At 43.0% G+C, this 115343-nt stretch carries 108 protein-coding genes, 1 tRNA gene and 1 riboswitch (1 of these 110 running past the window's edge); of the genes, 89 read left to right on the top strand and 20 right to left on the bottom strand.

The window, feature by feature from the left end; all coding sequences use genetic code 11:
• The 5 genes from IR135_RS07450 to ccpA all read left to right on the top strand — a co-directional run.
• On the top strand, positions 1–191 hold the end of the coding sequence (locus tag IR135_RS07450) for a DNA translocase FtsK (RefSeq protein ID WP_135098192.1). The gene continues 1495 nt to the left of window position 1, outside the view; 191 of the gene's 1686 nt are visible here — the last part of the coding sequence; its start codon lies beyond the left edge, outside the window; it ends in the stop codon at positions 189–191.
• A gap of 15 nt (positions 192–206) precedes the next feature.
• Positions 207–1508, top strand: a complete 1302-nt coding sequence (gene murC / locus IR135_RS07445; protein ID WP_135098190.1) for a UDP-N-acetylmuramate--L-alanine ligase — start codon at positions 207–209, stop codon at positions 1506–1508.
• A gap of 94 nt (positions 1509–1602) precedes the next feature.
• Entirely contained in the window at positions 1603–2076 is a 474-nt protein-coding gene (locus tag IR135_RS07440; RefSeq protein ID WP_135098188.1) for a DUF948 domain-containing protein, read from the top strand.
• Positions 2077–2110: 34 nt separating this feature from the next.
• Positions 2111–2566, top strand: a complete 456-nt coding sequence (locus IR135_RS07435; protein ID WP_115884091.1) for a YtxH domain-containing protein — start codon at positions 2111–2113, stop codon at positions 2564–2566.
• Positions 2567–2693: 127 nt separating this feature from the next.
• Positions 2694–3683, top strand: a complete 990-nt coding sequence (gene ccpA / locus IR135_RS07430; RefSeq protein WP_135098185.1) for a catabolite control protein A — start codon at positions 2694–2696, stop codon at positions 3681–3683.
• A 536-nt stretch (positions 3684–4219) separates the two neighbouring features.
• Here the strand turns inward: ccpA and IR135_RS07425 are convergent.
• The 3 genes from IR135_RS07425 to IR135_RS07415 are packed head-to-tail and all read right to left on the bottom strand — an operon-like array spanning position 4220 to position 6651.
• Positions 4220–5365, bottom strand: a complete 1146-nt coding sequence (locus IR135_RS07425) for an acetoin utilization protein AcuC (RefSeq protein WP_135098183.1) — start codon at positions 5363–5365, stop codon at positions 4220–4222.
• Entirely contained in the window at positions 5365–6000 is a 636-nt protein-coding gene (locus IR135_RS07420; RefSeq protein WP_135098181.1) for a CBS and ACT domain-containing protein, read from the bottom strand. The genes IR135_RS07425 and IR135_RS07420 overlap by 1 nt, the downstream gene beginning before the upstream one ends.
• 18 nt (positions 6001–6018) lie before the next feature.
• Positions 6019–6651: an N-acetyltransferase gene (locus IR135_RS07415; protein ID WP_415708139.1), complete on the bottom strand. Its 633-nt coding sequence runs from the start codon at positions 6649–6651 to the stop codon at positions 6019–6021.
• Positions 6652–6869: 218 nt separating this feature from the next.
• Between IR135_RS07415 and acsA the strand changes: the two genes are divergently transcribed.
• Complete coding sequence (gene acsA, locus IR135_RS07410) at positions 6870–8579, top strand: acetate--CoA ligase (RefSeq protein ID WP_135098179.1); 1710 nt, start codon at positions 6870–6872, stop codon at positions 8577–8579.
• Between the two features lie 138 nt (positions 8580–8717).
• On the top strand, positions 8718–10385 hold the full coding sequence (locus tag IR135_RS07405) for a formate--tetrahydrofolate ligase (protein ID WP_135098177.1): 1668 nt from the start codon (positions 8718–8720) through the stop codon (positions 10383–10385).
• 160 nt (positions 10386–10545) lie between these two features.
• Here the strand turns inward: IR135_RS07405 and IR135_RS07400 are convergent, their stop codons facing one another.
• Positions 10546–13080 carry a transglycosylase domain-containing protein gene (locus tag IR135_RS07400; protein ID WP_135098175.1) on the bottom strand — a complete coding sequence of 845 codons (2535 nt, stop codon included), beginning with the start codon at positions 13078–13080 and terminating at the stop codon, positions 10546–10548.
• A gap of 425 nt (positions 13081–13505) precedes the next feature.
• On the opposite strand from IR135_RS07400, the gene tyrS reads away from it, so the two are divergent.
• Positions 13506–14768 carry a tyrosine--tRNA ligase gene (tyrS, locus tag IR135_RS07395; protein WP_318272316.1) on the top strand — a complete coding sequence of 421 codons (1263 nt, stop codon included), beginning with the start codon at positions 13506–13508 and terminating at the stop codon, positions 14766–14768.
• A 404-nt stretch (positions 14769–15172) separates the two neighbouring features.
• On the opposite strand, the gene IR135_RS07390 is transcribed toward tyrS, so the two are convergent.
• A complete protein-coding gene (locus IR135_RS07390; RefSeq protein ID WP_135098171.1) occupies positions 15173–16501 on the bottom strand; it encodes a YjiH family protein in 1329 nt (442 codons plus the stop codon).
• 148 nt (positions 16502–16649) lie between these two features.
• Between IR135_RS07390 and IR135_RS07385 the strand changes: the two genes are divergently transcribed.
• Positions 16650–17597 (top strand): dipeptidase, encoded by a 948-nt coding sequence (locus tag IR135_RS07385; RefSeq protein ID WP_135098169.1) that lies wholly within the window; start codon positions 16650–16652, stop codon positions 17595–17597.
• Between the two features lie 186 nt (positions 17598–17783).
• Here the strand turns inward: IR135_RS07385 and IR135_RS07380 are convergent, their stop codons facing one another.
• Positions 17784–18275, bottom strand: a complete 492-nt coding sequence (locus tag IR135_RS07380) for a hypothetical protein (RefSeq protein ID WP_135098167.1) — start codon at positions 18273–18275, stop codon at positions 17784–17786.
• Positions 18276–18390: 115 nt separating this feature from the next.
• On the opposite strand from IR135_RS07380, the gene IR135_RS07375 reads away from it, so the two are divergent.
• From IR135_RS07375 to IR135_RS07345, 7 genes are all read left to right on the top strand, one after another.
• Complete coding sequence (locus IR135_RS07375; protein WP_135098165.1) at positions 18391–19533, top strand: MFS transporter; 1143 nt, start codon at positions 18391–18393, stop codon at positions 19531–19533.
• 60 nt (positions 19534–19593) lie between these two features.
• Positions 19594–19863: a hypothetical protein gene (locus IR135_RS07370; protein ID WP_135098163.1), complete on the top strand. Its 270-nt coding sequence runs from the start codon at positions 19594–19596 to the stop codon at positions 19861–19863.
• 132 nt (positions 19864–19995) lie between these two features.
• Positions 19996–21201 (top strand): DUF418 domain-containing protein, encoded by a 1206-nt coding sequence (locus IR135_RS07365; protein ID WP_135098161.1) that lies wholly within the window; start codon positions 19996–19998, stop codon positions 21199–21201.
• 11 nt (positions 21202–21212) lie between these two features.
• Positions 21213–21887 carry a response regulator transcription factor gene (locus IR135_RS07360; RefSeq protein WP_135098159.1) on the top strand — a complete coding sequence of 225 codons (675 nt, stop codon included), beginning with the start codon at positions 21213–21215 and terminating at the stop codon, positions 21885–21887.
• A gap of 6 nt (positions 21888–21893) precedes the next feature.
• Positions 21894–22886 carry a sensor histidine kinase gene (locus tag IR135_RS07355; protein WP_135098157.1) on the top strand — a complete coding sequence of 331 codons (993 nt, stop codon included), beginning with the start codon at positions 21894–21896 and terminating at the stop codon, positions 22884–22886.
• Positions 22887–22987: 101 nt separating this feature from the next.
• Positions 22988–23749 carry an ABC transporter ATP-binding protein gene (locus IR135_RS07350; protein ID WP_135098155.1) on the top strand — a complete coding sequence of 254 codons (762 nt, stop codon included), beginning with the start codon at positions 22988–22990 and terminating at the stop codon, positions 23747–23749.
• Positions 23736–25685 (top strand): FtsX-like permease family protein, encoded by a 1950-nt coding sequence (locus IR135_RS07345; protein ID WP_135098153.1) that lies wholly within the window; start codon positions 23736–23738, stop codon positions 25683–25685. The genes IR135_RS07350 and IR135_RS07345 overlap by 14 nt, the downstream gene beginning before the upstream one ends.
• A gap of 87 nt (positions 25686–25772) precedes the next feature.
• Here the strand turns inward: IR135_RS07345 and IR135_RS07340 are convergent, their stop codons facing one another.
• Positions 25773–26420 carry a queuosine precursor transporter gene (locus IR135_RS07340; RefSeq protein ID WP_135098151.1) on the bottom strand — a complete coding sequence of 216 codons (648 nt, stop codon included), beginning with the start codon at positions 26418–26420 and terminating at the stop codon, positions 25773–25775.
• Between the two features lie 47 nt (positions 26421–26467).
• On the bottom strand, positions 26468–26956 hold the full coding sequence (queF, locus tag IR135_RS07335) for a preQ(1) synthase (protein WP_135098149.1): 489 nt from the start codon (positions 26954–26956) through the stop codon (positions 26468–26470).
• Between the two features lie 51 nt (positions 26957–27007).
• A riboswitch (PreQ1 riboswitch) is annotated at positions 27008–27053 on the bottom strand.
• A gap of 136 nt (positions 27054–27189) precedes the next feature.
• Here queF and IR135_RS07330 point away from each other — a divergent pair.
• The gene (locus IR135_RS07330; RefSeq protein ID WP_135098147.1) at positions 27190–28101 is read left to right on the top strand and encodes an alpha/beta hydrolase; all 912 of its coding nucleotides are present in this window, start codon (positions 27190–27192) and stop codon (positions 28099–28101) included.
• A 15-nt stretch (positions 28102–28116) separates the two neighbouring features.
• Here the strand turns inward: IR135_RS07330 and IR135_RS07325 are convergent, their stop codons facing one another.
• Positions 28117–28332, bottom strand: a complete 216-nt coding sequence (locus tag IR135_RS07325; RefSeq protein ID WP_135098145.1) for a hypothetical protein — start codon at positions 28330–28332, stop codon at positions 28117–28119.
• Between the two features lie 80 nt (positions 28333–28412).
• On the opposite strand from IR135_RS07325, the gene IR135_RS07320 reads away from it, so the two are divergent.
• The 8 genes from IR135_RS07320 (at position 28413) to IR135_RS07285 (ending at position 37493) form a co-directional block, all read left to right on the top strand.
• Positions 28413–29036, top strand: a complete 624-nt coding sequence (locus IR135_RS07320; protein ID WP_135098143.1) for a GNAT family N-acetyltransferase — start codon at positions 28413–28415, stop codon at positions 29034–29036.
• Between the two features lie 21 nt (positions 29037–29057).
• On the top strand, positions 29058–30236 hold the full coding sequence (locus tag IR135_RS07315; RefSeq protein ID WP_135098141.1) for a M20 metallopeptidase family protein: 1179 nt from the start codon (positions 29058–29060) through the stop codon (positions 30234–30236).
• Positions 30236–31519 carry an amidohydrolase gene (locus IR135_RS07310; protein ID WP_135098139.1) on the top strand — a complete coding sequence of 428 codons (1284 nt, stop codon included), beginning with the start codon at positions 30236–30238 and terminating at the stop codon, positions 31517–31519. The genes IR135_RS07315 and IR135_RS07310 overlap by 1 nt, the downstream gene beginning before the upstream one ends.
• A gap of 119 nt (positions 31520–31638) precedes the next feature.
• Positions 31639–33180, top strand: coding sequence for an L-glutamate gamma-semialdehyde dehydrogenase (gene pruA / locus IR135_RS07305; RefSeq protein ID WP_135098137.1), 1542 nt, complete (start codon positions 31639–31641; stop codon positions 33178–33180).
• Between the two features lie 590 nt (positions 33181–33770).
• Positions 33771–35081 carry a CitMHS family transporter gene (locus IR135_RS07300; RefSeq protein ID WP_135098135.1) on the top strand — a complete coding sequence of 437 codons (1311 nt, stop codon included), beginning with the start codon at positions 33771–33773 and terminating at the stop codon, positions 35079–35081.
• Between the two features lie 130 nt (positions 35082–35211).
• Entirely contained in the window at positions 35212–35649 is a 438-nt protein-coding gene (locus tag IR135_RS07295; protein ID WP_135098133.1) for a hypothetical protein, read from the top strand.
• Between the two features lie 138 nt (positions 35650–35787).
• Complete coding sequence (locus IR135_RS07290; protein ID WP_135098131.1) at positions 35788–37128, top strand: thermonuclease family protein; 1341 nt, start codon at positions 35788–35790, stop codon at positions 37126–37128.
• Between the two features lie 164 nt (positions 37129–37292).
• Positions 37293–37493: a cold-shock protein gene (locus IR135_RS07285; RefSeq protein WP_135098129.1), complete on the top strand. Its 201-nt coding sequence runs from the start codon at positions 37293–37295 to the stop codon at positions 37491–37493.
• A 385-nt stretch (positions 37494–37878) separates the two neighbouring features.
• Here the strand turns inward: IR135_RS07285 and rpsD are convergent, their stop codons facing one another.
• Together rpsD and IR135_RS07275 are read right to left on the bottom strand one after the other, a co-directional pair.
• Positions 37879–38481: a 30S ribosomal protein S4 gene (rpsD, locus tag IR135_RS07280; RefSeq protein WP_115884120.1), complete on the bottom strand. Its 603-nt coding sequence runs from the start codon at positions 38479–38481 to the stop codon at positions 37879–37881.
• Between the two features lie 219 nt (positions 38482–38700).
• Entirely contained in the window at positions 38701–39171 is a 471-nt protein-coding gene (locus tag IR135_RS07275; protein WP_135098126.1) for a GAF domain-containing protein, read from the bottom strand.
• 115 nt (positions 39172–39286) lie between these two features.
• Between IR135_RS07275 and IR135_RS07270 the strand changes: the two genes are divergently transcribed.
• The 4 genes from IR135_RS07270 (at position 39287) to IR135_RS07255 (ending at position 43611) form a co-directional block, all read left to right on the top strand.
• Complete coding sequence (locus tag IR135_RS07270; protein ID WP_135098124.1) at positions 39287–40981, top strand: septation ring formation regulator EzrA; 1695 nt, start codon at positions 39287–39289, stop codon at positions 40979–40981.
• Positions 40982–41038: 57 nt separating this feature from the next.
• On the top strand, positions 41039–42166 hold the full coding sequence (locus tag IR135_RS07265) for a cysteine desulfurase family protein (protein WP_135098122.1): 1128 nt from the start codon (positions 41039–41041) through the stop codon (positions 42164–42166).
• Positions 42163–43365, top strand: a complete 1203-nt coding sequence (gene thiI / locus IR135_RS07260) for a tRNA uracil 4-sulfurtransferase ThiI (RefSeq protein WP_135098120.1) — start codon at positions 42163–42165, stop codon at positions 43363–43365. Before IR135_RS07265 ends, thiI begins: the two co-directional genes overlap by 4 nt.
• Positions 43366–43446: 81 nt before the next feature.
• Positions 43447–43611 carry a hypothetical protein gene (locus IR135_RS07255; protein ID WP_167753386.1) on the top strand — a complete coding sequence of 55 codons (165 nt, stop codon included), beginning with the start codon at positions 43447–43449 and terminating at the stop codon, positions 43609–43611.
• 325 nt (positions 43612–43936) lie between these two features.
• Here the strand turns inward: IR135_RS07255 and IR135_RS07250 are convergent, their stop codons facing one another.
• Both IR135_RS07250 and IR135_RS07245 read right to left on the bottom strand, forming a co-directional pair.
• Positions 43937–44320 (bottom strand): cytidine deaminase family protein, encoded by a 384-nt coding sequence (locus IR135_RS07250; RefSeq protein WP_135098118.1) that lies wholly within the window; start codon positions 44318–44320, stop codon positions 43937–43939.
• Positions 44321–44335: 15 nt separating this feature from the next.
• A complete protein-coding gene (locus IR135_RS07245; protein WP_135098116.1) occupies positions 44336–45133 on the bottom strand; it encodes an NAD kinase in 798 nt (265 codons plus the stop codon).
• 263 nt (positions 45134–45396) lie between these two features.
• Between IR135_RS07245 and sppA the strand changes: the two genes are divergently transcribed.
• The 7 genes from sppA to IR135_RS07210 all read left to right on the top strand — a co-directional run bounded on the left by sppA (position 45397) and on the right by IR135_RS07210 (position 51059).
• Positions 45397–46398 carry a signal peptide peptidase SppA gene (gene sppA / locus IR135_RS07240; RefSeq protein ID WP_135098114.1) on the top strand — a complete coding sequence of 334 codons (1002 nt, stop codon included), beginning with the start codon at positions 45397–45399 and terminating at the stop codon, positions 46396–46398.
• 12 nt (positions 46399–46410) lie between these two features.
• Positions 46411–46992, top strand: coding sequence for an RDD family protein (locus tag IR135_RS07235; RefSeq protein ID WP_115884128.1), 582 nt, complete (start codon positions 46411–46413; stop codon positions 46990–46992).
• A gap of 106 nt (positions 46993–47098) precedes the next feature.
• Positions 47099–47998, top strand: coding sequence for a class I SAM-dependent methyltransferase (locus IR135_RS07230; protein WP_135098112.1), 900 nt, complete (start codon positions 47099–47101; stop codon positions 47996–47998).
• Positions 47999–48005: 7 nt separating this feature from the next.
• Complete coding sequence (locus IR135_RS07225) at positions 48006–49196, top strand: acetate kinase (protein ID WP_135098271.1); 1191 nt, start codon at positions 48006–48008, stop codon at positions 49194–49196.
• 240 nt (positions 49197–49436) lie between these two features.
• Positions 49437–49922: a MepB family protein gene (locus IR135_RS07220; RefSeq protein ID WP_135098110.1), complete on the top strand. Its 486-nt coding sequence runs from the start codon at positions 49437–49439 to the stop codon at positions 49920–49922.
• Positions 49923–49949: 27 nt separating this feature from the next.
• Positions 49950–50453, top strand: coding sequence for a GNAT family N-acetyltransferase (locus IR135_RS07215; RefSeq protein WP_135098108.1), 504 nt, complete (start codon positions 49950–49952; stop codon positions 50451–50453).
• A gap of 87 nt (positions 50454–50540) precedes the next feature.
• Positions 50541–51059, top strand: a complete 519-nt coding sequence (locus tag IR135_RS07210) for a cysteine hydrolase family protein (protein ID WP_135098106.1) — start codon at positions 50541–50543, stop codon at positions 51057–51059.
• A gap of 522 nt (positions 51060–51581) precedes the next feature.
• On the opposite strand, the gene IR135_RS07205 is transcribed toward IR135_RS07210, so the two are convergent.
• Together IR135_RS07205 and IR135_RS07200 are read right to left on the bottom strand one after the other, a co-directional pair.
• Positions 51582–52637: an LLM class flavin-dependent oxidoreductase gene (locus tag IR135_RS07205; protein WP_135098104.1), complete on the bottom strand. Its 1056-nt coding sequence runs from the start codon at positions 52635–52637 to the stop codon at positions 51582–51584.
• A 108-nt stretch (positions 52638–52745) separates the two neighbouring features.
• Positions 52746–53243: a universal stress protein gene (locus IR135_RS07200; RefSeq protein WP_115884134.1), complete on the bottom strand. Its 498-nt coding sequence runs from the start codon at positions 53241–53243 to the stop codon at positions 52746–52748.
• A gap of 143 nt (positions 53244–53386) precedes the next feature.
• On the opposite strand from IR135_RS07200, the gene ald reads away from it, so the two are divergent.
• Positions 53387–54502, top strand: coding sequence for an alanine dehydrogenase (ald, locus tag IR135_RS07195; protein WP_135098102.1), 1116 nt, complete (start codon positions 53387–53389; stop codon positions 54500–54502).
• A gap of 180 nt (positions 54503–54682) precedes the next feature.
• Here ald and IR135_RS07190 read toward each other — a convergent pair whose 3' ends face one another.
• Positions 54683–55258, bottom strand: a complete 576-nt coding sequence (locus IR135_RS07190) for a hypothetical protein (RefSeq protein ID WP_135098100.1) — start codon at positions 55256–55258, stop codon at positions 54683–54685.
• A 99-nt stretch (positions 55259–55357) separates the two neighbouring features.
• Between IR135_RS07190 and IR135_RS07185 the strand changes: the two genes are divergently transcribed.
• Together IR135_RS07185 and IR135_RS07180 are read left to right on the top strand one after the other, a co-directional pair.
• Positions 55358–56047 carry a metal-dependent hydrolase gene (locus IR135_RS07185; protein ID WP_135098098.1) on the top strand — a complete coding sequence of 230 codons (690 nt, stop codon included), beginning with the start codon at positions 55358–55360 and terminating at the stop codon, positions 56045–56047.
• A 106-nt stretch (positions 56048–56153) separates the two neighbouring features.
• Positions 56154–57416: a DRTGG domain-containing protein gene (locus IR135_RS07180; protein ID WP_135098096.1), complete on the top strand. Its 1263-nt coding sequence runs from the start codon at positions 56154–56156 to the stop codon at positions 57414–57416.
• Positions 57417–57467: 51 nt separating this feature from the next.
• Here IR135_RS07180 and IR135_RS07175 read toward each other — a convergent pair whose 3' ends face one another.
• Positions 57468–57833, bottom strand: coding sequence for a YtpI family protein (locus tag IR135_RS07175; RefSeq protein WP_135098094.1), 366 nt, complete (start codon positions 57831–57833; stop codon positions 57468–57470).
• A gap of 76 nt (positions 57834–57909) precedes the next feature.
• Here IR135_RS07175 and IR135_RS07170 point away from each other — a divergent pair, with 76 nt between their 5' ends.
• The 33 genes from IR135_RS07170 to pheT all read left to right on the top strand — a co-directional run bounded on the left by IR135_RS07170 (position 57910) and on the right by pheT (position 98390).
• Positions 57910–58866, top strand: a complete 957-nt coding sequence (locus tag IR135_RS07170) for a DHH family phosphoesterase (protein ID WP_135098092.1) — start codon at positions 57910–57912, stop codon at positions 58864–58866.
• 14 nt (positions 58867–58880) lie between these two features.
• Entirely contained in the window at positions 58881–62027 is a 3147-nt protein-coding gene (locus tag IR135_RS07165) for a DNA polymerase III subunit alpha (RefSeq protein WP_135098090.1), read from the top strand.
• A gap of 66 nt (positions 62028–62093) precedes the next feature.
• On the top strand, positions 62094–63329 hold the full coding sequence (locus IR135_RS07160; RefSeq protein WP_135098088.1) for an NAD(P)-dependent malic enzyme: 1236 nt from the start codon (positions 62094–62096) through the stop codon (positions 63327–63329).
• Positions 63330–63331: 2 nt separating this feature from the next.
• Positions 63332–63754, top strand: coding sequence for a FadR/GntR family transcriptional regulator (locus IR135_RS07155; protein WP_135098086.1), 423 nt, complete (start codon positions 63332–63334; stop codon positions 63752–63754).
• 18 nt (positions 63755–63772) lie between these two features.
• Positions 63773–64621: an acetyl-CoA carboxylase, carboxyltransferase subunit beta gene (accD, locus tag IR135_RS07150; RefSeq protein ID WP_135098084.1), complete on the top strand. Its 849-nt coding sequence runs from the start codon at positions 63773–63775 to the stop codon at positions 64619–64621.
• Between the two features lie 2 nt (positions 64622–64623).
• Positions 64624–65571, top strand: coding sequence for an acetyl-CoA carboxylase carboxyltransferase subunit alpha (locus IR135_RS07145; protein WP_135098082.1), 948 nt, complete (start codon positions 64624–64626; stop codon positions 65569–65571).
• 233 nt (positions 65572–65804) lie between these two features.
• Positions 65805–66764 carry a 6-phosphofructokinase gene (gene pfkA / locus IR135_RS07140; RefSeq protein WP_135098080.1) on the top strand — a complete coding sequence of 320 codons (960 nt, stop codon included), beginning with the start codon at positions 65805–65807 and terminating at the stop codon, positions 66762–66764.
• Positions 66765–66777: 13 nt separating this feature from the next.
• Complete coding sequence (gene pyk, locus IR135_RS07135) at positions 66778–68538, top strand: pyruvate kinase (RefSeq protein ID WP_135098078.1); 1761 nt, start codon at positions 66778–66780, stop codon at positions 68536–68538.
• Between the two features lie 18 nt (positions 68539–68556).
• Positions 68557–69294 (top strand): hypothetical protein, encoded by a 738-nt coding sequence (locus IR135_RS07130; protein ID WP_135098076.1) that lies wholly within the window; start codon positions 68557–68559, stop codon positions 69292–69294.
• 279 nt (positions 69295–69573) lie between these two features.
• Entirely contained in the window at positions 69574–70689 is a 1116-nt protein-coding gene (citZ, locus tag IR135_RS07125) for a citrate synthase (protein ID WP_135098074.1), read from the top strand.
• A gap of 25 nt (positions 70690–70714) precedes the next feature.
• Positions 70715–71983 carry an NADP-dependent isocitrate dehydrogenase gene (gene icd / locus IR135_RS07120; protein WP_115884149.1) on the top strand — a complete coding sequence of 423 codons (1269 nt, stop codon included), beginning with the start codon at positions 70715–70717 and terminating at the stop codon, positions 71981–71983.
• 95 nt (positions 71984–72078) lie between these two features.
• Positions 72079–73653, top strand: coding sequence for an AbgT family transporter (locus IR135_RS07115; protein WP_135098072.1), 1575 nt, complete (start codon positions 72079–72081; stop codon positions 73651–73653).
• 141 nt (positions 73654–73794) lie between these two features.
• Positions 73795–76398 (top strand): DNA polymerase I, encoded by a 2604-nt coding sequence (polA, locus tag IR135_RS07110; protein ID WP_135098070.1) that lies wholly within the window; start codon positions 73795–73797, stop codon positions 76396–76398.
• Between the two features lie 8 nt (positions 76399–76406).
• On the top strand, positions 76407–77270 hold the full coding sequence (gene mutM, locus IR135_RS07105) for a bifunctional DNA-formamidopyrimidine glycosylase/DNA-(apurinic or apyrimidinic site) lyase (RefSeq protein ID WP_135098068.1): 864 nt from the start codon (positions 76407–76409) through the stop codon (positions 77268–77270).
• Between the two features lie 9 nt (positions 77271–77279).
• Positions 77280–77873, top strand: a complete 594-nt coding sequence (gene coaE, locus IR135_RS07100; RefSeq protein ID WP_135098066.1) for a dephospho-CoA kinase — start codon at positions 77280–77282, stop codon at positions 77871–77873.
• A 72-nt stretch (positions 77874–77945) separates the two neighbouring features.
• On the top strand, positions 77946–78950 hold the full coding sequence (gene gap / locus IR135_RS07095) for a type I glyceraldehyde-3-phosphate dehydrogenase (protein WP_135098060.1): 1005 nt from the start codon (positions 77946–77948) through the stop codon (positions 78948–78950).
• 82 nt (positions 78951–79032) lie between these two features.
• Positions 79033–79452, top strand: coding sequence for an antibiotic biosynthesis monooxygenase family protein (locus IR135_RS07090; protein WP_135098058.1), 420 nt, complete (start codon positions 79033–79035; stop codon positions 79450–79452).
• 513 nt (positions 79453–79965) lie between these two features.
• A complete protein-coding gene (gene nrdR, locus IR135_RS07085; RefSeq protein WP_115884157.1) occupies positions 79966–80424 on the top strand; it encodes a transcriptional regulator NrdR in 459 nt (152 codons plus the stop codon).
• Between the two features lies 1 nt (position 80425).
• Complete coding sequence (locus tag IR135_RS07080) at positions 80426–81766, top strand: replication initiation and membrane attachment family protein (protein ID WP_135098056.1); 1341 nt, start codon at positions 80426–80428, stop codon at positions 81764–81766.
• Positions 81767–81774: 8 nt separating this feature from the next.
• Positions 81775–82695 (top strand): primosomal protein DnaI, encoded by a 921-nt coding sequence (dnaI, locus tag IR135_RS07075; RefSeq protein ID WP_135098054.1) that lies wholly within the window; start codon positions 81775–81777, stop codon positions 82693–82695.
• A gap of 314 nt (positions 82696–83009) precedes the next feature.
• Positions 83010–84941 carry a threonine--tRNA ligase gene (gene thrS / locus IR135_RS07070; protein ID WP_135098052.1) on the top strand — a complete coding sequence of 644 codons (1932 nt, stop codon included), beginning with the start codon at positions 83010–83012 and terminating at the stop codon, positions 84939–84941.
• A 199-nt stretch (positions 84942–85140) separates the two neighbouring features.
• Entirely contained in the window at positions 85141–85671 is a 531-nt protein-coding gene (infC, locus tag IR135_RS07065) for a translation initiation factor IF-3 (RefSeq protein ID WP_194194253.1), read from the top strand.
• A 22-nt stretch (positions 85672–85693) separates the two neighbouring features.
• Positions 85694–85897: a 50S ribosomal protein L35 gene (gene rpmI / locus IR135_RS07060; RefSeq protein WP_135098050.1), complete on the top strand. Its 204-nt coding sequence runs from the start codon at positions 85694–85696 to the stop codon at positions 85895–85897.
• Between the two features lie 20 nt (positions 85898–85917).
• The gene (gene rplT / locus IR135_RS07055; protein WP_135098048.1) at positions 85918–86277 is read left to right on the top strand and encodes a 50S ribosomal protein L20; all 360 of its coding nucleotides are present in this window, start codon (positions 85918–85920) and stop codon (positions 86275–86277) included.
• A 161-nt stretch (positions 86278–86438) separates the two neighbouring features.
• Positions 86439–87317 (top strand): SDR family oxidoreductase, encoded by an 879-nt coding sequence (locus IR135_RS07050; RefSeq protein WP_135098046.1) that lies wholly within the window; start codon positions 86439–86441, stop codon positions 87315–87317.
• A gap of 53 nt (positions 87318–87370) precedes the next feature.
• Entirely contained in the window at positions 87371–88576 is a 1206-nt protein-coding gene (locus IR135_RS07045) for an AGE family epimerase/isomerase (protein ID WP_135098044.1), read from the top strand.
• A 158-nt stretch (positions 88577–88734) separates the two neighbouring features.
• Complete coding sequence (locus tag IR135_RS07040) at positions 88735–89724, top strand: nuclease-related domain-containing protein (RefSeq protein WP_135098042.1); 990 nt, start codon at positions 88735–88737, stop codon at positions 89722–89724.
• Positions 89725–90118: 394 nt separating this feature from the next.
• Positions 90119–90901, top strand: coding sequence for a YhfC family intramembrane metalloprotease (locus IR135_RS07035; protein WP_135098040.1), 783 nt, complete (start codon positions 90119–90121; stop codon positions 90899–90901).
• A 255-nt stretch (positions 90902–91156) separates the two neighbouring features.
• Positions 91157–92710, top strand: coding sequence for an alanine/glycine:cation symporter family protein (locus IR135_RS07030; protein ID WP_135098038.1), 1554 nt, complete (start codon positions 91157–91159; stop codon positions 92708–92710).
• 114 nt (positions 92711–92824) lie between these two features.
• Positions 92825–93901 (top strand): M42 family metallopeptidase, encoded by a 1077-nt coding sequence (locus IR135_RS07025; RefSeq protein WP_135098036.1) that lies wholly within the window; start codon positions 92825–92827, stop codon positions 93899–93901.
• Positions 93895–94638 (top strand): TrmH family RNA methyltransferase, encoded by a 744-nt coding sequence (locus IR135_RS07020; protein WP_135098034.1) that lies wholly within the window; start codon positions 93895–93897, stop codon positions 94636–94638. Before IR135_RS07025 ends, IR135_RS07020 begins: the two co-directional genes overlap by 7 nt.
• A 298-nt stretch (positions 94639–94936) precedes the next feature.
• Entirely contained in the window at positions 94937–96001 is a 1065-nt protein-coding gene (pheS, locus tag IR135_RS07015; protein ID WP_135098032.1) for a phenylalanine--tRNA ligase subunit alpha, read from the top strand.
• Entirely contained in the window at positions 95988–98390 is a 2403-nt protein-coding gene (gene pheT / locus IR135_RS07010; RefSeq protein ID WP_135098030.1) for a phenylalanine--tRNA ligase subunit beta, read from the top strand. Before pheS ends, pheT begins: the two co-directional genes overlap by 14 nt.
• A 134-nt stretch (positions 98391–98524) precedes the next feature.
• Here the strand turns inward: pheT and IR135_RS07005 are convergent, their stop codons facing one another.
• A complete protein-coding gene (locus IR135_RS07005; RefSeq protein WP_135098028.1) occupies positions 98525–98950 on the bottom strand; it encodes a hypothetical protein in 426 nt (141 codons plus the stop codon).
• A gap of 195 nt (positions 98951–99145) precedes the next feature.
• Between IR135_RS07005 and zapA the strand changes: the two genes are divergently transcribed.
• From zapA to sdhB, 9 genes are all read left to right on the top strand, one after another.
• A complete protein-coding gene (gene zapA / locus IR135_RS07000) occupies positions 99146–99409 on the top strand; it encodes a cell division protein ZapA (protein ID WP_135098026.1) in 264 nt (87 codons plus the stop codon).
• 3 nt (positions 99410–99412) lie between these two features.
• The gene (locus IR135_RS06995) at positions 99413–99946 is read left to right on the top strand and encodes a CvpA family protein (RefSeq protein WP_135098024.1); all 534 of its coding nucleotides are present in this window, start codon (positions 99413–99415) and stop codon (positions 99944–99946) included.
• Positions 99947–99974: 28 nt separating this feature from the next.
• Positions 99975–101687, top strand: coding sequence for a DNA polymerase/3'-5' exonuclease PolX (gene polX / locus IR135_RS06990; RefSeq protein WP_135098022.1), 1713 nt, complete (start codon positions 99975–99977; stop codon positions 101685–101687).
• Positions 101680–104007, top strand: a complete 2328-nt coding sequence (locus IR135_RS06985; RefSeq protein ID WP_135098020.1) for an endonuclease MutS2 — start codon at positions 101680–101682, stop codon at positions 104005–104007. Before polX ends, IR135_RS06985 begins: the two co-directional genes overlap by 8 nt.
• A 177-nt stretch (positions 104008–104184) precedes the next feature.
• Positions 104185–104499 (top strand): thioredoxin, encoded by a 315-nt coding sequence (gene trxA, locus IR135_RS06980; protein WP_115884176.1) that lies wholly within the window; start codon positions 104185–104187, stop codon positions 104497–104499.
• Positions 104500–104549: 50 nt separating this feature from the next.
• The gene (gene uvrC / locus IR135_RS06975) at positions 104550–106325 is read left to right on the top strand and encodes an excinuclease ABC subunit UvrC (protein ID WP_135098018.1); all 1776 of its coding nucleotides are present in this window, start codon (positions 104550–104552) and stop codon (positions 106323–106325) included.
• Positions 106326–106438: 113 nt separating this feature from the next.
• Positions 106439–107050, top strand: coding sequence for a succinate dehydrogenase cytochrome b558 subunit (locus IR135_RS06970; protein ID WP_135098016.1), 612 nt, complete (start codon positions 106439–106441; stop codon positions 107048–107050).
• A gap of 14 nt (positions 107051–107064) precedes the next feature.
• On the top strand, positions 107065–108816 hold the full coding sequence (sdhA, locus tag IR135_RS06965; protein ID WP_135098014.1) for a succinate dehydrogenase flavoprotein subunit: 1752 nt from the start codon (positions 107065–107067) through the stop codon (positions 108814–108816).
• A 23-nt stretch (positions 108817–108839) separates the two neighbouring features.
• A complete protein-coding gene (gene sdhB / locus IR135_RS06960; protein WP_135098012.1) occupies positions 108840–109619 on the top strand; it encodes a succinate dehydrogenase iron-sulfur subunit in 780 nt (259 codons plus the stop codon).
• Between the two features lie 3 nt (positions 109620–109622).
• On the opposite strand, the gene IR135_RS06955 is transcribed toward sdhB, so the two are convergent.
• Positions 109623–110033, bottom strand: a complete 411-nt coding sequence (locus IR135_RS06955) for a hypothetical protein (protein ID WP_135098010.1) — start codon at positions 110031–110033, stop codon at positions 109623–109625.
• Between the two features lie 235 nt (positions 110034–110268).
• Between IR135_RS06955 and IR135_RS06950 the strand changes: the two genes are divergently transcribed.
• The 8 genes from IR135_RS06950 (at position 110269) to IR135_RS06915 (ending at position 115202) form a co-directional block, all read left to right on the top strand.
• Positions 110269–110478, top strand: coding sequence for a hypothetical protein (locus IR135_RS06950; protein WP_135098008.1), 210 nt, complete (start codon positions 110269–110271; stop codon positions 110476–110478).
• Between the two features lie 130 nt (positions 110479–110608).
• Positions 110609–111052, top strand: coding sequence for a MarR family winged helix-turn-helix transcriptional regulator (locus tag IR135_RS06945; protein ID WP_135098006.1), 444 nt, complete (start codon positions 110609–110611; stop codon positions 111050–111052).
• Positions 111045–111854 (top strand): glutamate racemase, encoded by an 810-nt coding sequence (murI, locus tag IR135_RS06940; protein WP_135098004.1) that lies wholly within the window; start codon positions 111045–111047, stop codon positions 111852–111854. Before IR135_RS06945 ends, murI begins: the two co-directional genes overlap by 8 nt.
• Positions 111854–112444 (top strand): XTP/dITP diphosphatase, encoded by a 591-nt coding sequence (locus tag IR135_RS06935; protein ID WP_115884185.1) that lies wholly within the window; start codon positions 111854–111856, stop codon positions 112442–112444. Before murI ends, IR135_RS06935 begins: the two co-directional genes overlap by 1 nt.
• A 12-nt stretch (positions 112445–112456) precedes the next feature.
• On the top strand, positions 112457–112942 hold the full coding sequence (locus IR135_RS06930) for a metallophosphoesterase family protein (RefSeq protein WP_135098002.1): 486 nt from the start codon (positions 112457–112459) through the stop codon (positions 112940–112942).
• An 18-nt stretch (positions 112943–112960) separates the two neighbouring features.
• Entirely contained in the window at positions 112961–113500 is a 540-nt protein-coding gene (locus tag IR135_RS06925) for a GNAT family N-acetyltransferase (protein ID WP_135098000.1), read from the top strand.
• Positions 113501–113582: 82 nt separating this feature from the next.
• Positions 113583–113656, top strand: a tRNA-Arg gene (locus IR135_RS06920).
• 778 nt (positions 113657–114434) lie between these two features.
• Positions 114435–115202, top strand: coding sequence for a trypsin-like peptidase domain-containing protein (locus IR135_RS06915; RefSeq protein ID WP_135097998.1), 768 nt, complete (start codon positions 114435–114437; stop codon positions 115200–115202).
• A 46-nt stretch (positions 115203–115248) separates the two neighbouring features.
• On the opposite strand, the gene IR135_RS06910 is transcribed toward IR135_RS06915, so the two are convergent.
• The gene (locus tag IR135_RS06910; protein WP_416212699.1) at positions 115249–115338 is read right to left on the bottom strand and encodes an IS3 family transposase; all 90 of its coding nucleotides are present in this window, start codon (positions 115336–115338) and stop codon (positions 115249–115251) included.
• Positions 115339–115343 lie beyond the last annotated feature (5 nt).

Below are 115343 nucleotides of genomic sequence, written 5' to 3'. Positions count from 1 at the left end.
TGCTGCAGACCAAGATTGCCTTTTACGATCCGGATAATAACGCAGTCAGCGGCACAGATGAACTGACACAGGGCAATGATGCACTTGCTGTCATTCCTACTTCCAACAAACCGAACCGGATATCAATCGGCACGGTGAACAAAACAGTAAAACAGAGTGTATTTGATCATATAAAATATAATAATCGATGAAAGATTGGTGTAATCGTGAAGAAATATCATTTTATCGGAATAAAGGGTGCGGGAATGAGCGCACTTGCTCAGGTTCTCTATGACATAGGTCATGAAGTGCAGGGTTCTGATATTGAAAACGAAGTATTTACAGAGGGTCCATTGCGTAAAAAGGGAATAAAAATATTGCCTTTTTCCGAAGATAATATCGTCGAAGGCATGACATATATTGCAGGAAATGCATTTAAAGATGACCATCCTGAAATAAAAAAAGCTTATGAAATGGGCTTTGAAGTCATCCGCTATCATGTGTTTTTAGCAGACTTTATGAGCAGCTATATTTCAATCGGCGTTACCGGTTCGCACGGTAAGACATCGACGACAGGTCTTCTTTCGCACGTGATGAACGGAGATGTAGAAACGACGTATCTGATTGGTGACGGCACGGGATTTGGCCTGCCGGACAGTAAGTATTTTACTTTTGAATCATGTGAATATAAACGTCACTTCCTGAGCTACTATCCCGACTATGCAATCATTACAAACATAGATTTTGATCACCCTGATTACTTTAATGATATTTCAGATGTAGTGGACGCATTTAAGGAAATGGCATCGCAGGTGAAGAAATGTGTTATTGCTTACGGCAATGACCCGTATATCGGACAAATTAAAGAACACGTGAAGGATATGCTGACCTACGGTATTGAGAGCGGTGATGATATCATTGCGAAGAATATTAAAGTGACTGAATCCGGCACTGTTTTTGATGTGGAAATTAAAGGTGTTCATTATGATACATTTAAAATTCCGATGTTCGGTGATCACCTCGTCTTAAACTCGCTGGCAGTAATCGGAGTCTCTTATCTCGAAGACCTGGATATCGACTTGATTAAAGAATCATTTTTAAATTATAAAGGTGTAAAACGCCGTTTTTCTGAAACTAAACTTCATAATATGGTAATTGTTGACGATTATGCCCATCACCCAAAAGAAATCGATGCAACACTTGAGACAGCACGTAAAAAATATCCGGATCGTGAAATTATCTCGGTTTTCCAGCCGCATACCTTTTCGCGCACGGAAAAATTCCTGCAGGAATTTGCCGATGTACTGTCAACGTCCGATAAAGCCTATATAGTTGATATCTTTGGCTCAGCTCGTGAAACTGCCGGCAATTTATCGAGCAAGGATCTGGTCGATTTAATACCCGGGGCAGAGCTGCTGACGGAAGCCGACCTCGAACGTCTCGATAAACATGCAGACGGCGTTATTATATTTATGGGTGCAGGAGATATCCAGAAATATGAAAAACGCTTCACTGAACTGCTCTCTTAAAATAACGAAGAGATATATAAAATAAATGTTTATATCATTGTGAATTAGGTTATGATAATTAAGAATACAGAAAAGAAATATTGGAGGCGTTAGAATGGATTGGCAAATAGTTTTATATATTGCCGCGGGTATTGCCGCGATTGCATTTTTAGTACTGTGTATCGCAATTGCAGTTGTACTGTTCTCGGTTAAGAAAAACCTGGACCACGTAGCCAGCACCTTAGATGGACTGGATGGTCAGATTCAGGGAATTACACGCGAGTCAACAGACCTTCTGCACAAATCGAATCGTTTAGTTGAAGATATTCAAGGCAAGTCTGAAAAACTTAATGCTGTAGTGGATGCAGTGCAGGGTGTCGGTTATTCTGTAACCAACTTAAATGATTCTGTCGACCGTGTTACGAATTCAATTACACATAACATTTCTCAAAATGAAGAGAAAATTTCACAGGTTGTACAATGGTCAAACGTTGCTATGGAAATTGCGGATAAATGGCAAATAAGACAGCAGCAGCGCAACAGAGCTTACAATAAAGTGAATGTGGACGGGCAGTCAGAGAATTTATAAGTCTCAATGATTGATCCTGTTTGGAGGTTAAATCATGGAAACGTATAATAGAGACAGACACGTAAAAGGTGTCGAGAGCTACGATGCGCAAGTAGAAACATCGACCGGCCGCGATTTTACGGTAGGTCTCGCATTGGGATTATTCGTCGGCGTTGTCGGCGGTCTGTTTATCGCTCCTAAATCGGGAGATGCTTTAAGAGATGACATTAAGAAGCTCCAGGATTCTGTAGTCAATGAACAGAATGACGGACCTTCAATCTCTGAAAAGCTCGATGAGAAAGTCAGTGATGTTAAACAGATGGTTAAAGACAAGAAAGCTGAAATGGACGAAAAATCGAGAGTTAAGAAACTCGATGACTCAGCAGTCCAGCTTCAGCAGCAGGCAATCCAGGAGGAAGTCGCAGACAGTAATCTGAAGCGGCCGAACGTGGTTGATATGTCGAAATACGCGGAGAAATCCGTTGCAAAGCCCAAAAAATCGGATAAATAATTCAGTCACTCCATGTGACTGAATTTTTTTGTTATAATATTGTTACATATACGGTACCAAAGAAGCCAAAAATTTGGTATTATTGATTAAAACGTTTACATTTTCACATTAGACTCGGAGGGATATTATGACAGTTACTATATATGATGTGGCTAGAGAAGCAAAAGTCTCCATGGCAACAGTTTCTAGAGTCTTAAATGGTAATCCAAACGTCAAACCTGAAACAAGAAAAAAAGTTAAAGATGTTATAGATAGATTGAACTATCGCCCGAATGCGGTGGCAAGAGGACTTGCAAGCAAGAAAACGACGACAGTCGGCGTGATTATTCCGGATATTTCAGATCTTTATTATTCAGCGCTGGCGCGGGGCCTTGAAGACATCGCAGAAATGTATAATTATCAAATTATTATTACGAACACAGATCAGGATCCTAAGAAAGAACGCAATGCCTTTTTAAACCTGGTCAGCAAACAGGTTGACGGCATTATTTTCCTCGGCGGGAAACTGAACAGCGATGTGCTTCAGGATATTGAAACTTCAAGAGTGCCTGTAGTGATTTGCGGATCAGGTGAGGAAGATAATGACATTCCGAACGTTAATATTAATTACTATGAAGCAGCAAAAGAAGTTGCAGGGAAGCTCATCGCTGACGGCACTAAAAATATCTGTTTTGTTACAGCAGGATACTCCCGTTATCAGGAATCACGTATGATTTCAGGCATGAAAGAAGCATATGAAGAAGCGGGATTCAACGGCGACGATTATTTGATGACAGAAGATGCCGGAGATTACGAAAAAGGTAAAGAAATCTTCGGCAAACTGCTCGATAATGAACGCGATGCAGTCATTGTTATCAGTGACGAAGCAGCGATAGGTATACTGCACGGCGGGCATGAACATGGAGTTGCAATGCCTCAGCGTCTGCAGATTATCAGCTGTTCAAATACGCGTCTGGTAACGATGGTGAGACCGAAAATTTCGAGTGTCGCAGTACCATTATATGACCTTGGCGCAGTAGGCATGAGACTGCTGACAAAACTGATGAATGAAGAAGAAGTCGATACTACATCAGTCGAACTGCCTTACAGTATCGATTACCGTACGACCACAAGATAATGAACAAAGAAGAAACCGGAGGACCTCTTGATGAGAAGAGAGCCTCCGGTTTTTTGTTTTGTATGTACTTTGTTAAATCGACAACGTTCATGGGATGAGCTGTATGAACGTTGTTAAATCGACAACGTCCATGGAAAGAGCTGTATGAACTTTGTTAAATCGACAACGTCCATGGAAAGAGCTGCAAGTACTTTATTAAATTGACAACGTACATAGGGAGAGCTGCATGTACTTTGTTAAATCGACAACGTCCATAGAAATTGCTGCAAGTACTTTGTTAAATCGACAACGTCCATGGAAAGAGCTGTATGTACTTTATTAAAGTGACAAGGTTCATGGGATGAGCTCAAAGTACTTTATTAAATCGACAACGTACATAGGGAGAGCTGCATGTACTTTGTTAAATCGACAACGTACATAGAAAAAGCTGCATAGACTTTGTGAAAACAACAACGTCCATACAGCTCAAAAACACACCTCAAAATTCACAACCTACCGCATCTTAATGAACTTACCATAAAAAGATAAACACCCGCTCACTGTTCCAGATACATCATAAGCCGGTCGAGCGTACTCTTATTTTTCTCAGCAATCTCAACACGGCGCGGAATATCTGTAAAATCTTCCAGTGTGTCTTCCCACAGCACAGGGAAGTCCACTTGACATTTTTCCTTGTATTTATCGATAAATTTCTCCGGCAGCGGTCCTGACGGAGCATCGATATCTTTCATGGCCAGCCATACCTGGCTCCACATCCGGGGGACAACCTGCCAGATATTGTAACCGCCGCCGCCAACCGCAATCCACTTGCCGTCAGTATACTTATCTGCGAGCCCGCGAACGAAACGCGGTATTTCCTCATATGATCTGGAAGTCAAAGCTAAATGAGTCATCGGGTCCCGGAAGTGCGCATCTACGCCGTTCTGGCTCAGAATAATGTCGGGTTCAAAAGTCTGGATTGCCTGTTCAATACTTGTTTTAAAGACTTCGAGAAATGACTCATCTTCAGTGAATGCATCGATGGGCAGATTCATCGTGAAACCGAAGCCTTCTTCTGTACCGCGTTCAGTAGCACTGCCTGTTCCGGGGAATAAATATCTGCCGGTTTCATGAATCGAATATGTCACAATATCGCTCCGGTTGTAGAAGGTCCACTGCACACCGTCACCGTGATGGGCGTCTGTATCGACATACATCACTTTTTTGCCGTATTTCTGGGCGAGGTATTCACACGCAATCGCAGTATCATTATAGACACAGAAGCCGTTTGCCTTGCCGCTGAATCCGTGATGCAGTCCTCCGGCTAGGCTCAAGGCCTTATCGGTCTGTCCGGTCATTACCAGATCGACAGCTGTCAGCGTGGCACCAACGAGCGCCGCACACTTTTCATGCATATCTTTAAAGCTCGGTGTATCTTCCGAATCCAGACCGTACTTCGCCAATTCTTCTTTCGACAGTTCGCCGTGTCCCGCTGCCCGCACCGCTTCGATATAATCACGGGAGTGGACGAGAGCGAGTTCCTCGTCTGTTGCTTTACGCGGTTTAATAATATCCTCATCAGTTAAAAATCCGGCATCCGTTAATAAGTCCGTCGTTAATTTTAAGCGCATCTGATTAAAAGGATGAGTATCGTTAAACCGGTATTTAAGCAGTTCATCGGTATAAACATACAAGGGTTTCATTACGACATCTCGCTTGGATCCAGTACATTAAATCCGGATTCTTTTAATTTTTCTATAGCAATTAACGGATTCATTGCATCGATGCGCAGTACGATAATTTTGTGATCTTTTTTATCTGCATTCGGATAAATTGAAATGCTGACGATTTTAATATTCAGGTCTTTGAATACTTTTCCGATATCAAATATGACTCCCATGCGGTCCTTAATATCAATTTCGATAATAGAACCGGGCTCTTTAATGCCTGTCAGCTCGAGGAAAGTATTAAGCATGTCTTTCTGGGTAACGATACCTACGATTTCTGCCCCGCGCATTACTGGAATTGCTCCAATCGCATAATGATAAAAATCTTTAGCGATTTCTTCGACGAAGTCGAGCGGATGGCAGGTGGTGACCTGCTGGCGCATAATCTTATTCAATTCGAGATCGAGCGATAAATCAGCATCCTTATTTGTAATGGATGGCAAGGCGAGATTCACATCTTTATCGGAAATAATACCTGCCAGACGGTTATTGTCATCCACAATCGGTATATGCCGGATTGACAGGCGGCTCATCAGGTTCATCGCTTCGTGTATCGTATCGTTGATGTGGAGTGTCTCCACGGGAGAAGTCATAATTCTTTCTACTAGCATTTATCATCGCACCTCTCGTTAAATTAAAAAGCGGTTTTTAAAACGGATTTCATCAAATTGCTGCATTTGTCTGTCATTAATATTTTTACCTATACGCGCCATCAGTGTGTTAGCCGGGTGACCTGTAATTTCAGGATCATTTGTCTGGAATACTTCGTAGCCCGCCCGCTGCATCAGACGGATCATAAGATTTTTGTACTCGTAGACATCGAGGCCGCTGTTTTTTAAGTCCCAGTGCCAGTAATATTCTGTCGTAATGATAATATAATTTTCGATAAAATCATCGTAAGTGGACAGTTCCAGCATCTTGCCGGCAAGACCGAGTCCCCGGCAGGGCAGGGCGACTTCGACTGCGCCGAGCTCCATAATGAAAGAATGATTCCCATCTGACCAGCGCTCGAGCGGGTCGGGGTGAAGAAATATAATATAGCCGACAATATGCTTATTTATATGACTGACGATAATTCTGCCTTCCGGAAGTTCCGCAATTTCCACGAGCGCCTGAAACTGTTCATCCGGACGTCTGAACGCGGTTAAATTATCGTCAAATGTATACGTTCTTAAAGTGTCGCTGTCAACAGGGCCTTCAATAATGACCATGTCAGATTCTGTTTTAGTTTCCATTTTAAAATAGTGTTTTTGATGCCTCAATGGAACACCCCTTTTAAAAGTAATTAAATGTTATGAAAAAACAAATTCATTATCATTATATATTATCGGCTATTCATACTAAAGTGAAAGCGGTTTTATTTAATAAAAATAAAGAAAATAAAAGAAATCAGGCGTTTTCATAGAATTCTGAACTATCTTTCAATATAATGGCTATATGAAAGCGAAATCATAAATACAAACAAGGGGTGTCGTTAAGGATGAAAGTAGAACTTTACGAAGCAACAGATCAACATGCGAACATGCCGAATTACGAAGCGGCAAAAGAAAATTTCTCATGGGAAGAGATTGAAAAAGAATTTTCATGGTACGAAACAGGAAAAGTAAATATGGCTTATGAAGCTATTGATAAACATGTGGACGAAGGATATGGAGATAAGATTGCGCTTCACTATAAGCTGAATGATGATATTCAGTCGTTTACTTTTAAAGAAATGAAAGAGAATTCAAATAAAGCAGCTAACATTTTAAAAGATGCCGGAGTGAAAAAGGGAGACCGCGTATTTATCTTTATGGCACGGTCACCAGAATTATATTTTGCACTGCTCGGCGCTTTAAAAATCGGTGCTGTAGTCGGACCGCTGTTTGAAGCGTTTATGGAGAAAGCGGTCAAAGACAGACTTGAAAACAGTGAAGCATCAACTATTATTACAACGACGGAATTGCTGCCGAGAATTCCCGTTGATGACTTGCCTGATTTAAAAAATATTATCGTTGCAGGTGACGATGCAGAACATCAGTACACTAATTTTAATAAAGAAATGGAAAAAGCATCGAAAGAGTTTGATATTGAGTGGCTGGATAAGGAAGACGGTCTGATTTTACATTATACAAGCGGATCAACAGGGCAGCCGAAAGGTGTACTCCACGCACAGTACGCCATGGTGCAGCAGTATATTTCAGGTAAATACGTGCTCGACTTAAAAGAAGATGATGTCTACTGGTGTACAGCCGACCCGGGCTGGGTAACAGGTACTTCCTACGGAATATTTGCTCCATGGCTGAACCGGACGACTAATGTTATTGTCGGCGGCAGATTCTCTGCAGAATCATGGTACAGTGCTCTCGAACAGCTGAAAGTAACTGTCTGGTACAGTGCACCGACAGCATTCAGAATGCTGATGGGCAGCAGTGACAATGTAGTAGAGAAATATGATTTATCGTCACTGAGACACATACTGTCAGTCGGAGAACCTTTAAACCCTGAAGTTGTTAAATGGGGGATGGAAGTATTTAACCTCCGTATTCACGATACTTGGTGGATGACTGAAACAGGTGCGCATATGATTGTTAATTTCCCTTCTGTGGATATTAAGGGCGGCTCGATGGGTAAACCGCTGCCTGGAATTAAAGCGACCATTGTCGATGACCAGGGCAATGAGCTGCCGCCAAACCGTATGGGGAACCTCGCTCTGAAAGCAGGGTGGCCGGCGATGATGCGTGAAATTTGGAAAAACAAACCGAAGTATGATTCTTACTTTATCGGTGACTGGTATATTTCGGGAGACTCTGCCTACCGTGATGAAGACGGCTACTTCTGGTTCCAGGGACGTGTCGACGATGTCATTATGACCGCGGGCGAGCGTGTCGGTCCATTTGAAATTGAGTCCAAACTTGTCGAACATGAAGCAGTGCAGGAAGCGGGGGTTATCGGTAAGCCGGATCCTGTCAGAGGAGAAATTGTGAAGGCGTTTATCGCGCTTAGAAGCGGTTATGAGCCCACTGACGATTTAAAAGAAGAAATCCGTGTATTCGTAAAAAACGGTCTCGCAGCGCATGCGGCACCGAAAGAAATAGAATTTAAAGACAGTCTGCCGAAAACGCGCAGCGGTAAAATTATGAGACGGGTGCTTAAAGCATGGGAACTCGATTTACCGGCAGGCGACCTGTCATCGATGGACGATGATTAAATTAACAAATTATAAGAAAATTTAAATAGTAATCGAAAAGTAGGCCGTTTACAATGGCCTGCTTTCATTTTTTATGTCATAATGAATAAGAGTTGTGAAATCGTTTTACAACGCAAATTATACTTAGGAGCTGAGAAGATGGCACATTTGACTGACCAAGAAATTGCGTCAAAAGCCTCAATACAACCAATTCAGGAAATTGCTGAAAAAGCAGGAATTCCTGAAGACGCATTAGAAATGTATGGTAAATATAAGGCAAAAGTAGACATCAACCAACTGGAAGGAAACAAGGAAGATTCTAAGATAGTTCTTGTATCCGCGATGAACCCGACACCTGCAGGTGAAGGTAAATCAACAGTAACTGTAGGATTAAGTGATGCTTTTAATAAAATCGGTAAAAAGGTAATGGTTGCTTTACGCGAACCTTCCCTCGGACCTGTAATGGGTGTTAAGGGCGGAGCAACAGGCGGAGGCCATGCACAAGTATTGCCGATGGAAGAAATCAACTTACACTTTAACGGTGATCTACACGCAATTACTGCAGCAAATAACGCACTGAGTGCATTTATTGATAACCATATTCACCAGGGCAATGCATTAAACGTTGATCCGCGCCGTGTAACCTGGAAGCGTGTTATCGACATGAATGACCGTGCGCTTCGTCAAGTTGTTGTCGGTTTGGGCGGACCTACTAGAGGGGTTCCGCGCGAAGATGGATTTGATATTACAGTTGCAAGTGAAATCATGGCTGTCTTATGTTTATCAAACGACATCATCGATCTTAAAGAAAAATTAGCTAAAATTGTATTCGGTTATACTTACGACAAAAAACCAGTAACAGTTGGAGAGCTTGAAGTTGAAGGTGCTTTGGCACTTCTTCTTAAAGAAGCGATTAAACCTAACCTGGTACAGACTATGGAAGGCACACCTGCCTTAATTCACGGCGGTCCATTCGCTAACATCGCTCACGGCTGTAACTCAATTATTGCAACAAACACAGCAAGACAGCTTGCTGATATCGTTGTAACAGAGTGCGGATTCGGTTCTGACCTCGGCGGTGAGAAATTCATGGATATTAAAGCACGCATGGGCGGCTTTAAGCCGGATGCTATCGTTTTAGTTGCAACAATCCGTGCACTTAAGATGAACGGCGGCGTCGCTAAAGCTGACTTAGGCGAAGCTAATGTTGACGCACTTAAAGAGGGTGTTGTGAACTTAGGCAAACACATCGAAAACGCTCGTAAATTCGGCGTTGAGCCGGTAATTGCTTTAAACGACTTTGTAACTGACACTGATGAAGAAAGAAACTTCGTTCTTGACTGGTGTAAAGAACAGGGCGTACGCGTTGCCTTAACACAAGTATGGGAAAAAGGCGGAGAAGGCGGCGTTGACTTAGCTAACGAAGTATTAGCAGCAGTTGAAGCTGGAAACGACTTCCACCACCTGTATGAAGATGAACTGCCAATCGCTGACAAGATTGAAAAAATTGTTACAGAAGTATACGGCGGAGACGGTGTTATCTTAACGGATAAAGCTAAAAAACAAATTGCTGATATCGAAGCTAACGGCTGGGGCAACTTCCCGGTATGTATGGCTAAGACTCAGTACTCTTTATCAGACGACCCTAAAAAACTTGGACGTCCGACAGGTTTCAATGTAACTGTCCGTGAAGTTATCGCCAAAGCAGGTGCAGGATTTGTTGTAGCACTGACAGGTGATATCATGACTATGCCTGGACTTCCTAAAGTACCATCAGCTGTGAAGATGGACGTAAATGCTGACGGATCTTCAACTGGATTATTCTAAAACTGAATTAAAATGATAAAAGCCCAAAATCTTCGAATTTTGGGCTTTTTGTGTTTGGTTTTGGGATGTTAGATGTTTGAATGACAGCGCCGCTCATATCTCAACTAAAACACCTATCTGCACAAAAAACACCTCCACATGTGGAGGTGTTCCTGGTAAATTAATCATCGTCATCGTCGTCATCATCATCAGATGAGGAACTTGAACTACTTGAGCTGCTCGATGATCTGCCGCCGACTGTATATCTGTCGTCATAAGTCCGCGTGACACGTCCTCTTAAGTCACTGTTAGAAAGACTGCTGTCAATCGCTGCGCCCATACGGGACTGGATTGCAGGGTCGCTTAGCGAACTCTTATCTGAGAACTGTGTATCTTCTGCGATTAATCCTGTAATAGCTCTATCCATGCTGCTTGAGCAGTCATCTTCAAGTTCCATAGTCAGGGCACAGAATTCTTCTTCTCTGACTGACGAAGGCTGCTGGAATTCTTCGTATGCACCAAGCTGTTCCGGTGCAACGTTTGTTAAGGCCTGCGCCATATTTCTCCAATTATACAGATGGTAGTACTGCTCAGCATCCGTACTGTAAACTTGAGGAATATTCCGGTCATAGCCCATCCAGATACCAAGTGTTACTTTCGGGTTAAATCCGATCATCCATGAATCGACGAATTGTTCAGATGTACCGGTTTTCGCTGACCAGTCATATACACCCTGTACTGATTCATAATAATCTTTAATGTGATAAACTGAACCGGTCACAAACGATTCTTTAAGCATATCAGCCATTAAGAACGATGTTGAATCTTTGAATACTCTTGTCGGATCCTGCTGCTGTTCGTAGATTACTTCACCGCTCGGATTTGTAATAGATTCAATCATATAGCTCTCCGTCATTTCACCTTCGTTGCCGAAGACAGAAAATGCATCGACGTTTTCTACAACTGATACATCATTAGTACCCAGCGGCAGTGAAGTCGTACTGAGCAGTTCATCAGACACGTTCAGATTCATCTGTTCTAAATACTGTCCCGGATTATGATTTTGAACTTCGGACCATAAGCGGAGCGTACTTAAGTTGTACGAGTTGCTGAGTGCGTGTTTTGCTGATACGAGACCATATTCTTCAGTAGAATAGTTTTTTGGTTCATAGCCGTTAAAATTGAACTCTTTATCCAGCAGTACCGTATCCGGAACTATCAGTCCCTGATCGATAGCGGGAGCATAAGTGCTCAGAGGTTTCATAGTTGAACCTGCCTGGCGTTCTGTCTGAGTTGCATGGTTGATTTCAGATTCTTCGTAATCACGTCCGCCGACAAAACCGAGTATTTTTCCGGTAGCATTGTCTTTTAAGACCATGCCGACTTCGTGGTCGAGCATAGTTTCCTCTTCGCCTTCAGTTGCGTTCAGTGCATCAAGGCTGCTGCGCTCTCCGTAGTAGCTGAAGCTGTTATCTTTCGTTTCCTGCATCGTGTCGTAAATTGTCTTATCGATTGTCGTTTCAATCTGGTAACCTTCATTACGCATTGCTTCGTTCGCTTTCTGCGTATATTCCTGATTGATTAACGGCGTTGAATCGACATCTTCACGGCTGATGCCTTCTTCTTCTGCGAGAATATATTTAATAATCTCGACACCGCGGCGTTCTACTTCATCTGTTAAGAACGGATAATTCTGATTTGGTACGACAACACTTGAAGCCATATTTTCATATATATCAATCGAGAGCGCCTGATCGTATTCTTCCTGTGTAATCGCGCCTTCAGTCAGCATTCTTGAAAGTACAAATTCCTGGCGATTTTTACCCGCTGCAAGTAATTCTTCTTCTTTCATAGAACCGTCCTGGTTAAATGGTGTATATGCGTAAGGGTTTTGAGGCAGTCCTGCTAAAAATGCACTTTCAGCAATGTTCAGTTCTGCTGCAGGCTTGCCGAAAACACCCTGTGCGGCAGATTCAATACCTGCGATATTTTGTCCGTTGGCATTACGGCCAAACGATACTGCGTTTAAGTATGCTTCCATAATTTCTTCTTTGGACATTATATTTTCTACCCGGAATGCAAGCAGTAATTCTGCTGCTTTACGGTCGAATGTCGGATCGTTGGTCAGCATCTGATTTTTAACCAGCTGCTGTGTAATCGTACTTCCGCCCGAACTTTCTTCGCCGCCTGCAACCTGCTGCAGTGATGCGCGGAGAAATGCTTTAGGTACGACACCGTTATGTTCGTAAAAGTGTTCATCCTCAGTAGAAATTAATGCATTTGTGACGTTCTCAGAGATGTCATCATAATCGACGGTTTCTCGGATCAGGTCGGATCTCAAGGTTCCGAGCTCTTCGCCGGAGCCGAATGTTACAGTCGTACTTTCAGTCATTTCGGTAAGGTCAGTTAAAATTTCTTCTTCAGCCAGCACATCCTCATCCGAGACGAGTGCTGCGAAGTAGCCGAGACCGATGCTGAAAAGGAATATTCCGAGCAGGGTGAATGCTAATAGTAAAAATAAAACTACATTCCATATAGTGTCATATGCTGTAAAAAATGACACCCTGAGCGGGGAACCTGCTTTTTTAAAGCGGGCGACTGTATTATGATACTTGTCCTTCGCAGTTGCTCCATGAACTTTGTCTTTCTTTTTGTCAGGATCTTTACGCGAGAACATCTTTTTTATATTATCAATAAAGTCATTTTTCTTTTCCATGCCTACCTCCTGTTAAAAAGATTATATCATATGTTCTTCTTACACTCATAGTGATAAAAGCCCGTGTAAACATATTGTAAATCAACCCTGTAATCGTATCTCAAAACTGTTGAATGTCAAATGAAAAGTACGCAAAAAGGAATGCAAACTTGACTTTTAATTATACTGCTAATATACTTAGATAAAATTTAATGAATAATTTGAACGATGAGAGAAGTAGTATTTTTATTTGATTCAGAGAGCCGGCGGGTGGTGCGAGCAGGTGATGATAATTTTACGAATACACTCATTGTAAAAGTTCAAATCGTAATAGAAAACGTAAATTCTAATTTAGAGATAAATTGTTTGGTGGTACCGTGTAAAGCACCCATACTGTATAAGTATGGGTGCTTTTTTTATTCATTAAAATAACATTATTGGAGGAAATTATGACTACATTATTGGAAGATTTGCAATACCGCGGCATTGTATATCAGATGACTGACGAAGAAGAAATTAATGACATGCTCGAACAGGAGAGAATTTCCCTGTACTGCGGGGCGGATCCGACAGCGGACAGCCTGCATATCGGTCACTTAGTACCGTTTTTAACATTGCGCAGATTCCAGCAGTACGGTCATCGTCCGGTAGTTTTAATCGGCGGCGGAACAGGAATGATTGGCGATCCCTCATTTAAAGCAGATGAGCGTAAATTGCTGACAGAAGACGAAGTGGATGCGAACGTCGAAGCGATTAAACGCCAGATGGAAAACATTTTTGATTTCAGCGATGAGAATGCGGCAGTACTTGTTAATAATAAAGACTGGCTCAAAGATATCAGCCTGATTTCATTTTTACGCGATTACGGCAAGCATGTCGGCTTGAACTACATGCTGTCAAAAGATGCGATTCAATCCCGTCTTGAAACAGGAATTTCTTACACTGAATTTACGTACACTATTTTACAGGCAATCGATTACGGGCATCTAAATAAAAATTTCGATGTCAGAATTCAAATCGGCGGCTCTGACCAGTGGGGGAATATTACAAGCGGCCTTGAGTTAATGCGCAGAATGTACGGTACAACGAACGCTGAAGGTTTAACAATTCCGCTGATCACAAAAGCGGACGGCAAGAAATTCGGCAAGACTGAATCAGGCAATATCTGGCTCGACAGAAAACGTACTTCACCTTATGAGTTCTACCAGTTCTGGCTGAATCAGAGTGATGAAGATGTTATCAAATTCCTTAAATTATTTACTTTCGTTGAACGTGAAGAAATTGAAGAGCTTGCCGTTTCAGTTGCAGAAGAGCCGCATTTAAGAAAAGCCCAGAAGCGCCTTGCAGATGAAATCACTGAATTCATCCACGGCAGCGAAGGACTGGAAGAAGCTAAAAAAGTAACGGAAGCTTTATTCAGCGGCGACATTAAATCACTTGATGCTGCACAGATCAAAGACGCATTGAAAGATGCACCGTCAGCAGAAGTTGATGCCGAAGATAATACTCTTGTCAACGTGCTTGTCAACGCACAAGTTTCCCCGTCAAGACGCCAGGCAAGGGAAGATATTACGAATGGCGCGATTTATATCAATGGCGAGAGAATGCAGGACGTCAACCACAAAATTACTGAAGAAGATAAAATTAACGGTGACTTCACCGTCTTCCGCCGCGGCAAGAAAAAATACACTATTGTTAATTATAAATAGGTTAGTAAATCAGCAGCAGAAGCTCATTAATTCTGCTGCTGATTTTTGATTTTGCACAGAGTGAGGGTGCCGGATCCATATGAAATCCTGTCATACCAGTCCTGAGAGTGTCGGATACATATGAAACCCGATCATGCCAATCCCGAGAGTGTCGGATACATATGAAACCCGATCATGCCAATCCCGAGAGTCTCGGAAACATATGAGATTCTGTCATGCCAGTCCTGAGAGTGTCGGAAACATATGAGATTCTGTCATGTCAATCCTGAGAGTGTCGGAAACATATGAAACTCCGTCATACCAGTCCTGAGAGTGTCGGAAACATATGAAACCCCGTCATGCCAATCCCAGAATCCCATCTTAAAACTCAAAAAAAAAGTTCAGCATCTGCTGAACTTTTTTTATTAGAAAATAATATGTGCTGCAACGATAACAATCGGTAAAGTAATTGCTGTTCTGATTAAGAAAATAACAAATAGTTTTCCGAGTCCTAAAGGAATTTTCGAACCGAGTATCACGCCTCCGACTTCGGATAAGTAAATGAGCTGAGTAATACTCATTGCTCCGACGATAAAGCGCGTCATTTCACTTTGAACACTTTCAATTAAAATGGCTGGCAGGAACATATCTGTAAAACCGATAAACATAGTTTCACTCATTGCCTGTGCTTCAGGAATGCCAACGAGTTCAAGCAGCGGCACGAACGGTGCTCCGATCCAGGAGAATATTGGTGTATACTCTGCAAGTATTGTCCCGAGCGTACCGATAGCCATAACAATCGGAAGAACACCGAACCATGTATCAAATACTGTTTTGATACCTTCTTTAATCAATGGAAGAGGGCCGGGCGATGCTTCTGCTTTGTCCATCGCTTTTTTATAGCCCCATGACAAAGGATTATGGCTGTCCGGAACTGTCTCTTCGAGGACCGAACCTTTGTTGTAATAAGTATCTTCAATTCTGGATAAGGGCGGGATGCGCGGCATAATAAGTGCTGCAATAATACCGCTGACTATAATCGTTATGTAAAAAGGACCGAACATATGCATTAAGCCGATTAAGTCCAGAATAACGATTGTAAATGTAATCGATACTACCGAGAAAGTTGATGCAATAACACTGGCTTCGCGTTTCGAGTAATACCCATCTTCGTACTGTTTACTTGTTAAAATAACACCGACAGTACCATCGCCGACCCATGAAGCAAGGTTATCGACAGTTGAGCGTCCCGGCAGAGTGAAGAGCGGACGCATAACTTTAGCAAATAGTGTACCGATAAATTCCAGCAGACCGTAATTCAGAAGAAGCGGCAGGAAAAACCCGGCAATAATGAAGACCGTGAACAGTGTCGGCAGCAGATCGTTTAAAATCATTCCGCCGGTATTTTCTGAAATGATCATTTCAGAGCCGACCTGTATATAAGCAAGCACAGCAAAAACTGCGCCGATTGTTCTGAGAATTACCCAGAAGTTCGTTGTGTTAAATACGTCATGCATAAATCCGGATCCGGATTTAATAATCCAACTGTATATAATACTGAGCAGTGCAGACAAGACGATTGCTACCACCGTTAAAAGTATTATCATATCAAGTGTGATAAAATTTATGATAACATCTGCGAGAAAAGCAACGGGAACCGTAGTTTCACCATCGATCTTCAGCGGTACCAGGAACATAAAGATACCGATGACAGAAGGAATGAAGAACTTTAAAAATGTAGTAAAACGCGACATAGCATACCCTCTTTTTATTAGTAATTTAAGTAATTTCATTAATGTACTAAATAATTATACAATAAAATGAATAATAGTAAAGTAGAAAACGTTTTCATATGTATTTAATTCTATTATAATGGACATAGAGAGAAAAGGGGAGATAATTATGAATATTATTGATACACATTGTGATGCACTGTTGAAATTACAAGGCGATGCAAGAGCGGCTCACGGGTATTTTCAAAAGAACAGAACGTTGAATTATTTAAATTCGAACGAACTTGATACGAACATGGAGCGGAGAATTGAAGGACAGGTGAAAGTGCAGTTTTACGCAATATTCATTTCTCCCGGCATACCTGATAATGAAAAATGGCAGCATGCACTCGAACAAATTGATGCGTTTTACGAAGAAGTGCTGACGATGGACAATATGGTGCATATTAAACAGCTGTCGGATATCAAAACTTTAAAAAATCATGAATACGGCGCAGTGCTGACACTGGAAGGCTCTGATGCTTTCGGTAATGATTTAATGAAACTGCGCACCTTATTCAGATTGGGTGTTCTGTCAGTGGGACTTGTATGGAATAACGGCAACCTGGCAGCGGACGGAGTAGGAGAAACACGCGGTACGGGATTAAGTGAATTCGGATTCAAAGTGGTTGAAGAATGTAACAAGCATAATGTCTTAATCGATGTCAGTCATTTGAATGTTCACGGCTTTGAAGATGTAATTGAACATGGGAAATATGTATTTGCGAGCCACTCCAATGCCTGGAGCATTCATAATCATGCGAGAAATCTGCACGACGAGCAGATTATTAAACTTATTAAAAAAGGCGGCATGATTAATATCGTTTTCTGTCCGCCATTTATCGGAGAAGGAAAAGTGACTCTGGAAGATCTGTTAAGACATGTCGATAAAATTATCGAGCTCGGCGGAGAAGAAAATATTGGTCTCGGTTCTGATTTTGATGGTATCACTGAATTTGTAGAAGGCTTGGAAGATGCTTCTGAATACGGTAATTTAATAGAAGCTTTACGTTCAAAATACGGCGAGGAACTTACAGAAAGAATCGCTTCACGCAACTTTGTGGAACGTTTTTGTTAAAAAGAGGCTGGGACAAAAGCCCATAGAAGGTAGTATTTTTAATGAAATATAAATAAAATCCGTACGTTAGACTCCTTGGGGAATAGCATCAGTGTAAGACTACAGGCTTACGCTGATGCCCCGGGAAAGCTGACGTACGGATTATTTGTTCTAGAGACATTGATGTCCGAGCCTCGATTTTGTATATTATTCCTCTTCGTTTTCTCCGATGAGTTCATGGACATGGGTTCTTGCTGCTTGCATAGCGTCTTCCTGCTCGCTTATTTTATCCATTTCTTCATTTAAAGTTCCGTCAATGGACTCGTCGCCGAGGGGATTAACGAAAAAGAACTCTTCATTGAAATTAGAGTATAATCCCATTAAATCTTCAACCTCATTTAAATAATCAATCATCGCTTCCTGAACTTCGATATGATTTTCATCAGAGAGCGTGTAATTGGAGACCGTCTGGCGGAAGTCGCTAATCCTTGGAATAATATCTTCATTTATATTTTGCAGAGCTTTTTCCCGGTTCGAATCACTGCTGATATTTTGTGCTGTTTCATCGAGCATCGTATTAAGCTCACTGTCATTACGTTCAAAAGCCCCAAGCATCTGTGTATAGTTTTCTTTAGATTCACTGCTGCACGCACCGAGGAACAGTACGATAAATGGCACTAAAAACATTATTTTCCTCATATTTACACCTCATAAATTAGTTAAACACAAAAAGACATTTGAAACGTTTATACTTTATTGTATAATAATCAGGTTGCCTTTTTAAACTATATTATATTAAATGTGGGGAAAACATATGAATAAAAAGTTAATCGTTACCTTTACAGTAGGAATATTCCTGCTCGGAATGATGGAATTAATCGTTTCCGGAATTTTGGAGCTGATGAGTAATGACCTCGGAATCAGCCATGCTTTAACAGGTCAGCTGATTACCGTATATGCGGTCAGCTTTGCTTTGTTTGGGCCGCTGTTAATACGCCTGACTGAAAATATATCACCGAAAATTGTTGTGCTGCTCTCATTGGCAGTATTCATTGTAGGTAATATTGTGTTCGGTCTGGCTGACTCATTTTTAACATTATCACTCGGCCGTGTGATTACAGCCATGGCTGCTGCAGTATTTATCGTAAAAATACTTGATATGACAGTAGTGCTTTCGGAACCGCATATCCGAGGGAAAATGCTTGCACTTGTTTACATGGGATTCAGTGCGGCAAACGTGTTCGGTATACCGATCGGCACGATTATCGGTGCGCAGTTCGGCTGGAGAGTTATCTTCGGCATCGTTATTGTGCTCGCCATCTTAGTCGGGCTCGGCGTGCTGTTTTTCGTCCGTCCGGAAGCTCTCGCTGATGACACTCCTGCAGGTGTGCAGAAGAGCAGAATTAAATCTAAAAAGAATGTGGCGCTGTATATTACAGTGACACTTGCGGTTTTAATCGGAAACTATATTATTCTCGGCTATATTTCGCCGCTTATGACATCACACGGATTTACTCTTGAAAATGTTTCATTCGCTCTGTTAATTACCGGTATCGGCGGTATGACAGGAACATATCTCGGCGGTAATTTAATCGATAAAATCGGTCCGAAGAAAACCGTGATGATTATGATGTCTCTCTTCCTTGTTAGTCTCGCAGTAATGCCGTTTCTTTACGGCACGCCGGTCCTGTTCTATATCAATATGTTTGCCTGGAGTCTTTTCCAGTGGGCGACATCACCTGCGGTACAAGGCGGACTTGTTGAAAATGTTGAAGGTTCAAGCTCGAACGTGTTCAGCTGGAATATGTCGGCACTTAACCTCGGAATCGGTGTCGGTGCTGTAATCGGAGGGCTGTTTATCAGCAACTTCGACATCAGCTACGGTCCGTGGCTTGGATTTGTTATTGTACTTTGCGGACTGATTGCTGCAACACAAATTAAACCGCAGACTGTGTAAATTCTTGAATAATAAAGTAAATCCATTATAATTAAATAACGATAAGAGGGAGCGGTTAATGTGTTAATGCGTTTAGTTATGATAGTCTTAGCCAGCGTCGCATCGATTTTTGTTATTAATTATACAGGGATTTATATACTGGATTATACATGGCAGAACATACTGTATGGTGCACTGATCATTATCGGCATCATGATTTTATATAAAATACTGACTAAGTTTTTAAAACTGTTTTTATTTGTAGTAATAGTGGTACCGGTGCTCGGTATTTGTTTCTATTATATATATTCATACATTACAGGTGAGCCGCCAGCATTTATGCAGTTCTAATACGGTGCCCGGAAATCTTAATTAAGATTTCCGGGTTTTTTTGCGGCCGTTCTTATATTCTGCCTTCTAATCCGGCTTCTGTTTTAATTTTTTCTTGTTACAAGTATACTTACTGTAAATGGAGGGTGAATTATGGGAGACAATAATCCGATAGAGTTTAACAAAAGAATTTTTGAAATTGACGGCATCCGCGGATTTGCGCTGCTCGGCATACTGATGATGAATATTATGTCGTTTGCGGGCCCGGATATTGATGACAGTTTTTCAGGAACACGAAGTGAAATTTATACCGGTTTCTGGAATGAATTATCACTGTTTTTTATTAATACGTTCGTCACGGCTAATTTTTACACAATGTTTTCATTTTTATTCGGTCTTGGTTTTTACATATTTTTATCGCGTGCTGAAAAGAAAAAGCAGTCGACTTCAGCATTGTTTTTAAGAAGAATCGGCTTGCTTTTAATTTTTGGTCTGCTGCATGGAATTTTATTATGGTACGGAGATATTTTATGGACGTATGCAATTACAGGCTTATTACTGCTTCTGTTTTATAAATTCAAGCCGAAAGTGAATTTAATTATTGCAGTAAGCCTGCTCGTTATTATGACAATTATGATTATTTTAAGTGCTATAGCGGCCTATATGATGGAGATGTACAATTCAGGCACAGGTCTTGAGACGGAAGGTTTTGTCTTTTCACTGCACATGACGGAGACAATTTTAAACGGCTCCTACGGCGACCTCGTCAGTATGAATGCAATAATTCTCGGCTTATCCGCTGCCGGTGCGATTTTTGTAATTCCAAATGTACTGGCAATGTTTTTACTTGGTCTGTATGCGGGACAGAAAGGTTATTTTAATAACTTGCGCAAGTCTCTCGGACTATTAAAAAAAGTTGCAGTTATCGGCATTGGCATCGGCTTACCGGTGAAAATATTTACAGGCTATTTAACAACGTATCAGTCACACGATGATGTATTTGTTCAGCTGGCCCAGCTGTCCAGCACCATCGGCGGACCGCTCATGTCACTCGGCTACATTGCGGCACTTGCATTAATTTTACTGAAGCTGCCGAAACTGGTCAGTCTGCTCCAACCGGTTGGCCAGATGGCGCTGACGAACTATATCGGCCAGACTGTTATTATGCTTGTAATATTTTATGTGTTCGGGCTGTTTAACAGCGTTAATGCGGTATGGTTTATACCGATTGCACTTGGGGTCTTTATCCTGCAGCTGCTACTGAGCCATTTCTGGATGAAGTACTTCAGCTACGGTCCGCTCGAATGGCTCTGGCGCAGCTTTACCTATTTAAAAATAATGCCTCTTAGAAAACGGTAAGGAGTTTTTAAATGAAATTACTTATAATTGAAGACGATCCGGTACTGATGGATGAACTAGCAGCGCGTTTTAAAGAGTGGGATATTGACGCCTACGGCGTGACGGATTTTAATGATGTGATGAACGATTTTATCCGGTATAATCCGGAACTCGTTATCGTTGATATTACACTGCCGAAGTACGACGGATTCTACTGGTGCCGCATGATCAGGAATGTCTCCAGCGTCCCGATTATCTTTCTCTCTTCAAGAGATCACCCGGCAGACATGGTGATGAGCATGCAGATGGGGGCGGACGATTACGTGCAGAAGCCGTTTAACTTTGAAGTGCTGAATGCGAAAGTACAGGCGCTCTTAAGGAGAACGTATGAATATCAGCATAAGGAAATTGATATATTTAAATTCAGAGATGCGGTATTCGATTTTAAAAAACTGACGGTCACAGTAAATAATGAAACTTTGGAACTGACAAAAAATGAATCATATATTTTGTCGATTTTATCGCAAAATACCGGGGATACGGTATCACGTAAAGAAATTATCGAGTCGCTGTGGGAAGATTCAAAGTTTATCAGTGATAATACTCTGACAGTCAATGTCAACAGACTGCGTAAAAAACTTGAATCCGTCGGTCTGTCGGATGCGATACTGACAAAAACCGGTATCGGTTATATTTTAAAGGAGTAGATGGTTATGTATTTTAAAGAAAACATTCCTGTCTTCCTGCTGTTTATGAGTTTTAACGCGGTGATTCTGTTTATCGGCTATGTGGATAACAGCATACCGAATGTTGCTGTGACCTACATTTTTTGCTTCAATCTGCTGATTTTTGCGGCATATATTCTGTGGGACTTGCTTAGAAAGAGACAGTTCAATAATGAGTTTCAAAAGCTCGAATCACTGGAGGATGCTGCAGGGATGACGGAAGGAAATACTCCGCAGCAGCGTATAATCTACGGCAAACTCAATGAGATGAGAATGATTCACCAGCATGAGCTCGACCGGGAATCGCAGAAAACACGTGAAAATCTGGATGAGCTGACTCGCTTTATACATGACATGAAAATGCCGGTGACGACGATGAAGCTGATGATTGATGATTTGGACGTGAAAGAGAGGGAGAAACTGGCTGTGGAATGGACCCGGCTCAACAGCATGCTGAACGAGGTGCTGTACTTAAAACGTCTGCCGAATATTAAAAATGATTTATATATAGAAGAAATTAATCTTGAGAAACTTTTAAACGTTTCCATAAAAAAACTGAGGGATATATGTATGCGGAAGAATATCGGTTTTGATATTCATCTCCATGAAAGAGCCGTCCATACAGACAGAAAATGGATGCAGTTTGTCATCGACCAGCTTATTACGAACGCAGTCAAGTATTCGGAAGATAATGATATTGTTATAAAAGGACAAATGATAGAAGCCCGGATGATTTTAACTGTAACGGATTACGGCAGAGGAATTAAAGAAAAAGATGCAGGACGCATATTCGAAGCGGGCTTCACTTCGACGAGCAATCATGACGATGAACAGTCCACCGGCATGGGCCTCTATTTAACGAAAGAAGTGTGCGACGTGCTGGGTATTTATATAGATATTGAGTCTGTCTACGGTGAATATACAACGGTAACTTTAACGTTCAGCGAGGCGAATGAATTCAGTAAAATCACTATGAAGTGACGAAAATGTCACTTTATAGTGTTTTTTGTTCGCTGAATCAAACGATTAAGCAATAAAAACAGTATAAACTGAAGTTAACCAATGAAACAGGAGGCGTTCTTATGCTGTTAAAAGCAACAGATATTAAAAAAAGTTACGGTAATAAATTCAATCGGACAGAAGTGCTGAAAGGTATAGATATTAATTTAAATAAAGGTGAATTCGTTTCAATTATGGGTGCATCGGGTTCGGGCAAGACGACTCTCTTAAACGTCCTCAGTTCAATCGATAATGTAACAAGCGGCCATATTTATATAGACGGCGTAGATTTCACGACTTTAAAAGATAAAAAACTCGCTGACTTCAGAAAGAATGATCTTGGATTTATTTTCCAGGATTACAATCTTCTCGATACACTGTCGGTCAAAGAAAATATTATGCTGCCGCTGTCCATACGTTCTATGTCAAAAAAAGAAGCGGAAGCACAGTTTGACAGCGTAGCTGGGCAACTCGGCATTAAAGAACTTGCCGGAAAATATCCGGGACAGATATCGGGCGGCCAGGCTCAGCGTACAAGTGCTGCCCGGGCTTTTATCCACCAGCCGAAAATCATCTTTGCGGATGAACCGACGGGTGCACTGGATTCGAAATCCGCAAGCGGCCTCTTAAAAAAATTACAGCAGTTAAATGAAACATTAAATACCAGCATTTTAATGGTAACGCACGACCCGACAGCGGCAAGCTTTTCACACCGGGTAATTTTCTTGAAAGACGGTCAAGTGTATACGAGCCTGTCACGCGGCGAAATGACTCAGGATGCGTATTACAGTGAAATTCTGGATACGCAGCGTGTATTAGGCGGTGTCGTTGATGAAGCTGAATAATCTGGTCATAAAAAACTTTTTACGCAATCTTAAAAATTACGCGCTGTATATATTTGCACTGGTATTCAGTGTAGCGCTGTTTTTCTCGCTCTTAACGCTGACGCTCGATGAGACAGCGATGGAAGAAATTGCCGGCAGCACACCGATGACAGCTTTATTCTCAGTCGGTTCAGTAACTGTTGTTATTATAATCATTCTGTTTGTAATGTTTGCGAATATGATTTTTATCAAAAGACGCCACAAGGAACTGGCACTGTTCCAGCTGATCGGCATGAACAGAAATAAAATATTTAGAATTTTACTGCTTGAAAATTTCCTGATATATTTTGGCAGTCTGATCGGCGGTATTGTACTCGGTTTCTTTATTTCGAGACTGCTCCTGATGCTGCTCTTAAAAATTATGCGTGTTGATATGATGGTGGAGATGAACTTCTCATTGACTGCTGTAGTGATTACAGCCGCGGTATTTGTATTTATCTTTATCGTGCTGATGATTCAGAACTACGTTTTCTTAAGACGTTCATCACTGATTAAGATGCTGAAATTGAACAAGACTTCGGAGAGTACCGGCAAACCGCTTGGTAAAATGACGATTGTACTTGGAATCGCCGGTATTGCTATGATTGCGCTCGGCTATTATATGTCGCAGACGATGTTTGAGCGGGCCATGGAAAATCCGATAATGCTGCCTGTTTATATGGTTGGGATCTTATTCCTGACGATAGCGGGGACCTATATCACTTTTAAATACTCAGTCGCATTTATTTTAAACATGATCCGCAAAAGCAAGAACGGCCACGTCAATGTGAATGATGTACTGTCAGTAACAAGTGTTATGTTTAAAATGCGCTCCAATGCATTTCTGCTGACAGCGATTGCGGTTATAACGGCTATCAGTATTACTGCGATGTCATTATCGTATATCACATACTATTCTACGGATAAAATGCTCGATAGTACGACCCCTTATGATTACACAGTTGAGAATTCCGAAGATCTGGACTTCTATGAAAAACTGCTGAGTGATAACGATTATGAAATTGACAGAATTGAAAAATCATTTATGCACTACAGTATAGTAAGAACAGATGAAAATACCGATCTGCCTGAAGGTGAAGAGACCGGAATGGACAGCAATGAAATAGGTATTGTTGTTGCCAGCGATAAGGAATTTGAAGGATTTGACGTTGCAGAAAATGAAACGAAAGCTACGGGAACGCTTGCGATACTTGATATCCTCGTGTCATTTGAAGAAGGCAATCCTGTAACATTTACCAACGGGGCCGATTTTGATAGAACAGTTGAAGTGACAGATACGACAAGCGATGGCATCTTACCATCGAACTTATCATTCGGTTTACCGGTACTCATTATCGATGATGCTGTATATCAGGAACTCGCTGACAACCAGCCTGAAGAAAACGAAGAATTTGAAATGCCGTCGGAATTGTATGCCTTTAATATCGTCGGCGGTGATAATGATGAAGTACTTGAAATGATGGATAAGGAAGAACATCCATCATTCAGCTCGAAACTGCTGGACTATAAAGAAATGACACAGATGTCAGGAATGATGGCATTTATAGTAGGCTTCCTCGGCTTTGCCTTCCTGCTGACATCAGGATGCATTCTATACTTTAAACAAATTGACGAATGCGAAGAAGAAAAAGGCAGTTATAAAGTGCTGCGCAAACTTGGATTCTCAGAGGGGGAAATACTAAAAGGACTCGCACTGAAAATGATTATTTCATTCGGTATTCCTTTAGTTATCGGTCTTCTGCATTCACTGTTTGCAGTTAAATCCGGATGGTTTATCTTCGGGATTGAAATGTGGACACCAACCCTGATCGTAATGGGTGTCTACACGGTACTGTATTCAATATTTGCTTTAATGTCACTCGGTTATTACCGGAAAATAGTTAGAAAAAGTATATAAAACTAAAAAACTTCCGCTGTCTTTTGGACAGTGGAAGTTTTTTTAGTTTCTGACACAATGAGCGGTTCTCATCGTCACGAAAGCCGGCTAATACAGCTGTTCAGTGACATTTTTCAATAAAGCCCGTTCTTTATCGAGCTGTTTTCGGACAACACCGACGAGCAGATACACTATCGGCGTATCCAGCAGCACGATAATAATTTTAGCGATGTACTGCATAAAGATCATGCTGATTAATACATTCGCCGGTACCGTACCAATAAAAGCAATCACGATAAAAATACTCGTATCAGCAAATTGTGTAATTACTGCTGAAAAGTTATTGCGGAGCCACAAATGCCGTCTGCCGTGACGTTCTTTTAATTTATGAAAGATAAACACATCGATGTTCTGACTGACGAGATAAGAGACCAGACTCGCGATAATGACCTGGAAGCTGCCCCCTAAAATCATCTCGTATTCCGTCTGCATTTCAAAGAACGGTGCAGCCGGCACTTCTATTGCTATGTAGATAAAAAATAAAACGATGAGCTGTGTAACAAATCCTGCGCGTATAGCGCGCGCCGCCATCTTTTTACCGTATACTTCACCGATAACATCGGTAATTAAAAATGTTGCCATATAAACGATAACAGCGGCGGGTAAATCAAATCCAAAAACCGTAAATACTTTAACTGCCAGTATGTTTGAAACAACGAGCAGTCCCGCAAACAGTGCGGTTAAATAAAATATCAATATGTACCCTCCATTTTAAAATGGAAGAAATTCTTAGCCGGTCACTCTTATCTGTTGTCTATCTTTTCCGGGTACAAATCGTGATTCATCATGCGGTGGTCAGCCATCTCTTCATATTTTGTTCCCGGTCTCCCGTAATTTACGTACGGGTCAATGGAGATGCCGCCGCGGGGTGTGAACTTGCCCCAGACTTCTATGTATTTCGGGTCCATCAATTTAATGAGGTCATCCATAATCATATTCATGCTGTTTTCATGGAAGCCGCCGTGGTTGCGGAAGCTGAACAGGTATAATTTCAAGGCTTTGCTTTCAACCATTTTCACATCGGGAATGTAGCTGATGTAAATCGTTGCAAAGTCCGGCTGGCCCGTCATCGGACACAGCGTTGTAAATTCAGGACAGTTAAATTTAACAAAATAATCGCGGCCGATATGACCATTTTCAAACGTTTCCAGAATTTCCGGATTATAATCAAATTTATATTCTACATTTTGATTTCCCAATAAACTTAAATCTTTTGAATAATCTTCTGTCATTATAAAAATCCTCCTTAAATTAAAAAAACATGAGCCCGAAGGCACATGTTGTGTGTCTTAGTTTTTTTAAGAGGGTGCGGCTAAGAACCTCTTCGTAATTTATTTTCCAGTACTCATTATACATAGAGCGGAGAGAAAGGTCTATACTGTGTTTTTTGTAAGTGGATACATGATTCTTCATATAGTCTGCAGTTTTTTGGTACTATTAAAGTAACAAGAGTACGGAGGTACGGATGATGGAAATCAAAAAGTTTAAAGTAGGTAATTATCACGCAGAAGTCACAGCTTTTTTAGGTGATTCAGGTGTCAAAGTCGAAGCGAAGCCGGCCGTCGTCATTTGTCCCGGCGGCAGTTATATGTATGTATCAAAACGCGAAGCTGAACCAGCAGCTTATGAATTTCTGGCTCAGGGCTATCAAGTATTTATACTGCGCTATTCAACGATAGGAACAAGGCTTGAAGCTGAAGGAAAAGAAGCGACGCGGGATGAAATGTACAAAATCGCTGCAGGGCTGGAACCTGAAGAAATTCTCGGTTCCGAGTTTCCGAACCCGTTAATTGAGCTGGCACTTACGATGACTCATATCCGCGAAAATATTCATGAATATAACGTGGATGCGGATAATATCGGTGTCCTCGGATTTTCAGCAGGCGGCCATCTGGCAGCAAGTCTCGGTGTGCATTGGAATCAGCCGTGGCTGAGTGATCGGGTTGGGAAAGAATCCAGATGGTACCGCCCGAACTTTCAAGTATTAAGTTATCCGATACTGGATTACGATCTTAACAGAATTATTGCCGAAGAAAGAGGCATCGGAGATCCTAAATACATGTCGATGGCGAGCCGTATGGTATTCGGGCAAGCGATAGAAGCGGATACTCTCGATAAAGCAACAGTGAAAAATTATGTATCTGAAAACACGCCGCCCACTTTTATTTGGCATACGGGTGAAGACAAACTTGTGTTTATAAAAAATGCGCTGGATTTTGCCGATGCGCTCGAACGTCACAATGTGCCCTGGGAACTTCACACTTTCCATAAAGGCGACCACGGTTTAAGTACCGCGACAAAAATAACAGGAAAAGTAAATACCCACGTACAAAAATGGGTGCCGCTAATGTTTGAATGGCTGGAAGATATTAAATAAAAAAACAGCCGTATTTTAACGGCTGAAATTTAAATTATATTCCAAATATAATTCTGTATGATCCGGATAGATTAATTCAACCAGTATATTGTCTTCATCAAAAGAATTATTTTTACTCATACAGTTATATATAAAAGAATCTAAAGGTGGTTTTCCCACATCTTTATCAGTGATCAGTTTAAAAAATGTTTTGTCATTGCTGGAGTTCATACATTTCACTAATATATTCATTTTACACCAACTCCTCAATATATTAATAACCGATTTCAAGAGTTTTAAACATCATTATAATATGGAAGGAAGAGATAAATATGAACTTTGTAAAACTGACTTTAAATGATATCGAAGAGATTTTAGAACTGCAGAATTCCGTGTATGATTTTTTAGAACAAAAGGAAGTTCTCGAAAAACTGTCGAGGGAAGAATTTGAGAAAGGTGTAAACCAGGGCTATGTTGCAGGTGTTTTTTATGAAGATAAATTAATTGCAGTGCGGACAATGTATATCCCGGATATTGATGAAGAAGAGCACCTGGCTGATGATGTCGGGGTTAGGAGAGAACGATCCATTTACTCTGAAATCTCTCTCGTTGATCCTGAGCACAGGGGGCAGGGGCTGCAGACAGAAATGGGCAGGTATTTAATTGAGCAGGTACGTGCGAGCGGAGATTTTGATTATATCTTTTCAACTGTAATGCCGACGAATCTGCCAAGTTTGAAAGATAAATTTAAACTCGGCTTTAAAATAATGAGAACAAGATTGAAATATAACGGCAAGAGACGTCATGTTCTCTATCTGCCTTTAAATGAAAATATAGAAGTTTCAGGAGAAGTTTTGAAAATTAAATACGATAATTACGACTGGATGATGAACGCCGGACAGGATTATATCGGAGATGCTTTAAACGGTGAATTTATTGAATATTATAAGAAATAATTATATAGGGAGTGAGATGCAGTGGACATAAATGAAAATATTATTAACGATGCAATCGAATTTAGGAGAGTACTTCATCTTCACCCGGAATTAAGCACAGATGAATATGAAACGTCAAAACGCATTCAGGAAAAATTAACAGAGTTTGATATTCCCTATCAGACAGGGTTTGCTGATACAGGAGTCCTCGGGATTATAAAAGGTGAACAGGAAGGCGGAATTATCGGTATCAGAGCGGATATCGATGCACTGCCGATTACTGAAGCTTCCGGAGAAGAATTTACTTCGCTGAATGAAGGTGTCATGCACGCCTGCGGTCATGATGCACATACGTCAATGCTGCTTCATGCCGGGAAAGTGCTGAATGACAATAAAGATAAAATTAAAGGCACTATACTGTTGATTTTCCAGCCGGCGGAAGAGCTGTCACCGACGGGCGGCGCAAAACGCATGCTGGAAGATGGAGTGTTCGATGAATACACTCCGGATATGCTGCTTGCCCAGCACGTCTGGCCGGATCTTGAAGTCGGGAAATTCGGTGTAATGGCCGGACCGATTATGGGGAATTCAGACCGTTTTAAAATTACAATTAAAGGTTCCGGCGGGCATGCTTCTATGCCTCACAGTACGACGGATGCACTTATTGTCGGCAATCAGGTTGTCAGCGCACTGCAGACAATTGTGAGCCGCAACACGGATCCTATGCAGCCGGCAGTTGTAACAGTCGGGCGTTTTACAGCCGGAACAAAACACAATGTTATCGCGGAAACAGCGGAACTTGAAGGAACTATCCGCACCCAGTCGGATAAAACCAAAGAGCTTACTAAAAAACGCTTTTTTGAAATTGTTGAACAGGTTACTGCTGCTATGGGAGCAGAGGTTGACATTGAGTTTTACGACGGATATCCTGCAACGGTAAACGACACAGAATGGGTGGCACAGCTGAAAAAATCGGTTAATAAGCTGTACGGTGAGGAAGCGACACCGGTCCTTCTGCCAAGTCTCGCTGGAGAAGATTTCAGCCGTTTCCTTTTAGAGTATCCGGGAGTGTACTACTGGCTCGGTACATCGGTTGGAGAAGGACAAAAACCGCTGCACAATCCTGCTTTCAGGCTCAATGAAGATGCTTTTAAATACGGCATTACAGCGATGGTTCATATGGCATTAGATTCTTTAAATAAGCTTTCGGGGGAACAATAATGACAGATATTCAGCAAAAACTGATTGCAACACGCCGTAAATTTCACCGTTTTCCGGAAGTCGGTTTTACGGAATTTATAACGACATATGAAATTTATAAAACTTTGAAACCGATGGACTACACTCTTTATCTTGGAGACGATGTGCTCTTAAGAAGTGCTCGGGTAGGTGTGCCTGGAAAAGATGCATTTCTGCACAGCTATAAAAGGGCAGCAGAATATGGTGTTCCTGAGGAGTTTTTAGACTATGTAAAAGAAGGCACTACAGGAGTAATTGCTACACTCGATACGGGAAAACCCGGTCCGCATTTTGCAGCGAGATTTGATATAGACGGCCTGCCGATTACAGAATCAGCGGATGAAGATCATATCCCGAAAAAGGAAGATTTTAAATCTCTTCACGAAGGAGAAATGCATGCCTGCGGGCATGATGGTCATATTACGACAGGTTTATTTTTAGCTGAGTATATCAATGCTGAAAAAAACAATCTGAAAGGCAGGTTTACGCTGATTTTTCAGCCTGCGGAAGAAAGTGTGCGCGGAGCAAAATCAGTCGTCGAAAAAGGCTGGCTGGATGATGTTGATTATTTCTTTTCCGGTCATCTCGGCATTAGAAATCTGCCTGTCGGGACTGTCAGTGCCGGAACGACCGATTTTCTGGCAAGTTCAAAATTTGATGTGAAGTTCACAGGAAAGTCAGCACATGCAGGTGTTGAACCTGATTCAGGGAATAACTCTCTCCTTGCAGCTTCGGCCGCCGCCTTAAATTTAAATGCAATTGCACGTCACGGCAAGGGCAGAACGCGTATTAACACCGGTACACTCAGTGCAGGCAGCGGCAGAAATGTCATTGCTGACACTGCATTTATGGAAATTGAAACGCGCGGAGAAACAACTGAACTTAATCATTATATGTACAAGAAAGCAAAAACAGTCATCCAGGCCGCTGCTGATATGTATGAAAATGAAGCTGAAATCATAGATATGGGTGAAGCACCGAATGCCGCATGTTCAAAAGAACTGATTGAAACAGTTAAAGAAGCGGTCAAACACAACAGCAATATTACTGATTTGAGAGATACACTGCCGCTTGGAGCTTCGGAAGATGTGACGATGATGATGGAACGGGTTCTCGAAAAAAATGGCAAAGCGACTTATATGCTCTTTCCGTTTGCTTTGAAATACGGTCATCATCATCCGAAATTCGATTTGGATGAGAGCGTTTTACACGTTGCCGTATCAACATATATAGATATTGTGAACTGGCTGATGAAAAACGGCTAAATATTTAAATAATTAACCTGAATCAGTTGGACAATTTAACAAATAATGTTATCTTAAAAATGCGGAAACAATTAAATAAGTTTTATATTTTCATCAAAAAACAAAGGAGAATTTATTTTATGATACCGTACAAGCACGAACCATTTACAGATTTCTCGTTAGACGAGAACAAAGAAGCATTAAACAAGGGGTTTGAAACAATTAAAAAAGATTTTGGATCGGATTATCCGTTAATCATTAACGGTGAACGCATCCTTACTGATAAAAAACTGGAATCATATAACCCGGCTAAAAAATCAGAAGTCATCGGCAACATGTCACAAGCTGGTGAGAAAGAAGCACTGCAGGCAATGGATGCTGCTAAAGAAACATTTAAAGAATGGAGAAAATCTTCATTTGAATTCCGTTCTGATGTACTATTCAAAGCAGCTGCAATTGTACGTAAAAGAAAATTCGAATTTACAGCAGTGCTAGTAAAAGAAGCCGGAAAACCATGGAAAGAAGCGGATGCAGATACTGCAGAAGCAATTGATTTCCTTGAATATTATGCAAGACAAAACCTTGAATTAAAAGACGGACGCAAAGTTGAATCACGTCCGGGTGAATTCAATAGATTTGATTACATTCCACTAGGCGTCGGCCTTGTTATTTCTCCATGGAACTTTGCTTTTGCAATCATGGCAGGTACGACATCAGCTGCGCTTGTAACAGGGAACACAGTTTTACTAAAACCATCATCTAAAGCGTCGGTAATTGCTTACAAATTTATCGAAGTGCTCGAAGAAGCTGGCCTGCCTAAAGGCGTAGTCAACTTCATTCCAGGTTCAAGCCGTGAAATCGGTGATCTGTTAGTTGAACACAAAGATACTGCATTTGTCTCATTCACAGGTTCAAGAGATGTCGGTATAAGCATTTACGAAAAAGCAGCCATCGTTCAGGACGGGCAGGTTAACCTTAAACGTGTTATCGCTGAAATGGGCGGTAAAGATACTATCGTTGTTGACAGCAGTGCAGATCTTGACCTTGCAGCAGATGCAATCGTTAAATCAGCATTCGCCTTCAGCGGACAGAAATGTTCAGCATGTTCACGAGTTATCGCCTTATCGGACATCCACGATGAATTACTTGAAAAAGTAGTGGAGAGAACGAACAAACTGACAATCGGCGACCCTGAAAATGACAATTACATGGGTCCTGTTATCGATGACGCTTCTGTTGAAAAAATTGAGAAGTATCTTGAAATCGGTAAAGAAGAAGGAGAACTTAAAGCTGGCGGCAAGATCGACAACGAAACAGGCCACTTCGTTCACCCGACAGTATTCGCAGGACTTAAGCACGATGACCGCTTAATGCAGGAGGAAATTTTCGGCCCTGTAGTCGGTTTCGCAAAAGCAGACAACTTCACAGAAGCTGTTGAATTTGCAAACGATACAGACTACGGTCTGACAGGTGCTGTTATTACTAAAAACAGAGAGCACATTGAAGAAGCACGCCGCGACTTCATGGTAGGTAACTTATACTTCAACCGCGACTGCACAGGTGCAATCGTCGGCTACCACCCATTCGGCGGATTCAAAATGTCAGGTACAGACTCTAAAGCAGGCGGACCGGATTACCTTCAGTTACACATGCAAGGTAAAACAACGTCAGAAATGCTTTAAGATATTAAATTTTAAGGATAATCAGTTCTATTTGAACTGGTTATCCTTTTTTTTTTGCATTTATTGAGGGTCTGGGACTTTGGATTGTCATGAAACTCTGTCATGCCAGTCCTGTTGGTTGCGGACACACATGAGACCCGATCATGCGAGTCCCAGAGTCCGCGGATACACATGAGACCCGCTCATGCCAGTCCTGTTGGTTGCGGGTACATATGAGACCGGCTCATGCCAGTCCTGTTGGTTGCGGGTACATATGAGATTTTGTCATGTCAGCCCCAGAGTCCGCGGATACACATGAGACCGGCTCATGCCAATCCCAAAAGTATAGACAATAAAAATTAAACATATTCTTTTATATTATAGAAATTTTTTTGCTGGTTCTATAAGTAAAATTAATTACTAACAAATAATTCTAAATATTTCAAGTCTTTAAATATAAAAAATCTTATCTTATAATGAAAACTTATTAAGAAAATCTTAGGGGGAAGGTTTATTAATAAATGATCTTGAAAGCGTTTGCTCAATTTTGTAAGCGCTATAGTAAACATGGTTTTTCCCTCCCACCAGATATACAAATAGGGGGTATTTCTTTGCTTAGTATTATCGGTTTATTGGTTATTTTAACGATTGTTATTTTACTGATCACTCAAAAGCTCAATCCGATTGTAGCGCTAGTGATCATACCGTTCATCGGTGCTCTCGTTGCCGGTTTCGGTCCGGGAGAAATTACAGAATTCTTTAATGACGGAATCAGTTCTGTTATTTCTGTAGTAATCATGTTTATCTTTGCGATTCTGTTCTTTGGAATTATGCAGGATACAGGAATGTTTAATCCGCTTATTACCAAAATGGTCAGGTTATCCCGGGGGAATGTTATTCTGGTTTCCATGGCTACGGTAATTATTGGGGCAATTGCTCACTTGGATGGTTCGGGTGCTTCGACTTTCCTGATTACCATACCGGCTTTGCTGCCTTTATATAAAAAATTGAATATGAGTCCTTATATGCTCGTCATGCTAATCGGTATGAGCGCGAGTATTATGAATATGGTGCCGTGGGGCGGACCGCTCGGACGAACTGCCGCGGTACTCGGTGTGGATTCCTCAGAATTATGGCAGCCGCTTATTCCGCTCCAGGCTGTGCTGATTGTACTGCTTATTGCTATGGGAGCACTGGTCGGCAGTTTGGAGAAAAAAAGACTCCTTAAAAATGGAACGCTGACTGAAGGAATCAATTTTGATAATTTCAACGTGAATGGTGACAGTAACAGTGAAGCAACATCTTTGGAAAGACCGAAACTTCTCTGGTTTAATCTCCTGCTCACACTTGCTGTGGTCGGTCTGCTGATGTCAGGGCTACTCCCTGCAGGGTTGATATTTATGCTGGCGGTAAGTATTGCCTTGCCGATAAACTACAGAAATATGGATTTGCAAATGGACCGTATTAAAGCCCATGCACCAAGTGCTTTAATGATGGCAGCGATTATTCTGGCAGCAGGATCCTTCCTTGGCATCCTCGGGAACACAGGGATGCTTGATTCACTTGCAGAAGACATGGTAGTTATACTCCCTGCCTTCCTCGTGCCGTTTCTGCATTATATTATCGGTTTCTTTGGTGCACCGCTGGAACTGGTACTTAATACAGATGCATATTACTTTGCTCTCCTTCCAGTAGTAGAGCAGATTGTATCCACTCACGGTGTTGACAGTATTACCGCAGCTTACTCTATTATGATCGGAAATGTTATCGGAACCTTCATCAGTCCGTTTTCTCCGGCCTTATGGCTGGCTGTGGGACTGGCAGGAATTGAGATGGGCCGTTATATAAAATATGCTATCTTCTGGGTTTGGGGATTCAGTGTCCTTGCAATGGTGGCAGCGTTTGTAATGGGAATTATTTAATACTTAATAATTAAAGCAGTATGAACTCTTAGGAGGTCATGCTGTTTTTTATTAGTTAATTATAAGCTTGAAAAGATTGAGCAGTTAGAGTATAACTGAAGTGAAAATTGCTGCAGACTGGAGTGGTAATATGGAGAATACGGATGATTTAAGCATCGCTGTCAAACGCCGAACCTGGTTTTTAGGAATGACGAGACCCGTAAAGATTCAATTTAATGGAAGACTAATAGGAACCGTTGAATCTTTTAAAGAGAAGGAGATGTACATACCAGCAGAAAAAGGCCAGCTGATTTGTACATCTCCTCTGGAAAGGGAGTCTAAACTTAATGTTAAATCCGGCGACGAGGTATTGATAAAAGATACGTTATTCAACAAAACAGCAAATATTCTTTTGGCAGTATGGACTGTTATATTTTTAAGTAATCTTATAGTTTCAGCTCTGTCTGATCCAAATACAGAACTATTTATACCAGTGAACGGTCTGGTTATTTTAATAATATACCTCGTCTTATGTACTGTTTCTTACTTTTCGCGGCAATATAAAATTGTGATAGAACCAAAGATATAAGGACGAAATTATAAAAAATACTCAAAATGGTGCATTGAGACGTGCTAACTTGTTCAAAGTTTCCATTAAATGTTTATTCACAGATGCTTTTTATCACGTATAATAAATAGATATGAATATTAATGGAGAGTAGACAAAATGAGTATTATATTCGGTTTTTTGATTTTTATTTCAACAATTTCTACAGCGGTCTTGTTTGGACTTGCGATGCACGGACACTGGACTGATAAGGATCAGAGCGGATCTTTTTGGAAACCGGTATTTGTGCTGCTGGCTGTGTCCGGCATTCTGATGATTAACCGTGCGCTGATTGTAGACGGTGCGACGATTAATGAAGCATTTTTAATTCTATGGGTTATGGTGTCAATCGCGATGTTTATATCGATGGCATCAAGCCGTTTTTATAAATTAAAGTACAAGGAAAAAGGAAAATTCAGTAAAATTTCACGCAACGCCTTTATACTCGGTTTTATAATATTTCTTTTATTTGTATTTACCTTGCCGGGAACAAATGTTGAAGAAGGAGCAGCTGCTACTGAGTCAGAAACTGTAGAGAAAGCTAAGGATATCGCCCAGGATAATGAAGCAGGCACTGAAGCAGAAAAAGAGGCGGAAGAAGAACGTTTGACTACTGAAAAAGAGAAAGAGGAAGCGGCCAAGGAAAAAGCTCAGGCTGAACAAGAAGAACGTGAAAAGGCTGAGAGAGAAGCTGCAGAGAAAGAGCAGACGGAGAAAGAAAAAGAAGAAAAATTTGCTGCTGAAAAGGCGGCTAAGGAGAAAGAAGAGAAACAGAAAGCTGAAAAAGAGAAGCAGGAGAAAGAGTCTGCTGCTAAGGATGGCATCGCGGAAGTAGAACTTTATCGTGTAGTCGATGGTGATACTGTTCATGTGCTGGACAGCGACAACAATACATTGAAGTTAAGACTTCTCTTGATTGATACGCCGGAAACGGTTCACCCGAACAAGCCTGTAGAACCATTTGGTCCTGAAGCTTCGGCAAGAATGACGGAGCTTATGAGTAATGCAGAGGAACTGCATATTGAGTACGATGAAGGAGCAGAGACGGATCATTACGGCAGACATCTTGTGTACCTGTATGCTGATGGCGTAAACGTGCACGAAGTGCTGCTGGAAGAAGGGCTTGCGAGGGTCGGTTATATTTATGAACAGCAGCGCTATCTCTCAGAATTCCGGGAGAAAGAGCAGTATGCAAAAGATAACCAGCTTGGCATCTGGTCAATTCCCGGCTACGTAAACGAGGGCGGTGAAGGTTTTAACAGTGAAGAGGAAGAAGTTGCTGCTGAAGCGGAACCTGAGATTAACACGGAGCAAAATGTAGAAAGTGATTCAGGTACTTCATATAACTTCGCCAACTGTACCGAATTAAGAACTGTATTTCCGGAAGGCGTAGGAAGTGACCATTCTGCTTACCAGCCGAAAATGGACAGAGATAAAGATAACTGGGCGTGTGAAAATTAAAAATATTTCTAATTTAGGTTGGCTTATTGGTCAGACCATGGTATATTAAGAATGTAGTTTTTAAGGCAAAGTTTAAATAGTTTCTCTTCATTATTTGAAAAAACTCTTTTAAATGTTTAAAACTGCAAAAATAACACGTGCATAAGCACAAGGAGGTTTTTTCAATGAATGAAGGAACTGTAAAATGGTTTAACGGAGAAAAAGGTTTTGGTTTCATCGAGCAAGAAGCAGGAGACGACGTGTTCGTACACTTCTCAGCTATCCAAGGTGAAGGATACAAAACTTTAGAAGAAGGTCAAAAAGTTACTTTTGAAATCGAAGAAGGACAACGCGGACCACAAGCTGTCAACGTTGCAACTGTTTAATAAATAGTTTAATTTTTTAGAGAGACACCTCAGGGTGTCTCTTTTTTTGGTTTCTATATTTATATGATTACCTGGATAAGGAATAGATTTATGTTAATTTTTTGCGGTTTTTCTCCTCTGCTTTTGAGAAGATGTTGCACATTGTCAAAGTCACAGTGACCCGGTAACAGCTCTAGCGGGTCATTGTCAAAGTCACAGTGATCCGGCAGCGACTCTAGCAGGTCATTGTCAAAGCCACCGTGACGGGATGCAACTGTTAAAGTACGATACTAAATCACCGTCGTCGTCCAGCTCTCCAATCACTCACACCAAAATCTCAAAATACCCATTTAAAACACAAAAAACCCGAAACCATTTAATAATGATTTCGGATTTCTCAAAGTTATTAACGAGAGTAGAATTCAACGATTAACTGTTCGTTAATGTCGGCATTTAATTCACTGCGTTCTGGCAGTCTGTCGAAAGTAACTTCTAGGTTATCTTTGTTGAATGTTAAGTACTCAGGTGTGAAGTTGCTTAATTCAACAGCTTCAGCAATGATATCAAGGTTACGTGATTTTTCACGAACTCCGATAACCTGACCTGGTTTAACGATAAATGAAGGGATATCTACACGTTTGCCATCCACAGTGATGTGACCGTGGTTAACTAACTGACGTGCTTGACGCTGTGTGCGGGCAAGTCCTGAAGCACGAACGATTGCGTCTAATCTAGTCGCAAGCAAGATCATGAAGTTCTCACCGTGAACACCTTTCATTTTACCTGAACGGTCGAATAAAGTGCGGAATTGACGTTCGTTAATTCCATACATGTAACGGAGTTTTTGTTTCTCCTGTAATTGCATACCGTACTCTGATAATTTAATTCTTTGTGTTGGACCGTGCTGACCCGGCGGGTACGGACGACGTTCCAATTCTTTGCCTGTGCCAGTCAGGGAAATTCCTAAGCGGCGTGATTTTTTCCAGATTGAACCTGTAAAACGAGCCATAATTAGCTCCTCCTTATGTTTTATAATATATGCAAAAAACATCATAAGGGAATAATCTCCTGCGAGGGTATACGATTTAAAGTGCCTTCGCCTCATAGCATTGGTTACGCAGCACACCAACCGCGGGGACCGCATACTTACTTGCAATGATTATCCGCTACTTATACTGTTCATTTACACAATAATTCATTTTACACCTTCGGATACCCAAAGTCAATATTAAATGTAGTTAATTAAAGTATCAACAAAGGCTTTTAAGCCGTTGCGGTCTTCTTCTGTGAAACGTTCGTAAATCGGCGCATCGATATCGAGCACTCCGATGCCTTTGCCGTCTTTGTAGAGCGGCAGAACGATTTCGGATTTGCTGTTTGCGTCGCAGGCGATGTGACCCGGGAATTCATTTACATCATCCACGATAAAAATATCGTTGCCGCGGAAAGCTGTACCGCATACGCCTTTGCCGTTTTCAATGCGCACGCATGCAGGGAGCCCCTGGAACGGTCCGAGTACTAATTCATTCGTTTTTTCTTCATATAAGTAGAAACCGACCCAGTTAATATCTTTAAGGAAATAATTTAAAAGGCTGGATGCGTTTGACAGATTCGCAATTCTGTCCGATTCATCTTCGATAAGACTTTTCAGCATTTTGTTGAGTGTCTCGTAATCTTTAATTTCAATATTAGTAAACATATTATGCCTCCGTGCTTTTTATGTATATTGGTGATTTTAAAGAATTATACATTTATATGTTTTGCAACGCAACGTTTTGAGCTATAATTGAGTATATATCTAGGAGGTAAAGTGTATGTGGGTGTATATATTAATCGCGATTATCATTTTGGTTATCGTGGCAGCAGCTGTACTGCTGTACTTAAGATCTGTAAAAACACAAATGATTGATACTCAATACAGCAGACTGCATGAAGTAAATCAGCTTCCATTTAAATTGGATTTAGTGAAATTAAAAAACTATAACCTGCACGGCGAAGCGAAAGAGCTTTACGACAAATGGCAGGATGAATGGAACGAAACATTAAATACTCATAGTACACATGCAACAAATGCACTTGAACAGTCTAAAACAAACGTTGAGCAATTTAAATTTGCCAAAAGTACAAAAAATAATGAGCTCGCAGGGGAAAATATCGAGATTATTAAAAATAAGTACGATGAACTGACTGAAGAAGTTGCAGGGTTTACAAAAGCTGTTGAAGAGGGGAAGCATCAGAATATTGAAAGCGAACGCTTGTACCGCGAAGCAAAACGCGATGTACTCGCCAACGGCCACAAATTCGGAGATGCGAAAAAACCGCTGGAAGAAGTTATTAAAGCTTATGAGCCGGAAGTTGCAAGGTACGAAAAAATGGTCAATGATGGAAACTATCTGCGTGCCAATGAGTTTATCTTCAACACTTACAACGAACTGCTGAACTTAAAAGACAGCATGGATGAAATTCCGAAACTTATTAAAGAAGTTCAAAAAGAACTGCCGCAGCAGTTCCAGGAACTGCGTTACGGCTGCAGAGATTTGCGTGCTAAAGGATACGATCTTGATCACATCAAAGTAGAAAACAGATTGTCAACGCTGAAAAGCAACTTAAACCGCGTTGAACCGCTGGTTGCGAAACTCGAGCTTGAAGAAGCCGACTCTATTTTAGAGAGTATTCACGACGAGCTGGATGATATGTATGAACTTGTAGAGCATGAAGTTAATGCAAAGAATAAGTTCGACGGCGGCAAGGATGTTATTACAGATGAATTATTTAACGCCAAAGCATTGAACTATACACTGCGCACTGAAATCGATTATATTAAAGATCAGTATCATATCGATGAATCCGATGTTCAAAAGGTAATGAATTATGAAAACGAAATTGAAAATCTGATTTCGATTTACAGCGGTATGATTGAAGAAACTGAGAAAAACACGACGCGCTACAGTGCTATCGTGGATAATATCGATTATTTAAAAAATAATGCGCATACGATTCATGAAGAACAGAACAGCATTCAGGAGCATCTGGTCAGTTTGCGTGAAGATGATGCGGAAGCTCGTGAGAATCTGCGTTACGTCAATGACCGGAAAGAAAAGGTGTACCGTGAACTGATGGCATCGAACCTCGTAACATTGCCTGAGCAGTTTATCGTTATGAAACATGAAATTGAAGTAAATATCAAAGAAATTGAAAATTACTTCAGCCGGCGCCCGCTGAATGTGGAATACGTTAAAGCCAAAGTAAATGATACTGTTCTGATGATGAATAAATTTGAACAGGAAGCATATGCGGTGATGAGAGATTCAGAGCTGACGGAGCTGATGATTCAGTACGGCAACAGATTCCGCAGTACGGATGCGGATTTGAATGCTCATTTAAATGAAGCAGAGCGCTTATTTAAAGAAAACCGCTACAAACGTGCACTGGACGTTGCTAAAGATGCAGTGGAAAGTGTGGAGCCCGGCAGTGCGGCGAAAATAGAAAAACAATATGATAATAATTAACATCATGACTTAGGATATGTCATATCCTAAGTCATTTTATGTGAGAGGTGAATTAGGATGATATATTTTGATAATGCGGCGACGACAGCACCTTACAAAGAGGCGCTTGGAACATATATAACAGTGAGCGAAAAATATTTTTACAATACAGCAAGTATTCATCAAAGCGGCAAAGATGCAGCGAAGCTGCTTGAAGCGGCTCGCGCTCAAATACTGGATCTGATGGGCTTGAAGACTTATGATTTAGTTTTTACAGCAAGTGCGACGGAAAGTAATAATATAGCGATTCAAAGTATGCTGAGACGGAAGAAACAGTTCGGCAGTACGATATTGACGAGTGAGCTCGAGCACCCGAGTATCGTCAACGTGCTGGAAGCAATGAAAAAGGATGGTTTTACGGTTAAGTATATTAATACCAACGAAGACGGTACGGTAAATTTAGATCATTTAAAATCATTGCTGGATAGCGATGTTGTTTTCGTAACAGTGATGGCGCTGAATAACATTATCGGCAGCATCCAGCCGATAGAAGAAATTATCCGGATGCTTAAAGACTATCCAAAAGTTCATTTCCATGTCGATGCGACTCAAGCGATTGGCAAGACGGACTTGAATTACAACGGTGTCGATACAATCAGTATTTCCGCCCATAAATTTAACGGAGTAAAAGGCATCGGGGGACTGTTTATAAGAGATCTCGCAACAATGAGACCTATCCAGTACGGCGGAGGGCATGAGTATAATGTCAGAAGCGGGACAGTCAATCTGCCAGGAGCGGTATCAATGTCTAAAGCGCTCCGTCTGACGCTCGGTGAGGCGCGTGAAGTAAAGGAAAGACTATCGCAATTTAATGAGAAAATAAGAACGGCTGTACAGGACCTCGAATTTATTTATCTTCAGCCGAAGGCAGCGTCTTATATCGTGAACATGTCATTTATCGGTGCAAAAGGCGAAGTAGTCGTAAACGCCTTATCAAAACGCGGTATTGCGGTGTCGACGACAAGCGCCTGCGCATCCAAACTGGCCACGTTGAACGAGACGCTGCTCGCCTTAAATAATGAAGATAAAATTATCGAAGGCAGCATCCGTATATCGATGGGGCGTCATACCACTGAAGACGATGTAAATAAATTGATTACAGCATTACGAGAGGTTTACGAAGAATTAGGAGATGTACTGAAATGAAATTTGATCATATATTAATACGCTACGGCGAACTGACCCTGAAAACAAAAAACAGAAAAATGTTTGTAAATGCACTTCGCGACCGGATGATGAAAGCATTGAAACAGTATGACGTACAAATTAAAGCGAATCGAGACCGCGCATATATCGTTTTAAACGAAGAAGATCCGCATGAAATTATTGATAAACTGACTAATATCAGCGGTATTTTAAGCATGTCGCCGGTCGTCAGACTGGCAAAAACGGATGAGGCAATGAAGGAAACAGCTCTTAAATTTGCTAATGAAATTGAAGCGGGCCATACTTTTAAAATAGAAGTGAAACGGGCGGACAAGCAGTATCATCTGGATACCTACGGCGTCCAGCAGCTGCTGGGCAACCATGTCTTCGAAAACACATCGCATCTTACAGTTAACGTCAAAAATCCAGATTATAAAATACTGGCAGAAATAAGACCAGATGCAATTTACATGTACTACGAAACGATTAAAGGACTTGGCGGCCTGCCGCTCGGCACCGGCGGCAAAGCGCTGCTCATGCTGTCAGGCGGAATTGACTCGCCGGTAGCGGGAATTGATATTATGCGCCGCGGTGTGGAAATCGAAGCGATTCACTTTCACTCTCCGCCTTACACGAGCCCGCAGGCGACTGACAAAGTTAAGGCACTCGTCGATATTATGAGTGAAAGAACGGGTTATGATATTAAACTTCACATCGTTCCGTTTACAGAACTGCAGACAACCTTGTATGACCGAATTCCGGATAACTTGTCGATGACTTCGACACGCCGTATTATGCTCCGCATCGCTGAAAAATTAACTAAGAAAATTGGCGGAGAAGCAGTCGTCAACGGTGAAAACCTCGGGCAGGTTGCTTCGCAGACCTTGACAAGCATGTACGCGATAAATGAAGTGACCACACTGCCGGTTCTCCGTCCGCTGCTCACTTTAGAGAAAAATGATATTGTGAAAATGGCAAAAAAAATGGGAACATATGAAACTTCCATTCTGCCATTTGAAGACTGCTGTACAATCTTTAAACCGAAAGCACCGAAGACGAAACCATCATTGGAATCGGTGAAGAAATTCGAAGACGTCGTTGACTTTGAACCGATGATTGAAAAAGCGATGGAAAATATCGAAGTATATATGCCGTCGAAAAAAGAAAAAATTGAAGATGACTTCAGCGATCTGCTGTAAGGCGTGTTATCCCCGGAAGATTGACTTCCGGGGATTTTTTATATAGCTTGAAACTAAACTGAGAATTAAAGGGGGAAATTTATGAGAAGTTTAGGATTTTTATGTCTGCTTGGTGTAATTTTATTATTCGGCACGCTGGCTTTGGATTTACATAACTTTGGTTTGTTGACTTACGGACTTGGATTCATTTTAACTATTCTGGCAGTATATTTTTTTGCTAAAGATAATAAAATGAAGAGAAGGTAATTTCTTTTAATACTGAACCTCTGTCGTACTCGGGAGCTAGTTCAAGTCCAACGTCAAATCGCTGTCGTACTCGGGAGCTAGTTCAAGTCCAACGTCAAATCGCTGTCGTACTCGGGAGCTAGTTCAAGTCCAACGGCCGATCACCGTCGTAATCGGGAGCTAGTTCAAGTCCAACGGTAAACCGCCGTCGTACTCGGGGTCCCGTTCAAGTCCAACGGTAAATCGCCGTCGTACTCGGAAACCGTCGAAAATCGTTAATTCTCCAAAAAGCCACACAAAAAGGCAGATTCTCTTCGAAATCTGAGGGTCTGCCTTTTAAATTTGCTTATATATCCCAGCGCTCAGGAAGCAGCGCGCTCAAGGGAACAATTCTGTCTCCGGATACATGAACATTGCATTCATAATTTCTGTTATTTATCTGCACGATAAACTCCCTGCACCTGCCGCATGGCGGAAGTACACGGCCGTCACGGTGCACCGCGATAATTTCTTTAATGCGTGTTTCGCCTGCCGTAACCATCGCTGCAATTGCTGAATGTTCTGCGCAAAATCCGATCGAGCAGGCGACATCGATTGCAACGCCGGTAAATACATTATCATTTTCCGTTAAAAGTGCAGAAGCAACATAGCCGGCTTTGCCGTTCCGCGCAAGTTTTCGCGGCCGGAGCGTATTTTTCGCCATCTTATGCAAATCAAGATTTTCTGTCATATTTCTCCGCCGCCTTTACAGGAAATTCCTCTGCGTTTTGTGCCAGAATGTATTATTGTGCAGTCTAATAGTTTTAATTGTTTTATCACTTAACTTGATACTCACTTTTTCAGTGTTCTGCACGCTTAAAGCTTCATTGTCCATGCTCATAATCGGATAGTAATTATCGGACTGGTCGATAACTATTGTAATAGGACGTTCCTTCGAGAGGAGAAAACTCGTTCCGAGTGTACGGTGATTATTATTGTTGACACTGCCGAGTTCTGTTACCTGCATGGCGTTGATCAGAGGATCAACTACGGCGCCGCCGAGCGATTTGTTATAGCCTGTTGAACCGGTCGGTGTCGAAACCACGATTCCGTCTCCATTAAAATGTTCAAACAGAAAATCTTCTATGTAAATATCCATCATAATTGTGCGGACCAGGCTCGAGCGCAGTGTAAATTCATTCAGGCAGTAGTTGGGCTGGTTATTATTTACTTTTACTTCGATAACAGGATAGTTGCGCATCTCGAAGTTATTCAGATTAAATACCTGTCTGATTTCAGCCAGATTATGGTAGTTGAAGTCCACATACATATAATTGCGTTCTTCAATCCCGATGCCGATGTACATACAGTCGTTTCTGAAATCATTTTTTCTGACCGCCTGTAAAAAGGCACCATCTCCGCCAATTGATGCAACGATACTCGCGTCATTACAATTATCAACAGTTTTAATTCCGAGATTATCGAACAGGTTCACAAGATCGCTGACAATTTTTTTAGAATTTTTATTACTGGGTTCAAAGAAATAAATAGTGTTATTTACCATATTTAAAGTACTCCTATATCTAAATAATTGTTTTATCCATTTTAGTTAATTATTAAATAATATATTTATTTCAAATTATATACTAGTGAATGATTTTATGCATGACTATCGTTTAAATATAAGTCTTCACAGCATATCTTGTGTCTGTCAAAAACGATAAAATCTCTACTGTAATTTGAAGATAAAAAATTCCGGCTGTGAGGCGAAACGTAATTAAAAAAATGTTATCATAAAATGGACTTTTAAAAATAGGAGGATCTTTCATGAAAAGAATTATCGCTTTAGTTTCAGCAATCGCGCTTGTGATACTCGGTCTCGGCACGTCGTTTATGACATCGCTGTGGGCGAGTGACTGGCAGGATATGTTCGATGACTTTTCAGATTCAGGAGCACCGATTTCCCAGGTGCTGGAAGAAGGGGATGCAGGCAGTAAAATTGCCGTCGTAAATTTTGACGGCGTGATTCAGGATACAGGTTCTATGGGCGGCGGAATGTTCGCGACAGAAGGTTACGACCATCCGATGACAATCCAGGCCTTAAAAGATATTGCAGCTGATGATACATACAGTGCAGTATTGCTGAATGTTAACTCACCGGGCGGCGGTGTCTTCGAAAGTGCAGAGATACATAAGTATTTAATGGAAATTAAAGAAAGCGGCAAGACAATTTACAGTTCGATGGGGAATATGGCAGCGTCCGGCGGCTACTACGTATCTGCACCGGCTGATCAGATTTTCGCCACTGATGAAACAATAACAGGTTCAATCGGTGTCATAATGCAGAGCATGAACTACAGTGAACTTGCTGAAAACTTCGGCATTTCTTTCGATGTGTATAAGAGCGGCAAAATGAAAGATATGATGTCCGCTTCACGCGAAGCTACTGAAGAAGAGCAGGATTACCTGCAGAGCATTGTCGATACGATGTTCCAGGATTTTGTTGATGTGGTAGCTGACGGCCGCGGCATGTCAGAAGAACAGGTAAGAGAGCTTGCTGACGGCAGAATTTACCTCGGCGGCGAAGCAATTGAAAACGGACTGGTTGACCAGGAAGGCTACTTTGACGATGCACTGACTGCCTTGAAAGAAGAAATCGGCGGGACACCGCAGGTAGTTGAATTCGGCGGCGCTCAAACGACTTCATTCCCGTTCGGTGTTAAAGTCCAGAACGCTCTTGAAAGTATTACCGGCGGCGGAGAAGTTAAAATGGTTCAGGAACTGATTAACAACCGTCAGGGTGCCGAACCGATGTATCTATATGAATAAGGAGGGGTATCGATGGAAGAGACTAACGGAATTGTAAGAAAAGATACCGATTATATCCAGCAGCTGGAATATATGACCCACGCTGCCTTTTTCCCGAGATTCGTCGGCTATCTTATAGATATTATCGTCCTTTGGGCTGTGGCTCAACTGACAATCGTACCGGTTCTGACTATGCTCGGTGTTAGAGATGTCTTTTTCGGGATCGAAGCATTGTCGCTTGAAAATATCTCGACGACACTTTTGTATTTTATCTACTTTACACTGATGACTTACTTCTTTAAGCAGACACTCGGCAAAATGATATTAGGCATCAGCGTTATTTCTTCAAAAGGAAAGAAACTGACTTTTTCTCAGGTGTTTTTCAGGGAAACAGTCGGCAGAATCATTTCGAATACTTTATTGTATTTACCATACCTTGCAGTGCTGTTTACCGATTCAAAAATCGGACTGCATGACTTTATCGCTGACACGTACGCGGTGAATAATAAGTACAAGGCTTACGGTGATGCTATTAAAAGTGAAATGACTCCGGAGAATGCACAGAAGCTGCAGGAGAAAGAAGAATTCAGCACCGCATCAAAACGCAACTTCTAATAGAACCCGATGTTAAGTAATTGAAGCGGCGGAGACGATATAATATAATCAGGTAACTAGGACTATCCTAAATGGATAGTCCATATTTTTTTAAAGAGGGATATAAATGGCGAAAACTACGATGGAACAAGTATATGAAGAACTGAATACCAGAATAGATGAGATTGTTAAAAAAGATGAAAAACCGAGACTGGAAGCACTTGCTGAAAGCCTGCTGCAGGTGAATGCGGAAGGTTCTTTAAGCGACCTCAGAAAAGCTTTTCAGTTTTCCTATCTGAACCAGGTCAAAGAAGAGCCGGTGCAGAGCAACCACCAGCTGACACCGGATGCAATCGGCTACCTAGTTGCGCATATTATCGATTTATTTACTGCAGGCAAAGAAACTGAACTGCTCGATATCGGCAGCGGTACAGGGCATCTTGCGATGACAGTTAAGGAAATGGTCGATAATGTAAACTTGTCCGGGGTTGAAGTTGATCCGGCACTCGCGGAAATTAACGCAAACCTGTGCGAATTTTTAAAAGTGCCGATGTATATTCATCCGCAGAACGTCATTGAACCGAGCAGGATTCCGTCAGGTGATATCGCGATTGGCGACCTGCCTGTAGGGTATTACCCGCTGCCTGCTGCCAATTACAAGACAGCCTTTGAAGAAGGACAGAGCTATGCGCATCTTTTAATGCTTGAAGCGGGTATGAATTTAGTGAAAGACGACGGCCTCGGGGTCTTTATCGTACCGTCGAATATGCTGGAAGAAAATAACGAAACGATTAAAAAATATATTTCTGAAGATGCGACACTGCTGATGTTTTTAAATCTGCCGGCAACGATTTTCAAAACTGAAAAACAGCGGAAATCAATTATTGTGCTGAAGAAAGGTTTCTCGCCTCTTGTTAACAACGAAGTATTAATCGGCGATGTGCCTGACTTTAAAAATGCTGCGAAAATGCAGGAATTTTTACGTCAGCTGAACGACTGGTATGAACAGTACAGCGGAAAGCAGTGATAACACCATGACAAAAATACTTGCGATAAATGCCGGCAGTTCGTCTTTTAAGTTCGAGCTCTTTAATATGCCTGAAGAAACTGAAATTGCACGCGGGCTGGTTGAACGCATTGGTCTTTCCGGCGGGAAATTCACCTTGAACAGCGAAGGCGGCCGCGAAATAATTGAAAGAGATTTTAGAAATCATAAAGAAGCAGTTAACGTGATGCTGGAAACTCTAGTGGATAAAAATCTTATCCAATCAATCGAAGATATTGACGGTACCGGCCACCGTGTAGTGCACGGCGGAGAAACATTTACCGATGCCGTTGTTATCGATGAAGCAGTTACCAGAGAAATCGAGAAGCTGTCTGAATTTGCGCCGCTCCATAACCCGGCTAACCTCATGGGGATTCAGGCGATGATGGAGCTGCTGCCTGACGTGACTCATGTCGCAGTATTTGATACATCCTTCCATCAGACGATGCCGGAAAGTTCTTATCTGTACAGCCTGCCTTATAAGTATTATAAAGACTACCGCATCCGTAAATTCGGCTTCCACGGCACGAGTCATAAATATGTGACGAATCGTGCCGGCGAGCTGTTAAAACGTCCGCTTGAGGAACTGCGTCTGATCAGCTGCCACCTCGGTAACGGAGCGAGTATCGCTGCAGTTAAAGCAGGCGAGTCGCTGGACACGTCGATGGGCTTTACCCCGCTCGCTGGTGTGACGATGGGAACGCGCTCGGGTAACATCGACCCGTCGCTCATCCCTTACATAATGGAAAAAACCGATAAAAGTGCAGTGGAAGTGCTGAACGTGCTGAACAAAGAATCCGGTCTGCTTGGTGTCAGCGGATTTTCAAGCGATTTAAGAGACATTACTGAAGAAGCGAAAAATGGCAATGAACGCGCTGAACTGGCCTTAGAAGTATTCAGCTCGAGCATCCATAAATATATGGGCTCCTATGCTGCCCGCATGGGCGGTGTGGATGCGATAATATTTACAGCGGGTGTCGGGGAAAACTCTGCGCTGATCCGTGAAAAAGTATTGAACAGTCTCGAATTTATGGGAGTTTATCTGGATAAGAAGACGAACAATGAAACCGTCGGTATTGAAGCGACAATCAGTCATTCCTATTCACCGGTTAAGGTGCTGGTAATTCCGACGGATGAAGAAGTGATGATAGCAAGAGAAGTCTTGAGCAAGATGGCTTAGTAAGAATGGCTGGAACTATACATTGTGAGATTTTCATTTGCCGCTTTCATCGGATAATGATGGAGGCGGCTTTCCATCTTTAAAAAGAAAAAAAACTCATGCCTGCTTGAAACACCTCTTGGATATCTCAAGCAGACACGAGCTCTACCTAAAATTAATTTTACTATATATATTTTAAGTGTTCAAGTAATGTCATGCAATTTAAAGGAAGATACTAGAAATAAAGGATGAGATGAATGTATGTTTGAATCTGTAAGACTGACTAATCAAATACTAAATGAATTGGGATCTTCTGAAGTAAACGATGTTGAAATTGAACCATTGAATATTGAGTATGAAAGCTGTCTTTTTTATATAGATCAAAAGAAGTACAGAAGCAGAAGAGCGAAAAAAACACCAAATAAAAAAGGTTATTTTACTGTCTTTTGGATAAAAGACGATAATAATAAAAACCGGCCGTACAATTGGGAGGAAACTCCCGGGAAAATAATAATTACTTTTATAGACGAGGATAAAAAAGGCCAATTTATATTTCCGAAGGAAGTTTTATCGGAAAGAAATATTATTACAACAGATAATAAGAAAGGCAAGATGGCTTTAAGAGTTTATCCACCTTTCGAAACCTCACTGAATAAAACGGCTGAACAGACTCAGAAATGGCAAAGTGACTATTTTATTGATTTGACGGATAGTATTAATAAAACAAAATTTAGTGAGTTATACTAAAAATAAAAAGAAAAGGTGATTTTTATCATGAAAATCAGAGCGCTCGAAGAAACGGATTTGAAGTTTGTCCATCAGCTGAATAATGAATATTCGATTATGTCCTACTGGTTTGAAGAACCGTATGAATCACTGACCGAATTAAAACATCTATATAAAAAACATTTGATTGACGATGATGAGAGAAGATTTGTCATTGAGGACGACGGAGTACTGGCGGGAATTGTCGAGCTGGTTGAGATCAACTACATCCACAGAAACTGTGAAATCCAAATTATCGTGCAGCCGGAATTTAACGGCAGAGGCTATGCGAAATTTGCCTTCCGAGAATGTCTGGCATACGCCTTCGATATTTTGAATATGCACAAAGTCTATCTGTATGTCGATACGGACAATGAAAAAGCAGCTCATATATACAAAAAGAGCGGCTTTACGATAGAAGGAACTTTAAAAGAACAATTTTATACTAAAGGTGAATATCAGGACGCCTATCTGATGGGGCTGTTAAAGCGCAATTGGCACCGGGGAGACTAACCAGTTCTTATGGACTGTTTTTTTAATTCGGAAAAATAGGGTATAGAATAAAAGATAACTCTAAATTGTTTAGACAGGAGTGTAACTATGCTTGTAGTAATAGATGTTCAAAATGACACTTTTGATGAAAGAGGGAGCAACTTTGCGGAATGGTCCAAGGTCATTGAAGAGGCTGTTGCAAAAAGAATTGACCAGGCAATAGAGAATAACGAATCCATTATCTATACAAAAAATTTGTATCCCGATTTTGAATATGATGAACGCTCCGCAGAATCCATTCATTTTGATGAAGCGATATATCCCAAATTCTACACACGGCTTGAGGATTACGGTGACGAATACACGAAAACTTTTTACGGCATTCCGCCGAACCAGGCGCAGAATATATATGAGAACTATAAAGATGAAGTCGAGACGAACCAGACCATTGAATTTATCGGTGTCGAAACAAACGTCTGTGTCCTCGCAAATATTATGGTGATTCAAAATATTTTCCCGGAAGCGAATATTACGGTGAATAAAAAACTTGTGGCCGCAGCAAGCGATGACCTGCACGATAAAACGCTTGAAGTACTGTCGAATATGAATGTATTTGTAGTGGAATAAAGACTCGGGACAATGAATGTCCTGAGTTTTTTTGTTCTATGGGAAGTTAGGGGGGGTGGATGCCCATGTGGTTTTGACATGGGCATTTAAACGGTGTTGGATTCCCATGTGGTTTTGACATGGTCATTTAAACGGCGTTGGATTGCCATGTAGTTTTGACATGGGTATTTAAACGGTGCTGGATTGCCATGTGGTTTTGACATGGTCATTTAAAAGGTGTTGGATTGCCATGTAATTTTGACATGGGTATTTAAACGGTGCTGGATTGCCATGTAATTTTGACATGGGTATTTAAACGGTGCTGGATTGCCATGTGGTTTGGACATAGCCAATTAAAAGGCGTTGGATGCCCATGTGGTTTTGACATGGGCATTTAAACGGTGTTGGATTCCCATGTGGTTTTGACATGGGCAATTAAACAGTGCTGGATGCCCACCTAACTTGAACATGGGCACCCAACCAGCAAAAGTATCTCAACGCACATAAAAAAAGAGGATATCGCTCCGATATTCTCTTGAAACACTATTTATTTCTCTCGGCTTTTATCTTCTCAACGCCTTCACGCACGAGTGGTGCAACTTTTTCGCCAAACAGCTCAATCGTTTTAAGCACCTGCTCGTGCGGCATTGTACCGACCGGTGTCTGAAGTGTAAAGCGCTCAACGCCCATATGTTCATATAAGGCGATAATTTTTCTTGCCACAGTTTCGGGACTGCCGACATATAAAGCGCCTTCCGGATCGCACATATTATCGAAGGCTTCTCTCGTATACTGTCCCCAGCCGCGCTCGCGGCCGAGCCTTGTCATCGAACTTGAAATAGCTGGAAAGAACAAATCGCGTGCTTCACCGTCTGTATCCCAAATGAATCCGTGTGAGTTTGTTGCGACTTTCAGTTTGCTTTTATCGTGTCCTGCTGCTTCACCGATTTGACGGTAAAAGTCAGCGATTCTTGCAAACTGAAAAGGGCTGCCGCCGATTATTGCGAGCACTAAAGGCAGTCCGAGTTCTCCGGCGCGTTTAGCGGATTGCGGTGTACCGCCGCTTGCAATCCAAATCGGGATTTCATCCTGCACTGGTTTTGGGAAAATCTCAGCATTTTCTAAAGCCGCTCTATGCGTTCCGGACCAGTTAATTTTTCCGCCTTTTTGCAGTGTAAGGAGCAAATCCAGTTTTTCATTAAACAGTGTATCGTAATCGTTTAAATTGTAGCCGAACAGCGGAAACGATTCGATAAACGACCCGCGTCCTGCCATTATTTCAGCACGGCCGCCTGAAATTCCGTCTAAAGTCGAAAAACGTTCATAAACGCGTACCGGATCATCCGAAGAAAGAACCGTCACACCGCTAGACAGACGGATATTTTTAGACACTGCTGCGCCCGCTGCGAGTACGACATCCGGTGCACTGACTGCATAATCATTTCTGTGATGTTCCCCGATTGAAAACACATCGAGACCGGCGCGGTCAGCTGTTTCTATTTCGCGCACGAGTTCCTGCAGACGTTCTGCATGGGATATTGTTTTTCCGGTTTGAGGATCAAAAACCGCATCTCCAAACGTATTAATTCCAAGTTCCATAAGTAACCTCCGGTTATAAATTTGAATTCAGTGTAGCTGATATTCTTCAAATAAAAAAGTAATGAGCTCGAAAGCCCATTACTTTAATATAAATCATTCAATTTAACATTAGCGATTTTGTTCAATAAATTCTTCAGTCGCTACCATAGGCTCAAAGTCCGTAGGTAATGTTTCAGTGCGGACAACCAGCACGTCACATTTAGCGTTTCTTACGATAGCTTCAGAAACCGAACCGATAATAAAACGTTCTACAGCGTTCAAACCAGTCGATCCGCAGGCGATTAAGTCTGCGCCGATTTTTTCTACGGCTTTTTTAGGAATGATTGATTTAGGTGAACCATAGTCGATGATTTTCTCTACATGTTCAACACCTTTATCTAATGCGACTTTCTCATATCCGTCCAGCAATTTTTGCGCAAATTCGTTGGCACGTGCTGAAATTGAACGGTCGTACGCTTCAACAGACGCGAAAGAGCGAGTATCGATAACGTTGATAATAGAAAGTTTCGCGTTGTTACGTTTCGCAGCTTCGACTGCTTTCTGGAATGCCCATTCTGCTTCGTGTGATCCGTCTACTGCAACTAGGATGTTTTGATATTGTAACATTTAAAATCAACTCCATTTCCTCTTCTTAGTTATATTATACCACATGTATGCGCTCTCAAAACTTTAAATATTGAGACAATTATAGACCAAATTGTGACTTATTGTGATACAATATATTTGTTTGAATAAAGGGGGATTTGGAAATGATTATTGGTATACCGAAAGAAGTAAAAAACAACGAAAACAGAGTCGGTTTAACACCGGGCGGCGTTTACGCTTTCGTGCAGGCCGGACATACTGTTCGCGTAGAAAAAAATGCAGGCAGCGGTTCTTATTTTGAAGATGAAGCATACATTGAAATGGGTGCAGAAATCGTCGGTACTGCAGCTGAAGCCTGGGATTCAGAAATGGTTGTAAAAGTAAAAGAACCATTAGCCGAGGAATTCGATCTTATTAAAGAAGAATCTATTTTGTTTACATACTTGCACCTTGCTCCGGAAGAAGCTTTAACTCAAGTGCTTGTCGATAAAAAAGTAACGGCAATTGCCTATGAAACGATTCAGCTGCCGGACGGCTCGCTGCCCCTTCTGGCGCCGATGAGTGAAGTCGCTGGACGCATGGCACCGCAGGTCGGCGCTGAGCATCTGAAAAGCATCAACGGCGGAAAAGGTATTCTTCTCAGCGGAGTTCCGGGGGTAGAAAAAGCTAAAGTGACTATCGTCGGCGGGGGAGCTGCAGGTACGAACGCTGCTAAAATGGCAGTCGGCCTCGGTGCGGACGTAACAATTTTAGACTTGAATCCAAAACGCTTAAGAGAACTCGATGATTTATTCGGTCCGCGCGTACAGACATTAATGTCAACGCCTTTAAACATTAAAGACTCCGTAGAATCGAGTGATTTAGTAATTGGTGCAGTATTAATTCCGGGAGCGAGAGCACCGAAACTTGTCACTGAGGAAATGATTAAAAATATGGCGCCGGGCTCTGTAATCGTCGATATCGCAATCGATCAGGGCGGTATTTTTGAAACGACTGATAAGATTACAACCCACGATGACCCGACCTATGTGAAGCACGGTGTGATTCATTATGCAGTAGCAAACATGCCGGGAGCTGTACCGCGTACATCAACAAACGCACTGACAAACGCAACACTTCAGTACGGACTCTTGATTGCCAACAACGGCTACAAAGAAGCACTAGTTAAAAACCCTGTTATTGCAGGCGGATTTAACACCTTCCAAGGTCATGTAACTTATGAAGCAGTTGCAGAAGCTCAAAACAGAGAGTACGTCAGCATTCACGATTTACTGAAATAAAATAAGGAATGGCAGCCGTCGCAGCTGCCATTTTTATTTGAAATGAGATTCCATGAACGTCGTTATTTCAACAAAGTACATGCAGTATTTTCTATGAACGTTGTCGATTCAATAAAGTACATGCAATACTTTCTATGAACGTTGTCACTTCAACAAAGTCCATACACTAGATAAAACGCTCTATTTATCAATCACAGCAACATCAAACGGAATACTTTTCTTTAAATCCTCGAGCTGTTCAGTCCGGACCAGCGGAATAATCGACAGCCGCTTCTTCACGTGCATTTTTAACTTCGCAAGAGGCTGCAGTTCTTTAAAGTTTCTAATATCAATCTCCCGAAGGTCGTATATCACCCCGGAGACGTCATGATCGATAAAAATCTCGGCGAGACGGCTGTGTAAAAAGTAGGGAACCTTCGTAAAGGACGGCCCGATGATAAAGTGCTTGTTCCTGATTTCATTCGACAGAGTTTCGATAAGCGCCGTATCCACATCATGAAAGTCGCGTGTAAATATCTGGTCGACTATAAATCCGTCGGCTGCAGTTTCTCCGCGTATCGTTTCAATCAGTGTATTTTCAATCATGAAGCCGTTCGTCTCATGGAAGTTGTTTATCGCTATATAAATTTCGCCGGCTGGTGTAAGCGCGCGCTGCATGGCCGGCAGTGTTAAATTCGGTGTGTTAAAGTCAGGGTAGGCAAAGAGTACAGCGTCAGCTTCCATACTGAGTGCATGTGTTAAATAAATATGTTTCATCGTATCGTCTCCTTATATGCAAAATGTCATTTTGATGATTATTAAAATGTATTTACGGGAATAGACTATTATTAATAATTTTAAACAGGAGTGGTAATTTTGACTGTAAAATTTCATGGACACGCGGTGCTTTCGTTCAATAATAATGACACAGATGTCATTATCGACCCGTTTATTAACGGCAACGATTTAACAGATTTAACGGTTGAGAACATTAAAGCTGATTATATTATACTAACACACGGCCACAATGACCATGTGGGCGATACAATTGAAATCGCTAAAAATAATAACGCGACAGTAATCGCACCTGTGGAACTCGCGGCTTATGTAGAAGCACAAGGCGTGGAAAATACTGTCGGCATGAATGTCGGCGGGGAAGGCGAGTACGACTTCGGTAAAGTGAAATTCGTTCACGCATTCCACACGTCAAGCTACACAGATGGCGAAGACGTAACCCATTACACAGGTGAGCCGATGGGCTTAATTTTAACAATTAACAATAAGAAAGTTTACGTTACAGGCGACACCGGTCTGTTCGGCGATATGGAACTGATTGCTAAAAGAAATGGACCGATTGATGTATGCTTTATTCCAATCGGCGACCACTTTACTATGGGCATCGACGATGCGGCTTACGCAATTAACGAACTGATTAAACCGACGATTGCTGTGCCGGTGCACTTCGATACCTTCCCGCCGATTAAGCAGGACCCGGAAGAATTTAAAGACAAAGTCAGAACGGTCTGCCAGGTGCTGAAACCGGGCGAAGCAGTCCAGTACTCATAGAAAGATGAAGGAAACTCTCTGTGCAGAGTTTCCTTTTTTCTTTTATACACACAGATTATTCGTGCTATGATAAATTTAACGGGAAATAAAGAAATTGGGTGAAGACATGTCGAAACATGAAGATATATTAAAATACATAAGAGGACTCAGAGAGGGCAGCAGTTTATCCGTCAGACAAATCTCAGGCTATATGGGCGTCTCGCTAGGCACGAGCTACCGTGCGATTAAACAGGCGGAGCAGGACGGTCTTGTGAAGACGGTGGAGAGAGTCGGCACCTTCCGCATCGTCCAGCGCGAAGTAAAAAGCCACGGTAAAATTATGTTCAGGGAAGTCAACCGCGTAATCCAGGGAACCGTTCTTTCCGGAGATAACTACCTTGATAAAGAGATTTCGAGAATATTAATCGGGGCGATGCAGACGGAAGATCTCGTAAAATATTTAGAACCGAACGGTCTGTTAATCGTCGGCAACCGTGAGAAGTCCCAGCGGAAGGCACTGGAAAATGGTGTCGGCTTATTAATTACCGGCGGCTTCGGCACCGGGGAAGAAATCCTGAAACTGGCAGAAGAAAAACAGCTGCCGGTTATTTCCACGACTCACGACTCGTTTACGTGTGCATCGATTATACACAGGGAAGTTTACAGCCTGTCGCTGTCGCAGAACATTGTTACCGCCGGCAGCCTGATGGTAAAACAGGAGCAGTACACGATTGATATAAATGAACTCGGCACGGAAATTCATCCCGAAGATAAAAACATGATTCTCTTAAACGGCAACCGTTTCGTCGGAGCCATCCGTTCGAAATATCTCGATGAAATGACGAAGGATAACTATACTTCTTATCTGCTGCCGGATTACAGTGCAGAAGAGGATACGACGCTCCTGTCCCTTCGGCAGATTATGAGCTGGCATCAGCTGAATATAATTCCGGTGGTGGAGTCCGGTGATTACAGAGGCATCGTCCACCGGAGAGAAGTGTTTAAAAATATATCATCGAGAAACTTAAAATCGGGCATGTCGACAGATCAGCTAATCGACAGGGAAATTAAAATCGACAGCAATAAAATCAATATCCGGGTCATGCCGTTTATGGCGGACGAATACGGTTCGCTGTCGCAGGCAAACTTTATGCGCCTCGCGGAGCGTTTAATACTCGTTGTGCTTCAGGAGAATGATATTCACAGCTATCACATCGATACTTACAACATCATGAACTTTAAAATTGTACAGCTATATCAGGAAATAGAACTGACCGGTGAAATTATCGACCGGGGCGAGCAGTTTATCCGTCTGGAAATCATCCTCAACGTTCAGGGAACTGCATATTCCAAGGCGACCTTCATGATTCAGCATTTCAACGAAAAATAAAAAACATCCTGCTGTAAAATTTACAGCGGGATGCTTTTCTATGTATTGCTTTTATTTTTTGCGTTTGGCTTTGTTCGCTTTCATCGCTTCAAACTCTTTCCATGCCTGCTCTTCAATGGGCAGATTTCCCTTGAAGTATTTCCGCGCTTTATTAAAGTAAAACAGCTGGTAGGCACCGAGCAGCACGAACAGGCCGCCGATTAAATAAGCAACGGCAGTGTGGAACTGGACTATTGAGTTCAAACCGAACGCGATGAGAAACAGGGCAAGCCATATTCTCGCAATACTGTTATAATACGCGCCTCTGACGTCGCGGATTGTCCGTATCTTTCTGACTTTGAAAACCACAAAAAGAATAAAGGTAAAGACAATCGCTGTGACGAGAAATGACACGGCAAGCGTGTACAAGAATTCCATACGTTACAACTCCAATCTCTAATGTAGTATAATTGATTGATGAATGTAAGTAAATTAATATTGAGGAGTTTCGCCATTGTTTAATAAATTAACCGGACATTTAAATGACTTAAACACATATGCCAAAGACGTACTGGAACTGATAGAATCACACGATGAAATTGTTATACTGAGACATCAGAAACCGGATCCCGATGCCTACGGTGCTCAGCTCGGTCTTCGTGCATATTTACAAAATAAATATCCTGATAAAAGTATCAAGGCGCTCGGAAGCGGCGAGCCGTCACTTGAGTTTTTAGGAGAAATGGACCGCGTGAGTACAATTGAGCGGCCGCTGGTTATTGTCGTGGATACGGGAAACAAAGAACGCATTGACGGCACGCTCGACTACGCAGAAAAAATCGTCAAAATTGACCATCACCCGAATGTCGAATTGTACGGTGACGTGTCGATTGTTGAGACGGATGTATCATCTGCGAGCGAACTGATTTATCTCTTAATCGACAGATGGGACAGCTCAGCTATGAACGATGAAGCCGCAGCTTTGTTTTATATGGGAATCGTCGGTGACACGGGCAGATTTTTATACAATAATACGAGTGCTCTGACGCATGCAGTCGCATCCAAGCTGAAAGAGTTTAATTTCGATGCTGCGGATTTGAACAATCAGATGCATAAATCTTCTAAAAATAAATTTAAATATAAAGGTTATTTAATTAATAATGCAGTGTTTACGGATTCCGGCATCGCTTATGTGTACGTGCCGAAATCAGTCATGGAAGAATACGACTTAAGCGTCAGCGAAGCGGGACTGGATGTAAATATCTTCAGGGAAATTGAAGATGTGAAAGTATGGTTCATCGCACTGGAAGGTGACGGTGAAATCCGCGTCCGCCTCCGTTCAAAAGAGGTCGTAATCAACGATGTCGCTGCGATGTTCGACGGCGGCGGCCATCCGCTCGCTTCAGGCGTCCGTGTCAAAAACATGGATATGCTTAAAGAACTGCTTGTGAAAATTGAAGAAAAATTGTAAGAGTAGGTGTTTCAATGCTTAATTTAAATGTGCACAGCTCATTTGATTTTTTAAATTCAAATATTACATTGGAGCGTTTATACGAGAAATTAAACAGTGACGGCCAGAGCGCTGTAGCCGTCACGGATTTAAACCGCATGCACGCGGTATACCGGCTGATGGCAACAGCGCCGAAATACGGCATTAAACCGGTGCCCGGCATGGAAATTATTGTGGAGGACGGCATGAACGGCGTGCCGCTCGTGCTGCTGGCGAAAAATCATCAGGGCTATCTCGAACTCGTGCGCACAAGCGCCATGCTGTCGTACAGAGGTTCAGCGCGGACGTCGCTCAAGTTTCTTCAGGATACTATTAAAAACTGCCTCTTAATCGGCAAGACTTCGGAGGCGACGGCAATTTTAAGCGCCATGGATCTTCCGGAAGAAGATAAATATATCAGCCACGATTCAGACGGAGATTACAAGAAGGTGTTTATAAAAGCCGCGCATTACGTTAATTCAAATGAACGGGGTTCCTTAAAAGTGCTGAATGGCATCCGGGATAACGAGCGGCTCAGTATCGACAGCGTGCAGAATCTCGAGGGGGATGCCTGTATTCAGACCCGGGATATGGTGCCTGAAGCCGCGCGCGTTTATTTAAAAAATAATGAAGAAATTATAAATAAGTGCGAGGTGCCGATACCTTCTGTATCTCATACGCTGCCGAAATTTAATAATCCAGAAGGCAGCAGTTCAAAAGACTACTTATGGCAGCTTTTAATGGAAAGATTTGAAGCAGGAAATTTCAGAGACCGTAATGAATATATGGAACGGCTGAAGTACGAATACGGCATTATTACCGGTATGGGATTTGAAGATTATTTTTTAATTGTCCAGGATCTGGTAAATCATGCAAAATCAAACGGTATTTACGTCGGGCCGGGCAGGGGATCCTCCAGTGCAAGTCTCGTGTCGTATCTTTTGGATATTACCGAAGTCGACCCGCTTGAATACAATTTGCTGTTTGAGCGTTTTCTGAATCCGGAGAGGGTAAGCATGCCGGATATCGATATCGATTTTGAAGATTCAAGACGCGATGAAGTCGTTGAATATTTAATTAAAAAATACGGTGATATGCGGGTGGCGAACATCATTACATACGGAACGCTGAGCGCCAAAATGGCCGCGCGCGACGTGGGGCGAGTCTTCGGTTTTTCTGACGATGAACTGAAGCTCGTGTCCAATCTTGTACCGGATGAGCCGAACGCATCGCTTGAAGATGCATTTTCAAGCAGCCGTTTTAACACGCTTTTAGAAGCGGACAGAAAGTATAAAACATTTATGGATATCACGTTGAAAATTGAAGGGCTGCCGCGCCATACATCGACGCACGCAGCAGGCCTTCTTCTGAGCAGTGAAACGCTGACGAACAGCGTGCCCGTAATTTTCTCTGAAGGCCATGTAATGAGCCAGTGGCCGATGAAAGATGTTGAAGCGGCGGGGCTGTTAAAAATTGATCTGCTCGGCTTAAAAAACCTGTCGCTGATCCGCTATATGGTCCAGAGCATCAGGCGGACGGAGAAAAACTTCTCGCTTGATGATATAACAGAAGATAAAAGAGTCTATAAAATGCTGTCAAAAGGAATGACTCTCGGTATTTTTCAGCTGGAGTCATCCGGCATCAGACGAGTCATTGAAAACTTTCAGCCGGAAAGTCTGAAGGATCTCGCTGCAGTCCTTGCACTGTACCGGCCGGGTCCGATGAAAGAAATCGATAACTTTATCTACAGAAAAGAACACCCTGAAACAATTAAGTATCCTCATGAAGATCTGAAAGATATTTTAAAAGAAACGTTCGGTGTCATCGTCTACCAGGAACAGATTATGCAGATTGCCGGTAAAATTGCCGGCTTCAGCTACGGGGAAGCGGATATTTTAAGACGCGCTATGGGCAAAAAGGACCGTCATGCGCTGACTAATGAGCGCGAGCATTTTATTGCCGGAGCAGTGAAGAAAAACTACACTGCAGAGCTTGCAGAAAATATTTTCGATCTGATTATGGAGTTTGCGGACTATGGTTTTGTTAAGAGCCATGCGGTTGCCTACGGTAAAGTCGCCTACACGATGGCCTATATGAAACTGCATTATCCCGAACATTTTTACGCGGTCATATTAACACACCACCGGGGCAACGACGAAAAAATCAGCCAGCTTCTAACCGAGCTGAAGATGATGCGTATCCCGCTCCTCGCTCCGGATATTAATACATCCATATGGCAGAACTCGCAGCAAGAAGGCATCTTGCTCGGCTTTTCGATGATCAGCGGAATTTCAAGACCGCTATATGAAGCGCTCATGGCAGCGCGAAAGGACGACGGACCTTTTAAGGATATATACGACCTGGTATCCCGCACAGATTTTAAATTCAATGAAAAAATCTTAAGAAACTTAATTATCTCGGGGACACTCGACGGTTTTGAAGAAAACAGAAAAACGATGCTGCAGACGCTGCCTGATATTTTATCGACGGTGAGCGACGGTTATCAGCACGACTCGTTCTTAAGTTCCCTTGGTTTTAATCTTAAAAAAGAATACCGGTACAGCGAAGAAATGGACGGCGCTGAAAAAATTGAAGGCGAAAAAGAAGCGCTCGGATTTTATATTTCAACGCATCCCATCCTCTTAAAGCACCGGGAACTTGAATTTATTCCCTTTTCTCTGATTCATCATAAACGTAAACACGGTACCTATCTTCTCTATATTGAAGATTTCCGCACGATTAAAGTGAAGAAAACAGGGCAGAATATGGCCTTTTTGACACTGACTGACGGGCATTCTAATATTGACGGGGTCCTATTTGCGAAAGAGTATTTTAAATATCATCCTATGCTGAAAGAATCGATCGTGGCAGCGGATGCAACTTACGGCATGCGCCAGGGAAAACCGCAGCTCGTTATAGACAGACTGTATCCGGCGGACGACTACGTCCGGACGTATATAGAGAAAACCAAGAAAATCTATATCAGGGATGTCAGTATCGATGAAATTTCAGAGCTGCTCGCAGAGAGCGGGGTGCCGATTCACGATTTTAACACGCAAGAATTCGCCGGATATATTCCAATCAGTAAAATAGAAACTTTAATTTCAAACATACAAGTCGAAAATATCCGTTTAATCGTGTAAATTTATTGTAAAATAAAAAAATTAATGATAATATACCGTGGTATGACCACTTTAGGAGGAACTAATTTGTCTTTAAAAAGCGATGCATTAGAACTGCACAAAGTTAACCAGGGAAAGCTTTCCGTCAATTCAAAAGTAGCATTAAAGGATAAAGAGGCGCTCAGCCTTGCGTATTCACCGGGAGTTGCTGAGCCGTGCAAGGAAATATACGAAGATGAAAGAAAGATATTTGATTACACGATTAAAGGTAATACTGTAGGCGTTGTAACTGATGGTTCGGCAGTGCTCGGACTCGGCAATATCGGAGCTTCAGCCAGTCTGCCGGTAATGGAAGGGAAGAGTGCGCTTCTTAAAAACTTTGCAGGCGTAGATTCTTTCCCAATCGCTTTAAAAACAAATGACGTCGATGAAATCGTCAATACAGTTAAACTGATGACTCCTGTTTTCGGCGGTATTAATCTGGAAGATATTTCAGCGCCGAGATGTTTTGAAATTGAGGAAAGACTGAAAAAGGAAACTGATATTCCTGTCTTTCACGATGATCAGCACGGGACGGCTATCGTTACGCTGGCTGGTCTGATAAACGCAGTCAAACTGACAGGCAAAACTTTATCTACTGTTAAAGTGGTACTGAACGGCGCGGGCGCTGCAGGTGTTGCTATTGTTAAACTGCTTCACAGTTTTGGTGTTAAAGATATGATTATGTGTGATTCGCGCGGAGCAATTTACGAAGGCCGTGAATCAGGCATGAACGCAATCAAAGATGAAGTTGCGAAGTTCACCAATATCGATAATGAAGAAGGCAAGCTTTCAGATGTTATTAAAGATGCAGATATTTTTATCGGTGTATCGGTGGAAAATGCAGTAACTGAAGATATGGTCCGTTCGATGAATGAAGATCCGATTATCTTTGCCATGGCAAACCCGACTCCTGAAATTATGCCTGATGTCGCAATTGCCGCCGGTGCTAAAGTAGTGGGCACAGGACGCAGCGACTTCCCGAACCAGGTTAACAATGTACTGGCTTTCCCGGGTATTTTCAGAGGTGCGCTCGATGTTCAGTCAACGCACATCAATGAAGAAATGAAAAAAGCGGCAGTGCTTGCAATCGCAGAAATTGTTAAGCCGGAAGAATTGAGTGCGGATTATGTGATTCCGGACGCCTTCCATCCGGAAGTAGCACCGATGGTTGCAGAGCGCGTGGCAGCAGCTGCTATGAATACGGGCGTGTCGCGTAAAAAAGTTGAAGCCGGTTACGTTTACTCCAGGACGAAAAAACTGATCAGCGAATTGAACGGTTAATCATGGAAAATAAAAAGGGTCTTCAGATGATTCTTGAAGAGATTAATAAAATTATTGTGGATCAGAATATCGGCATCGGAGAGAAGATACCGAGTGAACGCTATTTGAAAGAACGGCTGAATGTCAGCCGGCAGAGTGTAAGAGAAGCGCTGAGAGCGCTGGAACTTATCGGGGTTATTTACGTTAAACGCGGGGAAGGTACGTATCTTGCGAATATCGACAGCCACCAGCTCTACACTTTAATAGCGAAATATCTGCTTAGAACAGACAGACAATATGAAGAGTTAGTTGAATTGATGCATATGATTGATTATTACTACGAACATAAATATAATGGCATGAAAACTGTGGATGACGGTGATAATCAAGTGGTGCAGAGAATCTACAAACTGCTGAAAAAATATGCTGACGGCTATGACAGCTAACTTCGATGAGGTGTAAAAATGTTAAAGGATATATTTTTTAAACTGAACAAAAAAGCAAGTGATGAAAAAACGGATAAGGCTGAGAAACAGGAAACGATTATGACGAAGTGTCCAAACTGCAAGAAGATTCTTTATTCAAAAGATCTTCACAAGCGTTTGAACGTCTGTTCAAATTGCGACCATCATCTGCCGATTATAAGCACGGAGCGGATGGATGCGCTGCTCGATATTGACAGCGGCAAAGAACTGTTTGCAAATATTACATCGGTTAACCCGCTGAATTTCCCGAATTACGAAGAGAAACTTGCTTCTGATAAAGAGAAAACAGGTCTCGAAGAAGCATTGATCGTTTCCCACGGGAAAATTATGGGCAGTGAAGCGGTCGTCGCGATTATGGATCCGCGTTTCCGTATGGGCAGCATGGGTTCGGCGCTCGGTGAAAAACTGGCGCGTACTTTCCAGTATGCAACAGAACACAGACTGCCGGTCATCGTCTTTACAGCGAGCGGCGGCGCGCGCATGCAGGAAGGGATTTTATCGCTAATGCAGATGGCGAAAGTCAGCGTTGCGATTGAACGGCATAACAAAGCAGGTCTTCTTTACATCGCCTACATGACAAACCCTACAACGGGCGGAGTATCTGCATCATTTGCATCAGTCGGTGATATCAACCTCGCTGAAAAAGGCGCTTTAATCGGTTTTGCCGGACGCCGTGTAATCGAAGAAACAATTAAAGAAAAACTGCCGGATGATTTCCAGACGGCGGAGTTTTTACTCAAGCACGGGCAGCTTGATGATGTCGTCAACAGAGTTAACATGAAACGCTATCTTGGCACGATTTTAAAGATGCATGAAGAGGTTGTGTAATTATGGTATTTGAATTTGAAAAACCGGTTCAGGAACTGGAAAACAAAATTAAAGAGCTTGAAAAATATGCCCATAAAAACAAGCTGGATCTGACGACTGAAATCAGCTTTCTGGAGAGAAAAGTGAAGGATAAAAAAGAAGAAGTATATTCTCAGCTTACACCCTGGCAGCGTGTTGAAATTGCACGCTACATAAAACGGCCGACTTCAAAAGAATATATCGCCGCGCTGTTCGATGACTTTATCGAGTTTAAAGGCGACCGCGCCTACTCGGATGACAATGCGATTATCGGTGGCATTGCGATGTTCAAGGGACGTCCAGTGACCGTAATCGGCAACCAGCGCGGAATGGATACGAAAGATAATATTGCGCGCAACTTCGGCATGGCGCACCCCGACGGCTACAGGAAAGCTCTCCGTCTGATGAAGCAGGCGGAGAAATTCAAACGCCCGGTAATCTGCTTTATAGATACGAAAGGCGCATATCCGGGTAAAGCCGCTGAAGAACGCGGCCAGAGCGAGTCGATTGCAAGAAACCTGGTCGAAATGGCTGGTCTGACTGTGCCTGTAATCAGTATTGTTATAGGGGAAGGCGGTTCGGGCGGTGCACTAGCGCTCGGTGTCTGCAATAAATTATTCATGCTCGAAAACGCAACGTACTCGGTGATTTCACCAGAGGGTGCAGCAAGTATTTTATTTAAAGACGCTTCGCTGAAAGAAATCGCAGCGGAATCTTTAAAAATAACTGCAGCCGACCTGCTTGAACTCGGCGTGAGTGACGGCACGATAAAAGAACCGGCCGGCGGCGCTCATCACGATAAATCATTCGTTTTCAACAAAACGGATGAAGTGCTGCAGAATGCACTGGCGGAACTTACGCCGATGGACGGTAATGCTTTAGTCGATCAGCGTTACGACAAATACATGTCGATTGGACAGTTCAGTGAATAACAGGAATATATAAATCGCACTTGCCCGTATGGAGGCGGGTGCGTTTTTTTTGATTAGGTCGTCAATGACGTGTGTTCATTGGCCAGCTGGCGTCTTTACTCAGCCAATGAACTTAAGTCAGTATCGCACCGCAAGCCCGCCTTTCGATTTACTCGCATTTTCCCCGCCATATAGATAGACCGTGAAAGCATAATTATGCTATGTTTAAATGGACTGGCAGGTGGGTGATAATCATGAGGAAAATAGCGGTTTTGACAAGCGGCGGAGATGCGCCCGGCATGAATGCCGCGATACGTGCAGTGGTGCGTAAAGCAATTCATGACGGGATGGAAGTTTACGGTGTAAGCCACGGTTTTAACGGACTGATAAATAACGATATTAACAAAATGGATCTCGGTGATGTCGGCGATATTATTCACCGGGGCGGGACGGCTTTATATTCCGCACGCTGTGAAGAGTTCAGGACTGAAGAAGGCAGAAAGCGTGCGGCGGATAATTTAAAGACGTACGGTATTGAAGGTCTCGTCGTTATCGGCGGGGACGGTACGTACAAAGGTGCTTTTGAACTGTCGAAACTCGGTGTGAAAACCGTCGGTGTGCCTGCGACGATCGATAATGATATTGCCGGCACTGATGTAACTATCGGCTATGACACAGCACTCAACACCATCGTTGATATGATCGATCGTATCCGGGATACGGCAACGAGCCATGAACGGACCTTTATCATTGAAGTGATGGGCAGGGATTCCGGGGAACTTGCACTAAACGCGGGGCTCGCAGCCGGCGCGGAAACAATTTTTATTCCGGAGCGGAATACGAAGATGGAAGATGTGGCCGAACGTATTCAGGCCGGGCTTGACCGGGGGAAAAAACATTCCCTGATCGTCGTCGCAGAAGGGGTCATGACTGCAGAATACTGTAGCGCTGAACTGGCAAAGTATATTAATATAGAAACCAGAATCAGTGTTTTAGGACATATTCAGCGCGGCGGCAAACCGAGTGCCGGAGACAGGGTGCTCGGCTCGAGGCTCGGCGCTTATGCAGTGAGCCTTTTAGAGGAAGGGCAGTCGGGTGTCGGCGCCGGTATTTCCAAAAATGAATTAACAGCCACAGATTTTTCGTACGTACATGTACATGAGAAAAAGTATGACAACAGTATTTATCTGCTTTCAAAAGAGCTTTCAATTTAGGAGGAAAAGAAGAATGAGAAATACAAAGATTGTATGTACAATAGGACCGGCCTCAGAATCGGAAGAAGTGCTTGAAAAAGTAATTATGGCGGGGATGAACGTTGCGCGTTTAAACTTTTCGCATGGTGACCACAAAGAACACCAGGCGCGCATTGATACGATTAGAAAAGTAGCGAAACGCCTCGATAAAACAGTCGGTATTCTCTTGGACACAAAAGGACCGGAAATCAGAACGCACTCGATGGAAAATGGAGAGGTTGAACTTGTCCGCGGACAGAAAATCGAAGTGTCCATGACAGAGGTGCTCGGTAATTCAGAACGCTTCTCTGTTTCCTATGAAGGGCTGATCGATGATGTTGACCCGGGAGACTTTATTCTTCTTGATGACGGGCTAGTTGAACTTGAAATCGATGAACTGAATAAAGATACAGGCATTATTACGACGACTGTTAAAAACAACGGCCTCTTAAAAAATAAAAAAGGGGTTAACGTGCCTGGTGTCAGCGTAAAACTCCCAGGTTTAACAGAAAAAGATAAGGAAGATGTGAAGTTCGGCATCGAGCAGGGTGTGGATTTTATCGCGGCAAGCTTTGTCAGACGTGCCCAGGATGTGCTTGAAATCCGGGAGATGCTTGAATCACACGATGGCGAATACATTAAAATTATTCCTAAAATTGAAAACCAGGAAGGAATCGACAACATCGATGAAATCCTGAAAATTTCAGACGGCCTGATGGTAGCCCGAGGTGATCTCGGTGTGGAAATTGCACCGGAAACAGTACCGATGATGCAAAAAGAACTCATCAGAAAATGTAATTTACTCGGTAAACCGGTAATTACTGCAACACAGATGCTCGATTCCATGCAGACGAATCCGAGATGTACACGCGCTGAAGCAAGTGACGTGGCGAACGCAATTTACGACGGCAGCGATGCGGTAATGCTGAGCGGTGAAACTGCAGCAGGTGCATATCCGGTTGAAGCAGTGCAGACGATGGCGAAAATCGCAGTGTCGGCTGAAGAGGCTCAGGACTATAAGAAATTATTATCCGACAGAACGAAATCAACTCAGACGAACATGGTGACGGCAATCGGTGTATCCGTTGCCCACACAGCTCTGAATTTAAAATGTAAAGCAATTGTCGCCGCAACTGAAAGCGGACATACAGCGAATATGATTGCGAAATACCGTCCGCATGCGAATATCGTGGCGGTCACTCCTTATGAACATGTCGCGCGTCAGCTTAATCTCGTCTGGGGTGTCAACCCGATCGTTAAAGAAGCGGAAAGAGATACAGATGAACTGCTCAATACATCTGTAATGGCAACGCTTGAAAAAGGCTACGCAAATGAAGGTGACCTAATTATTATTACTGCAGGTGTGCCTGCAGGCAGAGCGGGCACGACGAACTTAATGAAACTGCACGTCGTCGGGGATACGCTGATTAAAGCACAGGGTATCGGCGATAAAACAGCAGTCGGAGAAGTAGTTACTGCAAGAAATTATAATGAACTGGAAGGCAAAGATACGACCGACAAGATTGTCGTTGTTCAGTCAGTCGACGCCTTAATGACGCCGCTCTTAATTAAAGCAGCAGGACTAATTACGGTTGAAGGCGGACTGACAAGCCAGGGTGCTATTGTCGGCTTGAATCTGGAGCTGCCGACCATCGTCGGTGCGAAAGAAGCACTTGAAGTGCTGGAAGATAATATGCTCGTTACCATAGACAGTGAACAGAGCGTAGTCTACAGCGGACATGCGCATGTGTTATAAGGATTAGAGGTGTGTTGGATGAAAAAAACGCTTGCTGCATTAGTCGGGAGTATATTGATTTTATCAGCATGTTCAGCCGGCAATGAAGAACAGCCGGCTGAAGAAGCAGCTCCCGAGACTGAGCAGGAAAATACAGAACAAGCTGCTGGCAGCAGCGATATGTCGTCAGCTGATTTAATTGAGAGTGCAGTTGAAAATAGTGAAGGTATTACGAGCTATGAAGCCCGCCAGTCATTTAAAATTACTATGCCGGAGGAAGAAAGTACAATTCGGACGATTATGACTTATGGCGGACAAAATGAGCTGAAACTCTCTGTGAATAACAATGGTGATATCATTACTCATTATATGGTTGAAGGTGACCACTTTATGTACCGGGACAATGAAATCGTCGATACAGAAGAAACAGTGGAAATTGAAGGCAGCGATTACGAGACAATCGTCTCGGCACTTCAAAACTACCCGGAAGGCGAAGTCAGCGAACTTGACGAAGGGTATGCACTCACGATAAAGATCGATGACATCTCAGGATTCAGCAGTTTTATCGATGAAGAAACACTCTCTGATATCGAATCGGCAGAAAGCATTAATGGCACGATTCAGCTGTACTTTGATGCGGAATATAAATTTACGGGCAGCGAACTTAAGGCGGACCTGGTAAATGAGGGCGAAGAAATTACGATTCACTCGACGGTCGATTATACGAATATCGACAAGGTTGACATGATTGAAAAACCGCATAATATGTCAGAATAAAATATCAGGATCAAGAAACCGGAGGCGGTGTATAAAAACGCCTCCGGTTTTTTATTAACAATTAACTTATACTTATGCTAATATATAAGATAATTAACTGATTCTTATTAAACGATAAATAATCAGTTAAACAGTAATAGAATCTCGCAGTATCAAAGGTTGCGCTTACATTTTGTATTCTTATTCACAAACTTGGGTCTGCCAGAAGATTAAACATAGATGTGACAATTTTGTTATACTTGGTTTAAAGATTCTGTTACATACTTAGGAGGGGGATTTATGACTGGAAACAGCGGTTTAGAAGGTGTTGTAATTGGAGAATCAAGAATCAGTTCAATTATCGGCACACAGCTGACTTATTGCGGTTATGAAATTGATGATTTAGCAGAAAATGCTGAGTTTGAAGAAGTGGTTTATTTATTATGGCACGATGATTTGCCAAATGCCGAAGAACTCAAACAGTTTAAAAAGGAGCTTTACGAGCACGCTTTTTTAACTGACGATGCAAAGAATTTCTACAAAACGTTTGTAGATAAATCTGTACACCCTATGAGCGCGCTGCGCACTGCGGTCTCACTGCTTGCGCATACGGACGAGAAGGCTGAAGAACAGTCTGAAGAAGCGACGCTCCGTAAAGGAATTCGCATTCAGTCGAAAATTCCTTCAATCGTTGCGGCAATTGCCCGCACACGTGAAGGAAAAGAAGTAATCGATCCGAATCCGGATTACGGTTATGCGAAGAACTTCCTGTATATGCTTTACGGAGAAGAGCCGACTGAAGTTCAGGTTGAAGCGATGAACACAGCCTTGATTCTTCATGCGGACCACGAAATCAACGCATCGACATTTGCAGCGCGTGTAATCGTCGCGACTTTATCGGATGTATATTCCGGTGTTACTGGAGCGATTGGCGCCTTGAAGGGGCCGCTTCACGGCGGAGCGAATGAACAGGTAATGGCTATGCTTGAGGAAATCGGTTCTCTTGATAATGTCGACAGCTACATCCATAAAAAATTAGACAACAAAGAAAAAATTATGGGAATCGGCCACAGAGTTTATAAAGAAGGGGATCCGCGCGCGAAATATCTTGAAGATATGGCTCGCCGCTTAACTGAAGAAAACGGACAGCCTGAACTTTATGAAATGTCTGTGAAAATTGCACGCATTATTGAAGAAGAGAAAGGTCTTTTGCCTAACGTTGACTTCTTCAGTGCATCTGTTTACCATTCACTTGGTATTGCACATGACTTATTCACTCCGATTTTTGCAGTCAGCAGAACGTCCGGCTGGATTGCACATATTTTCGAGCAGTACGAAAATAACAGATTAATCAGACCGCGTGCTGAGTACAACGGCCACACGGACAGAAAATACGAACCAATTGAAAAAAGATAATTAAAATACAACGGGGGTTTCATTAATGGCAGGAGAAAAAATTCAAACTAAAAATGGTGTACTGAACGTACCTGATAATCCGGTAATTCCTTTTATTGAAGGAGACGGAATCGGCCCGGATATCTGGGCAGCAGCGAGCAGAGTAATCGATGCAGCTGTAGAGAAAGCTTATAATGGCGAGAAGAAAATCGACTGGCTTGAAGTGTATGCGGGTCAGAAAGCATTCGACAAAACCGGCGAATGGCTTCCGCAGGATACACTTGATAAAATCAATGAGTATTTAATCGCTATTAAAGGACCGTTAACGACACCGATCGGCGGCGGTTTCCGTTCATTAAACGTTACACTGCGCCAGGAGCTCGACTTATTCGCGTGCCTGCGCCCTGTAAGACACTACAGCGGGGTGCCTTCACCGGTTAAACACCCTGAGCACTGCGACATGCAGATTTTCAGAGAAAACACTGAAGATATATATGCAGGTATCGAATTTAACGAAGGTACACCTGAAGTTAAAAAAGTGATCGACTTCCTGCAGGATGAAATGGGCGTTAAGAACATCCGTTTCCCTGAGTCTTCATCAATCGCTATCAAACCTGTATCAAAAGAAGGTACAGAACGTTTAGTGCGCTCTGCAATCAACTATGCAATCGAGCACAACAAACCATCAGTAACGCTGGTACACAAAGGAAACATCATGAAGTTCACTGAAGGCGGATTTAAAAAATGGGGTTACGAGCTAGCCCGCAATGAATTCGGCGACAAAACATTTACTTGGGCTGAATACGATGAAATCGTAGAAAAAGACGGTAAAGAAAAAGCTGATGAAGTACAGAATCAGGCAGTTGCTGACGGCAAAATCATCATCAAAGACTCTATCGCAGATATCTTCTTGCAGCAGATTCTGACTCGTCCAAAAGAGTTCGACGTTGTTGCAACGATGAACTTAAACGGTGATTACATCAGTGATGCTCTTGCAGCTCAGGTTGGCGGAATCGGTATTGCACCGGGTGCGAACATCAACTACGAAACTGGTCACGCTATCTTTGAAGCAACACACGGTACAGCGCCTAAATATGCCGGTCAGGATAAAGTGAACCCGTCATCTGTCTTATTGTCAGGTGTCTTAATGCTGGAACACTTAGGATGGCAGGAAGCTGCTGATCTTGTGAACAGTGCAATTGAAAACACAATATCGAAAAAAATTGTCACATATGACTTCGCCCGCCTGATGGATGGTGCTACAGAAGTTAAATGTTCAGAGTTCGGCGATGCTTTAATCGAAAATATGCAATAATTCAGATTGTAAAATCTAAAGCTAAATATTATAATGGAAAAGCCGCTCCTCGGAGCGGCTTTTAATTTTGATACATATTGGAGGAAGTTTAAGCTGTGGACGAGAGTAAAAAGAAACAAGGATTGTTTCAGAAGTTTTTAGATTTTGTAGAATGGCTAGGTAACAAACTGCCGCACCCGGTTACGCTTTTTGCGCTGCTTGCGGTACTTACTTTAGTTTTATCATCAATTTTCGGAATACTTGGAATTTCCGTCACACATCCAGGTGAAGGCAATGAAACAGTTACCGTAAATAATCTATTAAATGCTGAAGGAATCAGTTATATATTTGAAAGTATGACGGATAATTTCATTAACTTCGCACCGCTCGGCGTTGTATTGTTAACAATGCTCGGTATCGGAGTGGCTGAGCGTTCCGGATTAATAGGCGCTGCTTTAAAAGCGTTTGTACTGTCAATTCCAAAAAACCTGATCACTGCAGGTCTGGTTTTTGCCGGGATTATGTCATCTGTAGCGTCTGATGCAGGTTATGTAGTACTGCCGCCGCTTGGTGCGCTTTTATACCTCGCACTCGGCAGACACCCGCTAGCGGGTCTTGCCGCGGCCTTTGCCGGGGTATCTGCAGGGTTTTCTGCGAACCTGCTCTTAAGCGGAACAGATGTGATGCTTGCTGAACTTACGTCAGCAGCTGCTGCAGTGATTGATCCTGCTTATGCAGACTCAATCAACGTGGCAATGAACTGGTACTTTATTATCGTGAGTGTGTTCCTGCTGACATTTGTCGGCTGGTTCGTTTCTGCCAAAATTGTTGAACCGCGCCTTGGTTCATTTAAAATGTCCAAAGAGCAGGAAGAAGAATTATCAGGTGAAGATGTGGACGGCATTCAAACACTTCAGCCTGTTGAGAAAAAAGGTCTGATATGGGCGCTTATCTCTGTCATAATCGGTCTCGGTCTTGCCGCACTGTTAGTAGTGCTGCCGAATTCACCGATGCGCGGATCAGATGACATCGGTTCTTACATGGACACGATTATCCAGTCACCGTTTATGAGTTCACTGGTGCCGATTATTGCGATACTCTTCTTTATTCCGGGTCTCGTATACGGTCTCGTAACAAAATCAATTAAAAACGATAAAGACGTAGCGAACCAGATGACTGACACTATGGCTTCCATGGGAATGTTTATCGTTCTGGCATTCGCAGCGGGTCAGTTTGTCGCTTACTTTACCGAATCTAATCTCGGTCTTGTCATCGGAGTTTACGGGGCTCAGCTTTTAGACAGCCTCAGTCTGACGGGGGTACCATTGTTAATCGGCTTTATGCTTGTGACTGCGCTCATTAACCTGTTCATCGGAAGCGCGAGTGCCAAGTGGGCGCTTATGGCACCGATTTTCGTGCCGATTCTGATGCAGCTCGGATATTCTCCGGAACTGACGACGATGGCTTACCGTGTGGCGGACTCAAGTACAAATATTATTACACCGCTGATGACTTATTTTGCAATTATCATTGCTTTTGCACAGAAATACGATAAAAATATCGGTATCGGTACGCTGATTTCAGTTATGCTGCCGTACTCTATTTTCTTCTTTGTCTTCTGGGCGGTTATGCTGATTGTCTGGAGTCTTCTCGGGCTGCCGCTCGGTCCGGATTCACCGGTTCACTATTAAAAAATACTTTAAAAACACCTGTCTCAATTTTGGGACAGGTGTTTTTTTAAAGACCTGGTCAACAGCAGGTCTTTTTTAATTGGCTAATATTCAATGGAACTGTATAATTTAAAGTAAGAATGAAGACTTAAGGAGAGTATTATGGCTAAGTTAATTCTCATGGATGGAAACAGTATCGCCTTCCGTGCATTTTACGGACTGCCGCTGTTAACGAATCAGAGCGGGCTGCACACGAATGCGATTTTCGGTTATGCGAGACTGCTTGAAAAAGTAATAAAAGAAGAAGAGCCCGATTATTTTCTAGTGGCGTTTGATGCAGGTAAATCGACGTTCAGACATAAACAGTACACAGAATATAAAGGCGGCAGACAGAAAACTCCGCCGGAGCTCGGCGAGCAGTTCGAGCCGATCAGAAAGCTGATCGATGCCTATGGTATTAAACGTTTCGAGCACGAAGACTACGAAGCGGACGATATTATCGGCACATGGACCAAGCTCGCTGACAAAGAGAACTTTGAAACGATTGTTATTACCGGCGACAAAGACTTAACGCAGCTGGCAAGTGACCATACGAAAGTATATATTACGAAAAAAGGTGTTACGGATATCGAAGTGTACACGCCGGACCACGTTAGTGAAGTATATGACGGCCTTAAGCCGCTGCAGATTATCGATTTAAAAGGTCTGATGGGCGACAAATCGGATAACATTCCCGGCGTCCCGGGCGTCGGTGAAAAAACTGCGGTTAAACTTTTAAAAGAATACGGCAGCGTTGAAGAAGTACTGAATAACCTGGAAAATATCTCCGGTAAAAAATTAAACGAAAACTTAACGAACAATCAGGAAATTGCGCTGATGAGTAAAGATCTTGCCACAATTTACCGCGATATGACGTTTGATTTCAATCTCGATGATCTCAAGTTCAAAAATGAGGATTTAGAAGAGAAATACGAGCTGTTTAAAGAGCTTGAATTTAATTCGCTTCTGAATAATATGGAAGCAGCCGAAGTGGAAGAGGTAGCCACTTTTACAGCAGAACCGACGGATTCTTTAAATGACTTCGGTGATGATATCAGCATTTATCTTGAAGTGCACGCGGACAACTATTTAAAACACAAACCTGAATATATCGGTATTGCTGATAAGAATTTTGTTCTCGTTAAAGCAGCATCTGAATTTGATTCCGACGAACTCAGCCAGTTTCTAAATACGCGTACTTCTGTCACGACCTATGATTTAAAACGGCAGGTTGCGCTGTTAAATCATCTGAACATTGAATTCGATCATTTTACAGAAGATATTATGCTCGGCAGCTTCTTATTAAATCCGTCTAAAAAAATTATCGATGTAGCTGAAACAGCAGCCGATTTTAACGTGTCGATTAACAGCGATGATTTCCATTATGGCAAAGGACGCAAGCAGAAAGACCCTTCAGCCGAGGAAACAAAAGCTTTCGTTGCCGATAAAGTCCAGGCGATTGAAAAAGTGGCGGAGCCCATGGCGGAAAAATTACGTGCAGATGAAATGTACGACTTATGGCATGACCTTGAAATTCCGCTGTCGAAGGTGCTCGTTCAGATGGAACTTAAAGGCATCAAAGTCAAAACGGACCGCCTGAAAGAAATGGAAACAGAACTGAGCGGCCGGCTGAAAGAGATAGAAGAGAAAATATACGCGCTTGCAGGTGAGGAATTTAATATTAATTCCCCGAAACAGCTCGGCGTAATTTTATTTGAAAAACTCGGACTGCCGGTTATTAAAAAGACAAAAACCGGTTATTCGACAGCGGTCGATGTGCTGGAGCAGCTCGCGGACAAGCATGAAATTATCGAACATATTTTAACTTACCGCACTATCAGCAAGCTGCAGTCGACTTACGTTATCGGACTGCAGGGTGAAGTCACTGAAGATTCGCGCATTCATACGCGCTTTAATCAGACACTTGCTCAAACGGGGCGTTTATCGAGTGTGGAGCCGAACCTGCAAAATATTCCGATCAGACTGGAAGAAGGACGCAAAATCCGTCAGGCTTTCGTGCCGTCGAAAGAGGGCAACGTACTGCTCGGACTCGACTATTCACAAATTGAACTGCGCGTCCTCGCTGCAATTACAAAAGATGAATCGATGATCGAAGCTTTTACGAACGATATTGATATTCATACGAAAACGGCCATGGAAGTATACGGTGTCGAACTGGATGAAGTAACACCTGAAATGCGTCGGAACGCAAAAGCGGTAAACTTCGGTATCGTTTACGGCATCAGCGATTACGGACTGAGCCAGAACTTAGGTATTACGCGGAAGGAAGCGGGCCGGTTTATCGAAACCTATCTCGAATCCTTTAAAGAAGTCAAACAGTTTATGCACGATATCGTGCAGGACGCGAAACGCGACGGCTATGTTACGACGCTGCTGCACCGCCGCCGCTACGTGCCTGACGTTAATAGCAGAAACTTTAATGCGCGCTCTTTTGCAGAACGTACAGCGATGAACTCGCCGATTCAAGGGAGTGCTGCTGATATTATTAAACTCGCGATGGTAAAATACGCACAAAGCGAAGAAGCACAGAAATTTAATGCAGAATTATTATTACAGATCCACGATGAGCTGATCTTTGATATTCCGGAAAGTGAAGTGGAAGCTTTTATTCCGGTTATCAGAGATATTATGGAGAATGCTATAGACATCGACGTGCCGCTGAAAGTAGATGCAGGCTACGGAACGGACTGGTATGAAGTGAAGTAGGTGGAAGAATGCCGGAACTGCCGGAAGTAGAACTCGTTAAGCGGGAACTCACACCCGTTATCAATTTAAAGATTACGGATGTCGAGCTGTCGCAGTATATTTACAATGGGCATAAAACAAATAAAAGAACAATCGTCAAAGATAATCTCGAAGCCTTTAAGACTCTGGTTGCAGGCAAGATGATTATGCATATCGGACGGCGCGGAAAGTATTTATATTTCCTGCTCGGTGACGAGTATGAAACGACGCATTTAGTCAGTCATCTCGGCATGTCCGGGGCGTATTTTATCGTGTCGGATTTTGAAGATATTAAAGAACATAATTTTAAAAAGCACTGGCAGGTTATTTTCTCTCTAGATAATGGTCAGAAGCTCATATATTCCGATATACGCCGCTTCGGAGAAATGCATACGCATGAAAGTCTGCATGATTTTCCGCCGTTTGCCCGCATGGCGCCGGAATATACGGATGAACTCAGCCTGGATCATTATATGACGATGATGCGCGCGAAGAAATATGAAAACAAGCCGGTTAAGGCGGCGATTATGGACGGCGAAGTGATTCCGGGTGTCGGTAATATATATGCGGTTGAGAGCTTGTATCTGTCTCATATTCTGCCGACGCGGAAAGTGAAAAATATTTCCGATAAACGCCTCCACGAGCTGTTCGACCGGATTACGGAAGTGTTTGAACTATCCTTATCGAGGGGCGGTTCGACGATTTCCGACTACCGGAGTGTTACCGGTGGCAAGGGCGAAATGCAAAACAGCTTTAATGTCTATCAGCGAAAAACATGTCCGCTCGGACATCCGCTCAAGACGAAAGTGATTAATACACGCAATACTTTTTATTGCACAACATGTCAGAGGTGACGAAGGTCCATGTATAAAATAATCGGTTTAACAGGCGGCATCGCAAGCGGAAAAACAACGGTGAGCGACTATTTGAAAAAGCGGGGCTACGTTGTGCTTGATGCTGATGCCTATTCCAAAAAAACAACAGCTAAAAACGGTCCGGCGATTCCTGCAATTATCGAAGCTTTCGGGGCGGATATTGTGAGTGAATCTGGCGAGCTTGACCGAAAAAAACTCGGCAGCATTATTTTTAATGATGCCGATAAACGCCGCGAGCTGAATGAAATCGTTCATCCGCTGATCAGGGAGATGATGAATGCGGATGAAGAGAAGTATATTCAAAAAGGACATGTCTTTCTCGATATTCCGCTGCTGTTTGAAAACGGATTGAACGAACGCTGTGATCTCGTGGTAACGGTCTTTGTCGACCGCGATACGCAGATCAAACGGCTGACAGCCCGGAATGATTTAACGGTGGAAGAAGCGGAAGCACGCATTAACAGCCAGATGCCGCTGACAGAAAAAGTTCAAAAGAGCGACTTCAGGCTGGATAATAACGGGACTGTCGAAATGCTGTATGAACAAATCGACAGATTTACAGAAGACTTGGAAAGTATGTGAAAACGTGTTCAATCACGACTTTAAATGTGTTATACTATTTATGAAAAATGATCATTCAAAGGAGCTCTAGTCATGAAAAAAGTTGCAATTAACGGTTTAGGTAGAATAGGAAGAATGGTGTTTCGTATTGTCACGGAATCAAAAGAACTTGATCTCGTTGCTATCAACGCGACACACCCTGCAGAAACTATCGCACATTTACTGAATTACGATACTACGCACGGAACATGGGATAAGCATGTTGAAGTGAAAGACGGCATCCTTGTGGTAGACGGTAAAGAAATTACTGTGACAGGCGACCGCAATCCTGAGAACCTGCCATGGGCTGACCTCGGCATCGATGTGGTTATCGAAGCAACAGGCGCTTTCAACCACGGTGACAAAGCACAGTCGCACATTAACGCCGGTGCTAAAAAAGTGCTGTTAACAGGACCTTCTAAAGGCGGCAATGTACAAACTCTCGTACGCGGAGTTAACTGTGCAACCTTGGATACTTCATCATACGATGTATTCTCGAATGCATCATGTACGACAAACTGTCTTGCACCTGTAGCGAAAGTACTGAACGATGAGTTCGGCATTAAAAACGGTCTCGTAACGACAGTTCACGCTTACACGAACGACCAGATGAACATCGACAACCCGCACAAAGATTTACGCCGTGCGCGTTCAGCTGCAGAAAACATTATTCCGACTTCAACAGGCGCTGCAAAAGCAACTGCTTTAGTGCTCCCGGAACTCGAAGGCAAACTCGACGGTATGGCACTCCGCGTACCGGTATCTAACGTATCTTTAGTCGACCTTGTAGTAGACCTTGAAAAAGACGTGACTAAAGAAGAAATCAATGAAGCGTTCAAGAAATACGAAGCTGACGCAATGAAAGGTATTTTAGGCGTAAGCGACACGCCGTTAGTATCAAGCGACTTTAATACAGATCCGCGCAGCTCTATCGTTGACTCAGCCCTGACTATGGTTATGGATAACAACAAAGTTAAAGTACTGTCATGGTACGATAATGAGTGGGGTTACTCTGTAAGATGTGTTGAATTGGCTGAAATGATCGCGAAAGATATTTAACAATACAGTCACAGGAGGATAGTTGATGCTATCCTCTTTTTTGATACAATAAAATTAACAATATGAACGAAGGAGTGCTGGCATGAAATTAGTAAATAAAGAAGGACAAAGTACAGATTTGCTTATCAACGGCGAAACAGCATCATACAAAGGCGAAGAATACGATGTGATTATTCACGACGGGGACCTTGCAGGCGCCGGACATATTGCGACGAATAACTTTATCGTCAAAGAAGAATATATTAAAGAAATGATTAAAAGATTTAAAGGCCGGAAAGGCAATGTCGACCAGTACGACGGCTTTCAGGGCTTTATGCTGATAAAAAAAGACAACAAAATGTCGGTGCTGACAGGCTGGCAGACAACAGAAGACTTTACAGCCTGGGTGGAATCGGAAGCCTTCCAGAACTCGCACGTTAAAAAAGAACAGCGTGTAAAATCCGAAGGCAGCGATTACTTGGAAGCAATGCCGGTACGTGAAAACTTCAGCGTCGAAGGCTAAACTTTTTGTATGAAACAGTCGTGACACCTCTTACTTTGAGGTGGCGGGACTGTTTTTTTTTGATGAGGGGTGGATGGCGATTGAGACGGCGCGCCATTGTGGATGTGACAATGGCACGGTAAAGCGTCCAGCGCGCCATTGTGGATGTGACAATGGCACAGTAAGGTGTCCAGCGCGCCACTGTGAAAGTGACAATGACGGGATAGGGCGGCTACTCCATCACTGTGCCTTCCACAATGACGGGACAAGACGTTTACTCCGTCACTGTGCCTCCTACAATGACGGGACAAGACGTTTACTCCGTCACTGTGATTTCCACAATGACGGGACAGATCGTTTACTCCGTCACTGTGCCTTCCACAATGACGTGACAAAGCGGCTACTCCGTCACTGTGATTCCCACAATGACCAGACAGCCGGCCTCCACCGCCCAATCCGCTTTCTTTTTTATGTTTCTTGCTTTCGGTGTTATAATAATTGAAACTAATCTATTACAAATGAGGTGAACATCATATGAGATGTCCAAAGTGTCAGCATACGAATTCAAAAGTGGTGGATTCGCGTCATGCGGATGAGATGAATGCGATTCGGAGACGCCGGGAATGCGAAGATTGCGCAACGCGTTTTACAACGTTTGAACGGATTGAACTGTCACCCCTTGTCGTTATAAAAAAAGACGGAACACGCGAAGTGTTCGACAGATCGAAGGTGCTTGACGGCCTTTTAAAAGCTTGTGAAAAACGGACGATTCCTTATGATGAAATTGAAAAGCGCGCGGATAACGTGGAAGCTGCTTTACGGAATTTAAACAAGGCTGAAATTTCCTCGAACGATATCGGCGAATCCGTTATGAAAGAATTAATTACTCTCGATCAGGTAGCATACGTGCGTTTTGCATCTGTGTACAGAGAATTTAAAGATATCGATCAGCTGATGGATATCCTCCAAAATCTAGAAAAAGGTAAGGCGTAAAATGAAATTTAATGAACGTTTAAAACCGAATACGGAGTTTATCGTTTACCAGCCGGGTACCTTATCCGACGATAATTACGAAGTGCTGAACGCCTTATATTTACCGGTTATCGGCACTGAAGCCTTCGGTATCTATCTGTATTTGTTTGAATCGACAAAAGTATACGATAAGCTTGCTGTCCGTTTTCATCGTGAGCTGATGGACGAGCTGTCGCTGAACTTATCGGATTTTGAAACGTCGCTCGATAAGCTCGAAGCCATCGGACTCGTGCGCACTTATGTATCGAATAAAGAACACGATGATCTCTTTGTCTACAGACTGCTGCAGCCGCTCACTCCGGAGATGTACTTCAAAGATCCCATGCTGTCCATGTATTTATACTCACAGGTCGGCTCTGCTAAATTCAACGATAAAAAAGACCGTCTTATCTATCCGGAACTGCCCGGTGACCTGACCGAGGTAACGAAGAAATTCACCGAGGTGTTCTACCACGCGAGAGATGCGAAATTCCGTACACCGGATGAGCACTTTAAACAGAATGACGTCTCCCGGGGACCGTCGATTGACCTCGATGATTTTGATTTCGAAGTGCTGTATACACACTTGAAGGGGACGCGCATCGATAAGCAGTTTTTTACAAAGGAAGTTAAAAAACTTGTCGTGCAGCTGAGCCAGCTGTTTAAATTAAATGCATATGATATTAAGCAGATTCTGCTGCAGTCATCGAGTCCTCAGTTCGGAATCGATAAAGAGCGCTTAAAAACCGAAGCCCGCAAATACTATCAGAAAGAATACGGGGAAGTTATTCCGAGTTTTACAACAGCTGAAGAAGCAGTAAGACCTTCCGGTGATGAATCGTATCTCGACAGCCTCGACAAGGTGAGTCCGCTCGACAGAATTAACGACCTCAGAAATTACAAACCTTCGGAAAACGATTTAAAAGTCGTGACGGAATTAATTGTTAAAACCGGCCTTGAAAACGGCGTGCTGAACGTGCTGCTGGAGTATGCTATTCAGATGAAAGAGGGCGATCTGCCGCTCAGATACGTGATGACCATCGCGGAAAACTGGGAAAAAGAAGGTTACCGCACAGCAGCGGAAGCGTATCAGTCGATTATGGAATTCCGTGAAGCCCAGGAAGAAAAACGTCGGAAACGCCAGTTTAAATACGCAGGTCCTGGTGAGGAACAGCCGGCCTGGCTGAAAGAGAAGACAAGCAGAAAAGAAAACCGGCAAGGAACCTCTAAGACTAAGAATACGAAGAAAACCGGTGAACCGATGAAAACGCTGAAAGATGATGAAGACTTCAGCAAACTGATTAATAAATTTAGAGAAAATTAGGTGAGGCGATGGAACCGATCAGCAGTTTCGTTAAAAATTCCAGCAGAATAGCGGAGAATAACGAACGTATTTATAACGAAATTATTAATCATCCGAAGATGAAGGCCTTTATGGAGGCACATGAAGGTAAAGTTACCCGCTCCATGATTCAAAATGATCTGATGATTTTAAAACATTATATAAATCAGCCGGCTGAATGCGAACCGGCGGGAGAGGGTAAATGCCTGAGCCATCCGGACGGCTTTATTATAAATCTCGATATCCGCCAGGGCCGGTTTAACATGATTTATACCAAATGTCCGATCAAAGCAAAACACGAGGAGTTCTTAAAACGGGAAAGTCTGATACAGAGCTTTCATATTCCGCGGGATGTGCGTGAAGCGACTTTCGATACGATTTTCTTAAATGACGGCCGCCGGGATATTTTAAAAAATGCTATTCAGAAAGCAGATAAAATTGCGCGCGGCGAAGACTTTCGCGGGCTGTATATACACGGCGAGTTCGGCATCGGTAAATCTTATATACTCGGCTGTATTGCAAACGAACTGAAAGAAAAGTCGATTTCATCGATGATGATCTACGTTCCTGAAATACTGCGCGATTTAAAGTCCGGCTTTAACGACGGCACGACAAACGAGCGCTACGATGCAATCAGAAATGCTGAAGTGCTGATCCTCGATGACCTTGGAGCGGAAGATGTAACTGCCTGGAGCAGGGATGAAGTTATCGTCAGTATTTTAAACTACCGCATGGTCGAGCAGCTGCCGACCTTTATCAGCTCAAACTTTGCAATTAATGAACTTAAAGGCCGCTACAGCTATACGAAAACAAACGGCAAGGAAGAAACAAAAGCGCTCCGCATGATTGAAAGAATCCGCGCCTTATGCGAAGAAGTCGAACTTACCGGTGATAATTTAAGAAACATATAGCTTGATTTATATGAATCGTTCGTGTACTATATAGCTATATTTCATTAATAATCCAAGGACAAGACAATTTTAAAAAGTTTATCGAAGAGAGTGCATGACTTGCTGAGACATGCATATAAACCGCGAATTGTTACTACCTGAACACGGATGCTTTTTTAATCGAAAGCCGGATGGACCGTTATCCCGAAAGCTTGAGGCACGGGATAAGTCTGTGTAAATCAGGGTGGTACCGCGGTAAAGTCGCCCCTATTTTTATAATAGGGACGGCTTTTTTTCTTGTTAAAAATAATTTGGAAACTGAAAGGATGTTTAGTATGGTTGAAAAAATCGAAGTAAGATTCCCGGACGGGAACGTAAAAGAATTTGATTTCGGCGTCACTACGGAAGAAATTGCCGGCTCAATCAGCCCGGGACTTAAAAAGGCTTCGCTTGCAGCGAAAGTGGACGGAGAGCTCTACGATTTAACACGTCCGCTCGAAACTGACAGTGAAGTTGAATTAATTACAAATAAAAGCGAAGAAGGCCTGGAAATCCTGCGCCACTCGACTGCCCACTTAATGGCCCAGGCGCTAAAACGCCTTTACGGCAACGTTCATTTCGGTGTAGGTCCGGTCATTGAAGAAGGATTCTACTACGACTTTGATATCGAAGAAAACATCTCTTCAGAAGATTTCCCTAAAATAGAAAAAGAAATGAAGCGCATTGTCGATGAAAATATCGAAATCGAAAGACGCGTGCTGTCACGGGATGAAGCGAAAGAATTATTTGCAGACGATCCTTATAAACAGGAATTAATCGAAGCAATTCCGGAAGATGAACAGGTGACTGTCTATACTCAGGGCGAATTTACGGACCTCTGCCGCGGCGTACACGTGCCGAGAACATCCAAAATTAAAGTCTTTAAACTGTTATCGGCTGCCGGTGCATACTGGCGCGGCGACTCGGACAACAAGATGCTCCAGCGCATTTACGGTACAGCCTTCTTTGATAAAAAAGAACTTGCAGCTTACATGGAGCTGCTTGAAGAACGCCGCGAGCGCGACCACCGCAAAATCGGTAAAGAGATGAAGCTGTTTGAAAACAATCAGCTGATCGGTGCAGGCCTGCCGTTATGGCTGCCGAACGGTGCGACAATCCGCCGCGAAATCGAACGTTATATAGTAGATAAAGAAGTAGCGCTCGGCTACAACCACGTTTACACACCGATCATGGCGAACACAAATCTTTATAAAACAAGCGGACATTCCGATCACTACCAGGACGATATGTTCCCGCCGATGAAAATCGGCAACGAAGAGCTTGTGCTCCGTCCGATGAACTGCCCGCACCACATGATGATTTATAAAAACGAACGCCATTCCTACCGCGAACTGCCGATCAGGATCGCAGAACTCGGCATGATGCACCGCTACGAGGCGAGCGGGGCAGTCAGCGGACTGCAGCGCGTACGCGGCATGGTTTTAAACGATGCACACGTTTTCGTCCGCCCGGATCAGATTAAAGAAGAACTAATCCGTGTCGTGGAACTGATTCAGGAAGTGTACAAGGACTTCGGTCTCAACGACTACAGATTCCGTTTAAGCTACCGCGACCCTGAAGACACAGAAAAATACTTCGACGACGATGACATGTGGCAGCGCGCTGAAAGCATGCTGAAAGATGCTGTTGATGAAATGGGTCTTGAATACGAAGAAGAAGAAGGCGAAGCGGCCTTCTACGGACCGAAACTGGACGTCCAGGTTAAAACAGCGCTCGGCAAAGAGGAAACTTTATCGACTGTACAGCTCGACTTCCTGCTGCCTGAACGTTTCGACTTAACTTATGTCGGCAAAGATGGCGAGGAACACCGTCCGGTCGTTATTCACCGCGGAGTTGTTTCTACAATGGAACGTTTCGTTGCCTTCTTAACTGAAGAATATAAAGGAAACTTCCCGTTATGGCTCGCGCCGCAGCAGGTGGAAATCATTCCGGTCAACGTCGACCTGCATTATGACTATGCCCGTGAAATCTACGATGAAATGAAGAGCCAGGGCATCCGCGTGCATATCGATGACCGCAACGAGAAGATGGGCTACAAGATCCGCGAAGCTCAAATGAAGAAAATTAAGTACCAGGTCGTTGTCGGCGATAAAGAAAAAGACGAATCACTCGTCAACGTCCGCAAGTACGGTGAAGAGAAACAGGAGAGCTTTGACAAGGAAGAATTCCTGTGGAACTTAATCGATGAAATCAGACTGAAAAAATAAGTTTGACAAAGATGACTTAATGCTGTATAGTATTAAGAGTTGAAAGAAACGGACAAGTTGGAGCTCCCGCTTCACACCCGCAAACGCTTTGAGTGACCGGGTAAATGGGGAAATGCAGACGCAGTAACTATTGCGCCTGCAACTTCTTAGGCGGGTGCAGCAATGCATTCGCCTTTTTTGTTCGTTAAATATTCTGGAGGTGCTAAACATAGCTAAAGATCAGACATTGATCAATAATCGTATTCGCGCAAAAGAAGTTCGTTTAATCGGAGAAGATGGTTCACAGCTGGGTATTAAAGCAACGAGAGATGCAATTGAGCTGGCAGAGAATGCCAACTTGGATGTAGTGCTTGTTGCACCAAATGCTAAACCGCCTGTTGCACGTATTATGGATTACGGTAAGTACAAGTACGAGCAGCAAAAGAAAGATAAAGAAGCTCGTAAGAAACAAAAGGTAATTAACCTTAAAGAAATTCGTTTGTCACCGACAATCGAAGAGCATGACTTTAACACTAAGTTAGGCCATGCTAAGAAATTCCTTGCTAAAGAAGACAAGGTTAAAGTCTCTATTCGCTTTAAAGGCCGTGCAATTACGCACAAAGAAATCGGACGCAAGGTGCTTGAGCGTTTCGCTGAAGCTCTGAAAGAAGATGGCCAGATTGAACAGAGACCGAAGATGGAAGGACGTTCCATGTTCCTGGTCGTTGCACCGCTTGCAGAGAAAAAATAACAATTAATCGGAGGACTTTATCATGCCAAAAATGAAGACGCATAAAGGTTATGCTAAACGAGTTAAAAAAACTGGTACAGGCAAATTCAAACGCTCACAAGCGTTTACTAGCCACTTATTCGCTAACAAAACTACTAAACAGAAACGCCAATTAAGAGGATCAGCTTTAGTTGCTAAATCAGATGCAAGAAGATTAGTTCACTTATTAGCTAAATCTGCTAAATAATATAAAAGGAGGAGTTAGAAATGGCTCGCGTAAAAAATGGATTAACATCTCGCAAGAGACGTAAAAAAGTATTAAAACAGGCAAAAGGTTATTTTGGTGCTAAGAGCACTTTATATAGAACAGCTAAACAAGCTGTAATGAAATCAGGTCAGTACGCATACCGTGACCGTAAACAGAAAAAACGTGAATTCCGTAAATTATGGATCTCACGTATCAACGCTGCTGCACGTCAGCACGACATCAGCTACAGCCGTCTGATGAACGGACTTAAAGTTGCAGGCATCGATATCAACAGAAAAATGCTTTCTGAAATTGCTATCGCTGACGACGCTGCTTTCGGTCAAATCGTAGAACAGGCTAAAAAAGCTTTAAATAACTAATACTGCTTTAATTTGAAAAGAGCACCCATAAAGTTGGGTGCTCTTTTTTTGTTTTATTGATGAAATTTAAGCACTTATATATTCAGTTTCAGTTTGCGGGTCTTAGTCGGGTGGTAAATACAGAAATGTAATGGTTAAAGAAAATTCAGGAGGTTGTGGAAATGAGTGAATTAGAAAAACAGACCAAATTATCCGAAGGAATTACTCCGCAAATACAGAATAGACAGCCCGGAATTGAGAGTGAGATGACTCCGGAGCCTATTTATGAACTGGAAAGCCATGTGGGTTCCGGCAAGCTGAAGGGCAGAGTCGCCTTAATTACCGGCGGAGACAGCGGAATCGGCAGAGCAGTAGCTGTCGGCTATGCTAAAGAAGGTGCTGATATAGCGATTTCCTATCTTGATGAACATGAAGATGCTGAAGAGACCAAAGCGCGTATCGAACAGGAAGGTGTCAAATGTACGCTGCACCCGGGAGATATCGCAGACGAAGCGTTCTGTTTCCAGGTCGTAGATGATGTGATTAAAGCGCACGGCAAGCTGAACATTCTCGTTAATAATGCAGCCCGCCAGGAAGTTAAAAATGGTATTGAGGATATTAGTATTGAGCAGTTTAAACACACCTTTGATGTGAACTTTTTCAGTATGGTGCATTTTACGAAGGCAGCACTGCCTCATTTAAACGCAGGAGATAGTCTGATTTATACAACTTCGGTCAATCCGTATATCGGTCATGATGCCTTGATTGATTACAGCTCTACAAAAGGCGCCATCGTCGGATTTGTACGCTCGGTTGCTAAAGAACTTGCTGAAAAAGCCATCCGCGTGAACGGCGTGGCGCCGGGACCGATTTGGACGCCTTTAATTCCTGCCACAATGACAGAAGAAATGCAGGAGTCATTCGGAGTCGCAACACCGCTCGGCCGCCCGGGACAGCCGGCGGATCTGGTGGAACCGTATATTTTACTTGCGTCTGAAGGTTCCGCTTATATGACGGGTCAATTTATTCACGTCAACGGGGGGCAGTTTATGACGACTTAAAGGAAGGTTTTACAGTCTCCATAAAGTTAAAATGATTTAAAGGGAGGATTTGCATGGCACATTCAAAGGGCGGCACACCACTTGATTTTCGAAATACAGAAGACTTGAAAAAGCACGTATTCAGCATTCTCGACTTTTATTATCCCGCCTGTATCGATCATGACAAGGGTGGTTATATTAACGGTTTTTTAGACGACGGCTCGATCAATGATACGACGACAAAACATTTGGTCGCTACAAGCAGGTATATTTATATTTTCAGTATCGGCGGGCTTCTGGACGGTCCGGCCTGGTGCCAGGAAGCTGCCCGCCACGGCATTCGTTTTTTAAATAATCATCATCTCGATAAAGAAAATAACGGTTATTTCTTTGAATTGAACGGCACTGAGCCGGAAAATACGTCGAAGATGGCCTACGGCCATGCTTTTGTTCTGCTCGCATCGTCTATAGCCTTGAAGGCTGGTGTCGAAGAAGCAAAAGAGGTCCTTGAAAATGTCTATGAAGTAGTGGAGACACATTTTTGGGATTCGGAACATAATCTTTATAAAGATGAGTGGGATGCGGCATGGACAGAACTTTCATCCTACCGGGGGCAAAACCCGAATATGCATATGTGCGAAGCTATGCTGACTGCCTACGAAGCGACCGGAGAAGAAAAGTATTTAGATAAAGCTCATACGCTGGCAAAAGCAGTGTCAGGTAAACTGGCAGAGCGCTCCGGCGGTCTTGTGTGGGAAAATTACACACCGGACTGGCAGCCGGATTTTGAATTTAATAAGAACAACACCAAAGATGAATTCCGGCCCTACGGTTTTATCCCGGGACACCAGTTTGAATGGAGCAAGATGCTGATGTGGATCGACCGTTATAAATCGGAACCCTGGATGAAAGAAAGGGCAGAAGCACTGTTTCAAAAAGGATGGGATCTCGGCTTTGACAAAGAATACGGCGGCATATATTTTGCCCTGTCACCGGAGTGCGACGTCATCGACACTGATAAGAACTACTGGGTAATGTCAGAAGCCATTGCCGCTGCTGCCTTGTTAGCTGAGAGAACGGGCAAGACAGACTATCTGGAATTTTACGATCGGCTGTTTAAATATTCTTCAGATTACTTTATCGATTATAAATACGGCGGCTGGTACCAGCTGCTCGACCGGGCTAATGAACGCTACAGCCATGTAAAAAGTCCGCCGCCGAAAACGGATTATCATCCGGTGGCAGCATGCTATCAGTCAATTATTGCCTTGAAGGCTTGAGAAAAACACCCGGTTTTGACGGGTGTTTTTATTTTGGGATTTTATGTAAGATTATTTTGTTTGTATAAGTAAATAAAATAACTTGTACGATAAAAAAATAAAACAGCGATTTTCCCTATATATAGGATAAGAAGTATTTTATCTTGAGGAGGAAAATCATGATTCTGTTTGAGAGAACGATTGGCGCTGAACTGGCCTATTATCGCGCTTTAGCCGGCAGGAGCCGGCTGTCTGGTGAGGATGCAAAACATTTATCGGTACAGGAAAAAGGGTATGCGGGGGAATGTGAATACGACCGGGTGTTTGACGAAACCGGCCATGGTTCTGTATTCGTGTTTCGGGATATTTATCTGCGGATTGAGGGAAATGTTGCACAATATGATTGTCTGATTGTCAGTGATGACGAGATAGTCGTTAATGAAATTAAAAACTATTCGGGTCTTTATCGTTATGACAAAGGGAAGTGGTATATTCGGGAATCACAAGTGTCGGAAGATGCGCTCGCGCAGCTCCGCCGGGCGGTTGGGAAACTCGTGAAGCTGCGGTATCAGGTGAGAGGCCAGTTTGATATTACGGGGAAGATAGTGTTTCCGAATATTGAGTTCCGGCTGCAGACGAACGACGAAGAGCTTTTGGAGAATGTGGTGCTGCGGTCGGGGCTTCGGAATTACTTGCTGCAGTTTAAAAATTTGTATGCTGGGCGTGTAGCCGAGGAGATTGCAGAGCTGATTCGCGGGTATATTGTTCCCAATCCTTATTTCGATAAATGTGCCGATTTCGATGCGCTGCGTAAAGGCTTATACTGCGGCAGCTGCGGCGGATTTGAATTGGAAAATCGAAAATATCATTTGGTCTGTGAGTCATGCGGCTCGAAAGAAACGAAGGAAACGCATATCATCCGGGCGATTAGTGATTATATAGCTTTGTTTTTAGATGAGAAGCTGACTAATAAACGATTTATGAAATTTATTGGACAAAGCGTAAGTGAAAAAACAGTATTTCGAATGCTGAATAAATATTGTAATCAGCATCTGAACGGAGCAGCTACTCACTATACTTTTAAATACCGGGATTTTGATGATGCGTGTAAAAATGGTAATCGTTTATGGAGATATAAAGATTACTATACTGGAAATAAGCGGAATTGATTAGTCTTTTCAAGGATTTATCGACCTCTCTTGTCATTGTGGTTTTGACAATGACGGAATAAAGATGCTGCCCCGTCACTGTGGTTTTGACAATGACGGGATAAGGGCGCTGCCCCGTCACTGTGGTTTTGACAATGACGGGATAAGGGCGCTGCCCCGTCACTGTGGTTTTGACAATGACGGGATAAGGGCGCTGCCCCGTCACTGTGGTTTTGACAATGACGGAATAAAGGTGCTGCCCGCCCTTGTGGTTATGACAACGGCACAGTAAAGCCTCGAGGACCCAGCGCCGCCAATGCCGCTTTCACAAAACCCGGCCAAAATATAATCCCGAATCCACCATTGTTCAGCGCTTCTTTTATCGCTACAATATTTATAAAGGAGCGTGTTTATAATGATTCCACAGTCGGAAATTATGATGATGGCTGCGACAGCAGTCGCAGCAGTCTTATTGCCTTTTATTTTTATGTTTATACTCAGAAAAAAATTTAAAATCAGATGGCTGCCTTTTATCCTCGGTATCGGTATATTTATAGTTTTCGCATTAATTCTCGAACAGATTATGCACTATATCGTCCTCAGTCCGTCAGCGGACGGCACTATCGAATTATTATCAGCAGCCCCGTGGCTCTATGTGCTGTATGGCATATTCGCAGCGGGCATATTCGAAGAAACCGGCCGGCTGCTCGCCTTCTTAATTACGAAGAGACATTATAAAGATATCGACAGCGCGGTCTCGTACGGGATCGGGCATGGCGGCATCGAAGCGGCGACAGTCGTCGGCCTCGGCATGCTTAACGGCATAGTACTTGCTGTCCTCATCAATTCAGGTTCGGAAGCACTCAGCGCCTTGCCTGCTGCACCGGAAGATTTAATCCAGAGCGGCCCCTGGTATATGTATCTCGTCACGATTGGAGAAAGAATTCTCGCCATGACGCTTCATATCGGTTTGTCGGTGATCGTTTTCTGTGCGGTCATGATGAAAGGGAAGTGGTGGCTGTATCCGCTCGCGATTCTTCTTCATGCTCTGGCGAACACGACAGCAGCTATGATGCAGGCGGGTCTTCTTACCAATATTTATTTAATGTATGCAGGTCTGATAATTATGACCGCAGTGACAGTTGCTATCGCAGCAAAATTAGTCAAAGACTACAGAGAAAATATTTATTCCTTGTAAGATAAAAACCGACGGCCAGTGTTTATCGTTAAATTAAAGATTAATATTCAGATTATTCAACCTTATCCATTAAATGGATAAGGTTTTTAAATTCTGCTATCCTTTATATACCAAGGCTTTAAAGTCACAATGCTGATATATCAGCATTGTAAGCGGTAACAATATTTTAAAAAAGCATAGACAAGGGGATGTAAATAGACTATATTTGAGTGGTAATTTCTTATTATAGAAAGAAAACAAAGGGGAATCATTCAAATGGAGACAGTGGTAACGTTTTTTAACGACATCGTCTGGAGTGCGGCACTGGTCATACTCCTCGTTGTCACAGGATTGTACTTCTCAATTCGCATGAGATTGTTCCAGGTGCGATACATAGTCGACATGGTCCGTCTGATGTTTAAAGGCGGCAAATCAGATGATGGAATTTCAAGTTTCCAGGCAATTGCCGTATCACTTGCAGGCCGTGTCGGAACGGGTAATATCGTCGGCGTGTCTACTGCGATCTTTATCGGGGGGCCGGGTGCTATTTTCTGGATGTGGCTCATCGCCTTCCTCGGTGCGGGGAGCGCCTTTGTAGAATCTACACTGGCACAGATTTACAAGCAGAAAGAGGATGGGCAGTACCGCGGGGGACCGGCGTACTACATCGAAAAGGGGATCGGTGGAACGTTTGGTAAATATTACGCCCTGCTGTTTGCAGTCGTGACTGTACTTGCGTGCGGGCTCTTACTGCCGGGTATTCAGTCCAACTCGATTTCGAGTTCTGCAACTAATGCGCTACCGATGATTGACGGCTGGATGATCGGTGCCTTTCTCGTAGTCATTCTTGCGGTGGTAATTTTCGGAGGAATCCGTTCAATCGCCAACGTAGCGACAGCTGTCGTGCCTTTCATGGCGATTGCTTATATAATCGTTGCGGTCATCATTGTAATTATGAACATTGGAGATGTACCTGCTTTAATCGGTTTAATCTTCAGAAGTGCCTTTGGTCTTGAACAGCAGTTTGCAGGTACGGTCGGCGCCATGATTATGATTGGTGTTAAACGCGGACTGTATTCAAACGAAGCTGGTCAGGGTACGGGAGCTCACGCAGCAGGTGCTGCTGAAGTATCCCACCCGGCGAAACAGGGTCTGGTTCAGTCGTTCTCAGTGTATATCGATACGCTGTTCGTATGTACTGCAACTGCACTGATGATTTTAATGACAGGCATGTATAACGTTTCTGACGGCAATGACGGTTTAATTATCGACAACGGCGTCTATCAGACTAACGCTGCGGGCGAAAAAGATGTCAGCGGTACGGTGACATTTACCCAAGCAGGTATCGACAGTGCTTTCCACGGTATGGATTCGTTCCAGGAAGGCTTTATCGGCTTCGGTTCGTACTTTATCGCATTCGCGCTGTTGTTCTTCTGCTATACGACCATGCTCGCTTACTACTATATAGCGGAAACCAACCTCGTCTATATGCTGAGAGGCAGAATGCCTTGGCTGAAAATTGTGCTTGGCCTCGTTTTAATCGGTTCTGCTTTTTACGGTACAGTGTCAACTGCTGACCTTGCATGGCAGATGGGTGACCTAGGTGTAGGACTGATGGCATGGATTAACGTTATCGGTATACTCATTCTGCAAAAACCGGCGCTTAAAGCGTTCAAGGATTACGAGCGCCAGTACAAGCTGCAGAAAAAAGGAGAAATCGACGAGATTGTCTATACACCGGAGCGCGGGGAATTTAAAGATCATAACTTCTGGGTGGATGAATACCCGAGAAGAGATGAAGAAGGCTACTCTTATCCGGACAGAAATTAATTTTTATGAAGCACTCTCTTAACGGGAGTGCTTTCTTATGCAGTGAAATTATTTCGAAACGTGAAATACTTATGCTAAAATTAAAGAAACAACAATTTAAAAGGGGAATTTTAAATGGATAAACAGCTTGAAATGTTAAAAGATTTAACCGATGTAAACGGTGTTGCGGGGTTTGAACATGCAGTCAAACAGAAAGCTAAATCTTATCTCGAGCCGCTCAGCGATGAAATTATTGAAGACAATTTAGGCGGCGTTTACGGAAAGAAAAATGCAAAAGACGGCAGTAAAACGATTCTGATTGGCGGCCATCTGGATGAAATCGGCTTTATGGTGACTGAAATCGATGACAACGGCTTCCTCAAATTTACGCCGATCGGCGGCTGGTGGAATCAGGTCATGCTGTCGCAGCGCATGCACATTACAACGGGTGAAGGAAAGGTCATCACCGGCGTAATCGGTTCGAAACCGCCGCACGTGCTGTCACCGGAAGAGCGTAAAAAGCCTGTTGAGATTAAAGATATGTTTATCGATATCGGTGTTGCCTCAAAAGATGAAGTGCTGGAAGCGGGCATTGAGCTCGGTGATATGGTGACACCGGCCTCGGAATTTGAAGAGATGACCAACAAAAATTACCTGCTCGCTAAAGCATGGGATAACCGTTACGGTGTCGCTTTATCAATCGATGTAATGAAGAATCTTGAAAAAGAAGATATTAATATTAACCTGGTGAGCGGGGCGACAGTCCAGGAAGAAGTCGGCCTTCGCGGGGCGAAAGTGGCGGCGAATAAAGTGAAACCGGACCTTGCCATCGCAGTTGATGTCGGCCTCGCTATGGATACACCGGGCATGAAATCATCAAACGGTACAGGAGATCTCGGCAAGGGTCCGCTGGTTCTCCTCCTCGACGGCTCGAACATCGGCCACGTACCGTTCAGAAAACACGTATTGGCAGTTGCCAAAGATAAAGATATCCCTGTACAATTACAAGTGATTCCGGGCGGAGGCACGGATGCAGGTTCTTTCCACGTATCGAACGAAGGTGTGCCGTCACTCGCCATTGGAGTACCGGTGCGCTACATGCATTCAAACGTGTCTATTATGCATAAGGAAGACTACCAGAACGCGGTGAAACTCGTAACTGAAGTAGTCAAATCATTAAACGACGATAAGGTGGACGAAATCATTTGGTAAAAGAAGTTATTTCTTCAAAAGATAACACGCGCATTAAAAATTACCGTAAGCTCCATACGGCAAAAGGACGCAGAAAGTCAGGCCAGTTTTTAATCGAAGGTGTTCACTTAGTTGAAGAAGCGGTTAATTATAACCAGCCGGTCGATACGATTATTATCGAAGACGGTTTTAAGCACGATTTAAACATTGAAAAATTTAAGACGCTGTACGTTTCACCGGATGTTATGAAATCTTTATCGACACTCGAAACACCGCCGGGCATCGCCGCTGTTATGAATCAAAAATCGCCGGGCAAACTCGATTTTAACCGGGTGCTGCTGCTTGAAAATATCCAGGATCCGGGTAATCTCGGTACGCTGATCCGCACGGCGGATGCATTCGGTTTTAAAACAGTCTTGATTACACCGGAAAGCGCGGATCCGTATAATCCGAAAGTATTAAGAAGTGCCCAGGGCAGCCATTTCCATCTGAATATTTTACAGCGCTCGGCAGCGGAAGCAGCTGAAAGTTTTAAAGGCATTAAAATCGGCACCTCGCTCAATGACGCGGTCTACATTGATGACTTCAATAAGCCCGACGGTGATATTATGCTTGTGCTCGGCAACGAAGGGCAAGGTTTGACAGACGAAACACTCAATCTGATGGATATCAATGCGAAAATTGCTATGCCGGGATCCAGTGAAAGTTTAAACGTTGCGATTGCCGGTGCGATTATGATGCATCATTTTAAATCTTGATTTTAACTGTATTTCAGCTATAATAAGTGTAACAATATTATAAATCTGCTTCGGTTGAAGTTAGGAATAAATGATTATCGAGACCAGTCACAGAGAACATTAATATCAGCTGAAAATTAATGTATGGTTTTAATCAGTGTTCACCTGATTGATGAAGTATTTGGGACCGCGTCACCATATAGACGTCAATAAGTGTCTGCAGCTGCAGAAAATTAGGTGGTACCACGGAACTCCGTCCTTTTATTAGGATGGAGTTTTTTGTTTTTAATAATATTTTTAAATATGAGGAGTGACGGGCATGACACAGGAGATGGAAACAATCCAGCTTGAATTTAACGATAAATTAAGCACAATCGATAACAGTAAAGCACTCGCTGATCTACGCGTTGAATATTTAGGTAAAAAAGGCAAAGTAACCGGATTAATGAAAGAGATGAAAAATCTTTCTAATGAAGAACGTCCGGCTTACGGTCAAAAAGTAAACGAGCTGCGGACTCACATTGAGCAGCAAATCAGCGAACTTGAAACTGAACTGTCAAAACAGGCAATGGAGAAAAAACTGGCAGAAGAAACAATCGACGTGACTCTGCCGGGCCGTACGCTTGAAATCGGCGGTTCGAATCCGATTGACCGCATCGTAGAAGACATCGAGGATTTCTTTATCGGCCTCGGTTATGAAATTAAAGAGGGCTATGAAGTCGAGCAGGACTACTATAACTTTGAAGCGCTGAATCTGCCGAAGTCACATCCGGCACGCGATATGCAGGACAGCTTCTATATTTCCGAAGAGATTCTGCTCCGCACGCACACGTCACCGGTGCAGGCGCGCACGCTTGAAGCGCAAAATGGCGAAGGTCCGGTTAAAATTATCTGTCCCGGAAAAGTATACCGCCGAGACAGCGATGACGCGACGCATTCACACCAGTTTACGCAGATTGAAGGCCTCGTTGTCGATAAAAATATTCATCTCAGCGACTTAAAAGGTACGCTTGAATTATTTGCGAAAGAAATTTTTGGCGCAGACAGAGAAGTCCGTCTTCGTCCGAGCTACTTCCCGTTCACTGAGCCGAGCGTTGAAGTGGATATTTCATGCTTTAAATGTAAAGGCGCGGGCTGCAACGTCTGCAAGCAGACAGGCTGGATAGAAATTCTCGGTGCCGGCATGGTGCATCCGAACGTACTTGAAATGGCAGGCTTCGATTCAAAAGAGTATTCCGGATTTGCTTTCGGAATGGGGCCGGACCGCGTAGCCATGCTGAAGTACGGTATCGAAGATATCCGTCATTTATACACGAATGATTTAAGATTTATCGATCAGTTTATTCCGACAGAGGATGGAGGAGAATTAAATGAGAGTATCTAGAGAATGGCTGGAGACGTTTATCGATATTAAAGTGCCGACTGATGAACTTGCTGAAACTATTACGCGCGGCGGGATTGAAGTGGACGATCTTATCGATTACACAAAAGATATTAAAAAACTTGTTGTGGGCTATGTGAAGTCGGTTAAACCGCATCCTGAAGCGGACCGTCTCAACTTGTGCGAAGTAGATACGGGTGAAGAAACGACACAGATTGTCTGCGGTGCGCCGAACGTGCAGGCAGACAGTTACGTTATCGTCTCGAAAGTCGGCGGCAGACTGCCGGGCGGCATTAAAATTAAACGTGCCAAACTCCGCGGTGAAGTGTCGGAAGGCATGATCTGTTCATTAGAAGAAATCGGTGTAAAAGAAGAATTTGTGCCGGCTGAATATCAGGGCGGCATCTTCATGTTCAAGTCAGAGCAGACACCGGGCGAAGATGCGCTTAATGCTTTGTATCTGGATGATCAGGTGCTTGAATTCGACTTAACACCGAACCGTAAAGATGCACTGTCGATGATCGGCGCAGCATACGAAACGCGCGCCCTGTTCGGCGGCGAAGTTGAAGTGCCGGAAGCGTCAGTTTTTGAAGCTGATGATCTTGTGACAATGTCAGTTGAAAACGAAGATGCTGAAGCAGTGCCGTTTTACGCAGTCCGTGAAGTGCGCGATGTTGAAATTAAACCTGCGCCGTTATGGATGCAGATCCGGTTAATTAAAGCGGGGATTCGTCCGATTAATAACGTCGTTGATATTTCTAACTACGTCTTAATGGAATACGGCCAGCCGCTCCATATGTTTGACCGCGACCGCATCGGTTCTGATAAAGTCGTGACGCGTTTTGCACGTGAAAACGAGAAGTTCACGACGCTCGACGGCAAGGAACGCACGCTGAATACTGAAGATATCGTCATTACGAATGGCGAGGTGCCAATCGCTCTCGCCGGTGTCATGGGCGGCCGGGATTCAGAAGTGACAGAGCAGACAGTGAACGTTGTCATTGAGTCGGCTTTATTCGACCCGGTTAAAATCCGCAAAGCGAGCAGCCGCCTGAACCTTCGCAGTGAAGCATCACAGCGTTTCGAAAAAGGTGTCTCGCACGAATTTATTTTACCGGCGGTAAACCGCGCAGCATACTTATTAGAAAAATATGCAGGCGGCAAGACGCTTAAAGGTATTGCATCGGAAGGACAGCTCGATTTGGAGCCGGGTGTGATTCAGACATCCGCGGACTTTATCAATAACCGTCTCGGTACGGAACTGACGGTGGCTGAAATTCTCGGGACACTGCAAAGACTGGGTCTCGGCGCGGAAGAGAAAGACGGTGCAATTGACGTACTGATTCCGTCACGCCGCGACGATTTGAAAATTCCTGAAGATATTTCCGAAGAAGTGGCGCGTATTTTCGGTTACGATAATATTCCGTCCACACTGCCTGAATACTCGGTCATTACACCGGGGCGTCTGTCAGATGAGCAGCAAGAAGTCCGCGTGATTAAACGTCAGCTGAATGCGCAGGGCTTCTCGCAAGCGATTAACTACGCGCTCACCAGCAAAAAGCGCATCGGCGAGTTTACGACGCTGACTGATTCACTCGCACTGTTAATGCCGATGAGTGAAGACCGCGCAGTGCTTAGAAATTCACTTGTGCCGCACCTGGTGGATAACGCGACTTACAACGTCAACCGCCAGCAGAAAAATGTGTCACTGTTTGAAATCGGCAAAATTTTTAAGACGAACGGACAGGATCAGCTGCCGGATGAAATTGAAATGCTGGCAGGTATCGTAACAGGCGACCAGCATAAGACTGCCTGGACGAATACATCGGTGCCGTCTGATTTCTACACGGTAAAAGGTGTACTCGAGTCACTGTTTGAAAAACTCGGGCTCGTTGACCGCGTAACTTACAAACAGTCATCTGTACACGATGAACTCCACCCGGGCCGCACGGCAGAAGTCTATCTGGACGATAAAGTCATCGGCTTCGCAGGCGAACTGCACCCGCAGTACGCTGAAGATCATGACCTCGGCCAGACGGCAGTTTTTGAAATTAACCTCGCAGAAGTACTGCGCGTTAAAACAGGCAGCATACTGTATGAATTCCTGCCGAAATATCCGTCGATGTCACGCGACGTTGCGCTGGAAGTTGAAAGCGGCGTGCAAGTATCTGATATTATCGGGAAAATTAAAACTGCGGCGCCGAAATATTTAGCGGACGTTTATCCGTTTGATGTATACGAAGGCGAGCATATCGCAGACGGCAAAAAATCTGTCGCCCTGCACCTCACATATTTAAACAAGGAAAAAACGCTCACCGATAAAGATATCGAAGCACTTCACACTCCTGTTGAAGAGGCTTTAAAAGAAGCGGGCTATATATTAAGAGGATAAAATAAAAAGAAGCAGAGACGAAATTTGTCTCTGCTTTTTTGCTTGATGGATGGTGAATTGCCGGGCAGTTTGCATTAGTGATGAAGATTTTGCGCTGGGTTATGCGTTTTGAGGCCGGTTTTGCATTAGTCTGGTCATTTGTGATTACACAAATGCATGAAAACGAGCAAGGTGGCGATAAAAACCATGACCCTGCTCATAATGAAGGCAGAAACGAGCAAGGTGGCGATAAAAATGATGACCCTGCTCATAATGAAGCCGAAAACGTGTAAGGTAGCGATAAAAATGATGACCTTGCTCATAATGAAGGCAGAAACGAGCAAGGTGACGATAAAAACCATGACCCTGCTCATAATGAAGGCAGAAACGAGCAAGGTAGCGATAAAAACCATGACCTTGCTCATAATGAAGACGAAAACGTGCAAGGTGACGATAAAAACCATGACCCTGCTCATAATGAAGGCAAAAACGAGCAAGGTGGCGATAAAAATGATGATCTTGCTCATAATGAAGGCAGAAACGAGCAAGGTCACTCCTAAAACGTCAACCTTGCTCAGCATGGAGGACTAAAAAGAAGAAAAACCCCCAAAATGGAGAGAACTCCCAAAAATCAGCTGCACTTATCATCAAAATCATCCGCAAACCCAATCCCGGCACCATTTTAATTCCTTGTATTAACATTAGGGGATAAGTATAATAAACTATTGAAATAGGTAAATGTGTGAGAAATTTTATCGAGATGGGGGCAATGTAATATGAGCGGAAAGAAAACACGCATTGCTGTAAAAATATACAATGAGTATTATACGCTGGTCGGCCGCGAGAATGAGGACCATCTGAGGCGGGTGGCTGATGCGGTCGACAGTAATATTACGGCGATTGCTGCTAAGAGTCCGGGGCTCGATACGACAAGAAAAGCGGTGCTTACGGCTTGTAATATTATGGATGATTATATAAAGTTAAAAGAAAAATACGAGGCGCTGGAAAAAGAACACAGCGCGCTTAAAAAAGGGAACTAGCTTATGACTTTGATACTTCTACTTATACTATTAATCGGACTGATTGCCGGTTACCGTCGCGGGGCAGTACTCCAGTTTATGCACCTGCTCGGTACAATATCGGCAATCGTCATTGCTTCATTAAATTATGAAACACTCGGCAGCAGATTTTATTTAATCATGCCGTACCCGTCCACTGCCCAGGAGAATCCGAATCCGGTGCTCAGCGAAGTCGGTAATTTTGAATATGCCTACTATTATATGTTTGCTTTCTTTATTATTTTTATCGTCAGCAAAGTAGTGATTCAGATTATCGTTAGCGGATTTGATTATTTCCAGCAGGTCACAACCGGAGGACTTGCGACCAGCATTACCGGTACAGTGCTCGGCCTCATCGAAGCGGTGTACTTTATCGTTGTAATACTGTTTTTCGCTGCAACGATTCCTTATCTGCCCCTGCAGGAAGCTCTGGCGGAATCGGGCATTGCCTCATTTATAATGGAACACACATTTATAATATCGGACAAATTAATAGAATGGATACAAGTAGAGTCATAGAGATATGGCTCTTTTTTCGGAGGTAGACATGAATAAAAAAGATGTAATCAGGCTGCTCGAAAAGATAGCAGTATATATGGAACTGAATTTGGAGAACCCTTTTAAAGTTTCCGCCTACAGAAAGGCGGCGGCGTCTTTAGAAACTGACGGAAGAACCCTCGGGGAAATTCCTGATTTCAGCGCGCTGAAAGGTATCGGCAAAGGGACTAACGAGGTGATTACTGAGTTCGTTCAAACAGGCGAGTCATCGGTCTTAAAAGAATTAGAAGATAAAGTGCCGAGCGGCCTGATCCGCATGCTGAAACTCCCGACGCTCGGGCCGAAAAAAATTGCGAAAATTCACGACGAACTCGGCATCAGTACGCTGGAAGATTTAAAAGCGGCCTGCGAAGCTAATAAGGTCAGCACACTTACAGGCTTCGGCAAAAAGACGGAAGAGAACATTTTAAAATCGATAGAATCGGTGCTGACCAGACCTGAACGCTATCCGCTTGCCCGTATATTAAAATTTAAAAAAGTAATTACGGACGTCATCGAGACGATTCCGGGCGTCGAACGCTACGATATGACGGGCAGCGGCCGCCGGACGAAGGAGACGTCGAGAGATTTGGATTTTATCGTCAAAGTGGAAGATTATGAACTGTTTACCGAAACGATGGTCAGCCAGAGTTTCGTAACAGATGTAGTGTCCCGGGGCGATAAGAAACTGTCGATTGAAATCGAGCACGATTTCGAACAGATTAACGTCGATTTCAGGTTTGTAAACGGCGAAGAATATATTTCAACGCTGCAGCATTTCACAGGTTCAAAAGACCATAACGTAAAAATGCGCCAAATCGCGAAAGCGCGCGGTGAAAAAATAAGCGAATACGGCGTTGAAACAAAAGAGGGCGTAAAAACTTTCAGCACGGAAAGAGAGTTCTACGAACACTTCGACCTGCCTTATATTCCGCCGGCTATGCGGGAAACGGGCAAGGAAACCGATATCGGCATTAAAGAAATCGTTAAACCGGAAGATATTAAAGGAGACCTGCACATGCATACCGTCTACAGCGACGGCGCCTACAGTGTGAGGGATATGGTAGAGGCGGCAAGGCAAAAAGGCTATGAATATATCGTGATTACCGATCACTCGAAAAGTCTGCGGGTGGCCAACGGCTTAAGCGACGAACGTCTGCTTCAGCAGCTCGAAGAAATCAGGGAGATCGATGCGGAATATGATGATATCGACGTTTACAGCGGTACTGAAATGGATATTTTAGCCGACGGCACACTCGACTATTCAGACGAAATATTACAAAAACTGGATTACGTCATTGCCGCCATTCATTCGAGTTTCCAGCAGTCTGAAGAACAAATTATGCACCGTCTGAAAACGGCGATGGATAATCCTTACGTGCGGCACATAGCTCATCCGACGGGGCGCTTAATCGGCGTTCGGGACGGGTATCCGGTAAATATGGACGACTTGTTTCTTTATGCACAGAAGACAAATACGGTGCTTGAAATTAACGCCAATCCGCAGCGTCTTGATCTGTCTTCAGAAGTCATTCATAACCGCGATGTTATGTTTACAGTCAACACCGATGCACACCATACCGATCATTTCGACTTTATGAAGTACGGCGTGGCTACGCTGCAGAAAGCCTTCGTGAAAAAATCGCAGGTATTGAACACATGCACAAGGGAAGAATTTAAAGCATTTATTAAAAAAGGTAAGCAGAGTGATATAAATGAATGACAAAACATTCACCAAACTGGAATTCGATAAAATTCTCGAATCCGTCAGAACATTTGCAGTCAGCGATAAGACGAAAGAGAAACTGAATTTTTCAATCGTCGAAACTGACTTAGCTACAGTAGTTAAAAATATAGAAGAAGTTGACGATGCCTCGGCTATGCTCCGTTACCGCCACGTTGAACTCGGAGGGATCAGCGACATTAAACCCTTCGTCAAGCGGGCGGAAATCGGAAGCATTTTAGGCGTGAGCGATTTTAATAAAATTAAATCGCTTTTAAACAGAAAGCATATGTTAGCGGGTCTCGTGAACGCTTTTGAAGAAGATGAAATCTTTCTGCCGAATATTAAACCGTATATCGCAGAACTTGAAGACATTCATTTTCTCTACAAGCGTATAACGGAAACTGTCGATGAAGTAACTGTCCTTGACCACGCGTCACCTGAACTTCTCCGTATTAGAAGGAGGATCGGTGCGGAAGAACAGAAAATCCGCGAACGCTTAAACGATATCGTCAGAAAAAATCAGCGCAAGCTCTCCGACAGTATTATCACCATGCGGAACGGCCGCTATGTGATTCCGGTCAATGTGGATTACCGGAGCGAATTTAAAGGCATTATCCACGACTCGTCACAGAGCGGACAGACGATTTATGTCGAACCGACAGCAATCGTTGATATGACGAATAATATTACGCGCTTAAAAGAATCTGAAGAAGCGGAAATCACCCGTATTTTAAGCGAACTGACAGAACAGGTCAGCACAGTCGCGCATGATTTATATGAACATAATATAAATCTGCATCATATTGATTTCGTCTTTGCGAAAGCGAAATACGGTGCGCATATTAAAGGAACGAAACCGCTGATTGCAGATGATGAAAGCATCCGTTTAATCGGTGCCTTCCATCCTTTAATCGACAGTGATACGGTCGTGAAAAATGATATCGTCGTCGAACCGGAAACAAAAGCCGTTATTATTACCGGACCGAATACCGGCGGTAAAACAGTAACGATTAAAACAGTCGGCTTATCCGTCTTAATGGCGCAGGCCGGTATTCCGATTCCTGCCCGCGACGGCTCTGAGATTTCAGTCTTTAAAAATGTCTATGCAGATATCGGTGACGAGCAGTCGATCGAGCAGTCACTGTCGACTTTCTCAAGCCATATGGTAAATATCGCTGACATTTTAAAGCGCGTTGACAGCGATTCGCTGGTTATTCTGGATGAGCTCGGCGCGGGCACAGACCCTGAAGAAGGTGCTGCACTCGCCATCAGCATTATTGAATACCTGCTCGAAAAACAGTCAAAAATTATTTCAACGACGCATTATCCTCAGCTGAAATCGTTTAGCTATACGCGCGAAGATGTTATCAATGCGAGTGTCGAGTTCGACGTGAGCACTTTATCGCCGACCTACAGACTGTTAATGGGCATTCCGGGTAAATCAAATGCCTTTGAAATTTCCGAGAAGCTTGGCCTTAGCACCAGTGTAATTGACCGGGCACGGAAGCTCACGGGCCGCGATAACATGGAAGTCAACGAAATGATTACAGCACTCGAGCGCCACACAACACTTGCGCGCGAGCACGAGCAGGATACACAGGAGCTGCTGAGAGAAGCTGAAAAACTGCAGAAGGAACTGAAAGAATCGAATGAGCAGTTTACCAACTTTAAAGATAAATTAATTAAGAACGCTGAAGATGAAGCGAACCGCATCGTTAAACAGCGGGAACTTGAAGCGGCGGAAATTATTAAAGAGCTTGAAATGATGAAGGAGCTTGGTGCGGACAGCATTCAGGAACACGAACTCATCAAGGCTAAAAAAGAATTATCCGACAGTTATTACGCGCGTGACATTAAAAAAGACATCCGCAATGAAAAAGAAGAAACCCTGCAGACCGGCGATGAAGTCGATGTGCTGACTTACGGACAGAAAGGTGAAATCATCGGTCTTAACGGCGATGAAGTCACTGTGCAGATGGGTATTATTAAGATGAAGCTCGACAAGTCAGAAGTGAAGAAAAGAAAAGCGAAAAAAGCTGAAAAACCGGTGACCATCCGGCAGAATAAGACCCAGGTCAGCCGAACGCTTGATCTTCGCGGCGAGCGTTATGAAGATGCTTTAATTCGTCTCGAGCACTATCTTGACCAGGTGCTTCTGTCGAACTACGCAGATGTCGAGATTATTCACGGAAAAGGCACCGGCGCCCTGCAAAAAGGTGTGCAGCAGTATTTAAAACGCCATCCGAAAGTAGCTTCCTTCCGGGGCGGCATGCCGAGTGAAGGCGGCTTCGGCGTAACGATAGTCGAAATGAAGTAGGTGATCCCGGTGGATAACTTTGATATGTATAAACTTGCGAAAGTACTTATTGTTATCAGTGTGATAATGTTTATAAGCGGCATTGTTTACCTGATATATTTCGCCTAAGCAATACCGTTGAGTGACAAATTGAATTGTTGTATAATGAAATCATTACAAATATGGAGGTAGTTTTAGATGGCTATTATTGAAGTGAACGACGCAGGATTTAAAGAAGAAATTGGTAGTGGAATTACATTAGTAGACTTTTGGGCACCATGGTGCGGGCCTTGTAAAATGATCGCTCCAATCCTTGAAGAATTAGCGCCTGAAGTTGAAGGCAAAGCTAATATTGCTAAATTAAATGTTGATGAAAACCAAGCTACAGCAAGCGAGTACGAAGTAATGAGTATTCCAACTTTAATTCTTTTCAAAGACGGCGAGCCTGTTGACAAAGTAGTTGGATTCCAGCCTAAAGAACAACTTGCTGCATTAATAGAAAAACATGCTTAAATTTTAAAGCCGCCATTGAGGCGGCTTTTTTTATGAAGAAGGGATGAATCATGTCTGAACTTAAATTGAAACTATCAGTCCTGCCTGTTGAACCCGGCTGTTACTTAATGAAAAACAGCGATGGTGAAATTATTTATGTGGGCAAGGCGAAAAACCTGCGAAACAGGGTGCGTTCGTACTTCACCGGCGCGCATGATGAGAAAACGATGCGGCTCGTAGCCGATATCGTCGATTTCGATTTTATCGTTACGCAGTCGGAAGTCGAATCGCTCCTCCTGGAAAATACTTTAATTAAAAAACATCTGCCGAGATACAACATCCTGCTGAAAGATGATAAAAGCTATCCTTTCATTAAAATTACGAAGGAAAAACATCCTAAGCTGGTTGTCACGCGGACGGTAAAACCGAAAACCGGCAAGTTTTTCGGACCTTACCCGAACGCCTACAGCGCGCATGAAACGAAAAAGCTGCTGGATCGTATATATCCGCTCAGAAAATGCAACGTCATGCCGGATAAACTCTGTCTGTACTATCATATCGGCCAATGTCTCGGTCCTTGTGTGTTTAACGTTACAGACGAACAAAACCAGAAGATGATAGACGGCATCACAAACTTTTTAAACGGCGAAACTGACGAGGTAATGGCGGAACTGAAAGAAAAAATGCAGGCAGCTGCTGAAGAGCTCGAATTTGAGAAAGCGAAAGAATACCGGGATCTGATGGGGCATATTGAAAATACTATGCTGAAGCAGAACATGCTGACAGCCGATATGACCGCGCGCGACTGTTTCGGCTACGCGGTGGATAACGGCTGGATGTCGGTATCGGTGCTCTTTATCAGAAGCGGTAAATTAATCGAGAAAAAAGCGGAAATGTTCCCGATGAATGACTCAGCGGAGGAAGAGTTCTTTAGATTTATCGTACAGTTTTACGATTTGAATTCGAATCTGATGCCGAAAGAAGTGCATATTCCTAAAGAATTTAACGTCTCGCTGCTGGACGAAGCGCTGCCGGCAAAAGTGAAAGCACCGGCGCGCGGGGCAAAACGCGAAATGGTGGATCTTGCGATTAAAAATGCCGGCATCGCCATCGAAAATAAATTCGAAATGATTGCGCGCGATGAAGAGCGGACGATTAAAGCGATCGAGACCCTCGGCGACGTTATGAATATCGAAACACCGCGCCGCATCGAAGCGTTCGACAACTCAAATATTCAAGGTGTGGACCCGGTCAGCGTGATGGTGTCCTTTATCGACGGGAAACCTTCGAAGAAGGACTACCGCAAATATAAAATTAAAACGGTCAAAGGGCCGGATGACTATGCCTCGATGGCTGAAGCGGTCAGACGCCGCTACACGCGCGTCTTAAAAGAACGGCTGCCGCTTCCTGATCTGATTATTGTTGACGGGGGAGTCGGCCATATGAATACGGTTAAAGGGGTGCTCTTGAACGAACTGTCGCTCGATATTCCGGTGGCAGGTCTTGCGAAAAATGACAAACACTCGACGGCGGAACTGCTCTACGGAGATCCGGCGGAAATTGTCCCGATGAAAAAGAACTCGCAGAGTTTCTATCTTCTCCAGCGGATTCAGGACGAAGTACACCGATTTGCAATTTCATTTCACCGGAATACGCGCCGGAAAACGTCAATTGTGTCCCAGCTGGATAATATCGAAGGGGTCGGACCGACCCGGAAACGAAAGTTACTTTCAAAATTTGGTTCAATCAAAAGGATGAAGGAAAAGAATGTGAGCGACTTCACAGAGATAGGAATTCCGAAAAATGTAGCGGAAAATATAGTTGAGAAACTGAATGAACAGGCGTAAGGCTACGAATGTAAAAGAAAAGTGTAAAAGATTAAACGGTATCTTGATTTGTAAAATTATTACGGGTAAAATAAGAGTTAAAGTTTGTTGACAAATAGTTAGGGGGGTCTTTTGTGTCGAATCAAGATTCAGGTTTTTACATTCGCAGATTACATTCATTGCTCGGAGTTATTCCGCTGGGGGTATTTTTAATCCAGCACTTGCTCGTGAACTTTACCGCTACATACAGTGAAGAAGCATTTAACTTCGCTGCAGGTATTATGGGTAACCTGCCGTTCGTTATTCTGCTTGAAATTTTCATCATTTACTTACCAATTCTGTTCCACGGTATCTACGGTATTTATATCGCTTTTACTGCTAAAAATAATGTGGGCAGATACGGAACATACCGCAACTGGATGTTCCTGCTTCAAAGAATTTCCGGTGTTGTGGCGTTTATCTTCATCGCGGTGCACGTTTACCAGACTCGTATTCAAGTCTTTTTAGGTGAAGAAGTAAACTTCCAGATGGTTGAACAGATTGTTGCAAATCCATTCTGGCTTGTATTCTGGATTGTCGGTGTGGTTGCAACGGTATTCCATTTTGCAAACGGTTTATGGACGTTCATGATTACATGGGGTATTACGCAGTCCGACAAATCACAGCAGGTTATGAGCTACATTGCAATTTTAATTTTCTTAATAATTTCTACAATTGGAGTAATGGCAATTTTTGCGTTTGTATAAAAGGAGTGTAAATAATGGCGGATAATAAAGTAATCGTTGTCGGCGGGGGACTCGCAGGGTTGATGGCAACGATCAAAGCAGCAGAATCTGGTGCGAATATAGATCTATTTTCAATCGTTCCGGTTAAACGTTCACACTCGGTGTGTGCACAAGGCGGAATTAACGGGGCAGTAAACACGAAAGGTGAAGGCGACTCACCGCTGATTCACTTTGACGATACTGTATACGGTGGAGACTTTTTAGCAAACCAGCCTCCGGTTAAGGCAATGACAGAAGCAGCGCCGAAGATTATCCATCTTCTTGACCGCATGGGTGTAATGTTCAACAGAACGCCTGAAGGTCTGCTTGACTTCAGACGTTTCGGCGGAACGCTTCACCACCGTACAGCTTACGCAGGTGCAACTACTGGCCAGCAGCTTCTGTACGCGCTCGATGAGCAGGTGAGGAGCTTTGAAGTTAAAGGACAGGTCGACAAGTACGAAGGATGGGAATTCCTCGGTGTTGTCGTAGACGATGAAGGCAAAGCACGCGGTATTACAGCTCAGGAAATTACAAGCGGTGAAATTAAAACCTTTAAAGCTGACGCTGTGATTATGGCGACGGGCGGCCCTGGTATTATCTTTGGTAAATCGACGAACTCGATGATCAACACAGGATCAGCGGCATCGATCGTTTATCAGCAGGGTGCAGTATACGCAAACGGTGAATTCATTCAGATTCACCCGACAGCAATCCCGGGAGACGATAAACTCCGTCTGATGAGTGAATCAGCACGCGGAGAAGGCGGACGTGTCTGGACTTATAAAGACGGCAAGCCATGGTACTTCCTCGAAGAAAAATATCCGGACTACGGTAACCTCGTACCCCGCGATATCGCAACACGTGAAATCTTTGACGTGTGTGTGAACCAGAAACTCGGCATTAACGGCGAAAACATGGTTTATCTTGATTTATCACATAAAGATGCACATGAACTCGATGTAAAACTCGGCGGAATTATTGAAATCTACGAGAAATTTACAGGCGACGACCCGCGTAAAGTACCGATGAAGATTTTCCCGGCGGTACACTACTCGATGGGCGGTCTGTATGTAGACTACGATCAGATGACAACGATTCCAGGGCTGTTTGCAGCGGGCGAATGTGATTACTCACAGCACGGCGGGAACCGCTTAGGTGCGAACTCACTGCTGTCAGCAATTTACGGCGGTATGGTTGCAGGACCGAAAGCGATGGAATACGTGAAGACACTTGAGACTTCCTACCAGGATCTTGATGAGTCAGTTTACGAGAGACATGCTCAGGCTGAGCAGGAGAAATTCGACAACATCCTTGCGATGGACGGTACGGAAAACGCTTATGTAATTCACAGAGAACTTGGTGAAATCATGACAGCTAACGTAACAGTAGTTCGTCATAACGATAAATTGCTTGAAACTGACAAGAAAATCTTAGAGTTAATGGAGCGCTACAAACAAATCAACATTAACGATACTAAGAAATGGAGTAACCAGGCGGCCTTCTTTACACGCCAGTTATGGAATATGCTTGTCCTTGCGCGCGTGATTACTATCGGCGCATACAACAGAAACGAATCGCGCGGTGCACACTTCAAACCGGAATTCCCGGACCGCAACGACGAAGAATGGCTGAAAACGACTAAAGCATACTACGAAGGACCGGCTGAAGCACCGAGATTCGAATACGAAGACGTTGACGTGAGCCTGATTCCGCCGCGTATTCGTGACTATTCAACTAAACATTAGTAGAAGGGGATGGCTAAATAAAAATGAGTACTACAGCAACTGAAACAAAAACAATAAAGCTAAGTATCAAACGCCAGGAAAATCCGGAAACTAGCAGTTACTGGGAAGAGTTCGAAATTCCATACCGTCCGAATATGAATATCATCAGTGCGCTTATGGAAATTCAAAGAAACCCGGTCAACGCAAAAGGTCAGAAAACAACACCGGTAACATGGGACGCGAGCTGTCTTGAAGAAGTCTGCGGCGCATGTTCAATGGTTATCAACGGCACGGCGCGCCAGTCATGTACTGCGCTCGTTGACCAGTATGAGCAGCCGATTAAATTAGAACCGATGAGCACTTTCCCTATAGTGAGAGACCTGCAGGTAGACCGTTCATTCATGTTCGATAACTTAAAACGCGTCCAGGCTTGGGTGCCGATCGATGGTACTTACGACCTTGGACCAGGACCTAGAATGCCTGAGAAAAAACGTCAGATCGCGTATGAATTATCTAAATGTATGTCTTGCGGTGTATGTTTAGAAGTTTGTCCGAACGTTAACAGCAAATCTAATTTCATGGGCGCAGCACCAATTTCACAAGTGCGTCTGTTCAACCTTCACCCGACAGGCAGCATGTCTAAAAACGAAAGACTAGATGCACTAATGGGTACAGGCGGCATCGCAGAATGCGGAATGGCGCAAAACTGTGTCGAAGCATGTCCAAAAGGTATTCCTTTAACGACATCAATCGCATCAATGCAGCGCGAAACAACATTCCACATGTTCAAATCATTCTTCGGAAGTGACCACGAAGTTAACTAATATTTATACTGGTAAGGCGAGATCCCCGCTGATGCGGGGGTCTTTTTTGTTTGAGGAGTTTTTGTCCATGTGATGAGCAAGGTCGTCGTTTTTGTCGCCACCTTGCACGTTTCTGCCCTCATAATGAGCAAGGTCGTTGTTTTTGTCGCCACCTTGCACGTTTCTGTCTTCGTAATGAGCAAAGTCGTTGTTTTTGTCGCCACCTTGCACGTTTTTGTCTTCGTAATGAGCAAGGTCGTTGTTTTTATCGCCACCTTGCACGTTTTTGTCTTTGTAATGAGCAAGGTCGTTGTTTTTGTCGCCACCTTGCACGTTTTTGCCCTCATAATGAGCAAGGTCATCGTTTTTATCGCCACATTGCACGTTTCTGCCTTCATAATGAGCAAGGTCATCGTTTTTGTCGCCACCTTGCACGTTTTCGCCTTCATAATGAGCAAGGTCATCTTTTTTATCGTCACCTTGCACGTTTTTGTATTAGTTATAAGGAAAACGAGCTCACTAATGCATATCTAACCCCCAAACGCATTAGTATCGATAAAAATCAGCAGACCAATGCAAAATTCCCCCATACGCCTGTATTTCCACACCAATCTGCGGTACTATTTTCATAAAGAACCACCTCATTCCAAAATAAGGGCGTGATTCCGCAATGATTATGAAATTATCCTATTCAATTATAGGTATGTCCATAACAGGGGCTCTGCTGATCATCTCGATACCTTTCTTATTCAACAATCCGATAGGAAATATCTTGTATTTTATAATTGCAATTCTCGCAGCGGCCTTAATATTTTTCACCGTTACGTCAATCAGAACCCGCCGCAAATTAGATGAAGAATTTAAGCAGAAGTTTTATTAAAGAGCAGACCGCGATGTCTGCTCTTATTCATTTTCACCATCCGCACCAAACGCATCCGCCCATCTTCCTATTTTTTTCTTTCGATTTACGTTATTATATTGATAAAGGATGTTTAAGGGGACTGGCTACTATGTATGATGAGCAGGAGACTAAATCAATTGAAAAATCGTTGCGCTACATCGCGTCGCATGTCCGGGTGAACGGCAGGGAAATTCTAAAGCATCATGATATTTCGCCGCTCCAGTTTGTTGCGCTGCAGTGGGTGGGCGACAAGGACGGCATTACCATCGGCGAACTTGCGACGAGACTGTACCTTGCGCACTCGACGACGACGGATATTGTCGATAAACTCGAGAGCGGCAATTACGTGAGACGTGACCGTTCCGATAAGGATAAACGCCTCGTGCTTGTGAGCATGGAGGAAAAAGGCAGGGAGATTATCCAGCAGGTCATCGATAAACGGATCGATTATATTGCGAAGATTACGGCGAACCTGGATGAAGCAGAACGTAAAATTCTGCCTGCAGCACTGGAGCATGTTCTCAGGGAAAGCGAGAGAATAACATATGAATAAACCGATAGGCATTATGGATTCGGGGGTCGGCGGGCTGACGGTAATGAAGGAAATTATTCACGCCCTGCCGAGCGAGGAAGTGTATTATTTTGCGGACAGCCTGCACTGTCCGTACGGACCGAAAAGTCAGGAGGATGTTAAACGCTACACGGCAGAGGCCGTGGAGTTTTTAATTAATAAAGGCGTCAAAGCCGTCATTATCGCCTGCAATACGGCGACGGCGGCAGTGATGCCGGAGCTCCGCGATGAAATTGATATTCCGGTTTACGGGGTAATCAATCCGGGTTCCCTCGGTGCGCTCAGAAAGAGCGATAATAACGAAATCCTGCTTTTAGCGACCGAAGGCACGATAAAATCCGGCGCCTATGAGCAGGGCATTTTAAGTTTTGATCAAGATGTAAAAATTCACAATCTGGCCTGTCCGGAATTTGTGACGCTGATCGAAAGCCTGGATTATGAAAATCCGGATATTACAAGACGGACCGTGGCAGAAAAACTCGCGCCCTACAGAGAGATTAAGGCGGATACGGTCATTCTCGGGTGTACGCATTTCCCGATTATCGAAAAGTATATCGATGAGTTTTTTAAGGGAGAAAAGCATATTATCGATGCGGGATTTGAAACGGTGTCGGTTGCGCTGGTGCAGCTGCATAAGAAGAAACTGCTGACAGCGGATAACAAATCACCGGTTCATAAGATCTTTATCCACGGAGAGAATCAGCGTTTTGAAAAGGTAATGAACAGCTGGATTCCGAATATAGATTACAGCATCGAAAATATTTTATTACAGGAGAGTTATTAATGACAAAAATAGTTATAGCAAGCGGAAACCAGGGAAAAATTAACGACTTTAAAGCAATATTTGAAGGCTTCGAAGTTGTCGGCATCAAAGAATTATTACCGGAATTTGAAGTTGAAGAAACCGGGACGACTTTCAGAGAGAACGCGATTTTAAAATCCGAAGCAGCTAAAGAAGCATTAAACCTGCCAGTCGTGAGCGATGATTCGGGCCTGTCGGTGGAAGCGCTGGAGGGTAGACCGGGCGTATATTCTGCACGCTATTCAGGCGAAGGTGCGACAGATGAAAAGAACAATCAAAAACTGCTCGAAGAGCTGGAAGGCATCGACAACAGAGCTGCATATTTCACATGTGTGCTCGCTTTATCGATTCCGGGAGAAGAAACGCTTACTTATGAAGGCACTTTAGCCGGTGAAATTTTACATGAACCGCATGGCGATAAAGGCTTCGGCTACGATCCTCTGTTTAAAACGCTGAAGGGAATTTACCTCGGCGAGATTACTTCCGAAGAAAAAGGGGAAATCAGTCATAGAGGGAAAGCACTCGAAAAATTAATGAATGATACGAAAGCATTCGACAAGTTAAAAAAATAGGGGGATTTACAGATGAGAGTTTTAGTCATTAGCGACAATCACAGTGAAAGAAATATTTTAACTGAAGTGTATGACACGGTAAAACCCGACGCGGCGATTCATCTCGGCGACAGTGAATTTCCATATGACGACCCGGACATGGAAAAATTTCTGCGCGTTCTTGGCAATACTGACCGCGATGACACTTATCCTGAAACGGGACTTTTAGAAGAAGCAGGCATGTTTTATACGCACGGCCACCTGTTCGGCATTAAATCTGACCGTCATACCCTCGCGGAAAAAGCGGCGGAAACTGGCGCAAAATATGCGCTATACGGGCATTCCCATGTAGCTAAAATCGAGAAAATCAATGGCGTTTACGCGATAAACCCCGGCAGCATTACGTCTTCAAGAAATGAGTATCCGGAAAGCTATTTAGTCATCGACACGGATACACAAATCGCCTCGTACTACAGCCGGAAGCATAAGCTGATGGATGAATTTAACCTCGGCAGCTAAAAAAGGGGGATTTGCAGCATGAAAATCAAAATTAATGAAGATCTGGAACTGAAACAGGTTCAAGTAAATGAAAGAAAAGAAATGTTTAACCTGATTGATGAGAACAGAGTCCAGCTCCGTGAATGGCTGCCCTGGGTGGACTTTATGAAGACGCCGGAGCAGTACGGACCGATTATCAAAGAGTGGATCGAAACGAACGATGCCCGGTCGGCCTTAACGCTCGGAGTGTATTATCAGGGAGAACTCGCAGGCACTTGCGGTTTCAACACGATTGACGGACTCAGCAGGCGCGGTCAGATCGGCTACTGGCTCGCCGAAAAATATACCGGTACAGGGACGATGTCAAAAGCTGTAGAAGGATTAGTCAACTACGGCTTTCAGGAAATCGGCCTGCACCGGATAGAAATTATAGCGGGAACAGAGAATATAAAAAGCAGAAAAATTCCGGAACGGCTGAATTTTACCCAGGAAGCGGTTATGAAGGATTATGATTTTTTATACGACCATTACCATGACTGCGCGCTTTATCGTCTCTTAAAAACAGAGTGGTTAACGTAAAATTAACATTATATTAAAAAAACCAAAAAATGCATTGACTTTCACTATGCGCTCTGGTTATAATAACTATTGTGTTAATTAAGTCCTGGTAGCTCAGCTGGATAGAGCAATGCCCTTCTAAGGCATCGGTCGGGGGTTCGAATCCCTCCCAGGACGTCGATTCAAAACGAGGAAGTCCTTACGCCACATACGGTGTAAGGACTTCTTTTATTATACAGTGCCAGTTTTTTGCCAAAAATTCTTGTATTTTCGATTCTTCCACCTATTCATGCTTTTTATCACGTGTGTATAAATTTTCAATATGATGCTAACATAAGCATATCTTAAGCGCTTTGAAATGCATTTCACATCGACGTTTCTGCTAAATAGCTATTAAACATGCGTTTGCCTTAATTTGTGCAGTATGTATTTATCTTCGACACTAATTTCTTCTTGAACACGCTTAATGTTTTATTCACTGTGTTATTCGATACTCCAAACGATCTGTTTCACCCAACATTAAGTTTTTCGAAACTATGTCTAAAAAATCTTATATCTTCAGCTGACACTTTTACATAACGATTTACAGTCTTTGTTTTGGTGTCTGGAATTTTAGTCTGTGTGGATTGAAGGTGTCTTTACGAGTCAGCTATTTAAATTACAGAAACGCGCTCCATTCGCTGTTAAAATATAAATTATGAGATTCGATTTTCTCATCGTCTTCGTCATTACTACTTATTATGATATAGTACCTCTACTCAATAATATTTCCATTGACAGAAGCATGTAGTGCTCCTGATGCGATGCTAATCGTTGACTCGCCATCTTATGATTCTTTCATTGATTCGACTTCGTAACCTTCATAATGTGGATAATAACAGTTACAGATATATGAAAAGAAAATGAAAATTAGAATTAAATTAAATGTATACTACTATTAAAGGAGTGTTATATAATGAATGAGAATACAGTAGATAATAAAATGATAGAACTTTTTGAATCAGTTGCATTACTAGAAGTCGTTCATAACAATGGAAACATTAGTAGAGGTACAGGTTTTTTTGTTTCGTTAAGAAATGACTCTAGTATAACTCCCGTCATGGTTACTAATAACCATGTATTAAAAGATATTAAAACAGTAACTATTTATAAAGAAGCGGGAAATGATACTGTTAAAAAAGAAAAAATTGTATTGGATCAGGATGTCGAACAATTCATTATCAGACACGAAACAAAAGATTTATGTATGTTACTTATGGGACATTATAATAATTTGATGAAAGACAATGGAATATCTCTCAATGTTAGTTATATTGACGAAAGCATAATTGGATATGAGAGAAATATAAACTTTTTTTCCGATGCTATGATAATTGGTTACCCAAAGGGATTGTCAGAGCACAAATCGTATCATCCATTCATTTACACTGGAAAATTCGCTTATCCTCCTAGTCATAAATATAATGATGTAATTGATATGGTTTTAAATGTAGACTCCCACGGAGGGAATAGTGGTTCTCCTATATACGCATTAGATTTGAAGAATCATAATATGAATTTAATAGGAATTTTATCATCCGGCTATGCACCAATAATAAATGAAGAACTGAATCTTCGAGATAATTTGACTTTATCTATAGGTATTGATGTCAAAGCCTTAAAGGATATTAAGAAAAAAATTGCTGATTTATACAAAGATTTAACTGGAAATGATATAGATTAAAAAAGAGCGCTTAATGACGTGCTACCCAAAAGTTGAACTTTTGGATTTAGGCTGATTTCAAGGTATGTTTCCTGAATTGTTCAGGAGACATGCCTTTTAATTTTGTCTTGATTCTATATTTATTATAATAATTAATGTACT

This window comes from Jeotgalicoccus nanhaiensis, from assembly GCF_015235105.1.
In the GTDB taxonomy this organism is placed as follows: Bacteria; Bacillota; Bacilli; order Staphylococcales; family Salinicoccaceae; genus Jeotgalicoccus; species Jeotgalicoccus nanhaiensis.
Note: the sequence above shows the minus strand (reverse complement) of the source record. Positions and strands in the feature narration are given on the sequence as shown.

Excerpts from the sequence above, each read along its gene's own strand:
- IR135_RS07440 (WP_135098188.1), top strand. The coding sequence starts at position 1,603 with ATGGATTGGCAAATAGTTTTATATATTGCCGCGGGTATTGCCGCGATT.
- IR135_RS07435 (WP_115884091.1), top strand. The coding sequence starts at position 2,111 with ATGGAAACGTATAATAGAGACAGACACGTAAAAGGTGTCGAGAGCTAC.
- ccpA (WP_135098185.1), top strand. The coding sequence starts at position 2,694 with ATGACAGTTACTATATATGATGTGGCTAGAGAAGCAAAAGTCTCCATG.
- IR135_RS07425 (WP_135098183.1), bottom strand. The coding sequence starts at position 5,365 with ATGAAACCCTTGTATGTTTATACCGATGAACTGCTTAAATACCGGTTT.
- IR135_RS07420 (WP_135098181.1), bottom strand. The coding sequence starts at position 6,000 with ATGCTAGTAGAAAGAATTATGACTTCTCCCGTGGAGACACTCCACATC.
- acsA (WP_135098179.1), top strand. The coding sequence starts at position 6,870 with ATGAAAGTAGAACTTTACGAAGCAACAGATCAACATGCGAACATGCCG.
- IR135_RS07405 (WP_135098177.1), top strand. The coding sequence starts at position 8,718 with ATGGCACATTTGACTGACCAAGAAATTGCGTCAAAAGCCTCAATACAA.
- IR135_RS07400 (WP_135098175.1), bottom strand. The coding sequence starts at position 13,080 with ATGGAAAAGAAAAATGACTTTATTGATAATATAAAAAAGATGTTCTCG.
- IR135_RS07390 (WP_135098171.1), bottom strand. The coding sequence starts at position 16,501 with ATGTCGCGTTTTACTACATTTTTAAAGTTCTTCATTCCTTCTGTCATC.
- IR135_RS07385 (WP_135098169.1), top strand. The coding sequence starts at position 16,650 with ATGAATATTATTGATACACATTGTGATGCACTGTTGAAATTACAAGGC.
- IR135_RS07380 (WP_135098167.1), bottom strand. The coding sequence starts at position 18,275 with ATGAGGAAAATAATGTTTTTAGTGCCATTTATCGTACTGTTCCTCGGT.
- IR135_RS07375 (WP_135098165.1), top strand. The coding sequence starts at position 18,391 with ATGAATAAAAAGTTAATCGTTACCTTTACAGTAGGAATATTCCTGCTC.
- IR135_RS07365 (WP_135098161.1), top strand. The coding sequence starts at position 19,996 with ATGGGAGACAATAATCCGATAGAGTTTAACAAAAGAATTTTTGAAATT.
- IR135_RS07360 (WP_135098159.1), top strand. The coding sequence starts at position 21,213 with ATGAAATTACTTATAATTGAAGACGATCCGGTACTGATGGATGAACTA.
- IR135_RS07355 (WP_135098157.1), top strand. The coding sequence starts at position 21,894 with ATGTATTTTAAAGAAAACATTCCTGTCTTCCTGCTGTTTATGAGTTTT.
- IR135_RS07350 (WP_135098155.1), top strand. The coding sequence starts at position 22,988 with ATGCTGTTAAAAGCAACAGATATTAAAAAAAGTTACGGTAATAAATTC.
- IR135_RS07345 (WP_135098153.1), top strand. The coding sequence starts at position 23,736 with ATGAAGCTGAATAATCTGGTCATAAAAAACTTTTTACGCAATCTTAAA.
- queF (WP_135098149.1), bottom strand. The coding sequence starts at position 26,956 with ATGACAGAAGATTATTCAAAAGATTTAAGTTTATTGGGAAATCAAAAT.
- IR135_RS07330 (WP_135098147.1), top strand. The coding sequence starts at position 27,190 with ATGATGGAAATCAAAAAGTTTAAAGTAGGTAATTATCACGCAGAAGTC.
- IR135_RS07325 (WP_135098145.1), bottom strand. The coding sequence starts at position 28,332 with ATGAATATATTAGTGAAATGTATGAACTCCAGCAATGACAAAACATTT.
- IR135_RS07320 (WP_135098143.1), top strand. The coding sequence starts at position 28,413 with ATGAACTTTGTAAAACTGACTTTAAATGATATCGAAGAGATTTTAGAA.
- IR135_RS07310 (WP_135098139.1), top strand. The coding sequence starts at position 30,236 with ATGACAGATATTCAGCAAAAACTGATTGCAACACGCCGTAAATTTCAC.
- pruA (WP_135098137.1), top strand. The coding sequence starts at position 31,639 with ATGATACCGTACAAGCACGAACCATTTACAGATTTCTCGTTAGACGAG.
- IR135_RS07295 (WP_135098133.1), top strand. The coding sequence starts at position 35,212 with ATGGAGAATACGGATGATTTAAGCATCGCTGTCAAACGCCGAACCTGG.
- IR135_RS07290 (WP_135098131.1), top strand. The coding sequence starts at position 35,788 with ATGAGTATTATATTCGGTTTTTTGATTTTTATTTCAACAATTTCTACA.
- IR135_RS07285 (WP_135098129.1), top strand. The coding sequence starts at position 37,293 with ATGAATGAAGGAACTGTAAAATGGTTTAACGGAGAAAAAGGTTTTGGT.
- rpsD (WP_115884120.1), bottom strand. The coding sequence starts at position 38,481 with ATGGCTCGTTTTACAGGTTCAATCTGGAAAAAATCACGCCGCTTAGGA.
- IR135_RS07275 (WP_135098126.1), bottom strand. The coding sequence starts at position 39,171 with ATGTTTACTAATATTGAAATTAAAGATTACGAGACACTCAACAAAATG.
- IR135_RS07270 (WP_135098124.1), top strand. The coding sequence starts at position 39,287 with ATGTGGGTGTATATATTAATCGCGATTATCATTTTGGTTATCGTGGCA.
- IR135_RS07265 (WP_135098122.1), top strand. The coding sequence starts at position 41,039 with ATGATATATTTTGATAATGCGGCGACGACAGCACCTTACAAAGAGGCG.
- thiI (WP_135098120.1), top strand. The coding sequence starts at position 42,163 with ATGAAATTTGATCATATATTAATACGCTACGGCGAACTGACCCTGAAA.
- IR135_RS07255 (WP_167753386.1), top strand. The coding sequence starts at position 43,447 with ATGAGAAGTTTAGGATTTTTATGTCTGCTTGGTGTAATTTTATTATTC.
- IR135_RS07250 (WP_135098118.1), bottom strand. The coding sequence starts at position 44,320 with ATGACAGAAAATCTTGATTTGCATAAGATGGCGAAAAATACGCTCCGG.
- IR135_RS07245 (WP_135098116.1), bottom strand. The coding sequence starts at position 45,133 with ATGGTAAATAACACTATTTATTTCTTTGAACCCAGTAATAAAAATTCT.
- sppA (WP_135098114.1), top strand. The coding sequence starts at position 45,397 with ATGAAAAGAATTATCGCTTTAGTTTCAGCAATCGCGCTTGTGATACTC.
- IR135_RS07235 (WP_115884128.1), top strand. The coding sequence starts at position 46,411 with ATGGAAGAGACTAACGGAATTGTAAGAAAAGATACCGATTATATCCAG.
- IR135_RS07230 (WP_135098112.1), top strand. The coding sequence starts at position 47,099 with ATGGCGAAAACTACGATGGAACAAGTATATGAAGAACTGAATACCAGA.
- IR135_RS07225 (WP_135098271.1), top strand. The coding sequence starts at position 48,006 with ATGACAAAAATACTTGCGATAAATGCCGGCAGTTCGTCTTTTAAGTTC.
- IR135_RS07220 (WP_135098110.1), top strand. The coding sequence starts at position 49,437 with ATGTTTGAATCTGTAAGACTGACTAATCAAATACTAAATGAATTGGGA.
- IR135_RS07215 (WP_135098108.1), top strand. The coding sequence starts at position 49,950 with ATGAAAATCAGAGCGCTCGAAGAAACGGATTTGAAGTTTGTCCATCAG.
- IR135_RS07210 (WP_135098106.1), top strand. The coding sequence starts at position 50,541 with ATGCTTGTAGTAATAGATGTTCAAAATGACACTTTTGATGAAAGAGGG.
- IR135_RS07205 (WP_135098104.1), bottom strand. The coding sequence starts at position 52,637 with ATGGAACTTGGAATTAATACGTTTGGAGATGCGGTTTTTGATCCTCAA.
- IR135_RS07200 (WP_115884134.1), bottom strand. The coding sequence starts at position 53,243 with ATGTTACAATATCAAAACATCCTAGTTGCAGTAGACGGATCACACGAA.
- ald (WP_135098102.1), top strand. The coding sequence starts at position 53,387 with ATGATTATTGGTATACCGAAAGAAGTAAAAAACAACGAAAACAGAGTC.
- IR135_RS07190 (WP_135098100.1), bottom strand. The coding sequence starts at position 55,258 with ATGAAACATATTTATTTAACACATGCACTCAGTATGGAAGCTGACGCT.
- IR135_RS07180 (WP_135098096.1), top strand. The coding sequence starts at position 56,154 with ATGTCGAAACATGAAGATATATTAAAATACATAAGAGGACTCAGAGAG.
- IR135_RS07175 (WP_135098094.1), bottom strand. The coding sequence starts at position 57,833 with ATGGAATTCTTGTACACGCTTGCCGTGTCATTTCTCGTCACAGCGATT.
- IR135_RS07165 (WP_135098090.1), top strand. The coding sequence starts at position 58,881 with ATGCTTAATTTAAATGTGCACAGCTCATTTGATTTTTTAAATTCAAAT.
- IR135_RS07155 (WP_135098086.1), top strand. The coding sequence starts at position 63,332 with ATGGAAAATAAAAAGGGTCTTCAGATGATTCTTGAAGAGATTAATAAA.
- accD (WP_135098084.1), top strand. The coding sequence starts at position 63,773 with ATGTTAAAGGATATATTTTTTAAACTGAACAAAAAAGCAAGTGATGAA.
- IR135_RS07145 (WP_135098082.1), top strand. The coding sequence starts at position 64,624 with ATGGTATTTGAATTTGAAAAACCGGTTCAGGAACTGGAAAACAAAATT.
- pfkA (WP_135098080.1), top strand. The coding sequence starts at position 65,805 with ATGAGGAAAATAGCGGTTTTGACAAGCGGCGGAGATGCGCCCGGCATG.
- pyk (WP_135098078.1), top strand. The coding sequence starts at position 66,778 with ATGAGAAATACAAAGATTGTATGTACAATAGGACCGGCCTCAGAATCG.
- IR135_RS07130 (WP_135098076.1), top strand. The coding sequence starts at position 68,557 with ATGAAAAAAACGCTTGCTGCATTAGTCGGGAGTATATTGATTTTATCA.
- citZ (WP_135098074.1), top strand. The coding sequence starts at position 69,574 with ATGACTGGAAACAGCGGTTTAGAAGGTGTTGTAATTGGAGAATCAAGA.
- icd (WP_115884149.1), top strand. The coding sequence starts at position 70,715 with ATGGCAGGAGAAAAAATTCAAACTAAAAATGGTGTACTGAACGTACCT.
- polA (WP_135098070.1), top strand. The coding sequence starts at position 73,795 with ATGGCTAAGTTAATTCTCATGGATGGAAACAGTATCGCCTTCCGTGCA.
- mutM (WP_135098068.1), top strand. The coding sequence starts at position 76,407 with ATGCCGGAACTGCCGGAAGTAGAACTCGTTAAGCGGGAACTCACACCC.
- coaE (WP_135098066.1), top strand. The coding sequence starts at position 77,280 with ATGTATAAAATAATCGGTTTAACAGGCGGCATCGCAAGCGGAAAAACA.
- gap (WP_135098060.1), top strand. The coding sequence starts at position 77,946 with ATGAAAAAAGTTGCAATTAACGGTTTAGGTAGAATAGGAAGAATGGTG.
- IR135_RS07090 (WP_135098058.1), top strand. The coding sequence starts at position 79,033 with ATGAAATTAGTAAATAAAGAAGGACAAAGTACAGATTTGCTTATCAAC.
- nrdR (WP_115884157.1), top strand. The coding sequence starts at position 79,966 with ATGAGATGTCCAAAGTGTCAGCATACGAATTCAAAAGTGGTGGATTCG.
- IR135_RS07080 (WP_135098056.1), top strand. The coding sequence starts at position 80,426 with ATGAAATTTAATGAACGTTTAAAACCGAATACGGAGTTTATCGTTTAC.
- dnaI (WP_135098054.1), top strand. The coding sequence starts at position 81,775 with ATGGAACCGATCAGCAGTTTCGTTAAAAATTCCAGCAGAATAGCGGAG.
- thrS (WP_135098052.1), top strand. The coding sequence starts at position 83,010 with ATGGTTGAAAAAATCGAAGTAAGATTCCCGGACGGGAACGTAAAAGAA.
- rpmI (WP_135098050.1), top strand. The coding sequence starts at position 85,694 with ATGCCAAAAATGAAGACGCATAAAGGTTATGCTAAACGAGTTAAAAAA.
- rplT (WP_135098048.1), top strand. The coding sequence starts at position 85,918 with ATGGCTCGCGTAAAAAATGGATTAACATCTCGCAAGAGACGTAAAAAA.
- IR135_RS07050 (WP_135098046.1), top strand. The coding sequence starts at position 86,439 with ATGAGTGAATTAGAAAAACAGACCAAATTATCCGAAGGAATTACTCCG.
- IR135_RS07045 (WP_135098044.1), top strand. The coding sequence starts at position 87,371 with ATGGCACATTCAAAGGGCGGCACACCACTTGATTTTCGAAATACAGAA.
- IR135_RS07040 (WP_135098042.1), top strand. The coding sequence starts at position 88,735 with ATGATTCTGTTTGAGAGAACGATTGGCGCTGAACTGGCCTATTATCGC.
- IR135_RS07035 (WP_135098040.1), top strand. The coding sequence starts at position 90,119 with ATGATTCCACAGTCGGAAATTATGATGATGGCTGCGACAGCAGTCGCA.
- IR135_RS07030 (WP_135098038.1), top strand. The coding sequence starts at position 91,157 with ATGGAGACAGTGGTAACGTTTTTTAACGACATCGTCTGGAGTGCGGCA.
- IR135_RS07025 (WP_135098036.1), top strand. The coding sequence starts at position 92,825 with ATGGATAAACAGCTTGAAATGTTAAAAGATTTAACCGATGTAAACGGT.
- pheS (WP_135098032.1), top strand. The coding sequence starts at position 94,937 with ATGACACAGGAGATGGAAACAATCCAGCTTGAATTTAACGATAAATTA.
- pheT (WP_135098030.1), top strand. The coding sequence starts at position 95,988 with ATGAGAGTATCTAGAGAATGGCTGGAGACGTTTATCGATATTAAAGTG.
- IR135_RS07005 (WP_135098028.1), bottom strand. The coding sequence starts at position 98,950 with ATGCTGAGCAAGGTTGACGTTTTAGGAGTGACCTTGCTCGTTTCTGCC.
- zapA (WP_135098026.1), top strand. The coding sequence starts at position 99,146 with ATGAGCGGAAAGAAAACACGCATTGCTGTAAAAATATACAATGAGTAT.
- IR135_RS06995 (WP_135098024.1), top strand. The coding sequence starts at position 99,413 with ATGACTTTGATACTTCTACTTATACTATTAATCGGACTGATTGCCGGT.
- polX (WP_135098022.1), top strand. The coding sequence starts at position 99,975 with ATGAATAAAAAAGATGTAATCAGGCTGCTCGAAAAGATAGCAGTATAT.
- IR135_RS06985 (WP_135098020.1), top strand. The coding sequence starts at position 101,680 with ATGAATGACAAAACATTCACCAAACTGGAATTCGATAAAATTCTCGAA.
- trxA (WP_115884176.1), top strand. The coding sequence starts at position 104,185 with ATGGCTATTATTGAAGTGAACGACGCAGGATTTAAAGAAGAAATTGGT.
- uvrC (WP_135098018.1), top strand. The coding sequence starts at position 104,550 with ATGTCTGAACTTAAATTGAAACTATCAGTCCTGCCTGTTGAACCCGGC.
- sdhA (WP_135098014.1), top strand. The coding sequence starts at position 107,065 with ATGGCGGATAATAAAGTAATCGTTGTCGGCGGGGGACTCGCAGGGTTG.
- sdhB (WP_135098012.1), top strand. The coding sequence starts at position 108,840 with ATGAGTACTACAGCAACTGAAACAAAAACAATAAAGCTAAGTATCAAA.
- IR135_RS06950 (WP_135098008.1), top strand. The coding sequence starts at position 110,269 with ATGATTATGAAATTATCCTATTCAATTATAGGTATGTCCATAACAGGG.
- IR135_RS06945 (WP_135098006.1), top strand. The coding sequence starts at position 110,609 with ATGTATGATGAGCAGGAGACTAAATCAATTGAAAAATCGTTGCGCTAC.
- murI (WP_135098004.1), top strand. The coding sequence starts at position 111,045 with ATGAATAAACCGATAGGCATTATGGATTCGGGGGTCGGCGGGCTGACG.
- IR135_RS06935 (WP_115884185.1), top strand. The coding sequence starts at position 111,854 with ATGACAAAAATAGTTATAGCAAGCGGAAACCAGGGAAAAATTAACGAC.
- IR135_RS06930 (WP_135098002.1), top strand. The coding sequence starts at position 112,457 with ATGAGAGTTTTAGTCATTAGCGACAATCACAGTGAAAGAAATATTTTA.
- IR135_RS06925 (WP_135098000.1), top strand. The coding sequence starts at position 112,961 with ATGAAAATCAAAATTAATGAAGATCTGGAACTGAAACAGGTTCAAGTA.
- IR135_RS06915 (WP_135097998.1), top strand. The coding sequence starts at position 114,435 with ATGAATGAGAATACAGTAGATAATAAAATGATAGAACTTTTTGAATCA.